We start from the raw sequence: 92,247 nt of genomic DNA on the forward strand, positions 1-92,247 counted from the left end.
TCCCACGCAGAGGCCCAAGGCATCCTGGACAAATACGGAATACAGCACATCGATCCGGATCGAGTGTGGTGGCACCGTTTCGACAACACGTCCGTCACCAGCAGCAAAGCCTTCCTGCTCTGGGAACACTACCCCACGCCCATCGAGTCACTGACGCTGCCGCAGCTGGTGGTTCAGCGCTTCCACGCCCGGGATCAGGACAACGCCGACCTGCTGGACAGTGACGGCGGCTTCTACAATGAAGGCGCGCAGGCCCGGATCTATAACGAAACCAACGAAGTGAAGATGTACCCCAGCCAGGTCATCAAGGATCTGTGGCGCATTAACTTCCATGATCGTTACTGGAAAAAAATGTCCGACTTCTGGGCCAGTCACTCAGACAATTACCGCACGCTCGCCAAGCTCAATTTCATTTCGAAGGCGGTGGAAGAACATCAGGGCGAGCGCTTGAGCAATGAAAACCTCAAGACCGTGCTCAAGGCCGTGGCCGGGAACATTTCCTGGCCCATTAGCCTGGACATGCTCAAGGCTGAAGCCCCCGCCATCGAAGGCCTGCGGGTCGCCCCCTTGTACATCGGCAATTATCGGGCAACCGACATCCTGCGCATCATCGATAAAAACGGGCGTCAGATTCTCTATACCCCCGGCGAGCTGAATGCCTTCCACGTGTTCGAGACGCCCCATGACTTGCACTGGTGGTTGCTGTGCCAGAACAACCACGCCGACAACCGCAGCCGCTTCATGGCCCACTTCCCGCTGTCCGCCCAACAGCAGGATGAAGACAACGTCGGCCTGAACCACATCATTGATCTGCTGTATGTCACCTGGGGCAAATACGACAGCAGCCTGTTCGATCAGGATGCTCCGGACCTGACAATTGACGCCTTCACCTGGATTCGTGATTCGACCATCGAGCGCATGTTCAGCGATGCGGAGCTGTCACTGCGCTCCAACGGCGACTTGCGGGAAAAAATGTGGATCGGCTACCTGAGCGTCTTTACCCGTCTCTTTGGGTCCATGGCCGTCGCGGGCTGGCCGGTCGCCCTGGCGGCTGTCGGTGCCGGGATCGCCGACATCGGTCTTGGCATATCCCAGGCCGTCAACGGCATGAATGCCACGGAGCGCAAGACCGGGGTTCTCAGCGCGATATTCAGCTCCATCGACACGCTGTTCAACCTGCTGTCACTCGGGGGCACCGCCGAAGTGGCGCAGGTCCAGGAAGCCAGGGAAACGTTCACGCCCCAGGAAAATCTCGCCGCCGGGGTGGAGCACCCGACGGGCGCAACGCCCAGAATCACCGTGGCCGCCCCGGGTCGAACCTATAGGCTGGAAGGCGAGAATCCGCTGGCCCCCTTCCGGACCAATGAACTGCTTGATGGTCTGGACGTGGTCAGCACTGAAGGCCGTTACCGAAACATCTATCAGCCCTCCACCGGCGGTAACTACATCAAGATCGAGGACGACTACTACCGGGTCCGCTACGTCAACGAGATGAAGACCTGGGTCGTCATCGATCCCGCCAACGAGTTCTCGTTTCACCGCAGCCTGCCGGTTCGCTTGAATGCCGAGGGTCGATGGGAACCCCTCACCCGTCCCGGCCTGTACGGTGGAGGGAAGATTCTCGACAAACTGCCTTGGGGACGTTCCGCAGGACGGTTACCCGACATGGACAGTGTGCCCACCCCTTACGATGTACCGCCCGAATTGCACCAGGCACTCAAGCCCGTGGCCAATGGCGAACTGAGAGGCAGACACCTGCAGGATGTTTTTGAAAACATCACCGATCCTGAAGGCTCGCTCAAACAGTTCAAAAACTTGCGACATCGTCTGTACCGGGATGCCCGGGCTTTCTACATGAACCCGCACCTGCCGCCCAGGCCCGACATTCCCCTTCTGGGCCCGGGGGGGAACATACAGACAAAGAACATTATCAAATCACTCTACAAGGAAACACGAGGCCTGGTGATCGGCGAAAACCACTCCAGTATCGGCAGCAAGCAATTTCTGATCGAAAACATGGAGGTGCTCAGTAAACAAAGGATCAAGACCTTGTACATGGAACACTTGCTCACCGACTTCCATCAGGCGGACCTGGACATATTCAACCGGGGTGGCGATCTCTCGGAAGATCTGGAGTCCTACCTCAAAATCCTTGATCAGGGCCATGACACCGACCCAGCCGGCGAGTTTACCTTCCTGGAAGTGGTCAAGGCCGCGCAAAAGAACCACATCCGTGTCCAGGCGATTGATTGTGCCGCCAGCTATCGGTCCGCGGGGATGATGGAGGTAAGCCGCAACTACCGGCAGGAGATGATGAATTACTTTGCCAAAACCGTCATCGATGCCGACCAATCCCTCAGGGGAGCGCACAACTGGATAGCGTTTGTCGGCGAAAGCCACGCCAACAATTGGGAAGGGGTTCCCGGCCTCAGCGAACTGGAAGGCGGTATCGGGCTTCGTGTCGAAAGCGCCAAACCCGGCCTGAAGGGTGATATCGAACCCGATCCGGGAAGAGCCGGCGAAAGCCTCGAAGACATGAGGCCGGAATTCGTAAAAAACGACTTGCGCCTGCAGGTCGAACTGCCACCCGCAAGAGTCAGGCGAGCGAAGATGGAAGCCGCACTGACTGAACCAGGGATGCTTACCATTGACAAGGTCGGTAGCCAAACCGTGCTGATTCACCGCAGCAGAGACCTCAAGTTGGTCGTCACGCCCAACGAGAAGGACGCGAAAGGCCTGTACGTCAACCGCCCTAATTGGGGCAGCCTTAGCAACAAGCGTTTTGCCACGCTGGGAGAACTTCGCGAGGCGCTTGAGCGCATTAACTTGAGGCTGGTGCGCATCCCCTGAAACGCAAGAAGCCCCCGGTCTCACGATCGGGGGCTTCCTTTGTCGCTATCGTTTTGAGCCTGGGTTTACGGGCTCAAATACGATCATTCCCACTCAATGGTCGCTGGCGGCTTGCTCGACACGTCGTAGGTGACGCGGGAGATGCCTTCGATTTCATTGATGATGCGGCCGCTGACGGTTTCCAGCAGTTCGTAAGGCAGGTGTGCCCAACGCGCGGTCATGAAGTCGATGGTTTCCACGGCACGCAGGGCCACGACCCAGGCGTAACGACGGCCGTCACCGACCACGCCAACCGATTTCACCGGTTGGAACACCACGAATGCCTGGCTGACCTTGTGATACCAGTCGGCCTTGCGCAGTTCTTCGATGAAGATGTGGTCGGCGCGACGCAGCAGGTCGGCGTATTCCTTCTTCACTTCACCGAGGATCCGCACGCCCAGGCCCGGGCCCGGGAACGGGTGACGGTAGACCATGTCGTACGGCAGGCCGAGTTCCAGGCCCAGACGACGGACTTCGTCCTTGAACAGCTCGCGCAGGGGTTCAACCAGCTTGAGGTTCATTTCTTCCGGCAGGCCACCCACGTTGTGGTGCGACTTGATCACGTGGGCCTTGCCGCTCTTGGCGCCAGCCGACTCGATCACGTCCGGGTAGATGGTGCCCTGGGCCAGGTACTTGATGTTGTCCAGCTTGCAGGATTCGGCATCGAACACGTCGATGAAGGTGCGGCCGATGATCTTGCGCTTCTTCTCTGGATCGCTTTCGCCAGCCAGGTTGTTGAGGAACTGGTCTTCAGCGTTGGCGCGGATCACCTTGACGCCCATGTTCTCGGCGAACATGGCCATCACTTGCTCGCCTTCGTGCAGGCGCAGCAAACCGTTGTCGACGAACACGCAGGTCAGCTGGTCGCCAATGGCCTTGTGCAGCAGCGCGGCAACCACCGACGAATCCACACCGCCGGACAGGCCGAGCAGCACGTTGTCGGTGCCGACCTGGGCACGTACCTGGGCGATGGCGTCTTCAGCGATCTTCGACGGGGTCCACAGGGCTTCGCACTCGCAGATGTCGAGGATGAAGCGCGACAGGATGCGACCGCCCTGCTTGGTGTGGGTCACTTCCGGGTGGAACTGCACGCCGTAGTAGCGACGCGCGTCGCTGAACATGCCGGCGATCGGGCAGCTCGGGGTGCTGGCCAGGATGTGGAAGTCTTCCGGCATCCTGGTGACCTTGTCACCGTGGCTCATCCACACGTCGAGGCCGAACAGGCCGTCGGCGTCGATGTGGTCTTCGATGCCGTCGAGCAGGCGGCTCTTGCCGACTACGTCTACGCGGGCATAACCGAACTCACGCAGCTCGGAACCTTCTACCTTGCCGCCCAGTTGCTCGGCCATGGTCTGCATGCCGTAGCAGATACCGAAGACCGGTACGCCCAGGTCAAAGACCGCTTGCGGGCAGCGAGGGCTGTTGGCTTCGTGCACGGACTCGGGGCCACCGGCGAGGATGACGCCTTTCGGAGCGAATTCGCGAATCGCTTCCTCGTCCATGTCGAACGGATGCAGTTCGCAGTACACACCGATTTCGCGAACGCGACGGGCGATCAGCTGGGTGTATTGGGAACCGAAGTCGAGGATCAGGATGCGGTGAGCGTGAATATCGAGGGCCATGATTCAGTCTCGTCTAAGTCATTCAGAAACAGTCGTGATTCAGAAACAACTCGGGGCTGAATAAAACAGCCCCGGTCGTTAACTTTTTGCTTGAAGGCTCAACCTACGCGGTAGTTTGGCGCTTCTTTGGTGATCTGCACGTCGTGAACGTGGGACTCGGCCATGCCAGCGCCGGTGATCCGCACGAATTCAGGCTTGGTGCGCATTTCTTCGATGTTGGCGCTACCGGTGTAGCCCATGGAAGAACGCAGGCCGCCCATCAGTTGATGGATGATCGCGCTCAGGGTGCCTTTGTACGGCACACGCCCTTCGATGCCTTCCGGAACCAGCTTCTCGGCGCCTGCCGAGGAGTCCTGGAAGTAACGGTCGGAGGAACCCTGTGCCTGGGACATGGCGCCCAGCGAACCCATGCCGCGATAAGCCTTGTACGAACGGCCCTGGAACAGTTCGATCTCGCCCGGCGCTTCTTCGGTACCGGCGAACATCGAGCCCATCATCACGCAGGAAGCACCGGCGACGATGGCCTTGGACAGGTCACCGGAGAAACGGATGCCGCCGTCGGCGATCAACGGAACGCCAGTGCCTTCAAGGGCAGCGGCAACGTTGGCGATGGCACTGATTTGCGGGACGCCGACACCGGCGACGATCCGGGTGGTGCAGATCGAGCCAGGGCCGATACCGACCTTGACGGCGTCAGCGCCGGCTTCGGCCAGGGCCTTGGCGGCAGCGCCGGTGGCGATGTTGCCGCCGATGACCTGCACTTCAGGGAAGTTCTGCTTGACCCAGCGAACGCGGTCGATCACGCCTTTGGAGTGACCGTGGGCAGTGTCGACCACCACCACGTCAACGCCGGCGCTGACCAGGGCCGCGACGCGATCACCGGTGTCTTTACCGGTGCCGACGGCGGCGCCAACGCGCAGACGACCTTGATCGTCCTTGCTGGCCAGCGGGTAAGCCTTGGCTTTTTCGATGTCGTTGACAGTCATCATGCCTTTGAGGGCGAATTTGTCGTCGACGATCAGAACGCGTTCGATGCGGTGCTTGTGCAGCAGCTCGCGGACGTCGTTCTTGTTGGCGCCTTCCTTGACCGTGACCAGACGCTCTTTAGGCGTCATCACATCACGGACGGTGGCTTCCAGACGGTTCTCGAAACGCACGTCACGGGAAGTGACGATGCCGACCAGGTCGCCATTGTGCAGCACCGGAACGCCGGAGATGTTGTTCATGCGGGTCAATTCGAACAGCTCGCGCACGGTAGCGTCGGCGTCGATGGTGATCGGGTCCTTGACCACACCGGCTTCGTAACGCTTGACCTTGCGGACTTCGGCAGCTTGCTGCTCGATGGTCATGTTCTTGTGGATGATGCCGATACCACCTTCCTGAGCCATGGCAATTGCCAGACGGGCTTCAGTGACGGTGTCCATGGCAGCGGAAACCAGTGGGATATTCAGCTCGATGCCACGGGTAAGGCGGGTCTTGAGACTGACTTCGTTAGGAAGCACCTCGGAATAACCAGGCACTAGGAGAATGTCGTCGAATGTCAGAGCTTCTTGGCTGATACGCAGCATCGCGGGGGCTCCCGAGCGGGAAAATGGAAGCGCGCCATTATAGTCAGACACCCCTTCGGGTTCAATGTAAAACTCTGTCTATTATCGGTATTGCTGATATACGGGAATAATTGCCGCCTACAACTCGACTTTGACCCAACTCACCGGCTGATCCAGCCAATCGGCGAATTCGTCGAGAAAGCTCTGTTTGAACCCGGCTTCCGCCCAATTGTTGAAGATGAAACCCAGGTTGGAAAAACCGCACTCCTGCAAAAACAGAAAACCGTTGATGTCGTCTTCGTGCCCGCATTCCGGGCAGGTGAAGTTATCGGTGCGCCCGGGCATCCAGTCTTCGAGGCTTTCGAACAGCGCTTCGCCAATCTCCTTGCGGCACTCGGCGCAGCCCGCTTCCTCAAGGAAGCCCTTGGCCGGCGTATAGATGCAGCGCTTGGTGACGATCTCCAGGCCGTTGACCGGCTCGCCGAACGGCAAGGCCTCCGGATGCAGGACCACTGCTCGGGCGCCGTCGCCAATGGCGTGCGCCATGCGATTGCCAGTGCGGCCGCAGGTGGTCAGTTCTTCCTTGACGATGTTCTTGCGCACCAGCCAACGCACGATCGCCCGTGCCCGGGGCTCGTGCACCGGCAGTGTGGAGATTTTCGGGACGATGATGCTTTGCGAATTCATGGGTAACGGCCTGGAGCTTTAATGAAAAGACTTGCGCAATCGAACACTCGGCAATTAAGCAAAATCCTTGTGGGAGCGAGCCTGCTCGCGAAAGCGCCTTCACGCTCAACATCGATGTTGGTGCGAACATCGCTTTCGCGAGCAGGCTCGCTCCCACAGTAAATTGTGGCGAGCCCATAGCAGGTATAGGCCCGCCAGAGCGGCTTTTACAACTCTACGACCACCGCTTGCGAGGCACGGGTCGCCTTGGCGCGGGCGGCTTCGATCGACTCGTCGCGCGCCAGGGCCACACCCATGCGGCGCTGGCCGTTGACTTCAGGCTTGCCGAACAGACGCAGCGCGGTATCCGGCTCGCTCAGCGCGGCACCCAGATTGCCGAAAGCGGTCTGGGTCGACTGCCCTTCCACCAGAATCACCGCCGATGCGGAAGGCCCGAACTGGCGGATCAACGGGATCGGCAGGCCCAGAATCGCGCGGGCATGCAGGGCGAACTGCGACAGATCCTGGGAAATCAGGGTCACCAGGCCGGTGTCATGCGGGCGCGGCGACACTTCGCTGAACCACACCTGATCACCCTTGATGAACAGCTCGACGCCAAACAGACCACGACCACCCAAGGCTTCGGTCACCGCTTTGGCCACGCGCTCGGACTCGGCCAGGGCAATCGGGCTCATGGCTTGTGGCTGCCAGGATTCCTGGTAGTCGCCCTTTTCCTGACGATGGCCGACCGGCGCGCAGAATGTGGTGCCGCCCACATGGCGCACGGTCAGCAGGGTGATTTCGTAGTCGAAATCGATGAAGCCTTCGATGATCACCCGGCCTTTGCCGGCACGGCCGCCTTCTTGCGCGTAGTCCCAGGCTGTTTTGACGTCATCGGCGCTGCGCAGCAGGCTCTGGCCTTTGCCCGACGAGCTCATCACCGGCTTGACCACACAGGGGAAACCGAGGTCTTCGACCGCCTTGCTGTAATCCTCGAAGGTGTCGGCGAAGTGGTACGGCGAGGTCGGCAGGTCCAGCTCTTCGGCGGCCAGACGACGGATGCCTTCGCGGTTCATGGTCAACTGCGCAGCGCGTGCGGTCGGGATCACGGTGAAACCTTCGGACTCCAGCTCGACCAGGGTCGCGGTGGCGATGGCTTCGATTTCCGGCACGATGAAGTGCGGCTTCTCGGCTTCGATCACGGCACGCAGGGCGGCGCCATCGAGCATGTTGATCACGTGGCTGCGGTGCGCCACCTGCATGGCCGGTGCGTTGGCGTACCGGTCCACGGCAATCACTTCAACGCCCAGGCGTTGCAGCTCGATCACCACTTCCTTGCCCAACTCGCCACAGCCACACATCAATACGCGGGTCGCAGTCGGCGACAATGGAGTTCCGATACGGGTCATCTGAAGGTCCTCAAAGGAGCGGATCATCGAGGATACGGCGCAATACGCGCGATCCATGGGGAGAAAGCGCGGCATTTTACATGAACCGCAGGGTTTGGCTTCAGCTGACGACAGTCTGTTTGCGCAGGCGCCAGGCCATGATCAGCCACACGGCGGTCACACCGGCGAACTTCGAGCCCAGGGCGGTGAGGATCACACCCGGGGTCAACGCACCGATCATGCCGAAGAAAATGAAGGTATCGAGGGGAATGCTCAGGGCCGAACTTATCCACAGGCGATCATGCAGCGGACGCTTGGTGACGCTGAACACCAGCCAGTCAATGCACTCGGAAACCGCGAACGCCGTGGCGCTGGCCAGGGCAATGGACGGATCGGAAGTGATATAGGACAGCACCAGCGCCGCCAGCATGGCTGCGATGGCACCATGACCGAAACGGGTTTGCACCATGTCGCGCAATACGAACACCAGACCGCCCCAGGCCGACCAGATGATGTCCAGGTGCGGCGCGGTGGAAAAGGCGTAGTTGATCAGCACGACGCTGCTGATGTAGGCGATGAGGAAGAACATGGGCTTGGAGGTACCTGTGAGTTTGCGGCACAGGATACTGTAGGAGCGAGCCTGCTCGCGATGGTCGCTAACGATAACGCGGGGAGTCTGGTTCCCCGCGGTGTTCTTGAGTCCATCGTCGGAACGCCGCGCGGAGCCGGCTGGCTCCTACAACAAAGGCCGCGCCTCAATTCCCCGGTTTTGTGCCGATCATCCACACCAACCCACTGGCCTTGGCCCGCTCATGGCACAAGCCCAGCACCGTGCGGCGTTCGTCGTTGGTCATGCGGCTCCAGCGGGTAATCTCTTCGACCGAGCGCTGGCAGCCCGTGCAGATGTCATCGTCGTCCAGCGCACAAATATTCACGCAGGGCGATGGCACCGGGCGTTCAGGGGTCGTCATTGTTCCTGCTCAATCAGGTCGCGCGCGTAACGCTGGGCGTTATGCACGTAGTGAGCGGCACTGGCTTCGAGCATCTTCTTCTGCGGCTCGGTCAGTTCGCGCACCACTTTGCCGGGCGAGCCCATGACCAGCGAACCATCCGGAATTTCCTTGCCTTCGCCAATCAGCGAATTGGCGCCGATGATGCAGTTCTTGCCGATTTTCGCACCGTTGAGAATGACCGCGTTGATGCCGATCAGGCTGTAATCGCCGACGGTGCAGCCGTGCAGCATGGCATTGTGGCCAATGGTCACGCCGGTGCCGATGGTCAGCGGGTAGCCCATGTCGGTGTGCATCACGGTACCGTCCTGGACGTTGCTGTTCTTGCCAATCAGGATCAGCTCGTTGTCGCCCCGCAGCACAGCGTTGAACCAGACGTTGGCACCCTCTTCCAGTTTGACCTTGCCCACCAGCACGGCATTGGGCGCGACCCAGCTCTCTGGGTGGGTCTCGACACGGGCGTCGCCCAGGCGGTATTTCATTGTGTTGTCCTCAAGGCTCAGGCAGCGGCGTGTTCAGGCCATTCGAGTGATGGCATCAGGTATTGATAAAGCTTTTCGGCGGTTGGTGCAGGCTGATTTTGGCGTCATAGAGCAGGTTGATCAACTCGACGATCATGATCGCCGTCAGCCCCCAGATCTTGTATTCGCCATAGCGATAACTCGGCACGTACCAGCTGCGGCCCTGATAATCGATGCGGTGGGTGTGTTCGCGCGGGTCCTTGCGGAAGAACTCCAGGGGCACGCTGAACACCGCGGCAATCTCGGCATCGTTGGCCTGGTATTCGACGAAATCGGGAATCACCCCGACGTAAGGGGTGACCTTGATGCCGTGCAGGGAAATCAGCGGGCTGAGCGGGCCGATCACTTCGACCAACCCTGGCGGCAAACCAATCTCTTCTTCGGCTTCGCGCAGGGCGGTGAAAATCAGGTCGGGGTCTTCGGGGTCGCGTCGGCCGCCGGGAAAGGCCACCTCGCCGCCGTGGGTCGAGAGTCCGCTGGCACGCAAGGTCAGCAGCAGTTCCGGCTCGTCACTGCGAGTGATGGGCATCAGTACGGCGGCCTCGGGGAAACGTCGGTCGGTCTCCAACGTGCGCGGTGTGTGGTTGCTTACCCGATGCAGTAGCTCGTCCAGCATGAGTGTTCTCGATCTGTGCCTTACCCTGCATCATGCACCAATCGCCTCGGTCGCCCAAGCCCCCGGAGAGCGGCGTGTCGCGAAACGACAACTTGCCGACAGCCACCGCCGCACGCCAAGATAGGCGCAGCATTCAGGAACTCAAGCATGAAATTTTGCAGTCAGTGCGGCAACCCGGTGACCCAGCGCATTCCCGAAGGTGATTCGCGCCTTCGCTTCGTTTGCGACAGCTGTCAGACCATTCATTACCAGAACCCCAATATCGTCGCCGGTTGCGTGGCGACCTGGGGCAACAAGGTATTGCTGTGCCGACGCGCCATCGAGCCACGCCTGGGCTATTGGACCCTGCCCGCCGGTTTCATGGAAAACGGCGAGACCATCGAGCAGGCGGCGATTCGCGAAACCGCCGAGGAAGCCTGCGCCCGGGTGCGCAACCTGAGCATCTATACCCTGATCGACGTGCCGCACATCAGCCAGGTGCATGTATTTTTCCGCGCCGAACTGGCCGATCTGAACTTTGCCGCCGGCCCTGAAAGCCTGGAAGTGCAATTATTCGACGAAGTCGACATTCCTTGGGATGAGCTGGCTTTCCGCACGGTGGGCCGTACCTTAGAATGCTTCTTCGCTGACCGGCGGGCCGAGGTCTACCCCGTGCGGTCCGAATCGATCCCGCCGCTCGCTCAGCCTGCCAACTAAAAAAACATCTATAAATGAATAGTCGCGACACCTTTTGGGGAATCGTTTCAATGCGCTGGTTGCTTGCCCTGTTTTGCTTGTCTTTCATCACGGTATCCCAGGCGTCTGCCGTGGAAACGCTGAACGGCAAGGTCATCGAGAAAGTCCTGGTTCTCAAGTCCGCCCATCAATTGCAATTGATCATGGACGGCAAGCCGGTCAAGACCTATCGCATTTCCCTGGGCAAACGCCCCAAGGGCGCGAAACTGATGGAAGGCGACAAACGCACGCCAGAGGGCTTCTACTGGATCGACTGGCGCAAGACCAGCAACAACTTCAATCTGGCGATGCACATTTCCTACCCGAACATCACTGACTCCGCCCGCGCACGCCGCGAAGGCGTCGATCCCGGCGGCATGATCATGATCCACGGCACCCCGGACACCGAAGACACCCCGGAAGACCTGTTCCATACCCTGGACTGGACCGACGGCTGCGTCGCCATGCGCAACAGGGACATGCGTGAAGTCTGGAACCTGGTGCCGGATGGCACGATGATCGAGATTCGTCCCTAGCTCCCTTTGTTTCGCGCAACAAAAAACCCGCTGAAATCGCTCTCATCGGGTTTTTCATTGCAGCGGTCAGAAATCCTCCAACCGCCACACCTCATACGCCGGTGTCTCATAGGGATGGCTCTGTTTCAGCACCATCACCACCGAGTGAATCAACTCATCCGCCCCATTGATCCCAACGACTACCGTTGGTCTGAACTGTCATTTCTGTCAGATGTTCACTATTGATGGTCTATACGAGAATCTGCACCAGACCCAGGCGCGTCCGCCTGCGCCAGGAGAGCTAGACCATGAGCGATTCAAGCGAAGAACAAGCAGAAAATACGGACAAAATCACTTCAACCGCAAAATCGACGAAACCACCCGTGCCGGTGGTCGAATGGCCAAAATTGGGTGCCGTGTATTCTGATTACATTCGCATTTGCGGCACGTGCGTGGATAACGCGCAAGTAGAGCTATTGATCTCGTCGTCATGGGTAACTGTGCCGGCCATCGGCACAAAGTGGTCCCATTCGCTGAAGGATTTTTCACCGGGCGTCCATACTTTTCAGGTTCGACAAACTGTCGATGGCATTACCTCGGATCCTGGACCAGTCCCGACATTCATGGTGCGCGATAAGGGCACAATCCCCTTGCCCGAAGTGACAGAGCCCGACGTCAACAGCTCCATTCCCATCGGCGGCATAGTGCAGTTCAAGGGATCGTGTACATTGAACGCGACAGTTTTTGTATTTGATCTGGATGAAAACATGTTAGGCAAAGCGGTAGTGACCGGTACCACCTGGTCATACGCACATACATGGAACCAGAGCCAGGTGGCCTATGTGAAGATTCGGCAGGTGGTCGGTGATGACGTATCCGATGTGGTAGGACGCTGGATTGGAGTCGGATTGACAAACAACGAACTGGAATCCACCTGGGATACGCCCGAAGTTACGCCCGGACAACTAGGAAGAAACGTTCCAATGGGTATTTCCGAATTCGGCGGTACGCGCACCCCATATTCAGGCACTGAATCATTTACTTACGTAGTTACCTATTGGGATAATGGGGAGTATCACGGATATTCAGTCGGTGACCGCTGGAAAGTGATGGTTGGCCCTCACTACAGATCCGGTAATGAATTGATCGATATTCATGTAGGTGATGGAGACTCTGGGTGGGCGATAGGTAAAATTTTTTATCAGCTGCCCATCTGGATCATCGACACCCGCCCCCCCGCACCATCAATTCGAGTCCCCGTCACGGACAGTACCCACCCGGCGGGGGCTTTGGCAATCGATGGATTATGTGAAGTGGGCAATACAGTCGAATTACTCAATGGCGCAGGTACAAAGTTAAACGACGCGTTGGTGGTGGATAACAAATGGTACAGCTCGCTAACGCTAGGAGAAGGCAACCATCGCATCCGAGCACGACAGAGTAAAAATGGTCTCACTTCCGAGCCGAGTGCAGTTGTCCGGTTTACGGTGGTAAGCCCGGAAGATTAGATTCCGCTGCGCTGACTGAGCACCTTCCCACACTGCTGAAACCCAACCCCCAAAAAACCCGCTGAAATCGCTCTCAGCGGGTTTTTCATTTCAGCGGTCAGAAATCCTCCAACCGCCACACCTCATACGCCGGTGTTTCATAGGGATGGCTCTGTTTCAGCGCCATCACCACCGAGTGAATCAACTCGTCAGCCACTACCAACTCGACCTTCCATTCCTCGACCCGCTCGACCTGCCCGGCTTCGCCAATGAACGGCTGACTGCCGTCCAGTGGGCGAAACTGGCCCTGGCCAAGCGCTTGCCAGGCGCAGTGATCGTAAGCGCCGATCCGACCGCCACCGGCGGCGAATACGGCGCTTTTCACGTCTTCGACGTGACTGGCAGGAACAAAAAAGCTGAGCTTGTACACGGCCCTGAGTCCACCCGCTCTTAGTTCACCCACACACGAGCATTACGGAACATGCGCATCCAAGGAGCGTCTTCGTTCCAGTCTTCCGAACGCCACGAGTTCTGCACGGCGCGGAACACACGCTCCGGGTGCGGCATCATGATGGTCACGCGACCGTCGCGGCTGGTCAAACCGGTGATCCCGCGCGGCGAACCGTTCGGGTTGGCCGGGTAGGTTTCGGTGACCTTGCCGTGGTTGTCGACGAAACGCATCGCCACACAACCGGACAGATCGGCTTCCAGCAGTGCTTCTTCGCTGGAGAATTCGGCATGACCTTCGCCATGCGCGATGGCGATCGGCATGCGCGAACCGGCCATGCCTTGCAGGAAGATCGAGTTCGACTCCTGGATCTGCACCATCGCCACGCGCGCTTCGAATTGCTCGGAGCGGTTACGCACGAAGTGCGGCCAGAACTCGCTGCCCGGAATCAGCTCGTGCAGGTTGGACATCATCTGGCAACCGTTGCACACGCCCAGGGTGAAGCTGTCGTTACGCTCGAAGAAGCCCTGGAACGCATCGCGGGCACGGCTGTTGAACAGGGCCGACTTGGCCCAGCCTTCACCGGCACCCAGTACGTCGCCGTACGAGAAGCCGCCGCAGGCGACCAGGCCCTTGAACTCGTTCAGGTCGACACGGCCGGCCAGAATGTCGCTCATGTGCACGTCGATCGCGCTGAAGCCGGCACGGTCGAACGCCGCCGCCATCTCCACCTGACCGTTGACGCCCTGCTCACGCAGCACGGCAACCTGTGGGCGAATGCCTTTCTTGATGTAAGGCGCGGCGATGTCCTGGTTGACGTCGAAGCTGAGCTTGACGCTCAGGCCCGGGTTGTCTTCTTCCAGGATCACGTCGAACTCCTGCTCGGCGCAGTCGGCGTTATCACGCAGGCGCTGGATCTGGTAGCTGGTCTCGGCCCACTGGCGTTGCAGCAAGCGGCGTTGACCTTCGAACACGGTGTCGCCGTTGAAGACGATGTCGATCTGACCGTTGTTGATCGGCTGGCCGATCACCGCCACGCAATCAGCCAAACCCGCCGCACTGAATTGTGCGAGTACGCTTGGCGTCGCGTCCTGACGCACCTGGATCACTGCGCCCAGTTCTTCGTTGAACAGGATGCCGTTGATCTCGGAGGCATCCTCGGCAACGCTGTCGAGCACCAGGTTCAGGCCGCAGTGACCGGCAAAGGCCATCTCGACCACGCTGGTCAGCAGACCACCGTCGGAACGGTCGTGGTAAGCCAGCAGGTGACCGTCGGCGTTGAGGCCCTGGATCACGGCGAAGAACGCTTTCAGGTCTTCGGCGTCATCGACGTCCGGGGCCTGCTTGCCCAGCTTGCCGTGGGTCTGGGCGAGGATCGAGGCGCCCATGCGGTTCTGGCCGCGGCCCAGGTCGATCAGGATCAGGTCGGTGGTGCCCTTGTCCATGCGCAGTTGCGGGGTCAGGGTCTGACGGATGTCGGTCACTGGCGCGAAACCGGTCACGATCAGGGACATCGGCGAAGTGACAGCCTTGTCCACGCCTTCATCGTTCCAGCGCGTGGCCATGGACATCGAGTCCTTGCCCACCGGAATGGTGATGCCCAGCTCAGGGCACAGCTCCATGCCGACCGCTTTCACGGTGTCGTACAGACGCGCGTCTTCGCCCGGGTGACCGGCAGCCGACATCCAGTTTGCCGACAGCTTGATGTCGGATATCTTGGCAATGCGCGAGGCCGCGATGTTGGTCAGGGTTTCGCCGATGGCCATGCGGCCCGACGCCGGAGCGTCCAGCAGCGCCAGCGGAGTGCGCTCGCCCATGGCCATGGCTTCACCGGTGTAGACGTCGAAGCTGGTGGCGGTGACGGCAACGTCGGCCACCGGAACCTGCCACGGGCCGACCATCTGGTCACGGGCCACGAGGCCAGTGATGGTACGGTCGCCGATGGTGATCAGGAAGCTCTTGCTGGCCACGGCCGGGTGATGCAGTACGCGCTCGACGCACTCGCCGATGTCGAGGGTCGACGGATCGAAATCGTCGCCCAGCTCGTTTTCACGCACCACCGAGCGGTGCATGCGCGGGGCCTTGCCCAGCAGCACTTCGAGCGGCATGTCCACCGGGCTGTTGCCGAAGTGGCTGTCGGTGACAGTCAACTGCGGCTCGGCAGTGGCTTCGCCGACCACGGCGAACGGGCAACGCTCGCGTTCGCAGATCGCCTTGAAGCGCTCGAAATCAGCCGGGCCGACTGCCAGAACGTAACGTTCCTGGGATTCGTTGGACCAGATTTCGTGCGGGGCCATGCCCGGCTCGTCGTTTGGAATGTTACGCAGTTCGAAACGGCCACCACGGTCGCCGTCGTTGACCAGTTCCGGGAAGGCGTTGGACAGACCGCCCGCACCCACGTCGTGGATGAAGCTGATCGGGTTCTTGTCGCCCAGTTGCCAGCAACGGTCGATGACTTCCTGGCAGCGACGCTCCATCTCAGGGTTTTCACGCTGTACGGAAGCGAAGTCCAGGTCCGCCGAACTGGTGCCGGTGGCCATGGAGGAAGCCGCGCCGCCGCCCAGACCGATCAGCATCGCCGGGCCGCCGAGCACGATCAGCTTGGAGCCAACGAGGATTTCGCCTTTCTTGACGTGTTCTTCACGGATGTTGCCCATGCCGCCGGCCAGCATGATCGGCTTGTGGTAACCGCGAACCTCATCACCGTGCGGGGTGGAGATGGATTGTTCGAAGGTCCGGAAGTAACCGGTCAGTGCCGGACGGCCGAATTCGTTGTTGAACGCCGCGCCGCCCAGTGGGCCTTCGATCATGATGTCCAGGGCGGTAACGATGCGCTCAGGCTTGCCGTATGGCACTTCCCATGGCTGTTCGAAGCCCGGGATCTGCAGGTTCGATACGGTGAAGCCGGTCAGGCCAGCCTTCGGCTTGGCGCCGCGACCGGTTGCACCTTCGTCACGGATCTCGCCACCGGAACCGGTGGACGCGCCCGGGAACGGGGCAATCGCGGTCGGGTGGTTGTGGGTCTCGACTTTCATCAGGATGTGCACCGGCTCCTGCACCGCGCCGTACTGGCGGGTTTCAGGATCCGGGAAGAAACGACCGGCCACGGAGCCGACGATCACCGATGCGTTGTCCTTGTAAGCCGACAGAACGCCTTCGCTGTGCATCACGTAGGTGTTCTTGATCATGCCGAACAGGCTTTTTTCCTGGCTCTCGCCGTCGATATCCCAACTGGCGTTGAAAATCTTGTGACGGCAATGCTCGGAGTTGGCCTGGGCGAACATCATCAGTTCGATGTCGTGCGGGTTGCGCTTCAAGCCGACGAATGCGTTGACCAGGTAGTCGATCTCGTCTTCCGCCAGGGCCAGGCCCAGCTCGGTGTTGGCTTTTTCCAGCGCGGCGCGGCCGCCACCCAACACGTCGATCGCGGTCAGGGGCTTGGGTTCGGCGTGGCTGAACAGGCCAGCAGCCTGTTCGAGGTTGCCCAGGACGATCTGGGTCATGCGGTCGTGCAGCACATCGGCAATCAGCTGTGCATCTGCGTCGCTGAACTGGCCGGCAACGTAGAACGCAATGCCGCGCTCCAGGCGCTGGATCTTGGTCAGCCCGCAATTGCGAGCGATGTCGCTGGCCTTGCTCGACCATGGCGAAATGGTGCCAAACCGCGGCAACACCAGAAACAGACGACCGGTCGGCTCCTGGACCGGAACGCTTGGACCGTATTTCAGAAGGCGCGCAAGCACCTGCTGTTCGTCGCCGGTCAGGACGCCGGTAACTTCGGCGAAGTGAGCGAATTCAGCATACAGGCCACTGACAGCCGGGACCTTCTGGCTCAGTTGCTCAAGGAGTTTGCTGTGGCGAAAGGCAGAAAGGGCAGGAGCGCCGCGCAGGATCAACATCTTCGGGACAGCCTCGGGAAGGGGTGTGCTTTGAGGCCGTGCATTCTAGCCTAAACAGCCCGCGACATCACCCGAAACGCTACGCGCGGTTGCACCCGGACGTCGGAGCGGGTGTCCGACCGAAAAACCGGCGCCGATCGGGGCGCTCGGCTCGAGTTATTTTGACGGGTGCAAAATCGGGTTATAGCCCATTCCTGCGGGCTCCAAGTGGGTTTTTCGCCTTCTAGCAGACAAGCCCTTTGCTGTCGAGATATGGCGCTCGTGGTCCTTTGCGTATACTGCGCAAATGTTTTTCCCAACGGCTTTGCGTCCGCGGTACGCCAAATGGCTGATCGCAACCGGACTCTTCCTGATGCTCAGTGGCTGTGTTGATAAACCCAACACACTGGAGCGCGTAAAGGAGGATGGCGTGCTGCGGGTGATCACCCGAAACAGCCCCGCCACCTACTTCCAGGATCGCAACGGTGAAACCGGCTTCGAATACGAGCTGGTGAAGCGCTTCGCCGACGATCTGGGGGTCGAACTCAAGATCGAGACCGCCGACAACCTCGACGACCTGTTCAACGAGGTGGGCAAACCCAAAGGCCCGGTATTGGCCGCCGCGGGGCTGGTCAGCAGCGAAGCGCGTAAAAAGCAGGTGCGATTTTCCCACTCCTATCTGGAAGTGACCCCACAGATCATCTATCGCAACGGCCAGTCGCGCCCGACCGAAGCGAAAGATCTGGTGGGCAAGAAGATCATGGTGCTCAAGGGCAGCACCCACGCCGAACAACTGGCGCAGCTGAAAAAGCAATTTCCCGGCATTGAATACGAAGAGTCCGACGCCGTTGAAGTCGTCGACCTGCTGCGCATGGTCGATGAGGGGCAGATCGACCTGACCCTGGTGGACTCCAACGAAGTCGCGATGAACCAGGTCTACTTCACCAATATCCGGGTCGCCTTTGACCTCGGTGACGCCAGCAACCAGAGCTGGGCGGTGGCGGCCGGGGATGACAACAGCCTGCTCAACGAGATCAACGCCTACCTCGACAAGGTCAAGAAAAACGGCACCCTGCAACGCCTCAAGGACCGCTATTACGGGCATGTCGACGTCCTTGGCTATATGGGCGCCACCACCTTCGCCCAACACTTGCAGCAACGCCTGCCCAAGTACGAACAGCACTTCAAGGCCTATGCCAAGAAAGAGAAAGTCGACTGGCGCCTGCTGGCGGCCATCGGCTATCAGGAATCGTTGTGGCAACCGGCCGTCACGTCCAAAACCGGCGTGCGCGGCCTGATGATGCTGACCCAGAACACCGCGCAGGCCATGGGCGTGTCCAACCGCCTCGACCCCAAGCAGAGCATCATGGGCGGCGCCAAGTACCTGGCTTACATGAAGGATCAACTGGACGAGTCGATCCAGGAACCGGATCGCACCTGGTTTGCCCTGGCGGCCTACAACGTCGGCAGCGGCCACCTGGATGACGCCCGCAAACTGGCAACGCGCGAAGGCCTGAATCCGGACAAGTGGCTGGACGTGAAGAAAATGCTGCCGCGGCTGTCCGAGAAGAAGTGGTACAGCAAAACCCGATACGGCTATGCCCGTGGCGGTGAGCCGGTGCATTTCGTGGCCAACATCCGCCGCTATTACGACATCCTGACCTGGGTCACTCAGCCGCAACTTGAAGGCGATCAAGTGGCCGAGGGCAAGTTGCTCGTGCCGGGGATCGACAAGACCAAGCCGGCTCCGGAACCGGCACCGCTTTAACAGCCCCCACCAAATAATTGTGGGAGGGAGCCTGCTCGCGATGGGGCCCCTTCAGTCACTTCAATTGTGCCTGTCAGGCCGTCATCGTGAGCAGGCTCGCTCCCACATCGGGTCTTGCGGCCGGCTTTAAGCCTTGGCGGCCGCCGCCAGAATCAGCGCCTTCATCTCCGAAACAGCCGACTTGAAGCCAACGAACAACGCATGGGCCACCAGCGCATGGCCGATGTTCAGCTCGTTGATACCTTTGATTGCCGCAACGGCTTCGACGTTGTGGTAATGCAGGCCATGGCCGGCGTTGACGATCAGGCCCTGGGCCAGACCAAACGCCACGCCATCGGCAACCCGCTTGAGTTCTTCAGCCACCTCGGCAGGCGTCTCGGCATCGGCGTAACGCCCGGTGTGCAGCTCGATGGCCGGCGCGCCCACACGACGGGACGCCTCGATCTGACGCTCATCGGCATCGATGAACAGCGACACTTCCGAGCCGATCTTCGACAGACGCTCCACCGCCGCCTTGATCCGGGCTTCCTGCCCCGCCACGTCCAGACCACCTTCCGTCGTCAGCTCCTGACGGGTTTCCGGCACCAGGCAAATGTGCGCCGGGCGAATCCGCTCGGCGAACGCCATCATTTCTTCGGTGACGCCCATCTCGAAGTTCATGCGGGTCTGCAGCACGTCCTTGAGCAGCAACACATCGCGCTCCTGGATGTGGCGACGGTCTTCACGCAAGTGCACGGTAATGCCATCGGCGCCCGCCTCTTCCGCATCCAGTGCTGCCTTCACCGGGTCCGGGTAGCGAGTGCCCCGGGCCTGACGCAAGGTGGCAACGTGGTCGATATTCACGCCAAGAAGAATGCGGGTGCTGGTGGTCACGGAAGCGCTCCAGAAGAAGAGAAAGTTCGGTGCACAGCATACATGGGGAATTTACGGTTTTCGAAACAACTCTCGGGAAACCAGCGGCCGACCGCCCAAATGAACGGCCAGCGCCTGCCGCATCAAGCGCTTGGCCGCCGACAAGGCACCCGGCGCGCTCCAGTCAGCATCGGCCATGGCCAGCAATTCCGTGCCATTGAACAGGCCCGGTTGCAACAGATAGACCCGCTCCAGCCCCGCATCCACTTGCAAGCGATAGAGGCCGTCCGGCGCGATGGGGGCGTCGTGGATGTCAGTGATCAGAGAAAAGCCGTAACCGAGGTCATCGAGCAGCCGCCATTCGAATGAGCGCAGCAGCGGTTCCAGCGGACGACCTTCAGCCAGGGCCAGCAGGGTGGCGGCGTAATGATCGAATACGGCGGGATGCGGATCTTCGGCGGGCAGCAGGCGAATCAGCAACTCATTGAGATAAAGGCCACTGAACAGGGCTTCTCCGTTGAGCCAGGTGGAAACGCCGGCGCTTTCCATGCGCCCCACGTTTTTGAGCTCGCCTCGCCCCCGAAACTCCACTTCCAGTGGTACGAATGGCCGTGCCAGCGTCCCGGCCTTGCCTCGCGCACTGCGCAATACGGCCCGCAGCCGACCTTGCGGCGTGAGGAAGTCCACCAGCGCACTGCTTTCGCGGTAGGCGCGGGAGTGGAGGACGTAGGCGGGTTGGCCAATTGGCTGGGACATGGAGTTCTCAGTGACCTGTAGGAGCGAGCCTGCTCGCGATGGACTTGAAAGCGCCGCGTTCATTCAGAAAGCCTGCGTTATCGTTTTCCACCATCGCGAGCAGGCTCGCTCCTACAGGGGGCAGCGCCGTATTACAGGTCGCCGTAACCCAGCGAACGCAAGGCGCGTTCGTCGTCGGACCAGCCGCCCTTCACCTTGACCCAAAGGTTGAGCATGATCTTGGAGTCGAACAGCAGCTCCATGTCCTTGCGCGCCTCGGTGCCGATACGCTTGATGCGCTCGCCCTTGTCGCCAATGATGATTTTCTTCTGGCCGTCACGTTCGACGAGGATCAACGCATGAATGTGCAGGGTTTTCCCCTGCTGCTTGAACTCTTCGATTTCGACGGTGATCTGGTATGGCAGCTCGGCCCCCATCTGGCGCATGATTTTTTCACGCACCAGCTCAGCGGCAAGGAAACGGCTGCTGCGGTCGGTGATCTGGTCTTCCGGGAAGAAGTGATCGTTTTCCGGCAGATGCCCGGCAATCACCCGTTCCAGCGCGTCGAGGTTGTGCCCGTGCTGGGCCGAGATCGGGATGATCTGCGCGTTCGGCAACTGTTCCTGCAACCAGGACAGGTGCGGCATCAGCTCCGCCTTGTCTTCGATGCGGTCGGTCTTGTTCAGCGCCACGATCAGCGGGCCGGTCACGTATTGCACGCGCTCGAGGACCATCTGGTCTTCTTCGGTCCACTTGGTGCGGTCGACCACGAAAATCACCACGTCGACGTCTTTCAACGCCGCCGATGCGGTCTTGTTCATGTAGCGGTTCAGGGCTTTCTCGCCCCCCTTGTGCATGCCAGGGGTGTCGACATAGATGGCCTGCACATCGCCTTCGGTCTTGATACCGAGCATGTTGTGACGGGTGGTTTGCGGCTTGCGCGAGGTGATCGCCAGTTTCTGACCCAGGATGTGGTTCAGCAACGTGGACTTGCCCACGTTCGGACGGCCGACGATGGCAACATAGCCACAGCGCGTTGCAGTTGTATCAGTCATTGCCATTCTCCACACCCAGGGCAATCAGTGCTGCGGCGGCCGCTACCTGTTCGGCAATGCGACGGCTCACACCCTGACCTCGGCTTTTTTCATTCAGTAAGATGATTTCGCATTCGACGAAGAACGTCCGGCAATGCGGCTCACCCTGGATATCCACCACTTCGTAACGCGGCAGCTCGCAACCACGGGACTGCAGAAACTCCTGCAGGCGGGTTTTTGGGTCCTTGTTGGTGTCGACCAGTGTCAGGCCTTCGAACTCGCCAGCCAGCCAGGCCAGCACGCGTTCGCGCGCCACTTCCATGCCGGCATCGAGGTAGATCGCACCGATCAGCGCTTCCAGGGCATCGGCCAGAATCGACTCGCGACGGAAACCGCCGCTCTTCAATTCGCCGGAGCCCAGGCGCAGGTATTCGCCCAGATCGAAACCACGGGCCAGTACGGCCAGGGTCTCACCTTTCACCAGACGGGCACGCAAACGCGACAACTGGCCTTCGCGGGCCAGCGGGAAGCGATCGAACAATGCCTCGCCAGCCACGAAGTTGAGAATGGCATCACCGAGGAACTCCAGGCGCTCGTTGTTGCGCCCGGCAAAGCTGCGGTGAGTCAGGGCCAGGACCATCAGTTCCTGATCCTTGAAGGTGTAACCGAGCTGGCGCTCGAGACGGCTTAAAGAGACGCTCACGGTTTACCCACGCTGAGTTCGTGGTTGGATTCCACCGCCATCGCCGGGGTTCGGCGCAGGCTTGGGACAATTAACGCTGTGTTCAAAAATAACGTCCTGAATATCGTTGTTTTCATGCTGCCGGTGTCGATTGTGTCGACTCCAGAAATGCATTCGGCGCTGTGTTCAACAGCGCCGTGTTTGATTACTTGATCAGGCCAACCCGCGAGAAATTCGGCAGGTGACTGAGTTTGGGTTCCGGCCAGCTCATCCAGACTGCAAAGGCCTTGCCGACGATATTCTTGTCGGGAACCATGCCCAGCAGATCCTTGGGAATGCTCGGATCATCCCAGTAACGACTGTCGTTCGAATTGTCGCGGTTGTCGCCCATCATGAAGTAGTGCCCGGCAGGTACGGTCCATGAACGGTCCGGCGTAGCGCGGTAGCGACTCATTTCCTTGCGGATCAGGTGCTCGGCGGCGCCCAGTTTTTCCTTGTAGAGCTCGGCGCTCCCCAAGGTGCCCGGCTCGGAGCCGACCAGTTGCTCGGCGATCGATTCACCGTTGACGAACAGGCGCTTGTCAGCGGTGTAACGAACCTGATCACCCGGCAGACCGACTACACGCTTGATGTAGTTGACGTTTGGATCGCTCGGATAGCGGAACACCATCACATCGCCGCGTTGTGGCTCACCGACTTCAATGACTTTCTTGTCGATCACCGGCAAGCGGATCCCGTAGGAAAACTTGCTCACCAGGATGAAATCGCCGACGTCCAGGGTCGGTTTCATCGAGCCGGAAGGGATCTGGAACGGTTCCACCAGGAACGAACGCAGCACCAGCACGATGAACAACACCGGGAAGAACGACTTGCCGTATTCGACCAGCAGCGGTTCTTTGTTCAGTTTCTCGACCACCATCACATCAGGCTGGCTCACGCTGCCCTGATAGGAGGCAATGGCGGCACGCCGACGCGGCGCCAGGAAAAGCAGATCGAGCAACGCCAACAAGCCGCAGACGAATACGGCGATGACCAGCAACAGCGGGAAATTTAGTGACATAGGACCTAACTATCCAACCTGAGCACTGCAAGGAAGGCTTCTTGTGGAATTTCCACGTTACCGACCTGCTTCATGCGTTTTTTACCGGCCTTTTGCTTTTCCAGCAGTTTTTTCTTACGGCTAACGTCACCGCCGTAGCATTTGGCCAATACGTTCTTTCTGAGTGCCTTGACGGTTGTCCGCGCCACAATCTGACCGCCAATGGCGGCCTGGATTGCCACGTCGAACATCTGCCGCGGAATCAGGTCTTTCATCTTCTCGGTCAACTGGCGACCTTTGTAGTGCGCGTTGTCCTTGTGCACGATCAGCGCCAGGGCGTCGACCTTGTCGCCGTTGATCAGCACATCCAGTTTCACCAGATTAGCCGATTGGTAACGGTCGAAATGGTAATCCAGCGAAGCATAGCCGCGGCTGGTGGACTTCAAGCGGTCGAAGAAGTCCAGGACCACTTCGTTCATCGGCAGATCGTAGGTCACCTGGACCTGGGTACCGAGGAACAGCATGTCATGCTGAATGCCGCGTTTCTCGATGCACAGGGTAATGACGTTGCCCAGGTGCTCCTGCGGCACAAGAATATTGGCCCGCACGATCGGCTCGCGCATGTCTTCGATGGAAGACAGGTCCGGCAGCTTCGACGGGTTATCGACGTAGATCGTTTCGCCGGTCTTGAGCAGCAGCTCGAAAATTACCGTTGGCGCGGTGGTGATCAGGTCCAGGTCGTACTCGCGCTCCAGGCGCTCCTGGATGATTTCCATGTGCAGCATGCCGAGGAAACCGCAACGGAAGCCGAAGCCCAGGGCGTCGGAGCTTTCCGGTGTGTATTGCAGCGACGAGTCGTTCAGGGTGAGCTTTTGCAGCGCCTCACGGAAGTCTTCGAAGTCGTCGGAGCTGACCGGGAACAGACCGGCATAGACCTGAGGCTGAATGCGTTTGAAACCTGGCAACACATCGACGTCCGGCGTCGAGCTCAAGGTCAGGGTATCGCCCACTGGCGCACCGTGAATGTCCTTGATGCCGGCGATGATGAAGCCCACTTCACCGGCTTTCAGGTCAACGGTAGCGGTGTGTTTGGGATTGAAGACACCGACGCTGTCCACCAGGTGGATCTTGCCGGTGGACTTGACCAGAATCTTGTCGCCCTTCTTCACACGGCCATGGCGTACGCGCACCAGGGACACAACGCCCAGGTAGTTGTCGAACCAGGAGTCGATGATCAACGCTTGCAGCGGATCTTCGATGTTGCCGGTCGGCGCCGGAATGGTGGTTACCAGGCGCTCGAGCACTTCATCGACGCCCAGACCGGTCTTGGCACTGCAAGTGACCGCGTCGGTGGCATCGATGCCGATGATTTTTTCGATTTCTTCTTTAACGCGGTCCGGATCGGCCTGTGGCAGGTCGATCTTGTTCAGCACCGGCATCACTTCCAGGCCCTGCTCGATCGCCGTGTAGCAGTTGGCTACCGACTGCGCCTCGACACCCTGACCGGCATCGACCACCAGCAACGCGCCTTCACAGGCCGCCAGCGAGCGGCTGACTTCGTAGGTGAAGTCAACGTGGCCGGGGGTATCAATGAAGTTCAACTGATAGGTGATGCCATCACGGGCCTTGTAATACAGGGTAACGCTATGCGCCTTGATGGTGATGCCGCGTTCACGCTCAAGGTCCATGGAGTCGAGGACCTGGGCTTCCATTTCACGCTCGGCCAGGCCGCCGCACATCTGGATGAAGCGATCGGCCAGCGTCGACTTGCCATGGTCAATGTGGGCGATGATGGAGAAATTGCGGATATGACTCAAATCACTCACGGATCAACACTCAAAAAGGCTGCAGGCATAGCCCGCCGAAAAATAGCCGGGAATTGTACCTGATCCACGGCGCAAGCGTCACGTTCGCAGGTCAGACGGCCAGTACAAAAACGCCCCGGTCTTGCGACAGGGGCGTTTTTTATGACCAAAGAAGCCGGGAACGCCCCGCCATCAACCGGCGCGACGCAACAACCACAGCCCGGCCAAGGCGCAGATACCGGCCGGCACCAGCACCGCAAACAACGGCGAGAAACCGAACACCAGGCTCGAAGGGCCCAGCAAATCCTGGGCAATGCGGAAAGTGAAGCCCACCAGCACGCCGGTAAACACCCGCTGACCCAGGGTCACCGAACGCAACGGACCGAAAATGAAGGAAATCGCCATCAGCACCAGCGCGGCAGTCACCAACGGTTGCAACACCTTGATCCAAAATGCCAGCCAGTAACGACCATTGTTCAGGCCCTGGTCCGCCAGATAGTGGATATACCCCCACAGACCGCTGATCGACAGCGACTCGGGTGTCATCACCACGGTATTGAGCAATTGCGGGCTCAATGCCACGTCCCAGCGTTCCACGGGTGCAGTCACCACCTCAGAGCTTTTATCGTGGAACAGCGTGGTGGTGACATCGGTCAACTGCCAGTGCTCCTTGTCGAACTCTGCGCGCTTGGCGAAGCTGGCGGACAACATGTGCCGCTCGGCGTCAAAGCGATAACGGGTCACACCGTACAAAATGCCATTGGGCTGAACGGAGTTGATGTGGATGAACTCATCGCCCTGACGGTGCCACATGCCGTGCTTGGCACTTTGCGCGTCGCCACCGCCCTGGGCCAGCGAACGATTGGCTTGCGCGATGTTTTCGCTGACAGGGGCGACGTACTCGCCGATCAGCACGCCGGCAAGCATCAGCACCAGCATGGGCTTCATGACCGCCCAGACGATTCGTCCGATCGACACGCCGGCCGCGCGCATGATGGTCAACTCGCTGTTGCTGGCCAGGCTGCCGAGGCCGATCAGGCAACCGATCAACGCCGCCATCGGCAACATCTCGTAAAGCCGGCGCGGTGCCGTCAGCAGCACATAACTCGCGACATCGGTCAGGGTGTAGGTATCGCTGATCTCGCCCATTTCGTCGATGAACGCAAACAACGTCGCCAGCCCCAGGATGATCCCCAGCACGGCCAGGATCGCAATGAGTACGCTGCTACCAATGTAGCGGTCGAGCTTAACCACGGGCCACCTCCAGCGCGCTGCGGCGACTCGCCATTTTCAAGCGCAGGGGTTCCCAGTAAAGCAGGCCCAGGCCGATGACCAGGAAGATGGCATGCACCCACCACAAGCCCAACGCCACCGGGATCTTGCCCTTGTCGAGGGCGCCGCGTGCGGCAATCAGCAGGGTCAGGTAAGCCATATAAAGAAGAATCGCCGGCAACAATTTGAGGAAGCGCCCCTGGCGCGGATTGACTCGCGACAGCGGCACCGCCATCAGGGTCACGATGAAGACCAGCAAAGGCAAGGACAGGCGCCACTCAAGTTCGGCGCGCATACGCAAGTCATCGCTATGGATCAAGACACTGGTGCTCAGCGCATCACGGTCGGTGACTTCGTCACTGACATCCGGCTTGGGCAGCAATACACCGTACTCGTCGTACTTGATCGCACGATAGTCGGCCTGCCCCGGATTACCGTCGTAACGGTAGCCATTGTCGAGGATCAGGTAGCGATTACCATCAGGCTTGATTTCCTGCCGGCCCTTTTCGGCCACCAGCACGGAAATCCCGCGATCTTTCCCGTCGGATGAGGCGTTCTTTTGCGAGATGAATACGCCGCCCAGGTTGATACGATCATCGGACAACTGCTCGGTGTAGGTCACCCGGGTACCGTCGCGCAACGCCTGAAAGCGCCCCGGCTCCAGGGTATCGAACTCGGTCAGGGCATCTTGCTTGTTCAGCAGCAACTGGAACTGATTGGCACCTTGTGGCGCCAGGCTCAGGCTCAGCCACGCCACGATCAGCGCCACCAGCGTGGCCGGAAAAAGGGTCATGACGAACAGACGCTGCTGGCTCATGCCGGTAGCCGAAAGCACGGTCATCTCGCTTTCCAGATACAGCCGGCCATACGCCAACAGAATCCCCAGGAACAGCCCCAATGGCAGGATCAGTTGCAGGAATCCCGGCAGGCGGAAGCCCATGATCAGAAACAGTGAACCCGGATCCAGAAGGCCCGAAGCCGCCTGGGCGAGGTATTTGATGAAGCGTCCGCTCATGATGATGACCAGCAGCACGGCGCTGACGGCGCTCAAGGTCAACAGGACTTCGCGGGATAGGTAACGGAAGACGATCAAACCAGACACTCCAGGATTGTCAGGCGAAGGCAGCCAAACAAACAAACATATCAGGCAACCCGCAGAGCAGAGCCGCCGAAAAAGATGGCGCATTATCCTGTGATTGGGTGCGCCTGTCACTGCGCAATGCATGGAAGCGCCTGCAGGACCGAGCCTCCTCGCGAAGGGCGACACCTAATCGCGCGAAGCCTGAAACCCCGCCGCAGCCTCAAGTTCTTCGCGAGCAGGCTCGCTCCGACAATCGTACAACCGAGGGTTGTCAGGCGCCTCCAGCGAGGTTCAAACTGCGGCCTTCGTCGCCGGTCGGTACTGGCGCCTTACTATTACTTTCTATTTAGATGCAGGCAGGCGACGCACATACGGTGTCGAGCGCTTGCGAGTTGACCATCAATTCAGGGACCCGGACATGGAACTGGTTGTAAAGAGCGTTAACCCGGAAACGTTGAAAACCGCCACGCTGGTGGTCGCCGTCGGTGAAGGCCGCAAACTCGGCGTCGCCGCCAAACAACTCGACGAACTCAGCGGCGGTGCGATCAGCGCCGTGCTCAAGCGTGGCGACCTGGCCGGCAAGGTCGGGCAGAGCCTGCTGCTGCACAGCCTGCCAAACCTCAAGGCCGAGCGCGTGCTGCTGGTGGGCGTGGGTAAAGATGAAGAACTGGGCGACCGCCCGTTCCGCAAAATCATCGCCGGCGTACTCAATACCCTCAAAGGCCTGGGCGGCAGTGATGCGGTCCTGGCCCTGGACGAAATCGTGGTCAAGGGCCGCGACAGCTACGGCAAGACCCGCCTGCTGGCCGAAACCCTGGTGGACGGCGAATACCAGTTCGATCAGTTCAAGAGCCAGAAAGCCGAACCACGCGCCCTGAAGAAAGTCACCCTGCTGACCATCAAGGCCGCCCAGGCTGAAGTGCAACGCGCCGTGACCCACGCCACCGCCATCGCCAACGGCATGGCCTTCACTCGCGACCTGGGCAACTTGCCGCCTAACATCTGCCACCCGACGTTCCTCGGTGAGCAAGCGAAAAACCTCGGCAAAGAATTCAAGGACCTGAAAGTCGAAGTCTTCGACGAGAAGAAGATCAAGGCACTGGGCATGGGCTCGTTCTATGCCGTTGGCCAGGGCAGCGCCCAACCACCGCGCCTGATCGTCATGCAATACAACGGCGGCAAGAAATCCGAGAAGCCCTACGCCCTGGTCGGCAAAGGCATCACCTTCGACACCGGCGGTATCAGCCTCAAGCCAGGCGCCGGCATGGACGAAATGAAATATGACATGGGTGGCTCTGCCAGCGTGTTCGGCACCCTGCGTGCGGTACTCGAGCTGAAATTGCCAATCAACCTGGTGTGCATCCTGGCTTGCGCCGAGAACATGCCGAGCGGCAACGCTTCTCGCCCGGGCGATATCGTCACCACCATGAGCGGCCAGACCGTGGAAATCCTCAACACCGACGCCGAAGGCCGTCTGGTGCTGTGCGATGCCCTGACCTACTCCGAGCGCTTCAAGCCGCAAGCCGTCATCGACATCGCCACCCTGACCGGCGCTTGCGTGGTTGCCCTGGGCTCCCACACTTCGGGCCTGCTGGGCAACAACGATGAACTGATCGGCCAACTGCTCAGCGCCGGCAAGGCAGCCGACGACCGCGCCTGGCAACTGCCGCTGTTCGATGAGTACCAGGAGCAACTCGACAGCCCGTTCGCCGACATCGCCAACATCGGCGGCCCGAAAGCCGGCACCATCACCGCAGCCTGCTTCCTGTCGCGCTTCACCAAGAACCTGAACTGGGCGCACCTGGACATCGCCGGCACCGCCTGGACCAGCGGCGGCAAGGACAAGGGCGCCACTGGCCGTCCGGTTCCCTTGCTGACCCAATACCTGCTGGACCGCGCCAAAGCCTGAAACCGATGATCCCGGGCGGCGTTGCTTGCCAGTGACGCCGCCCCGGCTCAGGAACCGCAATGACCAAAGTCGACTTCTATATCCTGCCCAGCGCCGATCCTTCGGCACGCCTGGATTTCGCCTGCAAGCTCACTGAGAAAGCCTGGCGCATGGGGCACCGCATCTACCTGCATTGCAGCGATGCCTCCCAACGCGACGATCTCGACGCACGCTTATGGGCGTTCAAAGGCGAAAGTTTCGTGCCCCACGGCCCCGCCGAAAGCGAACCGGACAGCCTGATCGTCCTGGGCCTTGGCGAAGACTGCGGTCAGCACCAGGATCTGCTGGTCAATCTCGACCTGAAAGTGCCGGCCTTTGCCCAGCGCTTTTCCCGCGTGGCAGAAGTGGTGGTGGAAGACCCGGTGATTCGCCAGGCCGCGCGGGAGAGTTTCCGTTTCTACCGCGAACAGGGCTATCCTCTGCAAGATCACCGTTTACAGCGACTCTGAGCATTCCGATGGACACTCCAAAACCACTGCAAAAGTCCGTGCACCTGCTGGACGACCTTGAGTCGATCCGCCAACTGCTCGGCGATGACAACCTGCAACCACCGCTGCTGACCGACACGGTCGAAGAAGGTGAACAGGAACAGATTCCGATGCTGTTCGATACCGTCAGCGCCCCCGCGCCGACCGTCGAACCGAAAGCGCCCGCGCCAGCCGCCGAACCGGCGCCGAGCGCCAGCAAGGGCGCCGACGCCCTGCTGTACCTCGACAGCGAACTGCGTGCCGCCGCGCAATTGATCATGCAGGATGTGATCGACGACTTCGCGCCGCACATCGAAACCGAAATCAAACGCCGCTTGAATGCGCGGATGGAACGGTTGCTGAGCCAGTACAACGATTGATTAACGTGCGCCAAGCGCGCTTCTGTGGGAGCGAGCCTGCTCGCGATAGCGTACGAACCGACTCGATGTTGAATGTGACGACCTTATCGCGAGCAGGCTCGCTCCCACACAAAACATCACGCCACTGATTGACTTTTCAGGTGCTGAGGTAGCGTCCGATCAGCGCGATCCCGCTCGCCAGCACCAACCAGGTCACCAACCGCACGAAGGCCTCGCGAGACAGGCGCATCGTCAGCCCTCGACCGATCCACAGCCCCAGCGCCATCGCCGGCAACAAGCACAGCGCCAGTACCAACAATGGCAGCTCGGCGTATACCCCCGCCACCACGAAGAGACTCAAGCGCACCACCGTGCTGCAACTGATCAGCGCGCTCTGCGTCGCCCGCGCTTCGTCCTTGGGCAGCCGACTGTTCAAATAGATCGCATACAAAAAGCCGCCACTGCCAAACAACGCGCCGAACATCCCGCCCACCGCCCCCATCGGCAGTGCCCACACGGCAGACAATTGCGCTGGCCGGGCTTTGACCCACAGGTTGTAGATCGCATAGACGCTGATAAACAACCCCATCAACAGCAATAACAGATCGGATTTCAGGTTCAGCAAAAAAATCACGCCCAGCGTGCAACCCACCGCCATGCAGGGCAGCAAACGCAACAACTCCGGTTTGGCGACGTTGCGCCGCGAAGGCAACAGATTGCCGAATGCCGCGACAAAATCCAGCAACACCAGCAAGGGCACGATTTTCGACAGCGGCATGAACAGAATCAGAACCGGCCCAGCCACCAACGCGGTGCCGAAACCGGCGATGCCAAAGACGATATAAGCCAGGGCGATACCGCCCCCGATCACCAGCCATTCCATGACGCCGAATGACCATTGGTTTAACAACTCAAGCACATCCATTCCCCTGTCTTCCTTGATTACGGCTGACAACTTTAACGTTTTGCTCGCGACGACGTCTTGAAATTCACCGACGATACCGCCTGCCGGACCGCTATCGCGAGCCAGCTCACTCCCACAAACAGCCTCCAACAACTGATTTGTGCGGGGTCATAGAGATTGGTCACCGAATGCCTTTATCATGCGCCCCATGATTAAAGATCCCTTTGCAAGACTCGGCCTGGACCGTGAAGTCCTGACCGTCAGCCAGCTCAACGGCCGAGCACGGGTGCTGCTCGAAGACGTGTTCAGCAACATCTGGGTCGAAGGCGAAATCTCCAACCTGGCCCGCCCGGCGTCCGGCCACGTGTACTTCACGCTCAAGGACAGCGGTGCCCAGGTGCGTTGCGCGCTGTTCCGGCAGAACGCGGCGCGGGTACGACAAGCGTTGAAAGACGGCCTGGCCGTCAAGGTACGCGGCAAGGTCTCGCTGTTCGAGGGGCGCGGGGACTACCAACTGATCCTCGACACCGTGGAACCTGCCGGCGATGGCGCGTTGCGGCTGGCTTTCGATGCGCTGAAGGAAAAACTCAGCGCCGAAGGCCTGTTCAGTGCCGAGCGCAAGGTACCGCTGCCGGCCCATCCACAACGGATCGGCATCATCAGTTCACCCACCGGCGCGGTGATCCGCGACATCATCAGCGTGTTCCGCCGTCGCGCACCTCAGATACAACTGACGCTGATCCCTACGGCCGTTCAGGGCCGCGAAGCCACCGCGCAAATTGTCCGCGCGCTGAAACTGGCCGATGCCCGCGGCTTCGACGCCTTGATCCTGGCCCGTGGCGGCGGCTCGCTGGAAGACCTCTGGTGCTTCAACGAAGAAGCCGTGGCCCGCGCGGTGGACGCCTGCGTAACGCCGATCGTCAGCGCCGTCGGCCATGAAACCGATGTGTCGATCAGTGATTTCGTCGCCGACGTACGCGCTCCGACGCCATCCGCCGCCGCTGAATTGCTCGCGCCGGACTCCAGCGATCTGGTCCGTCGGGTCGAAAGCCTGCACCGACGGCTGGTGATGCGCATGCGCGACCGTTTGATGCGCGACCGCCTGCGCCTCGAAGGCATCTCCCGGCGCCTGCGTCACCCCGGCGAACGCCTGCGCCAGCAAGCGCAACGCCTGGATGATCTGGACATGCGCATGCGTCGCGCCTTCGAACGCAGCCTCAACACTCGACGTGAACGGCTGATCCGCCTGGAAACCCGCCTGGCCGGGCAACATCCCGGTCGGCAACTGGCGTTGTTGCGCCAGCGCCTCGACAGTCTCGCCGAACGCCTGCCCCGCGCCATGCGCGAGGGCCTGAAAAACCGTCGCCTGCAGTTGCAAAGCCAAATGCAGACCCTGCATGTGGTCAGCCCCCTGGCGACGCTGGGCCGCGGCTACAGCATTTTGCTCGACGAGCGCGGCAACGCGATTCGCAACGCCGCGCAAACCCATAACGGTCAACGTCTGAAAGCCAGACTGGGCGAAGGCGAGCTGCAAGTGCGGGTCGAAGACAATCACCTGACGCCTGTCACCCTTTCATTACTGGATTGACCCATGCCGCGCCTTTTAGCTTCTCTGCTATTGCTGTGCCTGACCCTCAACGCCCACGCCGACAGCTACATCACACGACTGTTGAACAAACCAGTGCCCGGCGGCGTCGCGGTGGTGGATCTGGGCACCTCCGCGCAAGCGCCGAAAGCGAGCTATCAGGGCAAACCGGTACTGGTGGTCAAGGAGCAGAACAATTGGCTGGCCATCGTCGGCGTACCGCTGACCGTTAAACCGGGCGCCCAGTCCATCAGCAGCGGCGGCCGTACGCTGAGCTTCACCGTGGGCCAGAAGAAATACCCGGAACAACGCATCACCTTGAAGAACACGCAGCAGGTCAACCCTGACCCGGAAAACCTCAAGCGCATCGAACGCGAGCTGGCAGAGCAGATTGCCGCCTATCGTACGTTCAGCCCGAATACCCCCAGCAACCTGCTGTTGGACAAACCGGTCAATGGGCCGCTGTCGAGCAAGTTCGGGGTGCGCCGGTTTTTTAATGGTGAAGAGCGTAATCCCCACGCAGGCCTGGACTTCGCAGTGCCAGCCGGCACACCGATCAAGACCCCGGCCGCTGGCAAGGTGATTCTGATCGGCAATTACTTCTTCAACGGCAACACCGTGTTTGTCGACCATGGCCAAGGCTTCATCAGCATGTTCTGCCACATGTCGAAAATCGATGTGAAGGTCGGTCAGCCATTGGCGCGCGGTGATGTGGTCGGCAAGGTCGGTTCGACCGGTCGGGCGACCGGGCCGCATATGCACTGGAACGTCAGCCTGAACGACGCGCGGGTAGATCCGGCGATTTTCATCGGGGCGTTTCAGCCTTAAGTCTGCGGGTGGCGGCATCACCGATGCCGCTTACTCAGCGTCCAGGTCTTCTATCCCGTGGGCTTCCCGGTCGGCCAGGCAGTGCTTGATCCATTCCCGGGTTTCCTCCGAGAACCCGGTCAGCTCTTCAGCCGTGACCAGCTCACGGGCGCATAGCCCGAGCAAGTGAGAACGCGCTTCATGCCGCGAGAACCTGAATACCCCAAACGCCCAGTACAACTCCTTTTGACCGGCCTGGAGCAATTCCTCGCTCGCCTCTATCCGCTCATAAGGTGAGAGGTTTTTATCCAGCACTGTCTTTTCGACATCCGCCATGATCCGCACGCACATCCGCTCATGGGCGACCGGACGCAACACGCAATAGAGCTTCCAATCGGACTCGTTCATCGCCGACTCCTGCTTGTCAGTCGAGGCTGTAAGCATAGCTGCACGGGCACGGCCCGATGCCAAAAGCCTCGATTGCGCATCACTCAAACCCTGCGCAAGCAACTGAACAATCAGAGCCATTCAGCACAATAAAATCTCGATAAATACATAGACACGAGTATTCCTCTCAATTTTTTTCGACTGCTTGCCATCTTTCCCCCCCGCGGTTAGGGTTGAAGGCATGAAAACTCCTCACACCCTCATCCAGCTTCGCCAGCACCGCAGCCTGTGCCTTGTCAGCGCACGACTGCCGGGCTGATCGCGGTGCCTCGTCTCACGCCTTACCCCCAGAACATTTGATCCACCGGCTGGCCGCCTTTTTTCGGCCTACACAATAAGGATTACTCCGATGAGCATGCTCAAAGACCCGTCTTCGAAATACCGCGCGTTCCCGACCATCGACATCCCGGACCGTACCTGGCCGTCGAAAACCATCACTGCCGCGCCGATCTGGTGCAGTTCCGACCTGCGTGACGGCAACCAGTCGCTGATCGAGCCGATGGACGCCGTCAAGAAGCTGCGCTTCTGGAAAACCCTGGTGCAGGTGGGCGTGAAAGAAATCGAAGCATCGTTCCCGGCCGCTTCGCAAACCGACTTCGACTTCGTGCGCACCCTGATCGAAGGCAACCACATCCCGGACGACACCACCATCCAGGTGCTGACCCAGGGCCGTGAAGACCTGATCGAGCGCACCTTCGAATCCCTTCGCGGGGCGAAGAAAGCCATCGTTCACCTGTACAACGCGACCTCCCCTTCCTTCCGCCGCATTGTCTTCAACCAGGACAAGGACGGCGTCAAGGCCATCGCCGTGAACGCCGCCAAGCTGTTCGTCAAATACGCGGCCATGCAGCCGGACACCGAGTGGACCTTCGAATACTCGCCGGAAACCTTCAGCGCCACCGAACTGGAGTTCGCCAAGGAAGTCTGCGACGCAGTAATCGAAGTCTGGAACCCGACGCCCGAGCACAAGATGATCCTCAACCTGCCGGCCACCGTGGAATGCGCGACCCCGAACATCTATGCCGACCAGATTGAATGGTTCGGCCGTCACATCAACCGTCGTGACAGCGTGATCATCAGCCTGCACACCCACAACGACCGTGGCACCGGCGTGGCCGCCACCGAACTGGGCCTGATGGCCGGCGCTGACCGCGTCGAAGGCTGCCTGTTCGGCAACGGCGAGCGCACCGGTAACGTTGACCTGGTGACCGTCGCCCTGAACATGTACACCCAGGGTCTCGACCCTCAACTGGACTTCTCCGACATCGACGGCGTGCGCAAAGTCGTTGAAGAGTGCAACCAGATCCAGGTGCACCCACGTCACCCGTACGTCGGCGACCTGGTCCACACGGCGTTCTCCGGCTCCCACCAGGATGCCATCCGCAAGGGCTTCGCCCAGCAGAAACCGGACGCGCTGTGGGAAGTGCCGTACTTGCCGATCGACCCGGCCGACATCGGCCGCAGCTACGAAGCGGTCATCCGCGTCAACAGCCAGTCGGGCAAGGGCGGTATCGCCTACCTGCTGGAACAGGAATACGGCATCAGCCTGCCGCGTCGCATGCAGATCGAGTTCAGCCAGGTCGTGCAGCGTGAGACCGATCGCCTGGGCCTGGAAATGACAGCCCAGCAAATCCACGCCCTGCTGCACAGCGAGTATTTGCAAGCCAATACCCCGTACGCGCTGGTCAGCCATCGCCTGCAGGAAGAAAACGGCCACAGCGCCGTCGAAGTGGAAGTCGCCAGCCAAGGCCAGGGCGAAACCAACCTGCATTGGCGCGGCAAGGGCAATGGTGCCCTGGAAGCGCTGGTGGCCGGTTTGCCAGTCCCCGTGGAAATCATGGACTACAACGAGCACGCCATCGGCGCGGGCACCAATGCCAAGGCAGCGGCCTACATTGAACTGCGGGTGAATGGCGAGCGTGCGGTGCATGGCGTCGGCATCGACGAAAACATCACCACCGCCAGCTTCAAGGCCCTGTTCAGCGCGCTGAACCGCTCCCTGAGCCAGCCGGAAGCGAAAGCGGCGTAAGCCTGAGCTGTCATGCAAAAGGCCCCGGGGTGCGAACCTCGGGGCCTTTTTTTGCCTGCTGGTTTTGTGCTGTCTGAACCGGCCCCTTCGCGGGCAAGCCCGCTCCCACAGTTGACCGTTGTGAACTCAAATTTTGATTACACCCACATACCCTGTGGGAGCGGGCTTGCCCGCGAAGAGGCCAGGTCAGGCGACGACGAACTCAGGTGAACTCGAAAGTATCCGCATCCAGATTCGCCGGAAACCGCGTGCGATACGCCGCCAATTCCGCCGCATCCAGCACCACCTTGAACACCCCGTCAGCCTCACCGGCACTGAGCAGTGTCTCACCCTGGAAATCCAGCACCTGGCTGTCGCCGGTATACGCGAAGCCTTTGCCGTCCGTACCGACACGATTCACCGCCGCCACGTAGCACAGGTTTTCGATGGCCCGCGCCGGCAGCAAGCGGTTCCAGTGCTGGCGTCGTGCGCCCGGCCAGTTGGCGGTGTATAGCAACAGGTCAGTGTCCTGGGCATCGCGACTCCACACCGGGAAGCGCAGGTCGTAGCAAATCAACGGTCGCACGCGCCAGCCCTTGAGTTCGAACTGCACCTGACGCTCGCCGGGGGTGTAGTGGTGATGCTCGCCCGCCATGCGGAACAGGTGGCGTTTGTCATAGTGCAACACCTCACCGTCCGGCCGCGCCCACAACAGGCGATTGCGATGGCTGCCATCGGCCGCCTGAATGATGACGCTGCCCGTGATCACCGCGTCGAACTTCGCCGCCTGAGCCCGCAGCCATTTGCTGGTGGGGCCGTTTTCCGCTTCAGCGAGGGTCTCGGATTCCATCGAGAATCCGGTGGTGAACATCTCTGGCAGGATAATCAGGTCAGCGCCCTGGGCCTGTTCCAGCAGCGATTCGAAATGCTCCAGGTTGGCCTTGCGGTCATGCCAGGCCAGGGAAGTCTGGATCAGTGCGATGTTCAGATTCGCAAGCACACTCAGATCACGCATAGTTTTTCCGCTGCTTCACGCAGGGTCTCCTCACGTTTGGCAAAGCACAGTCGCACCAGGCGCTGGCCTTCGGGTGGCGTCTGGTAGAACACCGAGATCGGAATACTTGCCACACCCTGTTCGCGGGTCATCCACAGGGCCATTTCGACGTCATTGAGGTCCGGACGGATCTGCGAGTAATCGACCAGCTGGAAATAAGTGCCGGTCACCCGGGTGAAACTGAAACGCGACGGTGCGAGCAAATCGCAGAACAGATCACGCTTGGCCTGATAGAAACCCGGCAGCTCTTCGATGTGCTCCGGATGCTCGGCCATGTAATCGGCCAAGGCGTATTGCAGTGGCGTAACACCGCAGAAACTGACGTACTGATGCACCTTGCGCAGCTCTGCAGTCAGGGCCGGCGGCGCGACGACATAACCGGTTTTCCAGCCGGTGACGTGATAAGTCTTGCCGAATGAGCTGACCACGAATGCACGCTGATACAGCTCTTCATGGGCCAGCACGCTGACGTGTGGCACGCCGTCGTACACCAGGTGTTCGTAGACCTCGTCGCTGACGAGGTAGATGTCGCGATCTCGAATCAGCGCCGCCAACTGATCCAGCTCGGCGCGACTGATCAAGGCACCACTGGGGTTGTGCGGGGTATTGAGAATGATCATTCGCGTACGCGGGCTCAGCGCAGCGGCGAGCTTGTCGAAGTCGATGCTGAAATCGTCCAGCCCCAGCTGTACGTGAACACAACGACCACCCGCCAACTCAACCGAAGGCTCGTAACTGTCATAAGCCGGATCGAACACGATGACTTCGTCACCGCTGTGGATAACCGCCTGGATGGCGCAGAAAATGGCCTGGGTCGCGCCGGGAGTGACGGTCACTTCGCTATCGACATCCACCTGAACGCCATAGCTGCGAGCAATTTTGGCAGCAATCTGCTGACGCAGTACCGGCAGGCCCGTCATTGGTGAATACTGGTTGTGGCCATTGGCAATATGCCGACCGACCGCGTCGCACAGGGCTTGCGGAGCATCGAAATCGGGAAAACCCTGGGACAGGTTGAGCGCCCCGGTCTGCGCCGCGAGCTGAGACATCTGAGTGAAAATAGTGATGCCGACATTCGGCAGCTTGCTGGTGATCATCGGTGGGCCCCTGCAGGTGAGCTGCAAGTTTCAAGCGACAAGCCGCAAGCGGTCAAGCCTCAAACCATCAGGCACAAAAAAGGGCCCTTAACAGGCCCCTTTGTGGTTTTGACTTGAAGCTTGCAGCGCGTAACTCAGGGCTGCCTTAGCGCTTGTCGCGGCGCTTCTTGTCGGCCTTCTTGTGGTGCGACATCAAGCGACGCTTCTTGTTGACCTGACGGTCGGTAAGCGAGTTCTTGTTGCCTTCGTACGGGTTTTCGCCGCCCTTGAACTCGATGCGGATCGGCGTACCGACCAGCTTGAGCACACGACGGTAAGTGTTTTCCAGGTAACGGACGTAGGACTTCGGCACCTTTTCGATCTGGTTACCGTGAATCACGATGATCGGCGGGTTCGCGCCACCCAGGTGGGCATAACGCAGCTTGATCCGACGGTTGTTCACCATCGGTGGCGCATGCTCACCGACCGCGTCTTCCAGAATCTGGGTCAGGCGGTTGGTTGGCCAGCGGGTGACCGCAGACTTGAACGAGTTCTGTACCGACGCGTAGAGATTACCTACGCCAGTGCCGTGCAGCGCCGAGATGAAGTGGATGTCGGCGTAGTCAACGAAGAACAGTCGACGTTGCAACTCGACCTTCACGAAGTCGCGTTCGCTCGGGGTCATGCCGTCCCACTTGTTGATCGCGATGACCAGCGCACGACCCGACTCAATGGCGAAGCCCAGCAGGTTGAGGTCGTGATCGACCACGCCTTCGCGGGCGTCCATCACGAAGATCACCACGTTGGCATCTTTGATCGCTTGCAGGGTTTTGACCACGGAGAATTTTTCGACTTCTTCGTGGATCTTGCCGCGCTTGCGCACACCGGCGGTGTCGATCAGCGTGTACTTCTCGTCGTTGCGCTCGAACGGGATGTAGATACTGTCGCGAGTGGTGCCGGGTTGGTCATAGACGATAACCCGATCTTCACCGAGCATGCGGTTGACCAGGGTCGACTTGCCGACGTTCGGACGGCCGATGATCGCGATCTTGATCCCGTCTTTTTCGCTCGGACCAGGAATGCGCTTGGCTTCTTCGCCCTCGGCAACTTCCTCTTCCTCGCCTTCTTCCGGCTCTTCTTCGTCTTTCGGGAATTCGCTCAGGGCGATTTCCAGCATCTGGGTGATGCCACGGCCGTGAGCACCCGCGATTGGAATCGCATGGCCCATGCCCAACGGAGCGAATTCGGCGCGGGCCATATCAGGGTCGATGTTGTCGACCTTGTTGGCAACCACATAGGAACGCTTGTTACGTTTGCGCAAATGCTCGGCGATCATCTGGTCGGCGGCGGTGAAACCCGCCTTGGCATCTACCAGGAACAGCACAACATCAGCTTCTTCAATGGCCAGCAGCGACTGCTCGGCCATTTTTTCGTCCATACCATGCTCGTCACCGGAGATACCGCCGGTGTCGACCAGAATGTAGGAACGCCCTTGCCACTTGGCCTCACCGTATTGGCGATCACGGGTCAGACCGGACAAGTCGCCGACAATGGCGTCGCGAGTCCTGGTCAGGCGGTTGAACAAGGTGGACTTGCCGACGTTCGGTCGGCCCACCAGGGCGATTACGGGAACCATGCGGCTCTCCACTTCGTTATTTCAGAAAATACAAAAGCCGCTGCGAGGCAGCGGCTGGTGCTCGGGGCCACACTGTACGCTTGCCTGTGGGAGCGAGCCTGCTCCGGGCGGCGCACCGACGAAAAACGCCAGGGCACCGCGTTTATTCAGGACGCAAACGTCATCGTTGACGTCCATCGCGAGCAGGCTCGCTCCCACATTCATACCCACAAGTGAAGCAGCCTGGGGGGGTTAACCCCAAGCATAGTCAAACCTTTACTTAATGGTCAGGGCTTCCAGTTTGCCGCTGTTGCCATACACATAAATCGTGTCACCCACCACCAGCGGACGGGCACGCAGGCCGTCGCTGTCGATGCGCTCGCGGCCGACAAAACGACCATCCACCTGACTCAGCAGGTGCAGGTAACCTTCCAGGTCACCGACTGCAACGTAGCTGGAGAACACTTCCGGAGCCGACAGTTGACGGCGGGCCAGCGAATCGTTGCTCCACAAAGCTGTGGTGGAACGCTCGTCGACGCCTTCAACGGTGCCCGAAGACAGGCTCACGTAGACGCTGCCGAAACCCTGGGCGACACCGGCGTAGCTGGAAGCATCACGCTGCCACAGCTGGCGACCGCTTTGCAGGTCCAGTGCTGCAACGCGACCCTGGTAGCTCGCGACATAAACCGTCTCGCCAGACAACAGCAAGCCGCCGTCGATGTCGACCACGCGCTCCAGCTCCGAACGGCCTTGCGGGATCGCTACACGCTGCTCCCAAACCGGCACGCCGTTGGAAATGTCGAGAGCGACCACTTTACCGGTCGACAGACCCGCCACCGCGAGGCGGTTGGTCACGATCGGGGCACTGGTGCCTCGCAGGGTCAGTACCGCCGGGGTGCTGTCATACAACCAGCGCTGGCTGCCGGTTGTGGCATCCAGACCGATCAGACGGTCGTCCTGGGTCTGGACCACAACCACATCACCGTTGTTGGCGGGTGGTGCGAGGACTTCGCTGGACACGCGAGCGCGCCATTTCTCTTCGCCGTTGATGGCATCCAGGGCAACGATTTCACCCTTGAGCGTACCGATCGTCAGCAGACCGTAACCCACGCCAACAGCGCCGGAAACAGGCAGTTCGAGATCTTTCTTCCATTTGACGTCGCCGTTGTGGCGATCCATCGCAATCACCACACCAGTGACATCGGCGGCATAAATGGTATCGCCATCGATCGCCGGAACCAGCATGTTGTAGGTTTCGCCCTGACCGTCACCGATCGAACGGCTCCACTGCTTTTTCAGAACCACTTCTTCTTTGAAGTCGGTCAATTCGGCCGGTGGCAATTCTTTCTTGCTGTTGCTGCTGCAACCCGCGGCCAACAAGGCCAGAGCCAGCAATGCTGCATGTTTCCAACGGATCACGTCACGCATCCCCTTTGGCCAGGTCGTCCAGCTTGATTTGTAGGCCACCGACCGCCGCTTCATCCGACAGTGCCGCCTTGGCTTTTTGATACGCCGCGTACGCTTCATCGGTACGACCCAACTGCACCAGCAGGTCGCCCTTGAGTTCTTCACGAGTGGCCAGGAACGCTTTGTCGGCATCGCCTTCAAGCAATTTCAGGGCTTCATCGGTCTTGTTCTGCGCAGCCAACACCTGAGCCAGGCGCTGACGGGCGATTTCGCCCAGTGCCGGATTGGCCGGTTTGGCAACGATGGCTTTCAATTGGGTGGCTGCGTCATCCAGCTTGCCGCTGTCGACGGCGACTTTCGCCACGAACAGGCTGCCGTACTGCGCGTAAGCACTACCGCCGAATTCGCTGTTGAGCTTGGCAGCCAGGTCCGAGACGCGGGCCGCATCAGGCTTGCCGTCGGGCGTCAGCGTGGTTTCCAGCAATTGCTGATAGAGCATTGAGGCGCCTTGCGACTGATTGCTCTGATACTTGTGAAAGGCTTGCCAGCCGAACACGATGACCAGCGCCAACAGGCCACCAGTAACCAGGGGCTTGCCGTTGCGTGACCACCAGTCCTTCAAATCCGCCAGCTGTTCGTCTTCGGTACTCGACACCCCAATACTCCTTAATCGCTAAATCGGCTGTTTAGACAGCTTCAACCCTGCACGACGCAGGTGGCCAGGTGTGCAGCAAGCGCATCCCAGGCAATGCTTTGTTGTTCGCCCTGGCCACGCAGGGGTTTGAAACCTACCACTTGCTGGGCCATCTCGTCGTCACCGAGGATCAGTGCATACAGCGCACCGCTCTTGTCGGCTTTCTTGAACTGGCTTTTGAAGCTGCCGGCACCGGCATTCACTTGCAGGCGCAGGTTGGGCAACTGATCACGAACCCGCTCGCTCAACGCCAGGCCAGCCAGCTCGGCGGCTTCACCGAAGGCGCAGAGGTAGACGTCGACCTGACGGGAGATCTCTTCCGGAATCTGCTCCAGGGTTTCCAGCAACAGGACCAGACGCTCGATGCCCATTGCAAAGCCAACGCCCGCAGTCGGCTTGCCGCCCATCTGCTCGACCAGACCGTCGTAACGACCACCCGCACACACGGTGCCCTGGGCGCCGAGTTTGTCGGTGACCCATTCGAAAACGGTCTTGCTGTAGTAATCCAGCCCGCGAACCAGCTTCGGGTTGATCACGTAAGGAATGCCGGCGGCGTCCAGGCGAGCCTTCAGGCCCTCGAAGTGCACGCGGGACTCTTCGTCCAGGTAGTCGGCCATTTTCGGCGCATCGACCAGAATCGCTTGTGTCTCGGCGTTCTTGGTATCGAGCACGCGCAGCGGGTTGGTCTTGAGGCGACGCTGGCTGTCTTCGTCCAGCTTGTCCAGGTGAGCGGACAGGAACTCGACCAGTGCTTCGCGATAACGGCCACGGGACTCGCTGGTACCCAGGCTGTTGAGCTCGAGCTTGACCGCGTCACGGATGCCCAGCTCGCCCCACAGGCGCCAGGTGAGCACGATCAGTTCGGCATCGATGTCCGGACCATCGAGGTTGAACACCTCGACGCCAATCTGGTGGAACTGACGATAACGGCCTTTCTGCGGACGCTCGTGGCGGAACATCGGACCGATGTACCACAGCTTCTGCACCTGGCCACCACCGGTGATGCCGTGCTCGAGCACTGCACGTACACAGGCTGCCGTGCCTTCCGGACGCAGGGTCAGGGAGTCGCCGTTACGGTCGTCGAAGGTATACATCTCTTTTTCGACGATGTCGGTCACTTCACCGATGGAGCGTTTGAACAGCTCGGTGAACTCGACGATCGGCATGCGGATCTGCTTGTAGCCGTAGTTATCCAGCAGACGCGAAACGGTGCCCTCGAAGTGACGCCACAGAGGGGTCTGTTCGGGCAGGATGTCGTTCATGCCACGAATGGCTTGCAGAGACTTGCTCACATTAAATCCTTAAATTCCGTTCGGCTCTTGGGTCGGGCTCAGCCGCGCGCGATGACGGCAGCGTCAGCTTCGACCTTTTCGGCCGCTTTCTCGCGGATCAAGCGTTCGAGCTCATCCACGAGATTGTCATTCGTCAGTTTCTGCGACGGCTTGCCGTCGATGTAAATCAGGTTTGGCGTGCCGCCGGTCAAGCCGATATGGGCTTCCTTGGCTTCACCGGGCCCGTTGACCACGCAACCGATGACCGCGACATCCAGCGGCACCAGCAGGTCTTCAAGACGCCCTTCCAGCTCGTTCATGGTTTTGACCACATCGAAGTTCTGCCGCGAGCAGCTCGGGCAGGCGATGAAGTTGATGCCACGGGAACGCAAGTGCAGGGATTTGAGAATGTCGTAGCCGACTTTCACTTCCTCGACCGGATCAGCCGCCAACGAGATGCGAATAGTATCGCCAATCCCTTCGGCGAGCAGCATACCGAGGCCCACGGCAGATTTCACTGTGCCGGAACGCAAACCACCCGCTTCGGTGATCCCCAGGTGCAACGGCTGGACGATTTCCTTGGCCAACAGGCGGTAGGCTTCGACGGCCATGAACACGTCGGACGCTTTCACGCTGACCTTGAAGTCCTGGAAATTCAGGCGTTCGAGGTGTTCAACGTGGCGCAAGGCAGACTCAACCAGCGCTGCGGGCGTTGGCTCGCCGTATTTTTTCTGCAGGTCTTTTTCCAGGGAACCGGCGTTTACGCCGATGCGAATCGGAATTCCGCGATCACGGGCGGCGTCGACCACGGCACGCACGCGATCTTCGCGACCGATGTTGCCCGGGTTGATCCGCAGGCAGTCAACGCCCAGCTCGGCGACACGCAGCGCGATCCGGTAGTCGAAATGGATATCGGCAACCAACGGCACCTTGACCAGTTGCTTGATTTTGCCGAAGGCCTCGGCAGCGTCCATGTCCGGTACCGACACCCGCACGATGTCGACACCGGCTGCTTCCAGACGATTGATCTGTGCAACGGTGGCCGCGACGTCATTGGTGTCGCTGTTGGTCATGCTCTGCACAGCGATTGGCGCATCACCGCCAACCGGTACGTTGCCGACCCAGATCTTGCGCGATTCGCGACGTTTGATTGGAGATTCGCCGTGCATGACTTATTGACCCAACTTCAGGCGAGCAGTCTCGCCACTGGTGAATGGAGCAACATCAACTGGCTGGCCGTTGTAGCTCACCTGAGCGCCACGGGCGAAGCCCAGGCGTACGGAAAACGGCGGTTTGCCGCTGACGGAAACGCTATCGCCTTTACGCTTGAGGCCGCTCAACAACACCTTGCCGGTGCCATCGCTCACTTGCGTCCAGCAATCGGCCGTGAATTGCAGTTGAACCTGGCCCTGGCCGGCGACCGGGGCAGCCGCTGGAGCTGCCGGCGCCGGGGTGCTTGGGACGCTCGGCGCGGTCACGGTCGGGGCTGGTACGGCGGGAACTGCCGGCGCCGGGGTCGCAGGAGTGGCAACAACCGGAGCCGTACCGTGCGCAGGTGCAACTGGCGCAGGTGTGGCCGGTGGTACCGCTGGTGCGGTCGCTTGAGCCTCGGTCGGTGCTGGCGCCGACGTATCGGCCTGCGGCAACGCAAGAGCGGTTGCGCCTTCAGCCTGACCTTGCGCGACGGCCTGGTCTTCCGGCTCGTCCAGTGGATGAATCTGGGTGGTGCCATCAGCGCCTTCGACTTCCACGTGCTCCGGGCTCAGGCTGACCAGATCCTTGGTGCGCATCGAGGTCTGATCCTGCCACCAGACAAAACCACCGCCAATCACTGCGATCAGCAACAGCAGACTGACAATTCGCAAGATGGTGTGGGAAACCCGGACCGGCTCTTCGATGCGGCCCAGGCTATGAACGTTACTGCCCTGGGAGTCGGTGCCGGTGGATTGGTCGAACTGCTGGACCAGAACGGCCTGATCCATGCCCAGCAACTTGGCATAGGCGCGAATATAGCCGCGAGCAAAGGTATGCCCTGGCAGCTTGTCGAAAGCGCCGGCTTCCAGATTACTCAGGGAATTGACGGTGAGGTTGAGTTTGAGGGCCACTTCGGCCAGCGACCAGCCATTGCTTTCGCGGGCCTGGCGCAGGGTCTCACCGGGATTAACGCGATTCGCTGCTACAACTTCGGGATGCGCCGCTTTCATCATTGCTCCGACAGGTATTGCTGATATTCCGGTGTACCGGGATAGAGTCGTTTTAGTTGCAGGCCCGCACTGGCGGCCTTGTCGCGATCTTCAAACACTTTTGCCAGTCGAACGCCGAGCAATAGACTACGTGCATTTTGCTCGGTGAGCAGGCTAAAACGGTCGTAATAGTCACGCGCGGGCACATAATGCCTGTCTTCGTAAGACAACTCAGCCATTTCCAGCAATGCACGAGGCTGCTGGTGGTTCAAGCGCAGGGCTTTCTCCAGTTGCTGCAGGGCCAAATCACGCTGACCGAGCATCGAAGCCGTCATGCCAAGGTTCTCGAACACACGCGAACGCTCAGGATACAGCGTATCGGCGGCAGCCTGCTCAAAGCGCTCATAGGCATCCTTGTAGCGCTTCTGCTCGAAAAGAAAACTGCCGTAGTTATTGAGGATTCGCGCATCGGCGGGGCGGGATGACAGCGCCTTGCGAAAATGCTGATCGGCCAGTTCCGGTTCCATTTCAGCCTGGAATACCAGGCCCAGCGCCGCGTTGGCATCCGGGTCCGCGTCATCCAGCTCCAGCGCTTTCTTCAGCGGTATTTTCGCTCGCTCGGTCATGCCCTGCTGCAAATAGCCGATCCCGAGCTGCACATAGGCCTCACGCGCTTCATCACGGCCCTTGCTGGTCTTCATGGGATTGTAATCGCCCGAAAGAACACAGCCAGCACACAGGCTGGCCAACAGCAAAAGCAGCGCAAAGCGCAGGGACATAGAGATCCTCTCTTAGTTGTTGTTCGCGGCGTTCTGCGCCATATCGTTGTCGGCGCTCAACTCGCGCACGGCGATATAACGTTCGCTGCGACGGGTGCGATCCAGCACCTGCCCTACCAATTGACCACAGGCCGCGTCGATGTCTTCACCACGGGTGGTGCGGACAGTGACGTTGAAACCGGCGTGATGAAGCTGATCCTGGAACCGGCGAATGGCGTTGTTGCTCGGCCGCTCGTACCCGGAATGCGGGAACGGGTTGAACGGAATCAGGTTGATCTTGCACGGAATGTTCTTCAGCAACTCGATCATCTCGACCGCATGCTCGACCTTGTCGTTAACGTCCTTGAGCAAGGTGTACTCGATGGTCAGCACGCGCTTTTCGCCCAGGGACGACATGTAGCGCTGGCACGACTCGAGCAGCATCTTAAGCGGATACTTCTTGTTGATCGGCACCAATTGGTTACGCAATGCGTCATTCGGTGCATGCAGCGACAACGCCAGGGAGACGTCGATGTGCTTGGACAGCTCATCGATCATCGGCACCACGCCCGAAGTGGACAGGGTCACGCGGCGCTTGGAAATGCCATAGCCCAGGTCATCCATCATCAGGTGCATGGCGGCAATGACGTTGTCGAAGTTCAGCAGCGGCTCACCCATGCCCATCATCACCACGTTGGTGATGGCACGGTCGACGGTCGCCGGGACGCTGCCAAAGGATTTGTTGGCAATCCACACCTGGCCGATCACTTCGGCGGCGGTGAGGTTGCTGTTGAAGCCTTGCTTGCCGGTGGAGCAGAAACTGCAATCCAGGGCACAGCCTGCCTGGGACGAAACGCACAAAGTGCCGCGCTTGCCCTGGGGAATGTACACGGTCTCGACGCAGCTGCCGGACGCCACGCGCACGACCCACTTACGGGTACCGTCGCTGGAGATGTCCTCGCTGACCACTTCCGGACCGCGAACCTCGGCAACAGCCTTGAGCTTCTCGCGCAGGGCCTTGCTGACATTCGTCATGGCGTCGAAATCATCGACGCCAAAGTGGTGAATCCATTTCATTACCTGACCGGCACGGAAACGCTTCTCCCCGATTGAGTCGAAGAATTTTTCCATTTCCTGTTGAGTCAGACCCAGCAGGTTGGTTTTAACAGTCGATGTAGTCATGGATTCACCTTCACTCTTAAGCCAATGCTTAGCGAGTGGTTACTTCAGTAGCTGCGAAGAAGTATGCGATTTCGCGAGCAGCAGCGGCTTCGGAGTCCGAACCGTGTACAGCGTTGGCGTCGATGGATTCAGCGAAGTCAGCACGGATGGTGCCGGCAGCAGCTTCTTTAGGGTTGGTAGCGCCCATCAGCTCACGGTTGCGAGCGATAGCGTTTTCACCTTCCAGAACCTGAACAACAACCGGACCGGAGGTCATGAAAGCAACCAGGTCACCGAAGAAACCGCGCTCGCTGTGCTCAGCGTAGAAGCCTTCAGCTTCGGCTTTCGACAGTTGCTTCATTTTCGAAGCTACAACGCGCAGGCCGGCTTCTTCAAAACGGGAAACGATCTTGCCGATCACGTTTTTAGCAACGGCGTCAGGCTTGATGATGGAGAAAGTACGTTGAACAGCCATGGTGTAACTCCAGAAACGGTAATTTGCGAAAAATTAAACCCGCGAATTATACGCGGGTTCTTGGGTATTGCCTAACTGCGTACGGCGCAGACTTAATCTGCTTCTTCGATCCAGGCGGCCTGAATGGCTTCAAGCACCTTCTCGCCACCGCGGGTCGGATCATCACTGAACTCCGGCAATGCCAGCACCCATTTGTGCAGATCGACGAAGTTCACGTAACGCGGGTCCACTTCCGGCCTGGATTCAGCCAGCTGGATCGCGATTTCCAGCACATCAACCCATTTCAGACTCATTTCACTTCCTTGAATCAGTGCGGCGCTTCGGCCGCATGGTTGAGCGAGTATTTCGGAATTTCGATGGTCAGGTCTTCAGTCCCGACTCGTGCCTGACAGGCCAGGCGTGATTGAGCTTCCAGCCCCCAAGCCTTGTCAAGGTAGTCCTCTTCCAGCTCATCCGCCTCTTCCAGCGAGTCGAAGCCTTCACGAATCAGGCAGTGACAAGTGGTGCAGGCGCAGACGCCACCACAGGCGCTTTCCATCTCGATATGGTGCTCATGGGCCAGTTCGAGGATGGAAATACCCGGCTCAGCCTCCACAACCATACCGTCCGGGCAAAACTTTTCGTGTGGCAGAAAAATGACCTGCGGCATCGTTATCCCTCAATCTCATTCAGGTTGCGCCCCGCCAGCGCGGCTTTCACCGTCGAGTCCAGGCGGCGGGCAGCAAAGGCATCGGTGACTTGCGACAGACGCTTGGTCTGCTGCTCGATGGCGTAACCATCGGTCCCTTTCATCAGTTCGGTCAATTCGAGCACCTGCGCTTCGATGACCATGCGCTCTTCGGCATCGAGCAAGCGGTCGCCGTCGGCCTCCAAGGCAGCCTGCACCGCCTCGATCAGGCGCTGGGCATCGACCTGCTGCTCACGCAGTACGCGGGCAACCTTGTCGTCATTGGCGTGCTGGAACGAATCCTTGAGCATCTTGGCGATTTCGCCATCGGTCAGACCGTAGGACGGCTTGACCTGAATGCTGGCCTCGACGCCCGAACCCAGTTCGCGCGCGGAAACACTCAGCAGACCGTCGGCATCAACCTGGAACGTCACGCGAATTTTCGCCGCACCGGCCACCATCGCCGGGATACCGCGCAATTCGAAACGCGCCAGGGAACGGCAGTCGCTGATCAGCTCGCGCTCACCCTGCAGCACATGGATCGCCATGGCCGACTGGCCATCCTTGTATGTCGTGAAGTCCTGGGCGCGGGCGACAGGGATGGTGGTGTTCCGAGGAATCACCTTCTCCATCAAGCCGCCCATGGTCTCCAGCCCCAGAGACAACGGAATCACGTCCAGCAGCAGCAATTCGCCACCGTCGCGCTTGTTGCCGGCCAATGTATCAGCCTGGATCGCAGCCCCGATGGCCACCACTTGATCCGGATCGATTTCAGTCAATGGCTGACGACCGAAGGCCTCGGCGACCGCTTCACGAACACGAGGCACACGAGTCGAACCACCGACCATGACCACCGCGTGCACTTCTTCCAGCTCGACGCCGGAATCGCGAACGGCGCGACGGCAGGCCTTCAGGCTGCGGGCGACCATTGGTTCGATCAGCGCATTGAACGCTTCACGGGTCAGCTCGGCTTTCCAGTCGCCATAGGCAACCTCAACGGACGAAGCATGAGTCAGCGCCTCTTTTGCGGCGCAAGCCGTTTGCAGCAAGTTACGTTGCGCGCCCGGATCAAGGTCGGCAGACAAGCCGGCATTCTCGATGATCCAGCCAGCGATCGCATGATCGAAGTCATCACCGCCCAGAGCGCTATCGCCGCCAGTCGCCAGAACCTCGAACACACCGCCGGTCAGACGCAGAATCGAAATATCGAATGTGCCGCCGCCCAGGTCATAAATAGCAACCAGGCCTTCAGCATGCTGATCCAGACCGTAAGCGACCGCCGCAGCCGTCGGCTCATTGAGCAAACGCAGCACGTTCAGACCGGCCAGTTTGGCCGCATCCTTGGTGGCTTGGCGCTGAGCGTCGTCGAAATAGGCCGGAACGGTGATCACCGCGCCCACCAGTTCGCCGCCCAGGGTCGCCTCGGCACGCTGGCGCAGGACCTTGAGGATATCGGCGGAGACTTCAACCGGACTTTTCGGGCCCTGGATTGTGTCGATGAACGGCATGTGCGACTCGCCGCCGACGAAGCGGTACGGCAGTTGGTCGCCCAGTTGCTTGACGTCGGACAGACCACGACCCATCAAGCGCTTGACCGACAGCACAGTGTTCAAAGGATCGGTAGCGGCAGCCAGTTTGGCGGATTCGCCAACTTCGACGCGATCGGCGTGATAGCGCACGGCGGAAGGCAGGATAACCCGCCCCTCTGCGTCAGCCAAAGGCTCGGAAAGACCACTGCGCAACGCAGCGACCAGCGAATTGGTAGTGCCCAAGTCGATCCCCACAGCCAGACGACGCTGGTGCGGTTGAGGACTTTGGCCGGGTTCGGCGATCTGCAGTAGGGCCATCGTAATCAGGACTTATCTGTATATCAGGCGTGCGACCGGAGCGGCACTGGGTTAATCGTCGAGGCGCTCTTCTAGCTGGCGCACTTCGTAGGTGAGCTTGTCGAGGAACTGCATGCGCCGCATCAGGCGTTCGGCCTTTTCACGTTGCACGGCATCGTTCCAGCAAGCTGCGAAGCTTTGGTTCAGCTCATCCTGGGCAGCCTTCAGGCGGCGCTTGAAGGCGGCAACGCCATTCAGGTCTGCACTGTCCTGCAGGTCTTCGAGCTCTTCACGCAGCTCCATTTGCTGCAGAAGAAACTCCGGATCATGCACCGTGACCTCCAGCGGCAGCTCGCCACCATTCAAGGCGAGCAAGTATCGCGCGCGCTTGGGTGGACTCTTGAGCGTCTGGTAGGCCTCGTTGAGGCTCGCGGATTGCTCTAGCGCCAGCCGCTGCTCGCGCTCGGTAGCGTCAGCAAAGCGGTCCGGATGAACGCCGCGCGCCAACTCACGGTAGCGCGTAGCCAGCTGATCGAGATCCAGATTGAAACTCGGTTGCAGCTCAAATAATGCGAAATGACAAGGAGTACCCACGAGCCGCCTCAGATGTTGAAGCTTTCGCCGCAGCCACATTCACCGCGCACGTTGGGATTGTTGAACTTGAAGCCTTCGTTCAACCCTTCCTTGACGAAATCGAGCTCGGTGCCGTCCAGGTAGGCCAGGCTTTTCGGGTCGATGATCACTTTCTCGCCGTGACTCTCGAACACCTGATCCTCCGCCACCACCTCGTCGACAAACTCCAGCACGTAGGCAAGGCCGGAACAGCCTGTAGTGCGAACACCCAGACGAATCCCCTCACCTTTGCCGCGCCCGTCGAGGGAGCGTCGCACGTGTCGAGCAGCCGCTTCTGTCATGCTGATAGCCATCGGTGACTCCTTACTCGTCGCCAAATCTTGAAAGTCAGATCAAGCCTTTCTTCTGCTTGTAGTCGCGAACGGCCGCCTTGATGGCGTCTTCAGCGAGCACGGAGCAGTGAATTTTCACTGGCGGCAAGGCCAGTTCTTCAGCCAGCTGAGTGTTCTTGATGGTTTCCGCTTCGTCCAGGGTCTTGCCCTTCATCCACTCAGTGGCGAGGGAGCTGGAAGCGATTGCCGAACCGCAACCGTAGGTCTTGAACTTGGCATCTTCGATGATGCCGGCTTCGTTGACCTTGATCTGCAGGCGCATCACGTCGCCGCACGCCGGCGCGCCGACCATGCCGGTGCCGACATCAGGATCTTCCGCGTCCATCTTGCCGACGTTGCGCGGGTTTTCGTAGTGGTCGATGACCTTTTCGCTGTAAGCCATGATTCAATCCTCACTCATCAGAGAGTCGCTCTTCAGACCCTGTAAAAACTGCTGCGCTCGGTAATCCTGCGTCAAAAACAGGCTCGGACTGCTCATTTACAACCAGTAAACTCCGCGTCCTCGCCTGTTTTTTCCTTGTCTTCCCTTCGCTCGCTACGTTTTTACAGCGTCTGCTAACGGCGATTTAATTAGTGTGCCGCCCACTCGATTTTCGAAATGTCGACACCGTCTTTGTACATGTCCCACAGCGGCGACAGAGCGCGCAGCTTGGTAACGGCCTCGCAGACTTTCTGCGCGGCGTAATCGATTTCTTCTTCGGTGGTGAAACGGCCGAAGGTGAAACGGATCGAACTGTGAGCCAGCTCGTCGTTGCGGCCCAGGGCGCGCAGCACGTACGAAGGCTCAAGCGATGCCGAGGTGCAAGCCGAACCGGACGAAACCGCCAGATCCTTGAGCGCCATGATCAGCGACTCGCCTTCAACATAGTTGAAGCTCAGGTTCAGGTTGTGCGGAACGCGGGCGGTCAGGCTGCCGTTGACGTACAGCTCTTCCAGGTGCTCGACCTGCTTGAAGAAACGGTCGCTCAGGGCCTTGATGCGCACGTTCTCGGCAGCCATGTCTTCCTTGGCCACACGGAAGGCTTCGCCCATGCCGACGATCTGGTGGGTCGCCAGGGTACCCGAACGCATGCCGCGCTCGTGACCGCCGCCGTGCATGGTCGCTTCGATGCGAACACGCGGCTTGCGGCTCACATACAGGGCGCCGATGCCTTTAGGGCCGTAGGTTTTGTGCGCGGAGAACGACATCAGGTCGACTTTCAGCTTCTGCAGGTCGATCTCGACCTTGCCGGTGGACTGAGCAGCGTCGACGTGGAACAGGATGCCCTTGGAACGGGTCAGCTCGCCGATGGCGGCGATGTCGTTGATGGTGCCGATTTCGTTGTTCACGTGCATGACCGAAACCAGGATGGTGTCGTCGCGCAGCTCGGCTTCGATCATCTCCGGCGTGATCAGGCCGTCGGTGCGAGGCTCGATGTAGGTGACTTCGAAGCCTTCACGCTCCAGTTGGCGCATGGTGTCGAGGACAGCCTTGTGCTCAATCTTGGTGGTGATCAGGTGTTTGCCTTTGGTGGCGTAGAAATGCGCCGCACCCTTGATTGCCAGGTTGTCGGATTCGGTGGCACCGGAAGTCCAGACGATTTCGCGCGGGTCGGCGTTGACCAGGTCGGCCACCTGACGACGAGCGTTTTCGACGGCCTCTTCAGCTTTCCAGCCAAACACGTGGGAACGGGACGCCGGGTTACCGAAGTTCCCGTCGACCAGCAGGCATTCACTCATTTTTTGCGCGACACGCGGATCAACCGGGGTAGTCGCAGAGTAATCAAGGTAAATCGGCAATTTCATGGACTATCTCCTAAATCAGGCTGGCTGGCGCGCCGTTGGCTCTCTGGCTGTCATTCGACGGCGGACGCTTCAATCTTGTCCAGGCGTGGCGCCTTGCTGTTGCAACGGCGTTGATCCTGGCGCTGGGCTACTTCTTGTACCTCACGGCGAGTCACAAGGTCAGCCAAGCTGATACCGCTCAGAAATTCGTGAATCTGCAAGCTCAGGTCGCACCACAAGTGGTGAGTCAGACAGGTATCGCCCGAATGGCAATCACCCTGCCCTTGGCATTTGGTGGCGTCGACCGATTCGTTTACCGCATCGATCACCTGGGCGACCTGAATGCCCTGCATGTCGCGCGACAGCTGGTAGCCGCCGCCAGGACCACGGACGCTGGACACCAGATTGCTGCGGCGCAATTTGGCAAAAAGCTGTTCGAGGTAGGACAGGGAGATGCCTTGGCGCTCAGAGATATCGGCCAGGGACACGGGCCCGTGCTGCGCGTGCAACGCCAGGTCAAGCATGGCGGTCACGGCGTATCGGCCTTTTGTAGTCAGTCGCATGGACAATTACCACGGAGTTCGGAATGGGGCGAGTATGCAATTCCTGAGTATTTAAGTCAACTATAAGACCTAGTACTTTAGTCAGGTTTACCCGCAAAAGAGCGCGCGCATCATAGCAGGGTCTGCGACCCAATGGCACACCGCTTAGCGCTGTGCCACTGCCTATTTGCGACCCGCAGCGGAATCAGCTGGCCTGACTCTGGTTCTTGTCCTTCACGCAGGCGAAATCTTCTTCGCGCAGCTCGGGCAAGTCCTTGGCACAGTAATTACTGCCCAGATCCTTCAGCGCCCCGCACATCCCCTCCAGACGCCCATCCACCGCCTGCAGGTGATCAAGCAACTGGTTGATGGCACGCGCCACCGGGTCCGGCATGTCCTCGCTGACACCGTAGGCATCGAAACCGATTTTCTCGGCCATCGCCTTGCGCCTGGCGTCCTGCTCTTCGTCGGACTTGACGATGATCCGCCCCGGAATCCCGACCACGGTCGCACCGGCCGGTACAGCCTTGGTGACCACGGCGTTGGAGCCGACCTTGGCCCCCGCACCCACGGTGAACGGGCCAAGCACCTTGGCACCGGCGCCCACCACCACCCCATCCTCGAGAGTCGGGTGCCGCTTGCCTTTGTTCCAGCTGGTGCCGCCGAGGGTCACACCTTGATAGATCGTGACGTCATCGCCGATTTCAGCCGTTTCACCGATGACAATGCCCATGCCATGGTCGATAAAGAAGCGACGACCGACCTTGGCGCCCGGATGAATCTCGATCCCGGTCAACCAGCGACCGAAGTTCGACACCAGGCGCGCCAGCCATTTCAGGTCCGCGCGCCACAACATCGAAGACAGGCGATGGATCCAGATAGCGTGCATGCCCGGGTAGCAGGTCAGGACTTCAAAAGCGTTACGCGCTGCCGGATCACGATGGAAAACACTCTGGATATCTTCACGCAAACGCTCGAACATCATTAATCCTTCCGTTTCAGAAGCTCGCCACGGGCCGCTTTTTGGGTTTCCGTGAGGATGCCACGCAAAATATTCATTTCCGCCCGGCTGACCGAGCTGCGTCCGTATAACCGGCGCAGGCGCGCCATCAAGTGCCGTGGCTTTTCCGGATCCAGGAACTCAATGGCCACCAGGGTTTGCTCCAGGTGCTCATAGAATCGCTCCAGCTCATCCATGGTCGCCAGCTCAGCGCTTTTGACCGATGCCACCTCTTCCTTCTCGACCTTGGTCGGCTGACCTTGAGCGGCCAGCCAGGCCATGCGCACTTCATAACTCAACACCTGCACCGCCGCCCCAAGGTTCAGCGAGCTGAACTCAGGGTCTGAGGGGATGTGCACGTGATAATGACATCGCTGCAGCTCTTCATTGGTCAGGCCGGAATCTTCACGACCGAACACCAGGGCGATCTCGGCGCCTTGCGCGGCCTCCTCAACCACTTTCGAACCGCATTCGCGAGGATCGAGCAGCGGCCAGGGAATACGACGATCACGAGCACTGGTGCCCAGCACCAGATTGCAGCCGACCAAGGCATCTTCCAAAGTGGCGACGACTTGCGCTTTTTCAAGGATGTCACCGGCACCGGATGCACGGGCATCGGCTTCGTGATGCGGGAACAACCGCGGTTCAACCAGCACCAGCCGCGACAGGCCCATGTTTTTCATGGCACGCGCAGCCCCGCCGATATTGCCCGGATGGCTGGTATTGACCAGCACGACACGAATGTTTTGCAGCAAGGGAGGCGCTCTCGAACACTGGATTAAGGAGCGGAATCTTACAGCTCATCCTACCGTTAAGCCACGAAAGCGAACGTTGACCTTCACCTGTAGAAACTTTCTGATAGAATGCCCGGCTTTCTTTAACAACCTTAGGTGACACATCCATGCAGCCCATGCTGAATATCGCGCTGCGCGCCGCCCGCAGCGCCAGTGAATTGATCTTCCGCTCCATCGAGCGCCTGGATACCATCAAGGTCGACGAAAAAGACGCCAAGGATTACGTATCCGAGGTGGACCGCGCCGCCGAACAGAAAATCATCGATGCACTGCGCAAGGCCTACCCGAATCACTCGATCAGGGGTGAAGAAACCGGCCTGCACGCCGGCACCGGCATCGAAGGCGAAGAGTACCTGTGGATCATCGATCCGCTGGACGGCACCACCAACTTCCTGCGCGGCATTCCTCACTTCGCTGTCAGCATCGCCTGCAAATACCGTGGTCGCCTGGAACACGCCGTTGTTCTGGACCCGGTTCGCCAGGAAGAATTCACCGCCAGCCGTGGTCGCGGCGCTCAACTGAACGGTCGTCGCCTGCGCGTCAGCGGCCGCACCAGCCTGGAAGGCGCCCTGCTGGGTACCGGCTTCCCGTTCCGTGACGATCAAATGGACAACCTCGACAACTACCTGGGCATGTTCCGCGCCCTGGTGGGCCAGACCGCCGGCATCCGCCGCGCCGGTTCGGCGAGCCTTGACCTGGCCTACGTGGCAGCCGGCCGTTTCGACGCGTTCTGGGAGTCGGGCCTGTCCGAGTGGGACATGGCCGCAGGCGCCCTGCTGATTCAGGAAGCCGGCGGCCTGGTGAGCGACTTCACCGGCGGTCACGATTTCCTTGAAAAAGGCCACATCGTTGCGGGCAACACCAAATGCTTCAAGGCAGTCCTGACGGCCATCCAGCCGCACCTGCCAGCCTCGCTGAAGCGCTAAGCTTCCCGCGACAAAAGAAGCACCCTTCGGGGTGCTTTTTTTATGCTTGGAACTCCCCCCTTTGTTAGGAGCGAGCCTGCTCGCGAAGAACTCAAAGACGCCGCGTTAATCCTGAATACCCGCGTAATCGTTGCCGACCATCGCGAGCAGGCTCGCTCCTACAGGGGATTGCGGTGGTGCGTGAATCGCGAGCACAAAAAAAGCACCCCGAAGGGTGCTTCTTTTCGAATCTGACGCCTGAGCTTATTGGCCCTGCTGATTCTGCGACAAGATCAACTTGCCTTCTTTATCCACAGGAATCTGGTTACCCGGATCGCGATCCATCCGCACCTTGCCTTCCTTGCCGTCCAGCGAATACCGCACGTCGTAACCCACGACCTTGTCACTGATGTCATTCACCGTATTACAACGGGTTTGGGTTGTGGTGTAGGTGTCACGCTCCTGCATGCCTTCCTGAACCTTGTTACCGGCGTAACCACCACCGACCGCACCTGCGACCGTGGCGATCTTCTTGCCGGTGCCGCCGCCAATCTGGTTACCCAGCAGACCACCCGCCAGGGCACCGACCACCGTACCGGCGATCTGATGCTGATCTTTCACCGGCGCTTGCCGGGTGACCGTGACGTCCTTGCACACTTCACGTGGAGTCTTGATTTGTGTCTTGACCGGCTCAACGGCTAAAACCTGCGCAAACTCAGGGCCGCTTTTTTTAACCAGGCTGTAGGTGGCCACAGCACCCCCGGCAGTCACACCGACAGCACCCAGTACCGCACCAACCAGCATCGACTTGTTCACATGAACCTCCTGACCATCACCCGCGGAACGTGTCCGCGCTTCTCCCAGCCTTGGAGCACAAAAAAAGGCGCGAGTTCAACTCGCGCCTTTCAGGGCTTGCAACCGGGAAAACGATGGCCGTTATGGACGGTCGTCGACTTCCTTCTCGGTGGCCGCCGGAGGAATCAGGTCCTCGGAGTTCAGGTTCAGCCAGATCAGCACCACGTTCGCGATGTAGATCGACGAGTAGGTACCCGCCAGAACACCGATGAACAGGGCGATGGAGAAGCCGAACAGGTTATCGCCACCGAAGAACAGCAGTGCCGCGATCGCCAGCAAGGTGGAGATCGAAGTCGCCATGGTCCGCAGCAGGGTTTGCGTGGTCGAGATGTTGATGTTCTCGATCAGGCTGGCCTTGCGCAGTACCCGGAAGTTCTCGCGAACCCGGTCGAATACCACAATGGTGTCGTTGAGCGAGTAACCGATGATCGCCAGTACCGCCGCCAGCACCGTCAGATCGAAGGTGATCTGGAAGAACGACAGGATACCGATGGTCACGATCACGTCGTGGATCAAGGACACGATCGCACCGACCGCAAACTTCCACTGAAAGCGGAATGCCAGGTAGATCAGGATGCCACCCAGCGCCATCAGCATGCCGAGGCCGCCCTGGTCGCGCAGCTCTTCACCCACCTGCGGGCCGACGAACTCGACGCGCTTGACGCTGGCCGGGTTGTCGCCGCCGACTTTCTGCAGCGCCTCAGCCACTTGATGACCCAGTTGCGGGTCTTCGCCTGGCATACGCACCAGAAGATCGGTCGTCGCACCGAAGTTCTGCACGATGGCTTCGTGATAACCGGCGGTAACCAGTTGTTCACGTACCTTGGTGACGTCGGCCGGACGCTCGTAGGTCAGCTCGATGAGCGTACCGCCGGTGAAGTCCAGGCCCCAGTTCATGCCCTTATGGAAGACACTGAAGATTGCCAGTGCGGTAAGGAACAATGTGACGCCGAACGCAAAGTTGCGAACGCCCATGAAGTTGATTGTACGTAACATGGCAGCCCCTTAAATCCACAACTTCTTGAAGTCACGACCGCCGAAGATCAGGTTGACCATCGCGCGGGTCACCATGATGGCCGTGAACATCGAGGTAAAGATCCCGAGGGACATGGTCACTGCGAAGCCTTTGACCGGGCCGGTGCCCATGGCAAAGAGAATCCCGCCGACCAACAGTGTTGTCAGGTTGGCGTCGAGAATCGCGGTGAATGCCCGGCCGAAGCCTTCGTTGATTGCCCGTTGTACGGTCATGCCCGCCGCGATCTCTTCACGGATCCGCGAGAAGATCAGCACGTTGGCGTCGACCGCCATACCCATGGTCAATACGATACCGGCGATACCCGGCAGGGTCAGCGTTGCACCCAGCAGCGACATCAGGGCCAGCAGCAGCACCATGTTCACCGCCAGTGCGACGGTGGCGATGATACCGAAGAAGCGGTAGATGGCGATGATGAACAGCGAGACGAACAGCATGCCCCACAGCGATGCATCGATACCCTTGGTGATGTTGTCCGCACCCAGGCTCGGGCCAATGGTGCGCTCTTCAGCAAAGTACATCGGTGCGGCCAGACCACCGGCACGCAGCAGCAGCGCCAGTTCGGACGACTCGCCCTGGCCGTTCAGGCCGGTGATACGGAACTGAGCACCCAGCGGCGACTGGATGGTCGCCAGGCTGATGATCTTCTTCTCTTCCTTGAAGGTCTGAACCGGGACGTCTTTCTCGACGCCGTTGACCACTTGCTTGACGTAGGTGGTCACCGGACGCTGCTCGATGAAGATCACCGCCATGCTGCGACCCACGTTGCTGCGGGTCGCACGACTCATCAGTTCGCCACCATGACCATCCAGACGGATGTTCACTTCTGGCGTGCCATGTTCGCCGAAGCCAGCCTTGGCGTCGGTCACCTGGTCACCGGTGATGATCAGGCCACGCTCGATCTGTGCCGGCGGACGCTTGCCTTCACGGAACTCGAAGGTTTCGGAAGTGGCTTTCGAAGCGCCAGGCTCTGCAGCCAGACGGAATTCAAGGTTGGCCGTCTTGCCGAGGATACGCTTGGCTTCGGCGGTGTCCTGCACGCCCGGCAGCTCAACCACGATGCGGTTGGCGCCCTGACGCTGGACGATCGGTTCGGCAACACCCAGCTCGTTGACGCGGTTACGGACCGTGGTCAAGTTCTGCTTGATGGAGTATTCGCGGATTTCCGCCAGCTTGGCCGGGGTCATCGCCAGACGCAGCACCGGCTGGCCATTAAGGTCGGCCGGAACAATGTCGAAATCGTTGAAATTCTTGCGGATCAGGCTGCGGGCCTGTTCGCGGGCAGCTTCATCAGTGAAGCCCAGCTGAATGGCGCCATCGAGCTGCGGCAGGCTGCGATAACGCAGTTTCTCTTTGCGCAACAGGCTCTTGACGTCGCCTTCGTAGACTTTCAGGCGTGCATCGAGGGCTTTGTCCATGTCCACTTCCAGCAGGAAGTGCACACCACCGGACAAGTCCAGACCCAGCTTCATCGGGTGCGCGCCGAGGTTGCGCAGCCATTGCGGGGTGGTTTGCGCCAGGTTCAGTGCAACGACGTAGTCATCACCCAATGCCTTGCGCACGACGTCCTTGGCAGGCAACTGGTCTTCCGCCTTGACCAGGCGAATCAGACCGCCCTTGCCATTGGCGGCCAGTGTCGCGGCCTTGACGTTGATCCCGGACTCCTTGAGCGCTGTGCTCACACGGTCCAGATCAGCCTGATTGACCTGCAAGGCAGTGCTCGCGCCGCTGATTTGAATCGCCGGGTCATCAGGATACAGATTGGGAGCGGAATAAATCAGACCGACCGCCAGCACCGCCAGGATCAGAATGTATTTCCACAGAGGGTATTTGTTCAGCATCACGCCGCCCGCTTATGACGCGGGGCGCCTTGCGCGCCCCGTCGATTGAGTAGAAGTTGGAACTTAGATCGCTTTCAGCGTGCCTTTTGGCAGCGTGGCGGCGATGGCGCCTTTCTGGAATTTCATTTCGACGGTGTCGGAAACTTCCAGAACGACGAAATCGTCGGCCACTTTAGTGATCTTGCCGGCGATGCCGCCGGTGGTCACAACTTCGTCGCCTTTTTGCAGGCTGCTCAGCAGGTTCTTCTGCTCTTTGGCGCGCTTGGCCTGTGGACGCCAGATCATCAGGTAGAAGATGACCAGGAAGCCGACCAGGAAAATCCACTCAAAGCCGCCACCCATAGGGCTGGCAGCAGCAGGTGCGGCAGCGTCAGCCATGGCATTAGAGATAAAAAAGCTCATTTAGCACTCCAGTTGCAAATGTTGAATCTTGGGGTCAGAAAACTCAGTCCAAAGGCGGAACAGGTAACCCGCGTTTGGCGTAGAAGGCATCGACAAAGGCGGCCAATGTACCCTGTTGAATAGCCTCGCGCAAACCAGCCATAAGCACTTGATAATGACGCAAGTTATGGATGGTATTGAGCATGCTCCCCAGCATTTCGCCGCACTTGTCCAGGTGATGCAGATAAGCGCGGGAGAAGTTCTGGCAGGTATAGCAATCGCAGGTCGGATCGAGCGGCGAATCATCATGGCGATGGAACGCGTTTCGGATCTTCAGCACGCCAGTATCAATGAACAGATGCCCGTTGCGGGCATTACGGGTTGGCATCACGCAATCGAACATGTCCACACCGCGGCGCACACCCTCAACCAAGTCTTCGGGTTTGCCAACGCCCATAAGGTAACGAGGTTTGTCAGCCGGCATCATGCCCGGCAGATAATCCAGCACCTTGATCATTTCATGCTTCGGCTCACCCACCGACAGACCGCCAATGGCCAGGCCGTCGAAGCCGATCTTGTCCAGGCCTTCCAGGGAGCGCATGCGCAGGTCCTGGTGCATGCCGCCCTGAACGATGCCGAACAGCGCCGCCGTGTTGTCACCATGGGCTTCTTTCGAACGCTTGGCCCAACGCAGGGACAACTCCATGGAAATGCGGGCAACGTCTTCGTCGGCCGGGTACGGCGTGCATTCGTCGAAAATCATCACGATGTCCGAGCCCAGGTCACGCTGGACCTGCATCGACTCTTCCGGGCCCATGAACACTTTGGCGCCGTCGACCGGAGAAGCGAAGGTCACGCCCTCCTCCTTGATCTTGCGCATGGCGCCCAGGCTGAACACCTGGAAACCGCCGGAGTCGGTCAGGATCGGGCCTTTCCACTGCATGAAATCATGCAGGTCGCCGTGCTTCTTGATCACTTCCGTGCCCGGGCGCAGCCACAGGTGGAAAGTGTTGCCCAGAATGATTTCAGCGCCGATCGCCTCGATATCCCGTGGCAGCATGCCCTTGACCGTGCCGTACGTGCCCACCGGCATGAAGGCCGGGGTCTCGACGGTACCGCGCGGGAAGGTCAGACGACCGCGACGAGCCTTGCCATCGGTGGCCAGCAGCTCGAAAGACATACGACAGGTGCGACTCATACAGTTTCCTCTGGGCCCGATTCTTTAGGGGCAGTCGGCGCAGGATTACGCGTGATGAACATCGCATCACCGTAGCTGAAAAAGCGGTACCCGTTATCGACGGCTGCCTTGTAGGCCGCCATGGTCTCGGGATAACCGGCGAACGCCGAAACCAGCATCAACAGCGTGGATTCAGGCAAATGGAAGTTGGTGACCAGGGCGTCGACCACATGAAACGGCCGGCCCGGGTAGATAAAGATATCGGTGTCGCCGCTGAACGGCTTGAGCACGCCATCGCGCGCGGCGCTTTCCAGGGAACGCACGCTGGTGGTCCCCACCGCCACCACGCGCCCACCGCGAGCCCGGCACGCGGCGACCGCATCCACCACGTCCTGGCCGACTTCCAGCCATTCGCTGTGCATGTGGTGGTCTTCGATCTTGTCGACACGCACCGGCTGGAAGGTGCCGGCGCCGACGTGCAAGGTCACGAACGCGGTCTCGACGCCCTTGGCGGCAATCGCCTCCATCAACGGCTGATCGAAATGCAGCCCCGCCGTCGGCGCCGCCACCGCGCCCAGGCGCTCGGCGTACACCGTCTGATAGCGCTCGCGGTCCGAGCCTTCATCCGGGCGGTCTATATAAGGAGGCAGCGGCATGTGCCCGACGCGGTCGAGCAGCGGCAACACCTCTTCGGCAAACCCCAGCTCGAACAACGCATCGTGTCGCGCCAGCATCTCGGCCTCGCCACCGCCATCGATCAGAATCTTCGACCCCGGCTTGGGCGACTTGCTGGAGCGCACATGGGCCAGCACGCGATGACTGTCCAGCACCCGCTCCACCAGGATTTCCAGCTTGCCGCCGGAAGCCTTCTGGCCAAACAGCCGCGCCGGAATCACCCGGGTATTGTTGAACACCATCAAGTCGCCGGGGCGCAAATGCTCCAGCAAATCAGTGAATTGACGGTGTGCCAGGGCGCCGCTGACCCCATCCAGGGTCAACAGGCGACTATTGCGACGCTCGGCCAAAGGATGGCGGGCAATCAGCGAATCAGGGAGCTCGAAGGTAAAGTCAGCAACGCGCATGATGGGGTGTCGTCTAGCAGGGCCGGGAAGTCTAGCGGAAATATCAAAAATTCTCCATGCACCTGATTGACCAGCGGTTATCTCATCTCTATACTTCGCCGCCATTGAGCCCTGATGGCGGAATTGGTAGACGCGGCGGATTCAAAATCCGTTTTCGAAAGGAGTGGGAGTTCGAGTCTCCCTCGGGGCACCAACATTCTCCTTGTAAATCAAGGACTTAGAGAAGGGGTAGAAAGAAATTTCTACCCCTTTTTCTATCCAAAAAATCTACCCTTCTCATACCCTTTTCTTGGGAAAAACTGCCTCCCGGCAGTAGTCTTCTTGCTTTGCATTCACGCGAGAGACTGTGCGTTTAAGCCATCCTTTCTGATCCAGACCGCTTGAAGTGCTGCGGCTCTGCAGCAGTGCGTAAAAGGGTCAACCATGGGTTGCATAGATGTGTGGCTCAGGCGAGGATTAGCCTAGGCAAAACGCCACCACGCAAGGAAAGCCACATGCAAGCAAAATCCCTCAAAGCCTTGATTGCTGACCACGGCGTCTCATTCGACGCGAGCACCATCATGAATGCTCTGCTGAAAGCTGGTTACGCGGAAAGCTTTGAGTATGCGAGCACCACCGGCAACGGTGTGATGAAGTCATTCAGGAAATTGACCGATCAAGGTGAAGCCTTCGGCGTCAACAAGGCGTCAATGGGCCACCCCTTTAAGACTGAGGCGAAATTTTTCGGAGAGACTTTCCCTCAAATGCTTGACGTGGTCGTTGAACAATTGCGGAAAGAAGTCGGAGGGCTGTTAGCCAAATGAGGTTAGCACTCGTCTTGGCTGCCGTTCTCCCACTAGGGGTAGCGGCTGCTGCTCCTTCTAACGTCCAAGAGTTCGTAGCAAACGACCCTTGGCACCAATTTAGTGATGGCGTTAACGGCCAGAAGGTATTCACGAAAGGTGTTCTAAGACACGATAAAGGTCGCTATGAGCTTTGGTTTAAAGTCGAATACCCACAACCCAAAAGCTGTGGCGGAAACCTATTTATGAAAAGCCCTATGGACAGGGTCATCTGCGACAACGAAAAAGATGGTGAAATTGAAATTTCGATGAACCTTTACGAGATCAATTGTAATAATGGAACATCTAGGGTTACTGAAAGCATTGATTATGATTTTTCAGGAAAAACGTTAAATCACACGTCCAACAAACGTGCAGAGTGGACAAGGACCATACCCGATACTATCGGTGAAGGACTGAACACCTTTTTTTGTAAGCAGGACTAGGGCCGCTAACACATATGGCCATGCTATATAACAGGTGAAAAATCCTTCATAGACTCGTCAGGGAAAATCACATAGCATATTTGTTATAGATACCTAATGGAGCAAATATCTTTTTATCTTTCCAATCAAAAAAGTTATTCCCTCCTGCATATAGACCATCGTCAAACTCTTCAAACGCGACTTTGAAAAGATTATCGCTTTTGTCCCCTAGTGTCATCATGGCTACGATGCATTGTTTTATACCTTCTTCCGCGACTTCCTCGCCGTATAATACGCTGAAAATCAATTCAAGAGCGTTGGGGTCATATTTCTGATTTTTAGACTGAAGAAAAGCGTCATAAAATCCAGAAATATATCCAGCAAGCCATTGGTTAATTTCGTAATCCCCATTATCTCCTTTGTAAAGAAGCGGCGGCGTTTTCACACCAGACTTCTCAATTAAAAAAAATTGGTCCTTAATTAAAGAGTATACAAAAGAAACTCCATCAGTCATTTCAGGTGTTATGGGGTATCTTTTGGGTTCTTTTTCTTGGGTTTTCTTTTTTTTGAAAAAATCAAATAAAGCCATTGATTAATCATCCAGAGTTAAGGTCATCGCGTCATAATTTTGTTAAATAGTATCAGATATGGCTATGCTCTGTGAATGGTTCACACACCCGTCAAGGTCGTTTTTAGCGGCTGAACTTGTTCAAGCGTGATAAATGACCAGATGAACGCGACGTTTCTTCATACAGATTTTCAGAGGGTCATTTTCAATTTTGAGAAATTTAAAGAATAAGGTTGAACTCTATTTGATGATTAAGGTTGCACCATAAATATATTTTCAATTTTCTATTGACAACGAATTTCATTGTTTTTAAGCCAAAAAACGGCTACCCAAGAAAATGAAAACTCAAAAAACTGACATGAAAACGTGCAAAAAAATCAACGCTCTTTTTTAGGGCACTAACAAAAACACGTTAAAAATGGCGTGTTTTAATTCTAGGTATTACCATACGAATAAGATGGTAAATCGTCTAAAAACAGCCGTTCATAAGTTTTGATATTTAAAAGTTTTGCTGCTCCAAATGTATTTGGAATTAAATTTTGAGCTTTACGCTTTTGATTTTCATATGCGAACTTTGTTCGCAATACCCAGAAGCTTTTCGCCTGCTAGGGCGGCTTTATGCTTTTTACGCTCTTCTTGGATAACTCTTAAATAAGTGTCGCAAGTTGATTTTATAGGTTTTTTTGACCGTTTTTGATTTTTAAAAAAATCAGCTTTTTTACAGGTTAGAAAGTAAAAATATTTATTTATTTGACAACCATGCACGGCATGGTATTTGTATTAGTAACGAACAATAATAACTTTCATGATATTTATTCCACAACGCATAATCCTTAAAAATCTTACTCCTGAATTTTTCTTTGCAGAATGTGAAAGGCAGTATTTTTTTGAGCGAGCCATCGAAAAAAAGATGATTGCAAAGGAATGTCTTGAAAATAAGTTAAATAACTCATCAAAAAGAAAGCGTGAAAACATAGCCAAAGAAATAAGAAACCTCAAAAATAAATTCACTTGGGTTGCCACTTGCAGTGAATATAGATGCTGGAAGATACGACATAAATACATTCTAGCTGGCGATTTGGACGAAATCGTCAAAAATATCACGTTTGTTTTCGAGAGAATTCAAGAGCAACTAATAATAAAGCAGAGAAACCTCGACAACGATGACTCCGGCGAGAGTATTTTTTCACGCATAAAGAATGATTGGGATATCGGTTATGGTATCAAAATAAAGGACATTAAAGGGTCAACTATAAAAGACAAGCTCATCAACATTGCTGATGAGAAAAGACTTAAATCACAAATAAAAAGAATACAAAAACAAAGAAGCGAACTTTTAAAGCTGCACTCAGGTTTGATTGGTTCCGGTCGAGCATTTGAGATTTGTAGTGATGAAGTTGTTCGCAATAGAGAAGCTGACGAAGCCAGCCAGCTTGATTACATAATGAAGAAATCTCTTGTTAATGAAAACAACAAGAAAATCCCACTATGGAAAGTAGCAAGCACTGAAAAGCAAAGATTTGCTGAGATATTTATCCAAGTCTCATCGTTGGACGCCTATGCCAAACAACTTGACTATAAGCCTCTTTTCATAACTTTTACCGCTCCGGCAAGATTTCATCCAAAGCCGTCGAAAGGCGTTAGTTCTTGGGACGGTTCAACCCCAAAGGATAGCAATGATTACTTGAAAGGCTTATGGAATGCTTTTAGAAAAGACATCCATAGACATAAGATTGAGATGAATGGTTTCTGGGCAGTCGAACCTCACAAAGACCAGTGCTTTCATAAGCACGCTTTAATGTATGTTAATAAGAAACATTATGACGAATTAGTAATCTTGATTAACAAGCATTTTAGACACTCGGAAAACGCCGTAAGAATTGAAGAAATTGACGCAAAGAAAAGCAAGGCAACATCATACGTGATGAAGTATCTAACTAAGTCATTCAATTTGGAATTCGAGTTAAAAGGCGGCGTCCTAAATGTAGATAAGTTGGAAATCTCAAATCACAAAAAAGTTAGAGCAGTTCAAGCACTGTGGTCTGTGCGTAGATATGCAATGTTCGGCGTTAAGAATACGCTTTCATTGTGGAGAGAGCTGAAAAGAAAATCATTCTTGAAAGGCAAGAATGACGTTATTGATAAGGCGTTCGCATTTGTGGACAAGAACGATTTCATTGGGTTCTCTATATTTGTAAATGGAAACCTAAAAATAATGAGGCTATACAGCAAAATACAAGTATTTAAGAATGACCTGCTCGGTGATGTTTTCGGAAAAAGACTAATAGGTAAATACATAATTGATTTGAGCACAAAAGAAATGATTGATATAAAAGCAAATTACAAAATTGTTGATACTGCATTGCTTGATGCTGCCGAGTTGCAATAAATAAATACTTATCTATTGATTATTTATAATCGCATGTTATATTGTTATCAAGAACAGGAGATTATGAGCATGCAACTAATAAGGGTAACTAGCAAAAGAAAAGAAATCTTAAAATATACAAAAAAACTAGGTCTTTATGGTTTATATAAAGATGTTAAGAATGCACATGACAAAAGTGTTTGTCATTTGATTTTTGACCCATTAGATTACACATTCAAGGTGCTGGTAGACCAAAGTAGAGTTCCTTACGAATATCAAGACGAATGTATAAGGGACTTATAACAAAGCCAGCTAATGCTGGTTTTTTTGTGCCTGAATTTTGTCAAGAAAAATATGTATTTATTTGACTTTGCTTTTATTTGTGCTCTAATAAATATATATAAATAAGAAAGGGACACTAATGAAAAAACCAAAAGCAAAAGCAAATCTTAAAGTTTGCACCATCACACTCGACGCTGAAACACATAATCAATTTAGAGAAATTGCCAATACTCACAAATTTCCGTTGTCACGCTTTATAAATGATTGTATGAAAGAATACTTAAATGTAAGCAAAGTTAACGGGTTCAACAAAGATGTAACGCTACAAGTTGGAATTAGAAACTTTCAAATCCAAGACAAATAAAAAGCCCTGATAGGGCTATTTTGTTAACTGTGGTTTTAAGTCAAACGTAACCGCTCTTTTGTTTGCCATCTGTGCTTTAAAAGCTTGTTCAAGCTGTTTTGCTGCCGCTGGGTCTCTTTCTTTAATTTCATCAAATAGATTATAGAGCTTCTCTCTGAATTCATATTGACGTTTAACATCTCCAGTTTTTATTCCATTACGATTTTCTGGGATGTTGTCCATCTCTCTATGTCCGGCAATATCTCTCTTGCTATTACCCGGAAATGAACTTTTCTTTAGTCTCGGTTGTAACCATTCAAATTCTTCAACAAGTTCATCATTCGAATATGTTGAATAGTCTCCATCAATCTTGTGATTTTCAGGCTCTGCAAGCGGTTCTGGTGCCATCGGTATGTAAAACTCATCTATGGCAGGCTCTACTGGTTTAGGTGGTTCTACGGCTTCTGTGGGAGCTTGTGCGACAGGGGTAGCTATGGCTGGCCGGAACATATCGTGCAAGTCATCAATTAAGCCATCATTGGTTGGCGTAACCTTTTCTTGTTCAACCTTCTTTGTAGGCTCTGGTGGCTTCTCAGGAGCTTTTTGAAGAGGTATAGGCATGACAGGCTCAACTGGTTTAGGTGCTTCTACGGCCACCGTAGGGGCTTCTGGTGCTGGTTGCGGTTTAGGATCGGCCTTCTTATTCATCGAAGCATATTGCTCCTGAATTTTCTTCAATTCGTCTAAATCTGCTGGGGTAGGTTTGTAGCCTTCAAGCTTGAAGCCTTTGGCTTCCAATCCCATTAGCTGAAATTCGAGCCATACATTCTTCTTGAAGTAATCAGGGCCATTCACTGTAAATGATTGTGGTGGTTTGGCGTCGGCAACAAGTCTTTGAATGCCAGCCTTTGCTGACTGTCTTGATAAATCATGGAATGAAACTTTTGATGGGTCTTTGTAATACTCGAATGATTTCTTGCTACTGGCTGAATTATAGAAATATTCAACCTTGTCACTATGCTGAATAAACTTGAACTTAGTAGCAAGCACTGAGTTTGGTTTAATCTTTTTCATGTAGTCGGGTTCTGCTTCGGTTGAAGCGATTGAACAATTTTCGTATTCCTTTACGTTGTGCTTATTTTTTAAAGTCTGCTCAAAGCCAGTGTCATCACCTAGTTTCGCTTTAAGTGTTTTGTAAGATAGGCCAAGCTCGGATGCTTTGAATATCTGGTCTTCATGTTGAATGGAGAAAGATGATTTGCCATTGTGAATGACATTGAAACCATTCTCGGTTATCTGGTTGATGAATTCGGATGGGCTGGAAGCATTGTTAAGGAAATCACTCAAAGCGTCTTTCATTTGTTTCTTGTTAGAAATAACGCCACGAACGTCAAGCATTCTTTCTTTTGTTGATGGATGCTTGTCTTTGTATTTCTTGTTGATAATGTCTTTCTTATCTTGCAGTGTTAGCTCTTTTATTTTGTCGAGTTCATCCATGTCTCTTGAAATTCGATTTTCGGGAACTATTAGATTGTATTTTTGTTCAAGCTTTTCACATTCTCTTTCAATAACACGGTAGTCATTGCTGACGTTGTAACACTTGCCATTAAAATCTTTTAAAGCCCACACAATATGAACATGAACCTCATCTGTATCAATGTGAACGCCTAACGAATACTTTCTATTTGAAAGTTTATGCGTGGCCTCATAAAGTTCTTTTGCAATATCACGGGCTTGCTCTGGTGTAATATTGTCATTCGTATGAAAGCTAACAACATCGTGCTGGGTTCTAACGGATTGCTTTCTACCTTTCTTGTTGTCAGTAATATCGCTTTCAATTGATTGTGATATTGCTTTCGCAATATCTTTCTTTGAAGCATTCAAAGGCGTGTAAATATTTGACTCGAATAAAACGCAGCCTTCTTCTTTATTGAAGTATTTGGCTGTTTTGTAAATCTTTGATTTAGATTTTTGAGTGCTTAGCTTTTCACGTATCATGACTTACCTACGTTTCTTAATGTCTCCTTTTTTAATTTGCCCAACTTTTTAGTAAGTATAGTTATGTTTTGGTCGAGTGCAGTTAGCGTTTTTAGAATATCAAAAGGTGGTGTCTCATTCGCATTTAGACTTTTAGCTATTTGATTTAGGTTGTTTCCATATCCGCCCAGAAACCTTTCAATTTTATCAATGTCTTGTCTAAGCTCAGGATTGGTGATTTCAATAATTTCACTGATGCCATTATTAATGATGTGGGAAATATAGCCGGACTGGCTTTTGTGTATAATTCCCCTTTCGTGCTCAATCTTTTCGTAATCACTTTCGGATATTCTTACATTCATCTGTCTTGGTTTTTTATTATCACTCATACATTCCTCATGGTTGTTGATTTTAATTTTTCAAACGTAGTGCGAAAAATCGAGCGTAAATGTAAGCAACGAACGAAGTGAGGTGCTATACATTTACATTGCTCGCCTGTAATGTTTTCGAACTACTAATATCAAGTTAACATATATTAAAATGTTTTCAAGTTGTATAGCTTTCAATAAGCCAGATAACAAAGAATGAAAGTGTATAGCAATGTATAGCAACGTATAGCAATGTATAGCAGGCATTAAAAAGGCCACCTAATTAGGTAGCCTCATGAATGATGACAACAATAAAAAATTATACTGAGAATTTATATTGTAGGTGTTTAACAGCATCCATTTTAGATGCTGGGGTTGGGCCTTCCGAATATCTATCGAAAGTCATTCTTAGCAGTCCATCAGCTTTGTGGCCAACCAACGAAATGATGACAAGGTTCTTAACATCAGCACGCTCTAATGTAGTGATTACAGTTTTGCGAATGCTATGGAAAACACATTTTTTATCAAAACCTAAATCTGTCTTGAAGATTGAAAATTGATTACCTAAACCTTTCGATTTGGTTTCATACTTCCCACCTTTGCTTGTCTTCAACAAATACCCATCGTCCGATGAACTAACAAGCCGTTTGACCGTTTCCATGAGAACCGGATGAATTGGCACAAAACGAACGGATGCTTGTGTTTTACCTTCTGTAATATGAAAACAATCCACACCATCCTCTTTAACAACTGACGATGTTTTTAAACGGCATATTTCTTCAATGCGTGCTCCCGTATAGGCCGCTATCTTAATCAAATCGGCTAATTGACGCTTTCCTTTTTCAACTGCTTTACTATGCAAGGTTTCAACCTCTTCCGCCGTAAAAGCACGTCTTTCATCTTTTTTGAGTGTTCCACGTCTAACTTGGCTCAATTCATGACTTTTGAAAGGATTGATTGGATAACGTTCTTTGAATGGTGGTTCTTTTTTAATCAAGAAATTATAGAAGGCATTAAACGAAAACAAATATTGTTTCTTTGTCTTCGATTCCAGATTTTTTGAAATCAAGAATGAAGCAACTGCCTCATAATCCAGCAATAAGTCCTCAGCTTTCAAAAAGGCATCAAGTGCTTTAATTCTCTTTATATGTCTATCAACTGTATTCAAGTCTACTTTTCGTTGATTTAATTCATAGTTATAGAAACCATCAAGGCGACTTTTGAAAAATGGGGTTTTTGGTGAGTAGTCCGAACGACCTGCTGCAATATCAATTGCTTCATTAACAAGGTCGATGCTTAACTTCTTATCTTGTGTATATTGGATTACTTCAAAACCCATTTTTGTTTCATTGTTTGCGGGTTTCCCCTTAATTTTATCTTGGTTTATGGCCCTTTGATGCTTTTCAACTATTTGAAGAACATCATCACGGAAATTGCCGATTTCACCCCTACGGGCTTTTTCGATTTCGGTTTTCCACTGCTGCAACCATCGTAGTTTGAAAATATGGGCTTCCGAACGATTGCCAGTTTTGAGGCTTTTAGTCAAAACCTTACGCCCGGAAAAGGCTTCCCGTGCGTCTTCTGGAACGTCCAGACGGACGTAGTAGGTGCCGGATTTCAGGACTAAAAAATCGGTCATAGCAAAAGCCTTCGCTAGTCATTTCTACCCAAAATTCTACCCAAAATTTCTACCCAAAGCCACTGAAAGCCTTTAAACTCGAGGCACTGCTGGGTCTTATGATGTTTTTGAGGGAGTTCGAGTCTCCCTCGGGGCACCAACATTAAGAAAGGTCTTGCTTAGCAAGGCCTTTTTTTTCGCCTATAGAAAAGTAACCGCCACGCTGCCAAAACCTGTGGGAGCTGGCTTGCCAGCGATGCTTTTGATCTTCACACCCTCGGTCAGTCAGACACTCATCAAGGATTCCCCCCATGGAACAGCACCTGGAAACCGTCGCCCTCTTCTCCCTCAAACTGGCTTACGAATCGGAAGATTCAAGCCCGATTTTGCGTGACGACCTGGTCATGGGTGATTACCAGCGGGATGTGTTTGAGTTGCTGGTGCGGCGGGGGGATGTTGAGGGGATTCAGGTGAAGGTGGGTGAGTGTGTGGGGTTGGCGTTGGAGGCGGTTGGGGGTGTGGATAAACCGTTGGGGCGGGAGTTGCGGCGGTTGGCGGGGGACGTTGCCAGTGTTCAGACGATGGAGCTGATTGGTGCGCCGCTTGTTGCGCTTAAGGATTATCTGAAAGATATCCAGTGATATGACGGAGTGACCAAAAAAAGCGGGAACGCCCGTAGCAGGGCTGAAATTGGTTGTCCTGTTCATCTGATATAAATCTGCCCACCTTTTCCCCCTGCCTCTATGCCATTTGCACCGGGTTGTTGTTCACAGGTTTGTTGCGCGAGTACATCGTTTGGGCTATGCAGTATCTTCGCAATACCCTATTCAATGGAGTGATTCATGGCTAATTACGGACTGTTTATAATTCTGGCAACTTTGACCGTGCTTAGCCCCGGCCCAGGGGTGGTGTTGACGATTTCCAACTCCCTGCGGCATGGCTGGACTGGCTCGCTGCCCGGTATCTTTGGTATCGCGTTGGGCGCTTTTGTCGTCGCGGGTATCTCCGCCAGTAGCGTCGGGGTGATCCTGGCCACCTCGGCCACTGCGTTCACCATTCTCAAGTACATTGGTGCAGTGTACTTATTGTATCTGGGGATCAAGATGTGGCGTGCCAAGAGTTTTATCCCCGAACTCAAAGTCACATCCTCGCGTCCGTGGCGTCGATTTTCCGAGGCGTTGTCGATCCAGTTGCTGAATCCCAAGGCCGGTTTCTTCTTTCTCGCAGTATTCCCTCAGTTCATCCAATCGGAGGGTAACTACTACAGCCAGTTCTTCTTGCTGGTGTCGTCCTATAGCTTGCTCGTTGTACTGGTTCATACCGGATATGCCCTCATGGCCAACGGTGCAAGAAGCTGGCTCACCACAAATAGTGGCGCCCGTATTGTCGGCAAACTGTCGGGTACTACCTTTTTTTGCTTTGGCGTGCTGATGGCCTCGGCCAGCAAATAAACAGACTTGGATGATTTCGAAAAAAGGTGCACAGATTAATTTTCAAGGTGATTCCCTTTTTGATTCTTTTTGATTAGCCCCGAGTTTTCGGGGCTTTTTATCGGGCGGGATTTGGCTGGGCGGTGATTCGGCAGACCGTCAGTTCAAAGCAGATGCTGAGAAATCAGTTTCGAAATTTCCACCATCGAAGTCCTGCCGGTGAATTCGAACTTCACCTTTCCCAGCGACGAGAAGTAGATCTCCAGCTCGGAGTCCAGGTCGAACGTGCCCGAGGTTTCTACCGAGTACGCCACGATGTTTTTGTACGGCAACGAGGTGAAGTCTTTTTTGCTGCCGGTGATGCCTTGGACGTTGACCGAGATGATGCGTTTGTTGGTAAACACCACGCCGTCGCGCATGGATTTGTAGGCATCGATAACGTGTTCGCCGTCGATCAACAGGGCGGAAACGCGTTCGGCGTATTCGTCGTTTTGCTTGAGTTTGAAGAATCCCTTGTTGTTGAAATCAATCATCTGTCTTTCCCTGTTTATCCAATGAACGGCTTGAGCATGACTTCATACCGTATCTCGATCGACAGTGCAGGGCCAACCCCCACTCCACCGCTTTCCCCACAATGGCTCAACCCATCTGCTCCGCAGAATTGCCCACGGTTCTGATGCTTCTTCTTACCTGCAATGGTTGCTATACATCCCCCCTCGACAAGCCCTCCGGGCATTAGACCAGTGAATGATCGCCCCTGGCGGCACTCATCTAGACTGAATGGAGAGTCGTAGGCAGAACCGAGCACGTCGCTTTGGTGCAGTTCGATCAATAGCGGCGTGGCAAGCTGCCCTTTATGCCCGGTAGAGGCGCGGCGAAGACCGCGTCGGGCGCAACAAGATGCCCATTGAGGGTGCCCTGGCCAACGGCCTGACGATGCCACGATACCGTGACGTGGTGTGAATGCCGCAGCCGACACTTTCGGACGACCGACAACCCTATGGTTTGTCCGTGACCGTGAGGATTGCTGAATGCCTGATGAGACGTTGCACTTGCCTTTGGTCAACAGCCTGCTGGAACGCCACAAGGGCGCTGCGGGTGCACTGTTGCCCATTCTTCACGATATTCAGGCGCACATCGGCTACATCCCCGATGCCGCCGTCCCCGAGATTGCCCATGCGCTGAACCAGAGTCAGGCCGAGGTGCGCGGGGTGATCAGTTTTTACCATGACTTGCGCACCGCGCCGCCCGCTCGGCACATTCTGCGTCTGTGCCGGGCCGAGTCCTGCAAGAGTCGCGGCGCCGAGCAACTGGCCGCGCAGCTGCGCGAACGCCTGCAACTGGACGACCACGGCAGCAGCGCCGATGGCAGCATCAGTTTGCGTCCGGTTTACTGCCTGGGCGCCTGCGCCTGCTCCCCGGCGCTGGAACTGGATGGCCGGGTGCATGCGCGGCTCAGTGCCGAGCGTCTGGATGCCCTGCTTGACGCTTGCCGGGAGGACGCTTGATGCCGACGCTCTATCTGCCCTGTGATTCCCTGGCCCGTGCCGTGGGCGCCGATGAGGTGGCGACGGCCCTTACCACTCAGGCCCACGAACGCCATCTGCCGCTGGAGCTGCAGCGCACCAGTTCGCGCGGCCTGTACTGGCTGGAACCGCTGCTGGAAGTGGACACCCCGCAAGGCCGTATCGGCTTCGGCCCACTGACGGCGGCCGATGTGCCGTCGGTGCTTGAGGCCCTGGGCGATCCATCCGCTCATCCACTGGCCCTGGGCCTGGTGGAAGACCTGCCCTATCTGAAGACTCAACAGCGCCTGCTGTTTGCCCGCGCCGGCATCACCCGGCCGCTGTCGCTGGACGATTACCGGGCCCACGGCGGTTTCGAAGGTTTGAACAGATCCGTCACCCTTGGCGGCGAGGAGACTGCGACTGAGGTGTTCGATTCAGGCCTGCGTGGCCGTGGCGGCGCGGCCTTCCCCGCCGGGATCAAATGGCGCACGGTGCGCCTCACCGAAGCGGCGCAAAAGTACATCGTGTGCAACGCCGACGAAGGCGACTCCGGCACCTTTGCCGACCGCATGCTGATGGAAGGCGACCCCTTCCTGCTGATCGAAGGCATGGCCATTGCCGGCCTGTGCGTCGGCGCCACCTACGGCTACATCTATGTGCGCTCGGAATATCCGGATGCCGTGGCCACCCTGCGCGAAGCGCTGGAGATAGCCCGGTCGAACGGTTACCTGGGCGCCAATGTCGGCGGCAGCGGTCAGTCTTTCGACATGGAAGTGCGGGTCGGTGCCGGTGCTTACATTTGCGGTGAAGAAACCGCATTGCTGGACTCCCTCGAAGGCAAGCGCGGAGTCGTTCGCGCCAAGCCGCCGATTCCCGCGTTGAAGGGCCTGTTTGGCCAGCCGACCCTGGTGCACAACGTGCTGACCCTGGCCTCGGTGCCGCTGATTCTGGCCAAGGGCGCGCAGTTCTATCGCGATTACGGCATGGGCCGCTCCCTGGGCACCATGCCGTTTCAACTGGCGGGCAATGTGCGTCACGGCGGGCTGGTGGAACGGGCCTTTGGCCTGACCCTGCGGGAACTGGTGGAGGACTACGGCGGCGGGACCGCCAGTGGTCGGCCGCTGAAGGCCGCGCAAGTGGGCGGTCCCCTCGGTGCCTGGGTGCCGCCGTCGCAATTCGACACGCCGCTGGATTACGAGGCCTTCGCCGCCATGGGCGCGATGCTCGGTCACGGTGGCGTAGTGGTGGCCGACGACAGCCTGGACATGGCCCACATGGCGCGTTTCGCCCTTGAATTCTGCGCCGAGGAATCCTGTGGCAAGTGCACACCGTGCCGCATCGGCTCGACCCGCGGCGTCGAGGTGATCGACCGCTTGCTGGCCGCACCGGACGCGAGCGGTCGCGATGAGCAGGTGATCATCCTCAAGGACCTGTGCGACACGATGCAATACGGTTCGCTGTGTGCGTTGGGCGGCATGGTTTCCTTCCCGGTCGCCAGCGCCCTCAAGCACTTCCCCGCCGACTTCGGCTTGCAGCCCTCGGAGGCCGAGCAATGATCACTCTCTTCGACCCGAAAACCGATATCGATCTGGGCACCCCTGCCCGTGACAGCGACGTGCACGTCACCCTGCACATCGACGGCCGCAGCATCAGCGTGCCCGAAGGCACTTCGGTGATGCGCGCCGCCGCATTGCTGGGCACCACCATTCCGAAGCTCTGCGCCACCGACAGCCTGGAAGCCTTCGGCTCCTGCCGCATGTGCCTGGTGGAGATCGACGGCATGCGCGGCTACCCGGCGTCCTGCACCACGCCGGTCAGCGAAGGCATGACCGTGCACACCCAGACGCCGAAGCTTGCGACCCTGCGCCGCAACGTCATGGAGCTGTATATCTCCGATCACCCATTGGACTGCCTGACCTGCTCGGCCAACGGCAACTGCGAGCTGCAAACCGTGGCCGGTCAAGTCGGCCTGCGGGAAGTGCGTTACGGCTATGAAGGCGACAACCATCTGGCCGATGTGAAGGACACGTCCAACCCCTATTTCGACTATGACCCGAGCAAGTGCATCGTCTGCAACCGCTGCGTGCGTGCCTGCGAAGAAACCCAAGGTACCTTTGCCCTGACCATTACCGGGCGCGGTTTCGAGTCCCGTGTGGCCGCTGCCGGTGGGGATAACTTCCTCGACTCCGAATGCGTGTCCTGCGGCGCCTGCGTGCAGGCCTGCCCTACCGCGACCCTGATGGAGAAAAGTGTGGTCGAACTGGGCCAGCCCGAGCGCAGCGTGATCACGACGTGTGCCTATTGCGGTGTGGGCTGCTCGTTCCGCGCCGAGATGAAAGGCGAGCAGCTGGTGCGCATGGTGCCGGACAAGAACGGTCAGGCCAACCACGGCCACTCCTGCGTCAAGGGCCGCTTTGCCTGGGGCTACGCCACGCACCCGGATCGCATCACCAAACCGATGATCCGCCAGCACATCAACGATCCGTGGCAGGAAGTCAGCTGGGACGAAGCGGTGACCTACGCCGCCAGCGAATTCCGCCGGCTGCAGCAGAAGTACGGCCGCGACTCCATCGGTGGCATCACCTCCAGCCGTTGCACCAACGAAGAAACCTATCTGGTGCAAAAACTGGTGCGTGCCGCGTTCGGCAACAACAACGTCGACACCTGCGCGCGGGTCTGCCATTCGCCGACCGGTTATGGCCTGAAACAAACCCTGGGCGAGTCCGCCGGCACCCAGAGTTTCGACTCGGTGATGCAGGCCGACGTGATTTTGGTGATGGGCGCCAACCCCAGCGATGCGCACCCAGTGTTTGCTTCCCAGCTCAAACGTCGCCTGCGTGAAGGTGCGCGGTTGATCGTGATCGATCCGCGACGCATTGATCTGGTGGATTCGGTGCACGCCCGCGCTGAATATCACCTGGCCCTGCGCCCCGGTACCAACGTCGCCATGCTCAACGCCCTGGCCCATGTGATCGTCACCGAAGGCCTGCTCAACCAGGCCTTTATCGACGCCCGTTGCGAAGGCAGCGATTTCGCCAACTGGCGCGAGTTCGTCAGCCGCGCGGAAAACTCGCCGGAAGTGCTGGGCGCGATTTGCGGTGTACCCGCTGCCGACATCCGTGCCGCCGCGCGTCTGTATGCCACCGGCGGCAACGCGGCGATCTACTACGGCCTGGGCGTCACCGAACACAGCCAGGGCAGCACCGCGGTCATGGGCATCGCCAACCTGGCCATGGCCACCGGCAACATCGGCCGCGAAGGCGTGGGCGTGAACCCGCTGCGCGGTCAGAACAACGTGCAGGGCTCCTGCGACATGGGCTCCTTCCCCCACGAACTGCCCGGCTACCGGCACGTCTCCAACGAGGTGGTGCGCACGCAGTTCGAACAGGCGTGGAACGTCACCCTGCAATCCGAACCGGGCCTGCGCATTCCCAACATGTTCGAAGCAGCCCTGGGCGGCAGCTTCAAGGGCTTGTATTGCCAGGGTGAGGACATCGCCCAGAGCGATCCGAATACCCAGCACGTCACCGCCGCGTTGTCGGCCATGGAATGTGTGGTGGTGCAGGACATTTTCCTCAACGAAACCGCCAGGTTCGCTCATGTGTTCCTGCCGGGCAGTTCGTTCCTGGAAAAGGACGGCACCTTCACCAACGCCGAGCGACGCATCTCCCGGGTTCGCAAGGTCATGGAACCGCTGGGCGGCAAGGCCGACTGGGAAGGCACCGTGGCCCTGGCCAATGCCTTGGGTTACCCGATGCATTACAAACACCCGTCCGAAATCATGGATGAAATCGCCCGCCTGACGCCGACTTTCACCAACGTCAGCTACGCCGAACTGGAGCGCCACGGCAGCCTGCAATGGCCGTGCAACGCCGCAGCGCCGGACGGCACGCCGACCATGCACATCGACGAGTTCGTGCGCGGCAAGGGGCGTTTCATGCTCACCGGGTACGTGCCCACCGAAGAGAAGGTCAACAGTCGCTACCCGCTGCTGCTGACCACCGGGCGCATCCTCAGCCAGTACAACGTTGGTGCTCAGACCCGCCGTACAGAGAACGTTGCCTGGCATGAAGAAGACCGCCTGGAAATCCACCCGACCGACGCCGAGAGCCGGGGCATCAACGAAGGTGATTGGGTCGGCATCGGCAGCCGTGCCGGGCAGACGGTATTGCGTGCGCGGATTACCGAACGGGTCGCGCCGGGCGTGGTGTACACCACCTTCCACTTCCCGGAATCCGGGGCCAACGTGATCACCACCGACAACTCCGACTGGGCCACCAACTGTCCGGAATACAAGGTCACGGCCGTGGAAGTCAGCCGCGTCTATCACCCTTCCGAGTGGCAAAAGCGCTATCAGGCCTTCAGCGACGAACAGGACCGTCTGCTCAAGGAACGCCGCCAGGCCCGTGGCGATAAGGCGGAGGCACGCCGATGAGCACGGACAACCTGATCAAGATGGCCAACCAGATCGCCCAGTACTTCGCCAGCCAGCCGGACCAGGAGCAGGCCGTGCTCAGTGTGCGCAATCACCTGCAAATGTTCTGGGCGCCGAGCATGCGCAAGGAACTGCTGGCCTGGCAGACCGAGCATCACGGGGAGGATTTACACCCGCTGGTACAGGCGGCGGTAACCGGGGCGGGTTGGGAGGCCTAGCCCAACACTGAAAAACCACCTGTCGGAGCGAGCCTGCTCGCGATGGACCCGAGGCCGTCGCGTTTAGCCTGCAAGCACGTGTCATCGTTGACGACCATCGCGAGCAGGCTCGCTCCTACAAGGCAATTGGTTGCGCAACCCTATTCCGCGTCCGACCAGGACCACTGTAGGAGCGAGCCTGCTCGCGATGGACCCGAGGCCGTCGCGTTTAGCCTGCAAGCACGCGTCATCGTTCACGACCATCGCGAGCAGGCTCGCTCCTACAAGGCAATTGGTTGCGCAACCCTATTCCGCGTCCGACCAGGCCACTGTAGGAGCGAGCCTGCTCGTGATGGACCCTAGGCCGTCGCGTTTAGCCTGCAAGCACGTGTCATCGTTGACGACCATCGCGAGCAGGCTCGCTCCTACAGGGGAATGGGGTGCGGAGCCCTATTCAGGCGTCCCCCTCCTTCGCCCGCACGGCCGCCTCGATCGCCCGCACACTGATCGCCGCAAAGATCGCGGTCATCAGTACGCCGTTGAACCCCAGCATTATCGCCAGCACCCGCGATACCGCCAGTTTGGGCACCAGTTCGCCGTAGCCGATGGTCAGGCCGGTCACGAAGGCGAAATAGATACCGTCGAATGGGCCCCAGCCTTCCAAGTAGCTGATGATCAGGCCGAACAGAACGATCAGGAACAGCAGGATGGAGAAGATCGGCCACACCACGCAGAAGTAGAACCAGACAGTCTTGTAGAACTCATGGCGAACGTGGGATGCGTGATTGAGGTTCATGTCACGAGCTTCCTGGGTTGTGGGCACCCCATCAGCTTGGCACAAACGCTGGATTTCGATGGCCGGATCAACGCAGCGCCGCCCACAAACCGAAGGCAACCACGCCAGGCTAATGCCGCAGAGGACATACCGTAGCCACAGGGCTGTATCGGCGCTTATTCGACCTCAATGGGCCCTTTTGTCCCGGCATCGCTGTCGGTCCAGTAATCTTCCCCCGTCAGCCGCCGATCACCCTGGATCGTGAACGTCATCTTGCCCTGGCGGAACTGCAGCGTGCCGTCGGTGCGCTTGGCGTTGACCCGCTTGCCGTTGACCCAGACGTTCTCCTTCGAGTCGATACGTATGGTGGCGACGGTCGCGCCGGCGTCGCTCTTGGCGACCCACTGCCCGGCATACGGCGTCTGGGTGTTCGCGCTGTCGCTGGCGGCCGGTGCTTGCGGATTGCTGAACCCGGCCTTGGCGTTTTCGGCCTTGCTCTTGTGGATATCGCAGCCCTCCAGTTCACTCATCTGGGTGCAACCGGATTGTTCGAGTTGTTTGCGGTACTTGTCGTTGATGGCATAGGCCGGGGACTGGGCAACGATCAACATGGCCAGCGCCGGCAGGATGATCTTCTTCATGTGTTCCTCTTCTCAGAGCGAAAGCTTGTCGACAGTCAGGTCATTCACTCTAGCCTGTATTGGCCATCGGTCAGCTGACACTGATCACTTCAACGTTAACAGGCAGCCGCAACGACCTGCGCTATCATCGCCCGCTTCGGTGCCCCAAGAGTCTTGAACCCGGATGTCCGTCACTCTGCCATTACCTGCTGATCATCATTCACTGCCACCGGTTCTGGCCGGGCCGCTGTTACGCCGTCTGGAGCCCACGCGGCTGGTGATGTGGCTGGTCGGCTCGCGGTCGCTGGCGCTGACGTTGCGCGTGCAGGGTGTTGCCGATGTACGTCTGGATGCCGGGCAATGCACGGTCATCCAGGTGGGCACGCAGGCCTTCGTGCATCTGATCGACGTGACGCTGGAGGCCGCCCTGCCCTGGGACACGCTGATCGAGTACGACCTGCTGATCGATGACGCACAAACAGGCATCGCCGACTGGGCGCCCCATCTGTTGTATGGCGATGCCCGTCGTCCGAATTTCGTTCTGCGCTCACGCATCGATCAGTTGCTGCATGGCTCCTGCCGCAAACCTCATCACCCGTCAGCCGACGGCTTGCTGTGTGTCGATGCCCTGCTGGCGCAAACCCCTGAAGCCAGCGAGCGCCCGGCACTGTTGATGATGAGCGGCGATCAGGTGTACGCCGACGATGTCGCCGGGCCGATGTTGCGGGCCATTCATGCCTTGATCGAGCGACTGGGACTGTTCGGCGAGCACCTGGAAGGCGCCGTGGTCAACGACAGCGCCAAACTCTACGAGCATCCCGCCAGCTACTACCACCGTGCGGATTTGTTACCGGCGCTTGAAAGCAACGAGACCTTGCGCGAGCGATTTTTCGGCGGGGCGCGCAAGCCGATTTTCACCAGCAGCAACGCCGACAACCATCTGGTGACCTTCGCCGAAGTCATGGCCATGTATGTGTTGGTCTGGTCCCCCACGCCCTGGACCTTGATTGCCCCGCAGCCGCCGGCACTGACGCCGGACAGGGCTCAGCGCTATGCACTGGAACAAACCCGCATCGATGGCTTCAAGGCCGGACTCGGCCAGGTCGCCCGGGCCCTGGCGCACTTGCCGACGCTGATGATTTTCGACGACCACGACATTACCGATGACTGGAATCTTTCCGCGCAATGGGAGGAAACGGCCTACGGCCATCCGTTCTCCAAACGCATCATCGGTAATGCACTGCTGGCCTACATGCTGTGCCAGGGCTGGGGCAACAACCCGGATGCCTTCAGCGGCGTCCTGGAAAAAGCGCGGCTGTTGAGCGCCACCGGGCAGGACCGCTACCTCGACAGCCCTGTGCAAGATGACTTGATCGACCAATTGCTGAAATTTCAGAACTGGCACTACGTGCTGCCCACCCGCCCGGCCGTGGTGGTGATCGACACCCGCACCCGGCGCTGGCGCAGCGAGATGAACCTCAAGCAACCCTCGGGCCTGCTCGACTGGGAAGCCCTCAGCGAACTGCAACAGGAACTGCTCGACCACCCGTGCGCGATCATCGTTTCGCCTGCCCCGATCTTCGGCGTGAAACTGATCGAGACCGTGCAGCGGGTGTTCAGTTGGTGCGGTTATCCACTGCTGGTGGACGCGGAAAACTGGATGGCCCATCGCGGTGCGGCGCAGGTGATCCTGAACATTTTCCGACACTCGCGTACGCCGGGTAACTACGTGGTGCTCTCGGGGGATGTGCATTATTCCTTCGTCTACGAAGTGCTGATCCGACACCGCAAGGCCGGGCCACATATCTGGCAGATCACCAGCAGCGGCATCAAGAACGAATTCCCCCGGGCCCTGCTCGAGTGGTTCGATCGCCTCAACCGCTGGCTGTACTCGCCACGCTCGCCGCTCAACTGGCTGACCAAACGTCGGCGCCTGCGCATCGTGCCGCACGTCCCCGAGCATGCCGAGGCCGGTGAACGGCTGTGGAATTCGGCGGGGATCGGCCAGGTGTTTTTCAATGATCAGGGTCAGCCGCAGGATATCTATCAGCACAACGCCAATGGGGCGCCGAAGACGCGCATGGTGCCGCCTGCCGATGAGGAGTGAAGGGATGACCGCCGCTCCTGATCATGACCGAAAACCTGCAGAGCCAGCCTGCTGGCGATGGACCCGAGTGCGCCGCGTTTAACCAGGCCACCCGCGTTATCGTTAACGACCATCGCGAGCAGGCTCGCGCCTACACATGTCCGCAAACCTGTAGAGCCAGCCTGCTGGCGATGGCCCCGAGTGCGCCGCGTTTAACCAGGCCACCCGCGTTATCGCTGACGACCATCGCGAGCAGGCTCGCGCCTACACATGACCGCAAACCTGTAGGAGCCAGCCTGCTGGCGATGGGCCCAAGTGCGCCGCGTTTAACCAGGCCACCCGCGTTATCGCTGACGACCATCGCGACGGTGCGACGATTCGACAGGCTCGCTCCTACAATGGATCGTGTGACTCAAAGAGGTAACGCGAATTGGACCTCACTCGAACCCTGATCATCGGCAACTCAGGTTCCGGCAAGAGCTGGTTGGCAGAACGACTGTCGCAGCCGTTGCACGTGCCATGGACCGACCTTGATCGCCTTCACTGGATATCTGACGAACACAGCATCGCCCGCCCCCGGAACGAGGCGTTGGCCATGGCACGGGTGGCGGCCAGTGAAGAGCGCTGGGTCATCGAAGGGGTTTATGGCTGGATCGCCAGCGAACTCCTGCCCCGCGCCACCGCGTTGATCTGGTTGAGTGTTGAAGATGAGGACTGCGTGGCCAACATTCGCCAGCGCGAGGCCGGGCGCGACGATGATGACCTGTTGCTGATCGCCTTGCTGGACTGGGCCGGCAGCTATCGCAAGCGTGAGGGATCCAGTGGGTTTGCGGCGCATCAGCGACTGTTCGAGGATTTCACTGGCTCGCGCATTCAGCTGACGAATCGGGCGCAAATCACCGAGTTCGCAACACAAGCACCGACCGCGTAGGAGCCGCCCGAGGCTGCTCCTGCACGGAAACCCGGTTCAGTCGGCTCTCATCGACAAAGCAACTCCCCTGACAATCATCTCCACCTCCCGCTCATCAATCGTCAGCGGCGGCAGCAGGCGGATGATCTGGCCGCGGGTCACGTTGATCAACAGGCTGTGATCCCGTGCGGCGATCAGGGACAGGTCGCGGATCGGTTGTTTGAGTTCGATGCCGATCATCAAGCCCTGGCCGCGAATCGCCAATACATTCGGGTGGTCCGCCAGTTCCGCGCGCAATCTTTCGAGCAGGCGTTCACCCTGCGTCCGCGCGTTTTCCCGCAATTGCTGTTCTTCGATGATGTCCAGCACGGTGCACGCGACCCGACAGGCCAACGGGTTGCCACCGAAGGTGCTGCCGTGGCTACCGGGGGTAAAGAGCTCGGCGGCTTTGCCCCGGGCCAGGCAAGCGCCGATCGGGATGCCGTTGCCCAAGCCTTTGGCCAGGGTCATGACGTCCGGCACGATGCCTTCGTGCTGGAACGCAAACCACTGGCCGGTGCGGCCGATGCCGGTCTGGATTTCATCGAGCATCATCAACCACCCGCGCCGATGGCACAGCTCGCGCACGGCTTTGAGATAGCCCGGCGGCGCCAGTTGCACGCCGCTTTCGCCCTGGATCGGCTCCATCAGAATCGCCACGATGCGCGGGCCATGGGCCTGTTGCACCTGATCCAGCGCCTTGAGGTCGCCGAACGGTACCTTGACGAAATCCCCCGGCAACGTGTTGAAGCCCAGGCGCACGGCCGGGCCATCGCTGGCGGATAGCGTGCCGAGGGTCCGACCATGGAAAGCGTTCTCCATGACCACCACCAACGGTTGCTCGATGCCTTTGCGCCAACCATGCAGCCGCGCGATTTTCAGCGCCGTTTCGTTGGCCTCGGCACCGGAATTGTTGAAAAACGCCCGGTCCATGCCGGCCAACCGGGTCAGTTTCTGCGCCAGTTGTTGCTGCCAATCGATGCTGTACAGGTTCGAAGTGTGCAACAGCAAACCGGCCTGCTCGCTGATGGCCGAGACGATTTTCGGGTGTGAGTGGCCGACGTTGGTCACCGCCACGCCAGCGATCGCGTCCAGGTATTCACGACCGGCCTGATCCCACAGGCGTGTGCCAAGGCCCTTGGTGAAACTCAAGGCCAGGGGTTGGTAAGTGCTCATCAGGCAGGCGGCGGTCATGGCAAAAGCTCCCTCTGTGGTCGGTGTTTTTGCAGTATGGTTAGCCACCACAGCTGGATAAACCCGGCAAAACTTCAATCATTTTAAAGCCAGGCTTGATAATGGATCTGTTCCAGGCAATGAGCGTTTACGTACGGGTGGTCGAAGCCGGCAGCATGACCGCCGCCGCGCAGCAATGTGAGATGTCCACGACCATGGTGGGCAATCATCTCAAGGCCCTGGAGCAGCGCCTCGGTGTGCGCCTGCTCAACCGTACGACCCGGCGCCAGCGCCTGACCGAATTTGGCACGGCGTACTATCAGCGCTGCCTCGAAGTGCTGGGGCTGGTGGCGGATTCCGAGCGCCTGGCGGAGCAAACCCACGATGAGCCCAGCGGCACCCTGCGCATCACCGCACCGCTGACCTTCGGCACCGAGCGCCTGGCGCCGGCCTTGAGTGAGTTCAGCTTGCAAAACCCGCGGGTGAAACTGGACGTGGTGCTCACCAATCGACGCCCGGACTTGCTGGATAACGGTTTTGACGTGGCCTTCCGCCTGGGCGCACTCGAACCCTCCAACCTGATTCCCGCCCGTTGATCGACTACACCCTGACCATGTGCGCCTCCAGGGAATACCTGGCGCGTCGGGGCACCCCGGAAAAACCCGAGGACCTGCAACAGCACGACTGCCTGGCGTTTGCCTACCCCGCCGGTGATGACTGGCAATCAGTGGCCCGGCAATGGCGCCTGCACGGTCCTGAAGGCGAAGTCGAGGTGGCGGTCAGCGGTCCGATGTTGATCAACAGTTCGGCGGGGTTGCATCAAGCGGCGCGCACCGGCATGGGCATCGTGATGGTGCCCGATGCGCTGGTGGAGCAAGACCTGCGGGAGGGCAAACTGGTCGCCCTGATGCCGAGCTATCAACTGCCGAGCCGGCCGATGCACCTGGTCTATGCCCAGGATCGACACCGCCTGCCGAAACTGCGTCGTTTCGTCGACTTCGCCGTGAAGATGTGGGGCAAGCACTCGCCGCCCCTCACAGCCTCGCCTTCACCAGCACCGGTTTTTCCTGATAGCGATCCGGGTACAGCTGCTTGAGCTGTGCCACTTTCGGCAGGTCGTTGATCACGATGTAAGGGTACGTCGGGTGCTCGGTCAGAAAGTCCTGATGCTCTTCCTCCGCCGGGTAGAAACCGTTGTAGCTTTCCAGTTTGGTCACAATCGGTTTGTCGAACGCATGAGCGGCGTCGAGCTGGTTGATGTAGGCCTGGGCCACCCGTTGCTGTTCGCTGCTTTGGGTGAAAATGGCCGAGCGATACTGGGTGCCGGTGTCCGGTCCCTGACGGTTGAGTTCGGTCGGGTTGTGCGCCACCGAAAAGTAGATTTGCAGCAAGGTGCCATAGCTGACCTGACTCGGGTCGAAGGTCACTTCAACCGACTCCGCATGCCCGGTATTGCCATTGCTGACGCGTTCGTACCGGGCCGTGTCAGCCGCACCGCCCGCGTACCCCGAGACGGCGTTTTTCACGCCTTTGACATGCTGGAACACCCCTTGAACGCCCCAGAAGCAACCACCGGCAAACACGGCGGTTTCGCTGTGGGCCTGCGTGCTTTCATCCAGGGCCGGAGGGGGCAGGACGACGGCCTCTTCAGCGCTGCCGAAAGAGAACGCCGAGCATTGACTGATGAAGCCGGCAGCCGCCAGTCCCAATAAGGTACGGCGCCAGGTGAACAGGTTTTTCATGACGTTGACTCCTGAAGAATTGAGGTCGATCAGCCGAAGGTAAAGGCGTAGGCCGATGCGCCGGGATCCAGAAACTCGATGCTGAACGTGCGGTCACTCACGCCGCCGTTCTGGCGCACCAGTTGATACAAACGCTGTTCCGTCACGCGGCCGCTGCCATCGGGTGCCACGTCCATGCCATGGGCATCGCCGGGGGCCTTGCCGTCGATCAGTACTTTGAAGCGCACCGGTTTGCCATCCGCGCCGGGACCAAGCACTAGGTGCAAATCACGGGCGTGGAAGCGATAGACGATGCGGCTTTGCGGAGCGCTGGCGGTGGCCCGTTCCGAGCCAACATGCCACAGGCCGCCCAGGCTCCAGTCGTTGAGGGCCAACTGCTTCGCTGGCGTGTAGGTCGCCACTTTGTCCGGCACCAGCGAGGTGTCCGGCACGAAATGCTCGGCACGCTGATAGCCGACGTAGGTTTCCGGCGACTGCACTTCGTTGTTGTCCGGGGCCATCTGCACGCCATCGGCCTTGGCGTTGATCAGCCCGTCCGAGACCTTGGTCGCGCCTGCTTCACGCAGCAGTTGCTGGATGACCCGCTCCGATTCGGCGTACTCGCCTTCGCCAAAGTGGTGATAGCGGATACGCCCCTGGGCGTCGGCGAAATAGTGCGCCGGCCAGTATTCGTTGTTGAAAGCGCGCCAGATCTTGAACTCGTTATCGATGGCCACCGGGTAATGGATCCCCAGGTCCTTCATGGCCTGGGTGACATTTTTAACGTCGCGTTCGAAGGCAAACTCCGGGGCATGCACGCCGATCACCACCAGGCCCTGATCGCGATATTTCTCGGCCCAGGCTTTGACATAGGGCAGCGAACGCAGGCAGTTGATGCAGGAGTAAGTCCAGAAATCCACCAGCACCACTTTGCCCTTCAAGGCCTGGGCATCGAGCGGTGGCGAGTTGAGCCACTGCACCGCGCCAGTCAGCGGTGGCAGGTTGCCTTCGACCGGCAAGGTGCCCGGGGCTTTGTCAGCCACTGGCAGCGCACCTTCTTCAGACACCGGGTTTTGCGCCATCATCGCCGCGCTGTCACGGGGTGACTTGCCGGCCAGGCGCCCGACCAGCACCTGCTCGATTCCGCCGGTCGAGGCCGTGGAGAACCGCGCCAGAATCCCGGTATCGAGCCCCAGGGCAATCGCCGCCACCCCCGCCAGCATCGCCGCACCGAGGCCACGACGTAGCCACTCCCCGGCACCGATCGAGCGCTTCATCGCGGCGAAGACCTTACCGCCCAGCAGCAACGCCACGGCCAGGGAAGTCGCGGCACCCGCGGCATAGGCCAACAGCAGCAAGGTGGTCTGGATGCTCGCACCTTGCAGCGCGGCACCGGTCAGCAACAACCCCAGAATCGGCCCGGCGCAAGGTGCCCACAGCAGGCCCGTGGCAACGCCGATCAGGAACGAAGCGCCGGGACGCGGTTGCGCATCGGCGCCGGCCGCTTCCGACAGGCGACTGCCGGCCGCCACCAGCGGGCGGGTCAGACGCTCAGCCAGTTGCGGCAACAACAGCGTCAGGCCGAACAGCGCCACGAACACCAGCGCCAGCCAGCGCCCGTACTGATTGAGTTGCACCACCCAACCACCGCCAACCGCCGCCAGGGTGGCCACCAGCGCGAAGGTCAGCGCCATCCCGGCCAGCAGCGGCAAACCGCTTTTGATGAACGGCTGTCCGGTGCGGGCAAAAACGAACGGCAGGACCGGCAGAATGCACGGGCTGACAATCGTCAGCACACCACCGAGGTAAGCGAGGAGTAGCAGCCACATGGCGATTACCTGCAAAAAAATGAGGGGTGGAAATCAGGCTGTCCTGGGCTCGAACTTCATCGCCAGGCCGTTCATGCAGTAGCGCAGCCCGGTGGGTTTGGGGCCGTCATCGAAGACGTGACCCAGGTGCCCGCCGCAACGCCGGCAGTGAACCTCTTCGCGCAGCACGCCGAAGGAACGGTCCTGACGGGTGGCGACGGCCTTGTCCAGCGGCATCCAGAAGCTCGGCCAACCGGTATGGCTGTCGAACTTGGTCGTCGAGGAGAACAACGCCAGGTCGCAACCGGCACAGGCAAACGTGCCGTCGCGGTGCTCATTGTTGAGCGGGCTGCTGTAGGCCCGTTCGGTGCCCTCTTCACGGAGGATTTCGTACTGTTCGTCACTCAGGATCGCGTGCCATTCACTGTCGCTGTGGGTCACTTCGAACACCTGCGCCGCGTCCGCCTCGCTGATCAGCGCGGTACTGGCGGAAAATTTGGGCAACAGGCCGATGGCCAGGGCTGCAACCCCCAGTCCGCCGCTCACTGCGAGAAATTGCCGTCGCGAAAATCGTCTTGAATCCATCGCCGTCTCCAAAAATCCTGGGCCGTTTTCATTGAACACAGCCTAGGCTTGGGGTGATCGCCAAATCCTCACGGGGAGTTAAACAATTCGTGACAACTCCGGCCGCGGAAAAGCCGCACAATGCCCGGGTATTTCAATGGTGGGAGCGAGCCTGCTCGCGATGGTGTGTCAGGTACGCAGGTGTCGACTGACACTCCATCGCGAGCAGGCTCGCGCCTGCCACGAGCAGCATTTCGCACAATGCATTCATTGCGCCGAAGGATTGAGCTGGATGGAACAGACCAAACGAGTCCTCGTGGTCGAGGACGATTTGCATATCGCCGACCTTATCTGCCTGCACCTGCGCGATGAGCAGTTCGAGGTGGTGCACTGCGCCGATGGCAATGAAGGCATGCGCCTGCTGCAGCAAGGCAGTTGGGATGCGCTGATCCTCGACCTGATGCTGCCCGGCGTCGACGGCCTGGAAATCTGCCGGCGCGCCCGTGCCATGGCGCGCTACACGCCGATCATCATCACCAGCGCCCGTTCCAGCGAAGTGCACCGGATTCTCGGCCTGGAACTGGGGGCCGACGATTACCTGGCCAAGCCGTTTTCCATGCTTGAACTGGTGGCCCGGGTCAAAGCGCTGCTGCGCCGGGTCGACGCCATGGCGCGCAACCTGAAAATGGATGCCGGCAGCCTGATCCTCGACGGCCTGGCCATCGATCCGATCACCCGCGAAGTGTCCCTAGACGGTCGGCGCCTGGACCTCACCCCGCGAGAATTCGACTTGCTTTACTTCTTCGCCCGCCAGCCCGGCAAGGTCTTTTCGCGCATGGACCTGCTCAATGCCGTGTGGGGCTACAGCCACGAAGGCTACGAACACACGGTCAACACCCATATCAACCGCCTGCGTGCCAAGATCGAGACCGACCCGGCACAACCGGTGCGCATCCTGACGGTGTGGGGGCGCGGCTACAAATTCGCGACCGGGGAGGAGCAGCCATGAGGTTGACCCTGACACAACGCCTGTCGCTGGTGTTCGCCGTGTTGCTGCTGGTGTGCTGCGGCACGTCGGCGTGGATGCAGGTGCGCTCCAACCAGATGCATGAGCAGGAAGTGGTGCAAGGCTTGTCCCGGGACCTGGCGCAACACATCGCCAGCGACACGGTGCTGATGGACACCAAGGGCCTGATGCCCGGTGCCGTGCGCGATCTGTTCAGCCAGTTGATGCTGGTCAACCCGAGTGTCGAGGTGTACCTGCTCGACACCGAGGGCAAGATTGTCGGCAGCGCCGCACCGGAGGGTCGGATACGCCGCGAGCGGGTCGACCTTGCACCGATCCAGCGCCTGCTCAAGGGCGACGCCTTGCCGATTCCCGGCGACGATCCACGCAGCGTCGACGGGCGCAAGGTGTTCAGCGCCGCGCCGCTCAAGGTCGATGGCAAACCGGCCGGTTATCTCTATGTGGTGTTGCTCGGCGAAGACCATGATCGCCTCGCCGAACGCGGTGCGACCAGTGCGGCGCTGAATACGGCGCTGCTGTCCATCGGCTTGGTGGCGTTGCTGTGCCTGATCGCCGGTCTCACGGCGTTCGCCCTGATCACACGGCCATTGCGCCGCCTGACCGAAACCGTCAGCCAGTTCGACATCGACGGCGTTCCGGTCACGCCGCCGACAGCGGCTCCGATGGAGAAAGCCGCCAGCCATGACGAAATCGCCATACTCGACGCCACTTTCCGGCAGATGCAGGCACGCCTCGGTGAGCAATGGCGCACCTTGACCCGCCAGGATCAGGAGCGCCGCGAACTGGTGGCGAACATTTCCCACGACCTGCGCACCCCGCTCGCGTCGCTGCATGGTTACCTGGAAACCCTGTCGCTCAAGGACGCCACCCTGTCCCCCGCCGACCGTCGTCGTTACCTGGGCATCGCGCTGGACCAGAGCCGCAAGGTCGGTGGCCTGGCGCAATCGCTGCTGGAACTGGTGCGACTCGAACATGGCTTCGTGCAACCGGTGCTGGAGCGCTTCTCCCTGACCGACCTGGCCCAGGACATCTTCCAGAAATTCGAGCTGACGGCCGAGGCGCGCCAGGTCGAATTGAAGGCCACGTTTGCCCCAAACGTTTCGGCGGCCTGGGCTGATCTGGGGTTGATCGAACGGGTGCTGACCAACCTGTTCGACAACGCCTTGCGCCATACCCCGCCAGGTGGCGAGATCGAGCTCGGCTTGCGGCCACAGGGATCGTTTATTGAAGTGACGGTCAGCGACACCGGCCCCGGCATCGCCCCCGAGCTGCGCGAAGGCCTGTTCCTGCGGCCATTCAATATTGGCGGGGCTCGGCGTGATGGCGGGTTGGGCCTGCGGATCGTGCACCGCATCCTGCAATTGCACGGCCGCGACATTCAGCTGATCGATGTGCCAGGGCGCGGCGCGACGTTCCGCTTCTCCCTCGCAGTGGATGAAGCCACCGCGTCGGCGTTGGCAGAGCGTTCAATGAACCTGAACACACCGGGGCACGCCTGACGGGCCGAGGCGCCCCATCGCGGGCAAGCCGGCACCTGCAGCGAGGTGCACGCCTTGATTTGCTCCGTTGGCCTGTTGGTCCGTGACAACCCCGCCCCGGTCCAATAGATTAGGCGGCCTGAAAAGGCCCCCGTGCTTTCTCGTCTCTATTCAAGTTAAAAGAAGTAGTGAAATTTCAATGTCCGATTCCAACACCGCTGAATCCGTAGTCACCTTGTCGTCCAAAGCGGAATACGAAAACTCCATCAATCTTTCACAACACGTGCCTCAGGCAAAAACCATCAGTGAGATGGTCCTCGACGCGTTTCAATCGAGCCGTGAAAGCGATCAGATCCGCGAACTGCGCGCTGCGATTCGCCAGGCCCACGACAACTTCGACGACGACAAGGCTTACGAGTTGATGGGCGAACTCAAGCAGCTCAAGGACGCCGAAGCGGCCGACATCGCGGCCCTGGAAGACCTGAGCAGCAAGTTCCCGATCAGCCGCATCCTCTCCAGCTTCAAGGACGACCCGGCCTTTCAGGAGATCGTTTACGGTCTGGCATTGAAGGTGCTGAACCAGACGCACCAGGCCATCAGCAACCCGAGCAGCGGCAAGAGCAAGGCCGCGCGGGCCAAGAAAGACGTCGAAGTGTTCACCATCAGCAAGGACGGCATGAGCGTGACCCTGCCGCTGCGCACTCCGCGTTCGCGCTTGAACGTTGACCGTGACGCCCTGGAATTCCTGGGCTTTACCTTCGTTGGCGAAGGCGATGAAGCCGAGCTGGAAAGTGATACGTTCCTGGACAACAGCGGCGCCCCCCAGGCCGTCAACCGCAAGAACATCATCACCGCCCTGCAGCAGCAAACCGCGTTCGACGGCTACAGCATCGCCGCGCAGTAACCCGATACACCCTCGGCTTGCCCTGGAGTGAGGGGGCCCCCTCGCCACAGGCAAGCCACCTCGCCACAAGACCCCATAGACTCATTTAAGAGCCCCGCCCCAGCGCGTAATGCTGTTCACTTAAGCGGAGCAGCCTTACGGTCCACTGGAAACCGGGTCTTTGAAATCTTCACCGTCCTTGG

The 92,247-nt window shown here is 58.2% G+C and carries 85 protein-coding genes, 1 tRNA gene and 2 pseudogenes (1 of these 88 running past the window's edge); 29 read left to right on the top strand and 59 right to left on the bottom strand.

From position 1 onward, the window contains the following. Nucleotides 1–2,850, top strand: the 3' portion of a protein-coding gene (locus tag JQF37_RS23525) for a membrane-targeted effector domain-containing toxin (protein WP_130207503.1). It extends 114 nt beyond the left edge of the window; only the last 2,850 of its 2,964 coding nucleotides appear in the window; its start codon lies off the left edge, out of view; the stop codon is at nucleotides 2,848–2,850. A gap of 83 nt (nucleotides 2,851–2,933) precedes the next feature. Here the strand turns inward: JQF37_RS23525 and guaA are convergent, their stop codons facing one another. The 8 genes from guaA to JQF37_RS23565 all read right to left on the bottom strand — a co-directional run bounded on the left by guaA (nucleotide 2,934) and on the right by JQF37_RS23565 (nucleotide 10,259). Next, on the bottom strand, nucleotides 2,934–4,511 hold the full coding sequence (guaA, locus tag JQF37_RS23530) for a glutamine-hydrolyzing GMP synthase (RefSeq protein ID WP_130207501.1): 1,578 nt from the start codon (nucleotides 4,509–4,511) through the stop codon (nucleotides 2,934–2,936). A 98-nt stretch (nucleotides 4,512–4,609) separates the two neighbouring features. Continuing rightward, nucleotides 4,610–6,079, bottom strand: a complete 1,470-nt coding sequence (gene guaB / locus JQF37_RS23535; protein WP_130207499.1) for an IMP dehydrogenase — start codon at nucleotides 6,077–6,079, stop codon at nucleotides 4,610–4,612. A 117-nt stretch (nucleotides 6,080–6,196) separates the two neighbouring features. Next, a complete protein-coding gene (locus tag JQF37_RS23540) occupies nucleotides 6,197–6,745 on the bottom strand; it encodes a sugar ABC transporter ATPase (protein WP_075946645.1) in 549 nt (182 codons plus the stop codon). A gap of 206 nt (nucleotides 6,746–6,951) precedes the next feature. Next, nucleotides 6,952–8,133, bottom strand: a complete 1,182-nt coding sequence (gene purT, locus JQF37_RS23545) for a formate-dependent phosphoribosylglycinamide formyltransferase (RefSeq protein WP_130207497.1) — start codon at nucleotides 8,131–8,133, stop codon at nucleotides 6,952–6,954. A 100-nt stretch (nucleotides 8,134–8,233) separates the two neighbouring features. Continuing rightward, the gene (locus tag JQF37_RS23550) at nucleotides 8,234–8,701 is read right to left on the bottom strand and encodes a preQ0 transporter (RefSeq protein ID WP_130207496.1); all 468 of its coding nucleotides are present in this window, start codon (nucleotides 8,699–8,701) and stop codon (nucleotides 8,234–8,236) included. A gap of 166 nt (nucleotides 8,702–8,867) precedes the next feature. Continuing rightward, nucleotides 8,868–9,083: a DUF1289 domain-containing protein gene (locus JQF37_RS23555; protein WP_130207494.1), complete on the bottom strand. Its 216-nt coding sequence runs from the start codon at nucleotides 9,081–9,083 to the stop codon at nucleotides 8,868–8,870. Then, on the bottom strand, nucleotides 9,080–9,604 hold the full coding sequence (locus tag JQF37_RS23560; RefSeq protein WP_130207492.1) for a gamma carbonic anhydrase family protein: 525 nt from the start codon (nucleotides 9,602–9,604) through the stop codon (nucleotides 9,080–9,082). Before JQF37_RS23560 ends, JQF37_RS23555 begins: the two co-directional genes overlap by 4 nt. Before the next feature lie 55 nt (nucleotides 9,605–9,659). Next, nucleotides 9,660–10,259 carry a CoA pyrophosphatase gene (locus JQF37_RS23565; RefSeq protein WP_047538148.1) on the bottom strand — a complete coding sequence of 200 codons (600 nt, stop codon included), beginning with the start codon at nucleotides 10,257–10,259 and terminating at the stop codon, nucleotides 9,660–9,662. A 147-nt stretch (nucleotides 10,260–10,406) separates the two neighbouring features. Here JQF37_RS23565 and JQF37_RS23570 point away from each other — a divergent pair, with 147 nt between their 5' ends. Together JQF37_RS23570 and JQF37_RS23575 are read left to right on the top strand one after the other, a co-directional pair. Then, nucleotides 10,407–10,955, top strand: a complete 549-nt coding sequence (locus JQF37_RS23570; RefSeq protein ID WP_103405805.1) for an NUDIX hydrolase — start codon at nucleotides 10,407–10,409, stop codon at nucleotides 10,953–10,955. 50 nt (nucleotides 10,956–11,005) lie between these two features. Beyond that, the gene (locus tag JQF37_RS23575) at nucleotides 11,006–11,509 is read left to right on the top strand and encodes a L,D-transpeptidase family protein (protein WP_130207490.1); all 504 of its coding nucleotides are present in this window, start codon (nucleotides 11,006–11,008) and stop codon (nucleotides 11,507–11,509) included. A gap of 66 nt (nucleotides 11,510–11,575) precedes the next feature. On the opposite strand, the pseudogene JQF37_RS23580 reads toward JQF37_RS23575, so the two are convergent. Continuing rightward, a pseudogene (locus JQF37_RS23580) lies at nucleotides 11,576–11,671 on the bottom strand (NGG1p interacting factor NIF3); the annotation flags it as partial. A 125-nt stretch (nucleotides 11,672–11,796) separates the two neighbouring features. Between JQF37_RS23580 and JQF37_RS23585 the strand changes: the two are divergent. Next, entirely contained in the window at nucleotides 11,797–12,996 is a 1,200-nt protein-coding gene (locus JQF37_RS23585; protein ID WP_130207488.1) for a hypothetical protein, read from the top strand. A 97-nt stretch (nucleotides 12,997–13,093) separates the two neighbouring features. Here JQF37_RS23585 and JQF37_RS23590 read toward each other — a convergent pair whose 3' ends face one another. Together JQF37_RS23590 and purL are read right to left on the bottom strand one after the other, a co-directional pair. Then, nucleotides 13,094–13,405 (bottom strand): YqfO family protein, encoded by a 312-nt coding sequence (locus JQF37_RS23590; RefSeq protein ID WP_130207486.1) that lies wholly within the window; start codon nucleotides 13,403–13,405, stop codon nucleotides 13,094–13,096. A 20-nt stretch (nucleotides 13,406–13,425) separates the two neighbouring features. After that, nucleotides 13,426–17,322, bottom strand: a complete 3,897-nt coding sequence (purL, locus tag JQF37_RS23595; protein ID WP_130207484.1) for a phosphoribosylformylglycinamidine synthase — start codon at nucleotides 17,320–17,322, stop codon at nucleotides 13,426–13,428. 286 nt (nucleotides 17,323–17,608) lie between these two features. On the opposite strand from purL, the gene mltF reads away from it, so the two are divergent. Beyond that, nucleotides 17,609–19,069 (top strand): membrane-bound lytic murein transglycosylase MltF, encoded by a 1,461-nt coding sequence (gene mltF / locus JQF37_RS23600; RefSeq protein WP_130207482.1) that lies wholly within the window; start codon nucleotides 17,609–17,611, stop codon nucleotides 19,067–19,069. Between the two features lie 126 nt (nucleotides 19,070–19,195). Here mltF and pdxJ read toward each other — a convergent pair whose 3' ends face one another. The 8 genes from pdxJ to lptF form a co-directional block, all read right to left on the bottom strand. Beyond that, entirely contained in the window at nucleotides 19,196–19,942 is a 747-nt protein-coding gene (gene pdxJ / locus JQF37_RS23605) for a pyridoxine 5'-phosphate synthase (RefSeq protein WP_047538133.1), read from the bottom strand. Between the two features lie 51 nt (nucleotides 19,943–19,993). After that, nucleotides 19,994–20,677 (bottom strand): DNA repair protein RecO, encoded by a 684-nt coding sequence (recO, locus tag JQF37_RS23610; RefSeq protein WP_090467302.1) that lies wholly within the window; start codon nucleotides 20,675–20,677, stop codon nucleotides 19,994–19,996. Between the two features lie 131 nt (nucleotides 20,678–20,808). Continuing rightward, nucleotides 20,809–21,711 carry a GTPase Era gene (gene era / locus JQF37_RS23615; protein ID WP_047538131.1) on the bottom strand — a complete coding sequence of 301 codons (903 nt, stop codon included), beginning with the start codon at nucleotides 21,709–21,711 and terminating at the stop codon, nucleotides 20,809–20,811. After that, entirely contained in the window at nucleotides 21,704–22,393 is a 690-nt protein-coding gene (gene rnc / locus JQF37_RS23620; RefSeq protein ID WP_018927089.1) for a ribonuclease III, read from the bottom strand. Before rnc ends, era begins: the two co-directional genes overlap by 8 nt. Before the next feature lie 184 nt (nucleotides 22,394–22,577). Continuing rightward, entirely contained in the window at nucleotides 22,578–23,432 is an 855-nt protein-coding gene (lepB, locus tag JQF37_RS23625) for a signal peptidase I (protein ID WP_130207480.1), read from the bottom strand. 5 nt (nucleotides 23,433–23,437) lie between these two features. Beyond that, nucleotides 23,438–25,237, bottom strand: coding sequence for a translation elongation factor 4 (gene lepA / locus JQF37_RS23630; RefSeq protein ID WP_130207478.1), 1,800 nt, complete (start codon nucleotides 25,235–25,237; stop codon nucleotides 23,438–23,440). Between the two features lie 171 nt (nucleotides 25,238–25,408). Further along, nucleotides 25,409–26,470 carry an LPS export ABC transporter permease LptG gene (gene lptG / locus JQF37_RS23635; protein ID WP_130207476.1) on the bottom strand — a complete coding sequence of 354 codons (1,062 nt, stop codon included), beginning with the start codon at nucleotides 26,468–26,470 and terminating at the stop codon, nucleotides 25,409–25,411. Then, nucleotides 26,463–27,581, bottom strand: a complete 1,119-nt coding sequence (gene lptF, locus JQF37_RS23640; protein WP_130207474.1) for an LPS export ABC transporter permease LptF — start codon at nucleotides 27,579–27,581, stop codon at nucleotides 26,463–26,465. The genes lptG and lptF overlap by 8 nt, the downstream gene beginning before the upstream one ends. Nucleotides 27,582–27,987: 406 nt before the next feature. Here lptF and JQF37_RS23645 point away from each other — a divergent pair, with 406 nt between their 5' ends. Genes JQF37_RS23645 through JQF37_RS23655 form a run of 3 tightly spaced genes read left to right on the top strand, consistent with a single transcriptional unit; the run spans nucleotide 27,988 to nucleotide 30,364 of the window. Next, nucleotides 27,988–29,478: a leucyl aminopeptidase gene (locus JQF37_RS23645; protein ID WP_130207472.1), complete on the top strand. Its 1,491-nt coding sequence runs from the start codon at nucleotides 27,988–27,990 to the stop codon at nucleotides 29,476–29,478. A gap of 59 nt (nucleotides 29,479–29,537) precedes the next feature. After that, nucleotides 29,538–29,966, top strand: coding sequence for a DNA polymerase III subunit chi (locus tag JQF37_RS23650; RefSeq protein WP_130207470.1), 429 nt, complete (start codon nucleotides 29,538–29,540; stop codon nucleotides 29,964–29,966). 8 nt (nucleotides 29,967–29,974) lie between these two features. Next, nucleotides 29,975–30,364, top strand: coding sequence for a hypothetical protein (locus JQF37_RS23655; RefSeq protein WP_047538121.1), 390 nt, complete (start codon nucleotides 29,975–29,977; stop codon nucleotides 30,362–30,364). A gap of 136 nt (nucleotides 30,365–30,500) precedes the next feature. Here JQF37_RS23655 and JQF37_RS23660 read toward each other — a convergent pair whose 3' ends face one another. Further along, complete coding sequence (locus JQF37_RS23660; protein ID WP_130207468.1) at nucleotides 30,501–31,268, bottom strand: sulfite exporter TauE/SafE family protein; 768 nt, start codon at nucleotides 31,266–31,268, stop codon at nucleotides 30,501–30,503. Nucleotides 31,269–31,455: 187 nt separating this feature from the next. Here JQF37_RS23660 and xseA point away from each other — a divergent pair, with 187 nt between their 5' ends. After that, on the top strand, nucleotides 31,456–32,835 hold the full coding sequence (gene xseA, locus JQF37_RS23665) for an exodeoxyribonuclease VII large subunit (protein WP_130207466.1): 1,380 nt from the start codon (nucleotides 31,456–31,458) through the stop codon (nucleotides 32,833–32,835). A 3-nt stretch (nucleotides 32,836–32,838) separates the two neighbouring features. Next, entirely contained in the window at nucleotides 32,839–33,660 is an 822-nt protein-coding gene (locus tag JQF37_RS23670; RefSeq protein WP_103405816.1) for a M23 family metallopeptidase, read from the top strand. Nucleotides 33,661–33,690: 30 nt separating this feature from the next. Here the strand turns inward: JQF37_RS23670 and JQF37_RS23675 are convergent, their stop codons facing one another. Then, on the bottom strand, nucleotides 33,691–34,047 hold the full coding sequence (locus JQF37_RS23675; protein ID WP_047539337.1) for a hypothetical protein: 357 nt from the start codon (nucleotides 34,045–34,047) through the stop codon (nucleotides 33,691–33,693). 388 nt (nucleotides 34,048–34,435) lie between these two features. On the opposite strand from JQF37_RS23675, the gene leuA reads away from it, so the two are divergent. Next, a complete protein-coding gene (gene leuA, locus JQF37_RS23680; RefSeq protein ID WP_047538113.1) occupies nucleotides 34,436–36,115 on the top strand; it encodes a 2-isopropylmalate synthase in 1,680 nt (559 codons plus the stop codon). Nucleotides 36,116–36,317: 202 nt separating this feature from the next. Here the strand turns inward: leuA and JQF37_RS23685 are convergent, their stop codons facing one another. From JQF37_RS23685 to trmJ, 21 genes are all read right to left on the bottom strand, one after another. Then, nucleotides 36,318–37,109 (bottom strand): amidohydrolase, encoded by a 792-nt coding sequence (locus JQF37_RS23685; protein WP_130207462.1) that lies wholly within the window; start codon nucleotides 37,107–37,109, stop codon nucleotides 36,318–36,320. Next, a complete protein-coding gene (locus JQF37_RS23690; RefSeq protein ID WP_130207460.1) occupies nucleotides 37,097–38,245 on the bottom strand; it encodes a pyridoxal phosphate-dependent aminotransferase in 1,149 nt (382 codons plus the stop codon). Before JQF37_RS23690 ends, JQF37_RS23685 begins: the two co-directional genes overlap by 13 nt. A 145-nt stretch (nucleotides 38,246–38,390) precedes the next feature. Then, on the bottom strand, nucleotides 38,391–39,860 hold the full coding sequence (gene der, locus JQF37_RS23695; RefSeq protein ID WP_090316528.1) for a ribosome biogenesis GTPase Der: 1,470 nt from the start codon (nucleotides 39,858–39,860) through the stop codon (nucleotides 38,391–38,393). Between the two features lie 255 nt (nucleotides 39,861–40,115). Beyond that, on the bottom strand, nucleotides 40,116–41,267 hold the full coding sequence (gene bamB, locus JQF37_RS23700) for an outer membrane protein assembly factor BamB (RefSeq protein ID WP_130207456.1): 1,152 nt from the start codon (nucleotides 41,265–41,267) through the stop codon (nucleotides 40,116–40,118). Next, nucleotides 41,260–41,901: a tetratricopeptide repeat protein gene (locus tag JQF37_RS23705; protein WP_130207454.1), complete on the bottom strand. Its 642-nt coding sequence runs from the start codon at nucleotides 41,899–41,901 to the stop codon at nucleotides 41,260–41,262. Before JQF37_RS23705 ends, bamB begins: the two co-directional genes overlap by 8 nt. A 41-nt stretch (nucleotides 41,902–41,942) precedes the next feature. Continuing rightward, nucleotides 41,943–43,232: a histidine--tRNA ligase gene (hisS, locus tag JQF37_RS23710; RefSeq protein ID WP_130207452.1), complete on the bottom strand. Its 1,290-nt coding sequence runs from the start codon at nucleotides 43,230–43,232 to the stop codon at nucleotides 41,943–41,945. A 38-nt stretch (nucleotides 43,233–43,270) separates the two neighbouring features. Beyond that, nucleotides 43,271–44,380, bottom strand: coding sequence for a flavodoxin-dependent (E)-4-hydroxy-3-methylbut-2-enyl-diphosphate synthase (ispG, locus tag JQF37_RS23715; protein WP_020795607.1), 1,110 nt, complete (start codon nucleotides 44,378–44,380; stop codon nucleotides 43,271–43,273). A 3-nt stretch (nucleotides 44,381–44,383) separates the two neighbouring features. Continuing rightward, on the bottom strand, nucleotides 44,384–45,415 hold the full coding sequence (locus JQF37_RS23720) for a RodZ family helix-turn-helix domain-containing protein (RefSeq protein ID WP_130207450.1): 1,032 nt from the start codon (nucleotides 45,413–45,415) through the stop codon (nucleotides 44,384–44,386). After that, entirely contained in the window at nucleotides 45,415–46,173 is a 759-nt protein-coding gene (gene pilW / locus JQF37_RS23725; RefSeq protein ID WP_130207448.1) for a type IV pilus biogenesis/stability protein PilW, read from the bottom strand. Before pilW ends, JQF37_RS23720 begins: the two co-directional genes overlap by 1 nt. A 12-nt stretch (nucleotides 46,174–46,185) precedes the next feature. Continuing rightward, nucleotides 46,186–47,334: a 23S rRNA (adenine(2503)-C(2))-methyltransferase RlmN gene (gene rlmN, locus JQF37_RS23730; protein WP_047538092.1), complete on the bottom strand. Its 1,149-nt coding sequence runs from the start codon at nucleotides 47,332–47,334 to the stop codon at nucleotides 46,186–46,188. A gap of 28 nt (nucleotides 47,335–47,362) precedes the next feature. Next, the gene (ndk, locus tag JQF37_RS23735) at nucleotides 47,363–47,788 is read right to left on the bottom strand and encodes a nucleoside-diphosphate kinase (protein ID WP_047538089.1); all 426 of its coding nucleotides are present in this window, start codon (nucleotides 47,786–47,788) and stop codon (nucleotides 47,363–47,365) included. A gap of 92 nt (nucleotides 47,789–47,880) precedes the next feature. Next, nucleotides 47,881–48,081, bottom strand: a complete 201-nt coding sequence (gene iscX, locus JQF37_RS23740; protein WP_047538086.1) for a Fe-S cluster assembly protein IscX — start codon at nucleotides 48,079–48,081, stop codon at nucleotides 47,881–47,883. Nucleotides 48,082–48,095: 14 nt separating this feature from the next. Continuing rightward, on the bottom strand, nucleotides 48,096–48,437 hold the full coding sequence (gene fdx / locus JQF37_RS23745) for an ISC system 2Fe-2S type ferredoxin (protein ID WP_130207446.1): 342 nt from the start codon (nucleotides 48,435–48,437) through the stop codon (nucleotides 48,096–48,098). Between the two features lie 2 nt (nucleotides 48,438–48,439). Next, nucleotides 48,440–50,302: a Fe-S protein assembly chaperone HscA gene (gene hscA / locus JQF37_RS23750; RefSeq protein ID WP_130207444.1), complete on the bottom strand. Its 1,863-nt coding sequence runs from the start codon at nucleotides 50,300–50,302 to the stop codon at nucleotides 48,440–48,442. 51 nt (nucleotides 50,303–50,353) lie between these two features. Further along, nucleotides 50,354–50,875 (bottom strand): co-chaperone HscB, encoded by a 522-nt coding sequence (hscB, locus tag JQF37_RS23755; RefSeq protein WP_130207569.1) that lies wholly within the window; start codon nucleotides 50,873–50,875, stop codon nucleotides 50,354–50,356. 8 nt (nucleotides 50,876–50,883) lie between these two features. Continuing rightward, nucleotides 50,884–51,207, bottom strand: coding sequence for an iron-sulfur cluster assembly protein IscA (gene iscA / locus JQF37_RS23760; protein WP_003227904.1), 324 nt, complete (start codon nucleotides 51,205–51,207; stop codon nucleotides 50,884–50,886). 34 nt (nucleotides 51,208–51,241) lie between these two features. Beyond that, nucleotides 51,242–51,628, bottom strand: a complete 387-nt coding sequence (gene iscU / locus JQF37_RS23765) for a Fe-S cluster assembly scaffold IscU (protein ID WP_028620148.1) — start codon at nucleotides 51,626–51,628, stop codon at nucleotides 51,242–51,244. A gap of 188 nt (nucleotides 51,629–51,816) precedes the next feature. Beyond that, nucleotides 51,817–53,031: an IscS subfamily cysteine desulfurase gene (locus tag JQF37_RS23770; RefSeq protein WP_130207442.1), complete on the bottom strand. Its 1,215-nt coding sequence runs from the start codon at nucleotides 53,029–53,031 to the stop codon at nucleotides 51,817–51,819. A 50-nt stretch (nucleotides 53,032–53,081) separates the two neighbouring features. Further along, the gene (iscR, locus tag JQF37_RS23775) at nucleotides 53,082–53,573 is read right to left on the bottom strand and encodes a Fe-S cluster assembly transcriptional regulator IscR (RefSeq protein ID WP_003227911.1); all 492 of its coding nucleotides are present in this window, start codon (nucleotides 53,571–53,573) and stop codon (nucleotides 53,082–53,084) included. A 184-nt stretch (nucleotides 53,574–53,757) separates the two neighbouring features. After that, nucleotides 53,758–54,534, bottom strand: coding sequence for a serine O-acetyltransferase (cysE, locus tag JQF37_RS23780; protein WP_130207440.1), 777 nt, complete (start codon nucleotides 54,532–54,534; stop codon nucleotides 53,758–53,760). Between the two features lie 2 nt (nucleotides 54,535–54,536). Beyond that, nucleotides 54,537–55,307: a tRNA (cytosine(32)/uridine(32)-2'-O)-methyltransferase TrmJ gene (gene trmJ / locus JQF37_RS23785; RefSeq protein WP_047538063.1), complete on the bottom strand. Its 771-nt coding sequence runs from the start codon at nucleotides 55,305–55,307 to the stop codon at nucleotides 54,537–54,539. Nucleotides 55,308–55,453: 146 nt separating this feature from the next. Between trmJ and suhB the strand changes: the two genes are divergently transcribed. Beyond that, complete coding sequence (gene suhB, locus JQF37_RS23790; RefSeq protein WP_047538060.1) at nucleotides 55,454–56,272, top strand: inositol-phosphate phosphatase; 819 nt, start codon at nucleotides 55,454–55,456, stop codon at nucleotides 56,270–56,272. Nucleotides 56,273–56,515: 243 nt separating this feature from the next. Here the strand turns inward: suhB and JQF37_RS23795 are convergent, their stop codons facing one another. The 6 genes from JQF37_RS23795 to queA all read right to left on the bottom strand — a co-directional run bounded on the left by JQF37_RS23795 (nucleotide 56,516) and on the right by queA (nucleotide 62,620). Further along, nucleotides 56,516–57,067, bottom strand: a complete 552-nt coding sequence (locus tag JQF37_RS23795; protein ID WP_047538056.1) for a glycine zipper 2TM domain-containing protein — start codon at nucleotides 57,065–57,067, stop codon at nucleotides 56,516–56,518. Nucleotides 57,068–57,187: 120 nt separating this feature from the next. Further along, nucleotides 57,188–58,102: a protein translocase subunit SecF gene (gene secF / locus JQF37_RS23800; protein WP_130207438.1), complete on the bottom strand. Its 915-nt coding sequence runs from the start codon at nucleotides 58,100–58,102 to the stop codon at nucleotides 57,188–57,190. A 9-nt stretch (nucleotides 58,103–58,111) separates the two neighbouring features. Beyond that, nucleotides 58,112–59,980, bottom strand: a complete 1,869-nt coding sequence (gene secD / locus JQF37_RS23805) for a protein translocase subunit SecD (RefSeq protein WP_130207436.1) — start codon at nucleotides 59,978–59,980, stop codon at nucleotides 58,112–58,114. Nucleotides 59,981–60,043: 63 nt separating this feature from the next. After that, the gene (gene yajC / locus JQF37_RS23810) at nucleotides 60,044–60,382 is read right to left on the bottom strand and encodes a preprotein translocase subunit YajC (RefSeq protein ID WP_016773317.1); all 339 of its coding nucleotides are present in this window, start codon (nucleotides 60,380–60,382) and stop codon (nucleotides 60,044–60,046) included. Nucleotides 60,383–60,425: 43 nt separating this feature from the next. Next, nucleotides 60,426–61,541 carry a tRNA guanosine(34) transglycosylase Tgt gene (gene tgt, locus JQF37_RS23815; protein WP_161793961.1) on the bottom strand — a complete coding sequence of 372 codons (1,116 nt, stop codon included), beginning with the start codon at nucleotides 61,539–61,541 and terminating at the stop codon, nucleotides 60,426–60,428. A gap of 14 nt (nucleotides 61,542–61,555) precedes the next feature. Next, nucleotides 61,556–62,620, bottom strand: a complete 1,065-nt coding sequence (gene queA, locus JQF37_RS23820) for a tRNA preQ1(34) S-adenosylmethionine ribosyltransferase-isomerase QueA (protein WP_130207434.1) — start codon at nucleotides 62,618–62,620, stop codon at nucleotides 61,556–61,558. A 108-nt stretch (nucleotides 62,621–62,728) separates the two neighbouring features. Between queA and JQF37_RS23825 the strand changes: the two genes are divergently transcribed. The 3 genes from JQF37_RS23825 (at nucleotide 62,729) to JQF37_RS23835 (ending at nucleotide 63,887) form a co-directional block, all read left to right on the top strand. Then, a tRNA-Leu gene (locus JQF37_RS23825) sits at nucleotides 62,729–62,813 on the top strand. A 301-nt stretch (nucleotides 62,814–63,114) separates the two neighbouring features. After that, nucleotides 63,115–63,423, top strand: coding sequence for a hypothetical protein (locus JQF37_RS23830; protein ID WP_130207432.1), 309 nt, complete (start codon nucleotides 63,115–63,117; stop codon nucleotides 63,421–63,423). Between the two features lie 14 nt (nucleotides 63,424–63,437). Then, nucleotides 63,438–63,887: a surface-adhesin E family protein gene (locus JQF37_RS23835; RefSeq protein ID WP_130207430.1), complete on the top strand. Its 450-nt coding sequence runs from the start codon at nucleotides 63,438–63,440 to the stop codon at nucleotides 63,885–63,887. A gap of 67 nt (nucleotides 63,888–63,954) precedes the next feature. Here the strand turns inward: JQF37_RS23835 and JQF37_RS23840 are convergent, their stop codons facing one another. Continuing rightward, nucleotides 63,955–64,455 carry a hypothetical protein gene (locus JQF37_RS23840; protein ID WP_130207428.1) on the bottom strand — a complete coding sequence of 167 codons (501 nt, stop codon included), beginning with the start codon at nucleotides 64,453–64,455 and terminating at the stop codon, nucleotides 63,955–63,957. 784 nt (nucleotides 64,456–65,239) lie between these two features. Between JQF37_RS23840 and JQF37_RS23845 the strand changes: the two genes are divergently transcribed. Together JQF37_RS23845 and JQF37_RS23850 are read left to right on the top strand one after the other, a co-directional pair. Further along, on the top strand, nucleotides 65,240–66,823 hold the full coding sequence (locus JQF37_RS23845) for a replication endonuclease (RefSeq protein WP_149411650.1): 1,584 nt from the start codon (nucleotides 65,240–65,242) through the stop codon (nucleotides 66,821–66,823). 400 nt (nucleotides 66,824–67,223) lie between these two features. Next, complete coding sequence (locus JQF37_RS23850) at nucleotides 67,224–67,448, top strand: hypothetical protein (protein ID WP_143129380.1); 225 nt, start codon at nucleotides 67,224–67,226, stop codon at nucleotides 67,446–67,448. A 15-nt stretch (nucleotides 67,449–67,463) separates the two neighbouring features. Here JQF37_RS23850 and JQF37_RS23855 read toward each other — a convergent pair whose 3' ends face one another. The 3 genes from JQF37_RS23855 to JQF37_RS23865 all read right to left on the bottom strand — a co-directional run bounded on the left by JQF37_RS23855 (nucleotide 67,464) and on the right by JQF37_RS23865 (nucleotide 71,411). Beyond that, complete coding sequence (locus tag JQF37_RS23855) at nucleotides 67,464–69,425, bottom strand: relaxase/mobilization nuclease domain-containing protein (RefSeq protein ID WP_204149771.1); 1,962 nt, start codon at nucleotides 69,423–69,425, stop codon at nucleotides 67,464–67,466. Next, complete coding sequence (mobC, locus tag JQF37_RS23860) at nucleotides 69,422–69,793, bottom strand: plasmid mobilization relaxosome protein MobC (protein WP_149411653.1); 372 nt, start codon at nucleotides 69,791–69,793, stop codon at nucleotides 69,422–69,424. The genes JQF37_RS23855 and mobC overlap by 4 nt, the downstream gene beginning before the upstream one ends. A 298-nt stretch (nucleotides 69,794–70,091) precedes the next feature. Continuing rightward, nucleotides 70,092–71,411: a tyrosine-type recombinase/integrase gene (locus JQF37_RS23865; protein ID WP_028624202.1), complete on the bottom strand. Its 1,320-nt coding sequence runs from the start codon at nucleotides 71,409–71,411 to the stop codon at nucleotides 70,092–70,094. Between the two features lie 290 nt (nucleotides 71,412–71,701). On the opposite strand from JQF37_RS23865, the gene JQF37_RS23870 reads away from it, so the two are divergent. Beyond that, nucleotides 71,702–72,031 (top strand): hypothetical protein, encoded by a 330-nt coding sequence (locus tag JQF37_RS23870; protein ID WP_130211394.1) that lies wholly within the window; start codon nucleotides 71,702–71,704, stop codon nucleotides 72,029–72,031. A 201-nt stretch (nucleotides 72,032–72,232) separates the two neighbouring features. Next, nucleotides 72,233–72,841 (top strand): LysE family translocator, encoded by a 609-nt coding sequence (locus JQF37_RS23875; protein WP_130211393.1) that lies wholly within the window; start codon nucleotides 72,233–72,235, stop codon nucleotides 72,839–72,841. 143 nt (nucleotides 72,842–72,984) lie between these two features. Here JQF37_RS23875 and JQF37_RS23880 read toward each other — a convergent pair whose 3' ends face one another. Beyond that, nucleotides 72,985–73,353 (bottom strand): PH domain-containing protein, encoded by a 369-nt coding sequence (locus JQF37_RS23880; RefSeq protein WP_047538021.1) that lies wholly within the window; start codon nucleotides 73,351–73,353, stop codon nucleotides 72,985–72,987. A gap of 498 nt (nucleotides 73,354–73,851) precedes the next feature. Between JQF37_RS23880 and JQF37_RS23885 the strand changes: the two genes are divergently transcribed. Genes JQF37_RS23885 through JQF37_RS23900 form a run of 4 tightly spaced genes read left to right on the top strand, consistent with a single transcriptional unit; the run spans nucleotide 73,852 to nucleotide 78,981 of the window. Beyond that, nucleotides 73,852–74,328 (top strand): formate dehydrogenase subunit gamma, encoded by a 477-nt coding sequence (locus tag JQF37_RS23885; protein ID WP_130211392.1) that lies wholly within the window; start codon nucleotides 73,852–73,854, stop codon nucleotides 74,326–74,328. Next, nucleotides 74,328–75,884, top strand: a complete 1,557-nt coding sequence (locus JQF37_RS23890; protein ID WP_130211391.1) for a formate dehydrogenase beta subunit — start codon at nucleotides 74,328–74,330, stop codon at nucleotides 75,882–75,884. The genes JQF37_RS23885 and JQF37_RS23890 overlap by 1 nt, the downstream gene beginning before the upstream one ends. Beyond that, complete coding sequence (gene fdhF, locus JQF37_RS23895; protein ID WP_130211390.1) at nucleotides 75,881–78,763, top strand: formate dehydrogenase subunit alpha; 2,883 nt, start codon at nucleotides 75,881–75,883, stop codon at nucleotides 78,761–78,763. Before JQF37_RS23890 ends, fdhF begins: the two co-directional genes overlap by 4 nt. Further along, entirely contained in the window at nucleotides 78,760–78,981 is a 222-nt protein-coding gene (locus JQF37_RS23900) for a formate dehydrogenase subunit delta (RefSeq protein ID WP_130211389.1), read from the top strand. The genes fdhF and JQF37_RS23900 overlap by 4 nt, the downstream gene beginning before the upstream one ends. A gap of 433 nt (nucleotides 78,982–79,414) precedes the next feature. Here JQF37_RS23900 and JQF37_RS23905 read toward each other — a convergent pair whose 3' ends face one another. Both JQF37_RS23905 and JQF37_RS23910 read right to left on the bottom strand, forming a co-directional pair. Continuing rightward, nucleotides 79,415–79,756, bottom strand: a complete 342-nt coding sequence (locus JQF37_RS23905) for a potassium channel family protein (protein WP_130211388.1) — start codon at nucleotides 79,754–79,756, stop codon at nucleotides 79,415–79,417. A 155-nt stretch (nucleotides 79,757–79,911) separates the two neighbouring features. Then, nucleotides 79,912–80,376: a hypothetical protein gene (locus JQF37_RS23910; RefSeq protein ID WP_130211387.1), complete on the bottom strand. Its 465-nt coding sequence runs from the start codon at nucleotides 80,374–80,376 to the stop codon at nucleotides 79,912–79,914. A 163-nt stretch (nucleotides 80,377–80,539) separates the two neighbouring features. Here JQF37_RS23910 and JQF37_RS23915 point away from each other — a divergent pair, with 163 nt between their 5' ends. Both JQF37_RS23915 and JQF37_RS23920 read left to right on the top strand, forming a co-directional pair. Continuing rightward, the gene (locus tag JQF37_RS23915) at nucleotides 80,540–82,462 is read left to right on the top strand and encodes an alkaline phosphatase D family protein (protein ID WP_130211386.1); all 1,923 of its coding nucleotides are present in this window, start codon (nucleotides 80,540–80,542) and stop codon (nucleotides 82,460–82,462) included. Nucleotides 82,463–82,871: 409 nt separating this feature from the next. Further along, a complete protein-coding gene (locus tag JQF37_RS23920; RefSeq protein ID WP_130211383.1) occupies nucleotides 82,872–83,372 on the top strand; it encodes an adenylate kinase in 501 nt (166 codons plus the stop codon). 36 nt (nucleotides 83,373–83,408) lie between these two features. Here JQF37_RS23920 and JQF37_RS23925 read toward each other — a convergent pair whose 3' ends face one another. Continuing rightward, the gene (locus tag JQF37_RS23925; RefSeq protein WP_130211382.1) at nucleotides 83,409–84,584 is read right to left on the bottom strand and encodes an aspartate aminotransferase family protein; all 1,176 of its coding nucleotides are present in this window, start codon (nucleotides 84,582–84,584) and stop codon (nucleotides 83,409–83,411) included. Between the two features lie 101 nt (nucleotides 84,585–84,685). On the opposite strand from JQF37_RS23925, the pseudogene JQF37_RS23930 reads away from it, so the two are divergent. Beyond that, nucleotides 84,686–85,587 (top strand): annotated as a pseudogene (locus JQF37_RS23930) (LysR family transcriptional regulator); the annotation flags it as partial. A gap of 10 nt (nucleotides 85,588–85,597) precedes the next feature. On the opposite strand, the gene msrA reads toward JQF37_RS23930, so the two are convergent. Genes msrA through msrB form a run of 3 tightly spaced genes read right to left on the bottom strand, consistent with a single transcriptional unit; the run spans nucleotide 85,598 to nucleotide 88,677 of the window. Further along, nucleotides 85,598–86,305, bottom strand: coding sequence for a peptide-methionine (S)-S-oxide reductase MsrA (msrA, locus tag JQF37_RS23935; RefSeq protein ID WP_130211381.1), 708 nt, complete (start codon nucleotides 86,303–86,305; stop codon nucleotides 85,598–85,600). Between the two features lie 29 nt (nucleotides 86,306–86,334). Next, a complete protein-coding gene (locus JQF37_RS23940; protein ID WP_130211380.1) occupies nucleotides 86,335–88,113 on the bottom strand; it encodes a cytochrome c biogenesis protein DipZ in 1,779 nt (592 codons plus the stop codon). Between the two features lie 33 nt (nucleotides 88,114–88,146). Continuing rightward, entirely contained in the window at nucleotides 88,147–88,677 is a 531-nt protein-coding gene (gene msrB, locus JQF37_RS23945; RefSeq protein WP_130211379.1) for a peptide-methionine (R)-S-oxide reductase MsrB, read from the bottom strand. Nucleotides 88,678–88,948: 271 nt separating this feature from the next. Between msrB and JQF37_RS23950 the strand changes: the two genes are divergently transcribed. From JQF37_RS23950 to JQF37_RS23960, 3 genes are all read left to right on the top strand, one after another. Then, a complete protein-coding gene (locus JQF37_RS23950) occupies nucleotides 88,949–89,665 on the top strand; it encodes a response regulator transcription factor (protein WP_090467259.1) in 717 nt (238 codons plus the stop codon). Next, nucleotides 89,662–91,182, top strand: a complete 1,521-nt coding sequence (locus tag JQF37_RS23955) for a HAMP domain-containing sensor histidine kinase (protein ID WP_204149772.1) — start codon at nucleotides 89,662–89,664, stop codon at nucleotides 91,180–91,182. The genes JQF37_RS23950 and JQF37_RS23955 overlap by 4 nt, the downstream gene beginning before the upstream one ends. A gap of 178 nt (nucleotides 91,183–91,360) precedes the next feature. Beyond that, on the top strand, nucleotides 91,361–92,065 hold the full coding sequence (locus JQF37_RS23960; RefSeq protein WP_130211377.1) for a hypothetical protein: 705 nt from the start codon (nucleotides 91,361–91,363) through the stop codon (nucleotides 92,063–92,065). Nucleotides 92,066–92,247: the final 182 nt, after the last annotated feature.

It is taken from the genome of Pseudomonas sp. MIL9 (genome assembly GCF_016887925.1).
Classification (GTDB): domain Bacteria; phylum Pseudomonadota; class Gammaproteobacteria; order Pseudomonadales; family Pseudomonadaceae; genus Aquipseudomonas; species Aquipseudomonas mohnii.

Coding starts and splice junctions, on each gene's coding strand:
- iscU (WP_028620148.1), bottom strand. CDS start 51,628: ATGGCTTACAGCGAAAAGGTCATCGACCACTACGAAAACCCGCGCAAC.
- fdx (WP_130207446.1), bottom strand. CDS start 48,437: ATGCCGCAGGTCATTTTTCTGCCACACGAAAAGTTTTGCCCGGACGGT.
- mltF (WP_130207482.1), top strand. CDS start 17,609: ATGTTTTTCCCAACGGCTTTGCGTCCGCGGTACGCCAAATGGCTGATC.
- JQF37_RS23585 (WP_130207488.1), top strand. CDS start 11,797: ATGAGCGATTCAAGCGAAGAACAAGCAGAAAATACGGACAAAATCACT.
- JQF37_RS23670 (WP_103405816.1), top strand. CDS start 32,839: ATGCCGCGCCTTTTAGCTTCTCTGCTATTGCTGTGCCTGACCCTCAAC.
- bamB (WP_130207456.1), bottom strand. CDS start 41,267: ATGCGTGACGTGATCCGTTGGAAACATGCAGCATTGCTGGCTCTGGCC.
- JQF37_RS23565 (WP_047538148.1), bottom strand. CDS start 10,259: ATGCTGGACGAGCTACTGCATCGGGTAAGCAACCACACACCGCGCACG.
- pilW (WP_130207448.1), bottom strand. CDS start 46,173: ATGTCCCTGCGCTTTGCGCTGCTTTTGCTGTTGGCCAGCCTGTGTGCT.
- iscA (WP_003227904.1), bottom strand. CDS start 51,207: ATGGCTATCAGCATGACAGAAGCGGCTGCTCGACACGTGCGACGCTCC.
- JQF37_RS23830 (WP_130207432.1), top strand. CDS start 63,115: ATGCAAGCAAAATCCCTCAAAGCCTTGATTGCTGACCACGGCGTCTCA.
- cysE (WP_130207440.1), bottom strand. CDS start 54,534: ATGTTCGAGCGTTTGCGTGAAGATATCCAGAGTGTTTTCCATCGTGAT.
- JQF37_RS23675 (WP_047539337.1), bottom strand. CDS start 34,047: ATGAACGAGTCCGATTGGAAGCTCTATTGCGTGTTGCGTCCGGTCGCC.
- guaA (WP_130207501.1), bottom strand. CDS start 4,511: ATGGCCCTCGATATTCACGCTCACCGCATCCTGATCCTCGACTTCGGT.
- JQF37_RS23910 (WP_130211387.1), bottom strand. CDS start 80,376: ATGAAGAAGATCATCCTGCCGGCGCTGGCCATGTTGATCGTTGCCCAG.
- fdhF (WP_130211390.1), top strand. CDS start 75,881: ATGATCACTCTCTTCGACCCGAAAACCGATATCGATCTGGGCACCCCT.
- JQF37_RS23845 (WP_149411650.1), top strand. CDS start 65,240: ATGATATTTATTCCACAACGCATAATCCTTAAAAATCTTACTCCTGAA.
- JQF37_RS23960 (WP_130211377.1), top strand. CDS start 91,361: ATGTCCGATTCCAACACCGCTGAATCCGTAGTCACCTTGTCGTCCAAA.
- JQF37_RS23660 (WP_130207468.1), bottom strand. CDS start 31,268: ATGGATGTGCTTGAGTTGTTAAACCAATGGTCATTCGGCGTCATGGAA.
- JQF37_RS23540 (WP_075946645.1), bottom strand. CDS start 6,745: ATGAATTCGCAAAGCATCATCGTCCCGAAAATCTCCACACTGCCGGTG.
- msrA (WP_130211381.1), bottom strand. CDS start 86,305: ATGAAAAACCTGTTCACCTGGCGCCGTACCTTATTGGGACTGGCGGCT.
- JQF37_RS23650 (WP_130207470.1), top strand. CDS start 29,538: ATGACCAAAGTCGACTTCTATATCCTGCCCAGCGCCGATCCTTCGGCA.
- ispG (WP_020795607.1), bottom strand. CDS start 44,380: ATGCACGGCGAATCTCCAATCAAACGTCGCGAATCGCGCAAGATCTGG.
- der (WP_090316528.1), bottom strand. CDS start 39,860: ATGGTTCCCGTAATCGCCCTGGTGGGCCGACCGAACGTCGGCAAGTCC.
- era (WP_047538131.1), bottom strand. CDS start 21,711: ATGACTGATACAACTGCAACGCGCTGTGGCTATGTTGCCATCGTCGGC.
- suhB (WP_047538060.1), top strand. CDS start 55,454: ATGCAGCCCATGCTGAATATCGCGCTGCGCGCCGCCCGCAGCGCCAGT.
- JQF37_RS23555 (WP_130207494.1), bottom strand. CDS start 9,083: ATGACGACCCCTGAACGCCCGGTGCCATCGCCCTGCGTGAATATTTGT.
- rlmN (WP_047538092.1), bottom strand. CDS start 47,334: ATGACTACATCGACTGTTAAAACCAACCTGCTGGGTCTGACTCAACAG.
- JQF37_RS23685 (WP_130207462.1), bottom strand. CDS start 37,109: ATGCGTGATCTGAGTGTGCTTGCGAATCTGAACATCGCACTGATCCAG.
- JQF37_RS23880 (WP_047538021.1), bottom strand. CDS start 73,353: ATGATTGATTTCAACAACAAGGGATTCTTCAAACTCAAGCAAAACGAC.
- JQF37_RS23770 (WP_130207442.1), bottom strand. CDS start 53,031: ATGAAATTGCCGATTTACCTTGATTACTCTGCGACTACCCCGGTTGAT.
- iscX (WP_047538086.1), bottom strand. CDS start 48,081: ATGAGTCTGAAATGGGTTGATGTGCTGGAAATCGCGATCCAGCTGGCT.
- iscR (WP_003227911.1), bottom strand. CDS start 53,573: ATGCGACTGACTACAAAAGGCCGATACGCCGTGACCGCCATGCTTGAC.
- JQF37_RS23645 (WP_130207472.1), top strand. CDS start 27,988: ATGGAACTGGTTGTAAAGAGCGTTAACCCGGAAACGTTGAAAACCGCC.
- JQF37_RS23870 (WP_130211394.1), top strand. CDS start 71,702: ATGGAACAGCACCTGGAAACCGTCGCCCTCTTCTCCCTCAAACTGGCT.
- JQF37_RS23655 (WP_047538121.1), top strand. CDS start 29,975: ATGGACACTCCAAAACCACTGCAAAAGTCCGTGCACCTGCTGGACGAC.
- JQF37_RS23925 (WP_130211382.1), bottom strand. CDS start 84,584: ATGACCGCCGCCTGCCTGATGAGCACTTACCAACCCCTGGCCTTGAGT.
- yajC (WP_016773317.1), bottom strand. CDS start 60,382: ATGAGCTTTTTTATCTCTAATGCCATGGCTGACGCTGCCGCACCTGCT.
- lepB (WP_130207480.1), bottom strand. CDS start 23,432: ATGTCACTAAATTTCCCGCTGTTGCTGGTCATCGCCGTATTCGTCTGC.
- mobC (WP_149411653.1), bottom strand. CDS start 69,793: ATGAGTGATAATAAAAAACCAAGACAGATGAATGTAAGAATATCCGAA.
- JQF37_RS23550 (WP_130207496.1), bottom strand. CDS start 8,701: ATGTTCTTCCTCATCGCCTACATCAGCAGCGTCGTGCTGATCAACTAC.
- secF (WP_130207438.1), bottom strand. CDS start 58,102: ATGTTACGTACAATCAACTTCATGGGCGTTCGCAACTTTGCGTTCGGC.
- JQF37_RS23840 (WP_130207428.1), bottom strand. CDS start 64,455: ATGGCTTTATTTGATTTTTTCAAAAAAAAGAAAACCCAAGAAAAAGAA.
- JQF37_RS23855 (WP_204149771.1), bottom strand. CDS start 69,425: ATGATACGTGAAAAGCTAAGCACTCAAAAATCTAAATCAAAGATTTAC.
- leuA (WP_047538113.1), top strand. CDS start 34,436: ATGAGCATGCTCAAAGACCCGTCTTCGAAATACCGCGCGTTCCCGACC.
- JQF37_RS23865 (WP_028624202.1), bottom strand. CDS start 71,411: ATGACCGATTTTTTAGTCCTGAAATCCGGCACCTACTACGTCCGTCTG.
- hscA (WP_130207444.1), bottom strand. CDS start 50,302: ATGGCCCTACTGCAGATCGCCGAACCCGGCCAAAGTCCTCAACCGCAC.
- JQF37_RS23690 (WP_130207460.1), bottom strand. CDS start 38,245: ATGATCACCAGCAAGCTGCCGAATGTCGGCATCACTATTTTCACTCAG.
- JQF37_RS23720 (WP_130207450.1), bottom strand. CDS start 45,415: ATGAAAGCGGCGCATCCCGAAGTTGTAGCAGCGAATCGCGTTAATCCC.
- guaB (WP_130207499.1), bottom strand. CDS start 6,079: ATGCTGCGTATCAGCCAAGAAGCTCTGACATTCGACGACATTCTCCTA.
- purT (WP_130207497.1), bottom strand. CDS start 8,133: ATGACCCGTATCGGAACTCCATTGTCGCCGACTGCGACCCGCGTATTG.
- JQF37_RS23875 (WP_130211393.1), top strand. CDS start 72,233: ATGGCTAATTACGGACTGTTTATAATTCTGGCAACTTTGACCGTGCTT.
- JQF37_RS23955 (WP_204149772.1), top strand. CDS start 89,662: ATGAGGTTGACCCTGACACAACGCCTGTCGCTGGTGTTCGCCGTGTTG.
- JQF37_RS23940 (WP_130211380.1), bottom strand. CDS start 88,113: ATGTGGCTGCTACTCCTCGCTTACCTCGGTGGTGTGCTGACGATTGTC.
- JQF37_RS23900 (WP_130211389.1), top strand. CDS start 78,760: ATGAGCACGGACAACCTGATCAAGATGGCCAACCAGATCGCCCAGTAC.
- JQF37_RS23915 (WP_130211386.1), top strand. CDS start 80,540: ATGTCCGTCACTCTGCCATTACCTGCTGATCATCATTCACTGCCACCG.
- queA (WP_130207434.1), bottom strand. CDS start 62,620: ATGCGCGTTGCTGACTTTACCTTCGAGCTCCCTGATTCGCTGATTGCC.
- JQF37_RS23890 (WP_130211391.1), top strand. CDS start 74,328: ATGCCGACGCTCTATCTGCCCTGTGATTCCCTGGCCCGTGCCGTGGGC.
- JQF37_RS23570 (WP_103405805.1), top strand. CDS start 10,407: ATGAAATTTTGCAGTCAGTGCGGCAACCCGGTGACCCAGCGCATTCCC.
- msrB (WP_130211379.1), bottom strand. CDS start 88,677: ATGGATTCAAGACGATTTTCGCGACGGCAATTTCTCGCAGTGAGCGGC.
- JQF37_RS23950 (WP_090467259.1), top strand. CDS start 88,949: ATGGAACAGACCAAACGAGTCCTCGTGGTCGAGGACGATTTGCATATC.
- xseA (WP_130207466.1), top strand. CDS start 31,456: ATGATTAAAGATCCCTTTGCAAGACTCGGCCTGGACCGTGAAGTCCTG.
- JQF37_RS23560 (WP_130207492.1), bottom strand. CDS start 9,604: ATGAAATACCGCCTGGGCGACGCCCGTGTCGAGACCCACCCAGAGAGC.
- JQF37_RS23905 (WP_130211388.1), bottom strand. CDS start 79,756: ATGAACCTCAATCACGCATCCCACGTTCGCCATGAGTTCTACAAGACT.
- JQF37_RS23850 (WP_143129380.1), top strand. CDS start 67,224: ATGAAAAAACCAAAAGCAAAAGCAAATCTTAAAGTTTGCACCATCACA.
- ndk (WP_047538089.1), bottom strand. CDS start 47,788: ATGGCTGTTCAACGTACTTTCTCCATCATCAAGCCTGACGCCGTTGCT.
- JQF37_RS23885 (WP_130211392.1), top strand. CDS start 73,852: ATGCCTGATGAGACGTTGCACTTGCCTTTGGTCAACAGCCTGCTGGAA.
- JQF37_RS23575 (WP_130207490.1), top strand. CDS start 11,006: ATGCGCTGGTTGCTTGCCCTGTTTTGCTTGTCTTTCATCACGGTATCC.
- secD (WP_130207436.1), bottom strand. CDS start 59,980: ATGCTGAACAAATACCCTCTGTGGAAATACATTCTGATCCTGGCGGTG.
- purL (WP_130207484.1), bottom strand. CDS start 17,322: ATGTTGATCCTGCGCGGCGCTCCTGCCCTTTCTGCCTTTCGCCACAGC.
- tgt (WP_161793961.1), bottom strand. CDS start 61,541: ATGTCTTTCGAGCTGCTGGCCACCGATGGCAAGGCTCGTCGCGGTCGT.
- recO (WP_090467302.1), bottom strand. CDS start 20,677: ATGTCCCAGCCAATTGGCCAACCCGCCTACGTCCTCCACTCCCGCGCC.